Origin of the sequence: Massilia horti, assembly GCF_004614195.1 — a bacterium.
GTDB classification, from domain to species: domain Bacteria; phylum Pseudomonadota; class Gammaproteobacteria; order Burkholderiales; family Burkholderiaceae_D; genus Telluria; species Telluria horti.
In genome coordinates this window covers 1-115,343 of record NZ_SPUM01000140.1, presented here as the reverse complement: position 1 = coordinate 115,343, position 115,343 = coordinate 1, and the positions used below count along the sequence as shown (strand labels likewise).

Below are 115,343 nucleotides of genomic sequence, written 5' to 3'. Positions count from 1 at the left end.
CGGGAAAGTGCCGCGCAACATCACCTTGATGCTGCCATCCTTCTGGCGCACCACTTCCGGCAGCTTCCAGCCATCCTCCCATTTGGCGCAGTCGACGTCGATCAGCTTCATGCTTGACGCCACCGTCACGCGGTCGAGCGCGGGTTGCATTTCGAGCTGCAGCTTGTTGCCAGTCGAGCGCATGTCGATCTGCAGCATGTTCTTGTTGACCATCAGGGCGTCGGGGATGACGTTGTAATACGCATCCGGATACTCGTCGAATGGCGGCAGCCCCACGTCGCCGCGCGCCGGATTCCACAGCGCGCGGTCGAACACCAGGTTGCCCGCGATCTTGCGGATGCCCTGGTAGCGCAGCGCGCGCAGCATGTTTTCCAGCGCCTCGCCCGAGAAATCGGCGTCGGCGCCGCCGCGCACGATCAGGTCTCCCTGCAGCACGCCGTTCTTCACCTCGCCAACGGTACGCAGCTCGGTGCGGCCGCGAAACACCGGCCCGAGCTGTTCAAGGCCGACCAGGGTCGTCACCAGTTTCATGGTCGAGGCCGGCGTACGCGGCTGCTGCGCGTGGTGCGCGGCCACCACCGTGTCGCCGCGCACCACCAGCACGCTCATCGCGTCCTCGGGAATGTTGGCTTCACTGAGCAGTTGCGCCACCGGCGGCGGCAACTGGGCGTGGGCGGTTGGCAGGCAGGCAGAGAAAAGGGCGGCAATGGCGATGCGACGGAGCATGGTAGTCCTCAACCGAAGAACAGGTAGGCAATGAAAATGGCACCGACCACGCCCGCGAAGTCGGCAATCAGCCCCGCGGGAATAGCGTAGCGCGTGTTGCGGATACCGACCGAGCCGAAGTACAGGGCCACGATATAGAACGTGGTGTCGGCCGAGCCCTGGAAGATGCAGGCCAGGCGGCCGACGAAGGAATCCGGGCCGTAGGTCTTCATGGCGTCAATCATCATCGCCCGCGACCCGCTGCCCGAGAGCGGCTTCATCAGCGCGGTCGGCAGCGCCGGCACGAAGTCGGTGTTGATGCCCAAGCGAACGAACACCCAGTTCAGGCCGTCGACGACAAAGCCCAGCACGCCCGAGTTGCGCACGACGGAAATGGCCACCAGCATGCCGACCAGGTAGGGAATGATCGTGATCGAGGTCTGGATGCCGCCCTTGGCGCCTTCGATGAAGGCGTCGTAGACGTTGACGCGTTTCCTCATCGCGCCGCCGATGAAGGCGACGATAATGCTCAGCAGCAGGAGGTTGCTGGCAACCTTGGAGACCAGCTCGATTTCCGGCTTGCTCAGGTAATGGGTCATGCACCACACCATCACGCCGAGCGCGGCAGTGATGCCGCCCAGCCAGCCGACCACCACGCGGTCGAACAGGTTAATGCGCTGCCAGAACGAGACCGCGATGATGCCGGCGACCGCCGAGATGTAGGTGCCGATCATGCACGGGATGAAAATATCGGACGGGTCCGCGGCGCCCAGGATGGCGCGCTGCGCCATGATCGCCAGCGGAATCAGGGTCAGGCCCGAGGTGTGCAGCACCAGGAACATGATCTGCGGATTGCTGGCAGTGTCCTTGTCCGTGTTCAGGCTTTGCAGGCTTTCCATCGCCTTCAGGCCGAACGGCGTGGCGGCATTGTCCAGGCCCAGCAGGTTGGCCGAAAAGTTCATCACCATGTGGCCGGTGGCCGGGTGATCCTTCGGCACCTCCGGGAAGATGCGGGAAAAGAAAGGCGAGATGATTTTCGCCAAAAAGCCGACCGCCCCCGCCTTTTCGCCCACGTTCATCAGGCCCAGCCACAAGGTCATCACGCCGGCCAGCGGCAGTGCGATGTCCATCACGGCGACCTTGGCCGAGTCGAAGGTGCCGTCAATGATCTTTTTGAAAATCTCGGTGTCGCCGAGGAACAGCCACTGCGCCACCGCCGCGATGAAGCCTATTAGAAAGAAGCCAGACCAGATGTAATTTAACGCCATGAATATATCCGCTGTGATTCGCACGATTGTGCAGCGGACAGTATAGGCGCAGAGCAAGCTTCATTGATGAAAGAATGCACCCGCGCCATGCTAAAAAGTTATGATGCCGCGCCCGGAGCGTTGCCTGTATTAAAGCGCCGGCCTATCATAGGCAAGGGCCGCGAGGCCAAATCACCTGGACCATATTGATGAAATTTCGCAAGACTGCTGCCGCTGCCCTGATCCTCGCTGCACTGTGCAGCCCGGCTGGCGCCGACCCGGCCACATCCGGCGCCGGCCAGAAGGTCTTGCATATGTTCCTGACCACCAGCGAAACCGGGCTCGACCCGGCGGTGGCGTCCAACATCGAGACCTTGTCGCTGCTGGAAAACCTGTTCGATCCGCTGCTGCGCTACGACTATCTTGCGCGCCCGGTCAAGCTGCAAGGTAATACGGCGACCGACATGCCGGTCGTGACCGACGATGGGCGCACCTATACCTTCCACATCCGCCCCGGCATCTATTTCACGCCGGACCCGGCATTCAAGGGCAAGCGGCGCGAGGTGACGGCGGCGGATTACGTCTACAGCCTCAAGCGCCTGTATGACCCGACGCTCAAGTCGCCCTGGTCGTTCATGTTCGAAGGGAAGATCGCTGGCGATGCCGCGCTCAGGAACAATTTCAGCTACGACACCGACATCGACGGCCTGCAGGCGACGGACCGCTACACGCTGCGCATCCGCCTGAACGAGCCGGACAATAACTTTCCGTTTTATATGGCCACGCCGGCAACGGGCGTGGTCGCGCGCGAAGTGATCGAGGCCCACCCCGGTCAGGCCGGAAACTATCCGGTCGGCACTGGCCCCTTCATGGTGGGTGACTGGAAGCGCAGCGACCGCATCGTCCTGCTGCGCAACCCGGACTCGACCGCGGTGTTCCATGCGACGCCCGGCATTGACCCGGTGGACAAGGCGATCAGCGCCGAACTCGAAGGCAAGCGCCTGCCGCGCGTGGACCGGGTCGAGGTCAAGATCGCTGAAGAATTCCAGGCGCGCATGCTGGGCTTCTTGAACGGCGAGTACGACTACATCGAGCAGGTGCCCGAATCGATGACCGACATGGTGATCGAGGGTGGCAAGCTCAAGCCGGAGCTGGCCGCGCGTGGCATGCAGCTGTACCGTTTTCCGGTGCTGCAGACCTACTACATGTGGATGAACATGGAAGACCCGGTGCTGGGCGGCTACAGCAAGGAGAAGGTGGCGCTGCGCCGGGCGATCTCGATGTCCTATAACAATGCCGAGGACATCGCGTTGCTCAAGAAAGGGTTTGCGGTCAAGGCCGAGTCGCCGCTGCCGCGCAACGTGCTCGGCTACGATCCCAACTACCGCAGCCCGGTGCCGTACGACCCGGCGCTGGCCAATGCCTTGCTCGACCGCTTCGGCTACGACAAGCGCGACCCGGACGGCTTTCGCCGCCAGCCGAATGGCCAGCCGCTGACGCTCACGATGTATAGCGAGGCGACGGTCAGCGGCCGCCTGCGCGACGAAATGTGGCGCAAGTGCTTGAATTCGATCGGCCTGCGCGTGGCGTTCAAGTCCGACAAGAAAACCGAGATCATCAAGGCCTCGCGTCTGGGCAAGGTCCAGATGTTCGAGAGTAACTGGATTGCCGATTTCCCCGACGGCGACAACTTCTACCAACTCCTGTACGGCCCCAACGCGGGCCGCGCGAACTACGCGCGCTTTAATCTTCCCGCCTACAACCAACGCTACGAACAGGCGCGGCTTCTCAGCGACGGGCCCCAGCGCCAGACGCTGTATTTCGAGATGAACCAGCTGATTCACGCGTACAACCCGTGGGTGCCGCTGACCCAGGTCATCTCGGCAGATATCCGTCAACCGTGGCTGAAAAACTACAAGCGTCACCCCGTTGAATTCACGTCCTGGCGCTATCTCGACGTCGATGTTGCGCAAAGAGCACGGACGACGCGGGGCGCGCGTTAGATTTCGTTAGATTTCACTCAACTCGTTATTCCTCGAAGTTATACTGCCAGCCGGATATTTCATTGGATACGGCGCGTGGGCTGCGCTTACCCTCAAGGTATGACTTAGTGTAATGCCAATACATTACCAGCAAGATTTCAAGCTTGTTCGTGCAAGCGCGACCGAAAACCAAAAACAAAGTCACCTTAGGAGAGACGCGTGAAGTTAAAGAAGCTGGCACATTTGATTACCCTGATCGGAGTGGTGGCCCCGGCTGTCGCACAGGAGGTGCAGACTCAGGGGCCGATCCAGCGGGTCGAGATTACCGGTAGTAGCATCAAGCGCATCGCCAAGGAAGGCGCGCTGCCGGTCGAGATCATTTCACGCAAGCAGCTCGAGCAACAAGGCATCGTCACCGCCGAGCAATTGATCTCTACCCTGAATGTTAACGGCACCGGCTCGGACAACCTGGCCTCGAACTCCGACGTGACTTCGGGCGCGCAGCGTGGCAACAACGGCGCTTCGTCGGCCAACCTGCGCGGCCAGGGCGCGGACAGCACGCTGGTGCTGCTCAACGGCCGCCGCATCGCCACCCACGGCATGAAAGGCTCGGCGGTCGACCTGAACTCGATCCCTATGGCAGCCGTCGAGCGCGTCGAAGTGCTCAAGGACGGCGCATCGTCGATCTACGGCACCGATGCGATCGGCGGCGTGATCAATTTCATCACGCGCAAGGACTACAGCGGCCTGGAAGCCCAAGTCTTCGACGACAAGACCCAGCACGGCGGCGCGAACATCGCCCGCCTGTCGGTGACCGGCGGCTGGGGCGACCTCGACACGCAGGGTTTCAACCTGCTGGTCGCCGGCTCCCACAGCGACAACAAGTCGCTGCGCGGCAACCAGCGCGACTTCGTTAACACCTTCCAGCCGGACCGCGGCGTGTCGGTCGACACCCGCGGCGCGCCATTCGCCAACATCTTCGCCACCACCGTGGGACCGAGCCTGCTGTCCAAGACCGGCACCGGCCCGACCCTGCCTGGCGGCACCCAGCAATTCAGCGGTATCAGCCTGCTGAACCTGCCGGGCGGCAAGGGTTGCGACAGCATCGACGGCATGGGTCCGTACGACGCAAAACTGTGGGACACGCCGTCGGCGGCCTACGGTTGCGCCTGGGATACCGGCCGTGCCGCCGTGCTGCAGCAGCCGGTCAAGAATGACAACGGCCTGGCGCGCGCGACCTTCAAGGCCGGCGAGCACCACCTGTTCGCGGAACTGGTCGGCTCCAGGGTCAAGGTGATGAAGAGCTTCTCGCCGAACCAGATTTCGCCGGGCGCCTCGACCTTCCCCGCCAGCTCGTTCTACCCGAGCACCGGCGCCGCCTACAACACCGTGTACAACGCCCTGGTCAAGGTCTTCCCGAGCATTGCCGACAACTACGGCCTGCCGATCGCCTACCGCTGGCGCTGCATGGAGTGCGGCAACCGCGAGATCGAGACCGAAACCAAGGCCAGCCGCGTGCTGGTCGGCGCCGACGGCCCGGTCACGCTCGGTTCGCTGGGCACCTTCGACTACCGCGTCGGCCTGTCGCGCGCCCAGTCGGAATCGCAATCGATCCTGGGCAACGGCTATAACTACACCGCGCCGCTGGCTGCGGCCCTGGGCTCCGGCAAGATCAACCCGTTCCTGATGCCGGGCGAAAAGCAGACCCAGGAAGCGCTCGACCTGATCGCCAGCACCTCCGCCAAGGGCGTGGTGCTGTATGGCGGCAAGACCATCATGACCGAGCTCGACGCCGCGCTGTCGGGCGAAGTCTACAAGCTGCCGGCCGGCGCAGTCATGGCCGCGGTCGGTACCGACCTGCGCCGCGAGGAATACAAGTTCAACGGCGACATGCGCAACCTGACGGATCGCCGCGCGATCCTGAACGCGCCGTTCGACGACGTCAACGCACTGGAAAAAGTGCACCGCGACATCCGCGCGGTGTACTTCGAAGTGCTGGTGCCGGTGATCAAGGACCTGGAAGTGACCATTGCCGGCCGCCAGGACCACTACTCGGGCTTTGGCAACACCTTCAACCCGAAAATCTCGTTCCGTTACCAGCCGATCCCGTCGCTGATGTTCCGCGGCTCGTACAACACCAGCTTCCGCGCGCCGTCGTTCAACCAGCTGTTTAACGGCATCACCGAGTCGCCGTACGTCGGCAAGGACCTGGTCGATCCGTCCAAGTGCCCGACCCTGAAGGTTGACAGCACCAAGGCGGGCTGCGAATCGATCACGCCGAACTACATCACCGGCGGCAAGCCGAACCTGGGCCCGGAAACGGCCAAGCAGGCCAACCTGGGCGTGGTGTGGGAGCCGAACAACCGCTTCTCGGCCAACGCCGACCTGTGGGAAATCCGCAAGGAAGACACGATCGACTCGTTCAACCTGGCGACGATGCTGGCCAACTACAACCTGTTCAAGGACAGCTTCCAGCGTGACTCGCTGGGCAACCTGGTCGTCATCGACCAGCGCTGGATCAACGCCGGCGAGCGCATCACCCGCGGGCTGGAGCTGGGCGCACGCACCAACGGCAAGCTTGGCGAGGGCACCTGGACCGCTGGCATCGACGGTTCGCGCATGCTGGAGAAAAAGTCGCGCGCGACCAAGAACGCGCCGTTCGGTCCGAGCGAAATTGGTCAATTCGTGTTCACCGGCGACCTGGGCCTGAAGTGGAAGCACACCGCCTATGTGACCTACAAGCAGGGTGACTGGACCGGCTTGCTGCAGAACATCTACCGTTCGGGCTACAAGGACCAGGTGCTGCCGGGTGTGGCCAGCGGACTGGTGAAGCCGGCCAACTACAATCCGGACGTGAAGGCATATTCGATCTTCAACGCGAGCGTGAGCTACACCGGCATCAAGAACATTACGCTGACCGGCGGCATCAAGAACCTGTTCGACACCAACCCGCCGTTTGCGGTCACCTATGACAGCAACACCGGCGCGGGCAGCAGCTGGGAGCCACGTGTAGCCGATCCGCGCGGCCGCTCGTTCACGCTCACCGCGAACTACAAGTTCTTCTGACAGCCATGAGTTGACGGCCCGCATGGCGGAAGGCAAGCCTTCCGCCGTCCGGGCCGTTTTTCCGTTTTATCGAGAGGCACGATGCCGGGTAACAGCAAGATCAGCAGGAGAAGCTTCGGCGCCATGATCGCAACATGCGCCTTGCTGCCCGGCTTGCCGGCAATTGCCGCGCGCCGCCACCCGTCCCCTTCCCGCACCATGAAACACCTGATCAAACCCCCGCGCCTGCGCCAGGGCGACCTGATCGGCCTGATCGCGCCGGCCGGCCACGTCAGCGACGCCGCCATCGAAAAATCGGTCCGGCACATCGAGTCGCTCGGCTTTCGCGCCAAGGAAGGCCGCTACCTGCGCGAGGTGTACGGCAACTACGCCGGGTCCGCCGAGATGCGGCTGGCCGACCTGCATGCGATGTTCCTCGACCCCGAGGTCAAGGCGATCTGGTGCATCCGCGGCGGCTCGGGCGCGATCTCGCTGCTCAAGCGGGTCGATTACGCGCTGATCCGCAACCACCCCAAGATCCTGCTCGGCTATTCGGACATCACCGCGCTGCACCTGGCGATCCGCCGCCATTGCGGTTTGGTCACCTTCCACGGCCCGGTCGCCATGTCCACGCCGAGCGACTATTCGCACGAGCACATGCTGGCCGTGCTGACCGATCCGCAGCCGGCCTATACGATTCCCATGTCGCAGGAGAACAGCCTGCGCGCGCAGGAGGAGCCGCATTATGCGATCCGCACCGTGCATGGCGGCGTGGCGACCGGCCCGCTCATCGGCGGCAACCTGTCCCTGGTCAGCGCGCTGGCCGGCACCGATTACGCGGCCGACTTCCGGGGCGGCATCCTGTTCCTGGAAGAGGTCAACGAAGAGCCGTACCGGATCGACCGCTGGATGACCCAGCTCGACCTGGCGGTCGGCTTGGACAAGGCGGCGGCGGTCATGATCGGCATCTGCGACAAGTGCGGCCCGGAGCCCGATTCGGTTTCGCTGACGCTCGACCAGACCTTCGACATCCACCTGCAGCCATTGAAGATTCCGGCGGTGACGGGCTATTCGTTTGGCCACATCCGCAACCAGTTCACGCTGCCCGTGGGCGTGATGGCGCGGCTGGACACCGAGCGCCAGACCGTGACGCTGCTGGAGCCGGCGGTAAGTTAATGACAGCGCCGCAGTTCGTAGGGGGCGCGGGGCCGCCGAGGACCGTGCGCACGCTGTACGGTTGATCTGACGTTAGCGCCTCGTGCATTCAAAGCTGCGGTAAACTCTGCTCAACCGTACCGCGTGCGCACAGGTGCGCACCCTACGCCTCCTTTAAGCCGTACGGCTACGCCATCCAGAAGAACACCGCCGTCAAGCGCTTATCCGCGTGCTCGAAGCCGAAGTACCCGCACGCCGAATGCACCATGTCGGCGCGGTACAGCACGATGCGGTTGAAGCGGTTCTCGATGCGCACATCCTCGACCCAGGCCTCCGGCGGCAGCGCCTTGACGCCGAGCGCCTCGCGCAGGTTCGCGTGCGGCGGCCCGCACAAATTCCCGCCCAGCGCGCCATCCGGGTAGCGCAGCCGGTAGAACGCGGTGCCGGCATCCGGGTCCGGCTGCGGGGTCAGGTAGATCACCGCGGCGAAGCGGCACAGCAGGCGCGAATCGGTATGCGGCCGCGCGCCCGATTCGTCCATCCCGACCAGTTGCGCGTAATTGTGGTTGAGCGTCTTGCCGTCCGGCGCGCGCTCGATCCACAGGCGCCGGGCGCCGGTGACCTCGCGCACCCATGCGTCCACTCGCTCCAGTTCGTCCGGCAGCAAGGCCTGCGGCGCGCGCCGCCCCGGCCAGGGCATCGGCGCGTGCGGGGCGCCCAGCTCCCACTCGGTACGCGCGTAGCAGCGCCGTGACACTTGCTCGGCGTTGGGCAGGAAGTCGTCCTGCACCCAGTAATCGCGCCCCGGTTGCGGGTGGCGGTAGGTCAGCCTCGAGCGGGTGGCCATGCTTGTTCTCCCATTTGTTCTTATAGAAATTTAGCCGAAATATTGCCGCTGGCGATTGTTGCGCTTGGGGCTTTTGATCCAAATCAATAGATAACGCTGCTAGCGGTGCCGCGCTGTATCCGCGCGGGGACGGCGCCCGTCATCTGGCCGCCTGGCCTGGAAATGTAACAGGGCGTATGGGGCGATCCCGCAAGGCGCATGGGGCGAGACCTCGCAAATTGCCTGCTGTTGAGTTTGTCACAACATAAGGCCCCAGCCGGCCTCTTGCATATGTTGGGGGTGGAACACGATGGAGTACAGGACTGACAACATCAGCTTGCTCTCGCTCAACCGATCTCAATCGCGGCGGGCTCCACCGATAGCCAGGTTCAATTACCAACATGGAGATGACATGAACTTACGTAAGACAATTCTTGCAGCTTCCATCGCCGCCTTGCCCCTGGTGGTGAGCAGTCAACTCGAGGCCGCCACGATCAAGACTCCCATTCCGCTTGCCGGACTGAGGATGGCCGCTCCCGTCGCGCCATCCGCGCAGAAAGCGGCCGTGCTGGAGGCCAAGCTCAACGCGCTGCGCCCGAAATACGGGCTGGACCAGGACCATGGCCTGAAGCTGGCCGCCCAGCATCCGGGCGCGATCGGTACCCATATCAGCCGTTTCGCCCACACCTACAAGGGCGTGCGCATCTTCCAATCCGAATCGGTGGTGGTGACCGACGATGCCGGCAACATCGTGAGCGAATCGTTAGCGGACCGGCGCAGCGGCCTGGGAAAGGGGGAATCCTCGGCCGCGCTCGGCGGGCGCTTCGCCAACTTCGATGTCACGCCATCGATCTCGCCCAACGCCGCCATCGACCTGGCGGTCAAGACGATCGTGAAGCAGGCCACGCATGCCGTGCCGCCGAGTGCCGAACTGGTCATCTATCCGGTCATGCGGCGCGTGCGCGTGCCGGAAGCGGCCAACAAGATCGAATCGGAGCTCAATGCGGTGGACCTGGTCGACGAGGTCACCGGTTATGAGCTGGCCTACCTGGTGCAGACCCGGCTGGTCAGCGGCAGCCGCCCGGTCTACCGCGACACCATCGTCAGCGCCAGGGACGGCCGCGTGCTCGCGCAGTGGAATTCGCTGATGACCGATGTCGGCGTGGGCAACAGCCAGTACAACGGCCAGGTGCCGATCACCACCACGAAGGACAGCAGCGGCTTCACCATGCGCGACCCGCTGCGCGGCACCGGCGGGCGTTTCGGGGGCAATGCCATCACCAACGCCAACCATCTCAGCACCCCTGGCCCGATCTACAGCAACAGCACCAACACGTGGGGCGACGGCGCGCAGTACAACGGAGGCTCGACCACCAGCGTCAATGGCCAGACCGCGGCCGTGAACGCGGCGTGGGGCCTGATGAACACCTACGACACCCTCAAGAACGTGCTCGGCTGGCACTCGCTCGACGGCCAGAACACGGCCACCTACATCAACGCCCATGTCTTCACCAACTACGACAACGCGTATTACGATGACAGCTGCAAGTGCATGTACATCGGCGACGGCGGCAGCTACTTCTACAGCCTCGGCTCGATCGATGTGATCGGCCACGAGATGGGCCATGGTGTCACCGCCGCCACGTCCAACCTCACCTATGCCGGCGAATCGGGCGGCCTGAACGAATCGGCGTCCGACATCAACGGCGAGATGACCGAGGCCTATGCGCGCAACGGCGGCACCGGCGACGTCGTCCCGGCCTCCGGCAACGACTGGATGATGGGCAAAGAGATCAGCAAGAGCGGCTCGCCGCTGCGCTGGTTGTACAAGCCGAGCAAGGACGGCATGAGTCCGGATGCGTGGAGCAGCAACATCGGCAATCTCGACGTCCACTACAGCAGCGGCCCGAACAACCGCATGTTCTACTTCCTGTCGCAGGGTTCGAGCGCCGATTCGGGCAGCGATTACTACAGCCGCTTCCTGACCAAGTCGCCGGCGGCCATGACGGGCATCGGCAACGACAAGGCCTACCGCATCTGGTTCCGGGCGCTCACCACCAAGTTCACCTCGTCGACCAATTACGCCGACGCGCGCGCCAAGGTGCTGCAGGCGGCCCAGGAACTGTACGGCGCCGACTCGAAGGAAGCGATCGCGGTCCAGCGTGCGTATGCGGCGATCAACGTCGGCGCCGACGTGGACGAGACCCCGGCGCCTAGCGGCCCGGTGTCGATCGGCACTCATCCGCAAAGCGCCACGGTGCAGGCCGGCGCGACCGCCACGTTCTCGGTCAAGGCCGCCGGCGGCACGCCGCCGTACAGTTACCAGTGGATGCGTAACGGCGCCGACATTGGGGCCGCCACCTCGGCCAGCTACAGCCTGACGGCGCAGGAGAGCGACAACGGTGCACGATTCTCGGTCAAGGTCGGCGATTCAGCCAGCCCGCCGACCAGCGCGACCAGCAACGAGGCGACGCTGACCGTATCCTCCAGCACGCCGACCCCGACCCCCACCGACGTCGTGAGCAACGGCAGTTTCGAGTACGGCGTGACCGGCTGGCACGGCACCACCGGCGTGATCGGCAGCTGGAAGGGCTTCCCCCAGGTGGCGTTTGACGGCACCTATTTCGCCTACATGGGCGGGAACGGAAGGAGGGTCACCGAGACGCTGACCCAGCAGGTAACGATCCCGGCGGCGGCCTTGTCGGCCCAGTTGAGCTTTGCGCTGCACATCGACACTGCCGAGACCAGCCGGATCACGGCCTACGACAGGCTGACGGTGGCGGTCAAGAATTCGTCCGGCACGGTGCTGCGCACGCTGGCGACCTACAGCAACCTGAACGCGGCCAGCGGCTACCAGATCCGCACGTTCGACTTGTCGCAGTTCAGGGGCCAGAGCGTGGTGCTGTCCTTCGCGATGACCGAGGACGTGTCGCTGCAGACCACGTTCGCCGTGGACCAGGTCGTCCTGCTGACGAAATAAGAGCGCTGCCCGGCGCGGGTGATATCGGCACCCGCGCGGGGCTAAGCGCCTATCCCGGTAGGTGGGGGGAAGGTCATGGCGAGCGTGAGCAACGCAGCGCACGCTTGCCAGGCGCGACTCCCAGCTACCGGGATAGGCGCTAAAGCGCCAGCGCCATCAGGGTATAGTCCAGGGTGGCGCCATCGATTCGGAACATCTGGCGATATTCGCCAATCTTGCCAAACCCGTGGCGCAGGTACAGCGCAACCGCCGGCTCATTGGCGGAGAGGACCTCCAGGTCGATCCAGCCGAGCCCCGCCTCCGTTCGTCCCCATGCGATGGCCGTCTCGATCAGCCGCGAACCGACTCCCTGCCGGCGCCAGTCGCGATGCACGCCCATGCCCAGCAGCGCGCGGTGGGCAGCAGCAGCTTCAGGGCGCGCGCGCAGGTCGACGTGGCCCGCGATCGAACCTGCGGCGTCCAGCGCGATCCAGACGCGGCGCCAGCCGGGCCGGTCAAGAGGAGTTGCCAGCCCCAGGCTGAACGCGGCGCGTTTATCCTCGGGCAGCCGCGAATCGCTGCGCGACATCGGCTGGAACAGCGCAGTGCCGTTCCTGCCATTGTCGCGCAGGTGATCGTCCAGGTACGCGAAGAAGGACGCCAGCTCGCCCGGTTCGATTGCACGGATCGTCAGCGCGCTGCCGTTCACAGCGAGCGCGCGATCAGGATCTTCTGGATGTCGCTGGTGCCCTCGTAGATCTGGCACACGCGCACATCGCGGTAGATGCGCTCCACGGGGAAGTCGCTCACATAACCGTATCCGCCGAAGACCTGCATCGCGTCCGACACCACCCGCTCGGCCATTTCGGAGGCGAACAGCTTGGCCATCGCGGCCTCCTTCAGGCAGGGCTGGCCGGCATCCTTCATCGACGCCGCGTGCAGGATCAACTGGCGCGCGGCCTCGATCTTCATCGCCATCTCGGCCAGCTTGAACTGCACCGACTGGTGCTCGAAGATCGGCTTGCCGAAGCTGGTCCGCTCCTTCGCGTACGCCAGCGCGGCCTCGAACGCGGCGCGCGCCATGCCCACCGACTGCGAGGCGATGCCGATCCGACCGCCCTCCAGGCCCGACAGCGCGATCTTGTAGCCCATGCCTTCCTCGCCGATCAGGTTCTCGGCGGGGATGCGGCAGTTCTCGAACAGGATCTGCGCCGTGTCCGACGAGTGCTGGCCCATCTTCTGCTCGATGCCGGCCACGATATAACCCGGCGTATCGGTCGGCACCCAGAACGCGCTGATGCCCTTCTTGCCGGCGGCCTTGTCGGTCACCGCCATCACGATCGCCACGTCGCCGTGCTTGCCGCTGGTGATGAACTGCTTGGCGCCGTTGATCACGTATTCGTCGCCATCGCGCACGGCGGTGGTGCGCAGGGCGGCGGCGTCGCTGCCGGTATGCGGCTCGGTGAGCGCAAAGGCGCCGAGCAGATCGCCCTGCGCCAGCGGGCGCAGCCAGCGCTGCTTCTGCTCCTCGTTCGCGTACATCATGGCGATGCTGCAAACGGGGCAGTTGTTGACCGAGATGATGGTCGAGGTGCCGCCGTCGCCGGCCGCGATCTCTTCCAGCACCAGCGCCAGCGACACGTAGTCCAGGCCCGCGCCGCCGTATTCTTCGGGCACCGCCACACCGAACGCGCCGAGCTGCGCGAGCTCCTTCAGTTCGGCTTTGGGGAAATGGTGCTCGCGGTCCCAGCGCGCGGCATTCGGCGCAAGCCGCTCCTGGGAAAAGCTCCTCAGGGCGTCGCGGATCATCTGGTGTTCTTCGGTCAGAATCATATGTCTCGTATCGTTGTTATGGGCTTACCAGGGAATTGGCGTGCCGTCGTAGTTAATGAAGCTGCCATTGGCCGACTGGGGGAGGCCAGCCAGGGTAGCGCGCAGATAGCGTACGCTTTCTTCGGGCGTGAGATTGGCGGTCTCGTTGCCCATGTCGGTCTTGACCCAGCCGGGGTGGAACGCGACGCAGGTCACGCCCTTGCTGCCATAGGTGATTGCGGCGTCGCGCAGCACCGAGTTCAGCGCGGCCTTGCTGGCACGGTAGGTCGAGCCGAAGGTGCTGTGTCTCGCCTCCAGCGAGCCCATCTTGGAGGAGATCACCGCCAGCTTGCCATTGGTGGACGCCACCAGCGGGGCGACGATCGGCAGCAGGCGCATCGGGGCCAGGACGTTGGTGTGCATGACTTCGTCGAATTCATGCTGGGTCGGAAAGCTGTCGTGGCGCGGGCCAAACACACCGGCGCTCAGCCACGCGGCGTCGATCTTGTCGTCGTCCAGCTTCCAGCCAAGGGCGGCGATGGAATCGGCGTTTCTCACGTCGAGCTGATGTGCCTCGGCGCCCAGCCGGGCCAGGTCTTCGAGGTGTTCGGGTTTGCGCGCGGTGGCGATCACGCGCCAGCCGTCGGCCTTGTACTGGCGCGCCAGTTCGTGGCCGATGCCGCGCGAGGCGCCGATGATAAGTGCAGTGGACATGGTGTAGCTCCGGTTGAGGGTGGTACCGCGTGCGCACGGCGTGCGCATCCTACAAAAGCCGACAGACTACCGTAGGGTGGGCACCTGTGCCCACGCGGTGCGGCGCGTGAATGCCACGCGCCGCCTCAACCGCCGGACCGCTTCAAGCCATCTCGATCGCCATCGCGGTCGCTTCACCGCCGCCGATACACAGCGAAGCGACGCCGCGCTTGCCGCCGGTGCGCTTGAGCGCGCCCAGCAGCGTGACGATGATGCGCGCGCCAGAGGCGCCGATCGGGTGGCCCAGCGCGCAGGCACCGCCGTGGACGTTGACCTTGTCGTGTGCGATGTCCAGGTCGTGCATCGCCGCCATCGGCACCGCCGCGAATGCTTCGTTAATCTCGAACAGGTCCACGTCCTTGGCCGTCCAGCCGGTCTTGTCGAACAGCTTCTTCATCGCGCCGACGGGCGCGGTGGTGAACCAGTCCGGTTCCTGCGCATGGGTGGCGTGGCCGACGATGCGCGCGATCGGGGCCAGGCCCAGCTGCTTTGCGGTCGATTCGCGCATCATCACCAGCGCCGCGGCGCCGTCGTTGATCGACGAGGACGACGCGGCGGTCACGCTGCCGTCCTTCTTGAATGCGGGCTTGAGCGAAGGGATCTTGTCGACCTTGGCCTTGGCCGGGCCTTCGTCCTTGCTGATAACCGTTTCGCCCTGGCGGCTGGCCACGGTTACCGGTGCGATCTCCCAGTCGAACCAGCCTTCTTCGCCGGCGGTCTGGGCGCGCTTGACCGACGCGATCGCGAACGCATCCTGCTGTTCGCGGGTGAACCCGTACTTGGCCACGCACTCTTCGGCAAAGGTGCCCATCGAGCGGCCTTCGCCGGTCTTCTCGTTGCGCGAGTAGGCGTCTTCCAGGCCGTCGAGCATCATGTGGTCGAACATGACGCCGTGACCGATGCGGTAGCCGCCGCGCGCCTTCGGGATCAGGTAGGGCGCGTTGGTCATCGATTCCATGCCACCCGCGACCACGACGTCGGCGCTGCCGGCCTTGAGCACGTCATGCGCGAAGATCGCGGCCTGCATCGCCGAACCGCACATCTTGGACAGCGTGACGGCGCCGGTCGACAGCGGCAGGCCGGCCTTGAGCAGGGCCTGGCGTGCCGGGGCCTGGCCCTGGCCCGCCATCAGGCAGTTGCCGAAGTAGACGTGTTCCACCGTCTCCGGCGCGAGGCCGGCGCGCTCGACCGCGGCCTTGATCGCCACGGCGCCGAGGTCGCTCGCGTTTTTCGAGGAAAAATCGCCCTGGAACGCGCCCATCGGGGTACGTGCTGCGCCAACGATAACGATCGGATCATTCATTGTGGTAGTTCTCCAAATAAGGTGGGGTATAAACCGCCGGGGTGGTTGTCGTCTGGTTGCAGAACCGGATGTGCTGCGGATAGGGGAACACGTCTTCCACTTCGCCCGCCTGTATCCGTTCCTTGTGCGATTGCCAGTAGGCGCGGGTCAACAGTTCCGCATGGTGCTTCATGAAGTAGTGCCGGATTTTCTCGTTGCCGAGCAAGAACTTGTCGAACTGCTCGGGGAACACGTCATGTTTCCCGATCGGGTACCAGGGCTCGGCCGCCATCTCGTCTTCCTCGTTGCGCGCCTGCGGAATGTCACGGAAGTTGCAGTCGGTGATGTACTCGATCTCGTCGTAGTCGTAGAACACCACCCGGCCCTGGCGCGTCACACCGAAGTTCTTGTACAGCATGTCGCCGGGGAAGATATTGGCCGCGATCAGGTCCTTGATCGCGTTGCCGTATTCGATGATGCCGTGCTCGATCATCGCCTCGTTGCCCGCGGCCTGGGCATTGGCGAGGAAAATGTTGAGCGGCACCATCCGGCGCTCGATGTACAGGTGGCGCACGATCAGGCGGTCGTCTTCGATGTCGACCTGCGACCGGCAATCCTGCAGCAGCTCGGCCACCAGCTCCTCCGAAAAGCGAGCCAGCGGAAACGCGACGTTCGAGTATTCAAGCGTATCGGCCATGCGCCCGACGCGGTCGTGGTGCTTGACCAGCATGTACTTTTCCTTGATCTGGGCGCGCGTGGTTTCCTTCGGCGGCGGGAAGAAATCCTTGATCACCTTGAACACGTAGGGGAAGGAGGGCAGCTCGAACACCAGCATCACCAGGCCGCGGATGCCGGGCGAGATCTGGAAGTAGTCCGAACTGTGCTTCAGGTGCTGCAGGTAGTCGCGGTAGAACGCCGTCTTGCCCTGCTTTTGCAGGCCGAGGATGGTGTAGATCTCGCTGCGCGGCTTGCGCGGCATCAGGCTGCGCAGGAATTGCACATAGGCCGACGGCACTTCCATGTCGACCAGGAAGTAGGCGCGCGTGAACGAGAAGAGCAGGGTGATCTGGTCCGGATCGGTCAGCACGGTGTCGAGCACGAGCTGGCCGCGCCGGTTGTGCAGGATCGGGATCACGAACGGGTATTCGCGCGCGCCGTTGATGGCCCTGCCGACGATGTAGGCGCCCTTGTTCCGGAAGAACAGACTCGACAGCACCTGCAACTGCTGGTTCGATTCCAGCTTCGACAGGCCAAAGAATTCCTCCATGCGCGCCTGGACCTGGCCGATGTCCCGGTCGAGGTTGGCGAAATGGGCGTCGAGCTGGAAATTGGTGACGATGCGCCTGAGCGAAAAGCGCAGGCCGTCCGCGGCCGGGTAGTAGGCGCGGTAGGTCGGCACCAGCTCTTCGGTTTCCAGGTACTCGGTGGAGACCACGGGGCGCACGAACAGGTGCGCGTTGTTGTAGTGCGTGCGGTGCAGGATCTGGCAGCTGACCGAGTTGAAGAAGGTCTCCGCCAGTTCCGGCTGCTTGTGGTTCGAGAGCAGGCCGATGTAGTGCAGCTTGACCTCGCGCCAGACCGAGTCGGTCAGCTCTTCCGGCGTGTATTCGTCCTCGAGGATGTGGACGCGCTCCTGCACCCGCTGGTCATAGTAGCCGATGCGCTCGCGCGCGGCCTGCTGGGCGGTCGGCCAGGCGCCGAGCTCGAAATGGCGCTTGGCGGTCTTGCTGGAATGGCGGAACAGGCGGTAGTGCTTGTCGAACCCATCGAGCATACTGCGGGCGATGTCGAACGCAATCTGCGAGGACAGCAGCTTGGGGAACGGAACTCGTGTGGTCATCGTTCGTCTCGCCCTGAAATAGGCCGTAGGTCCGTAGGGTGCGCACCTGTGCGCACGCGGATGCAAACTTTGCTCAGCCGTACAGCGTGCGCACAGGTGCGCACCCTACGCACCGTTCATTTCGCCTGGAATAGCCGGTTGAGCGGACATTCTATGCCATAGAGAATCCGCCCGGCCGCCTTCTCACATTGTCTCGCCGAACAGCTCGCGTCCGATCAGCATACGCCGAATTTCGCTGGTGCCAGCGCCAATTTCGTAGAGCTTGGCATCGCGCCACAGGCGGCCGACCGGGTACTCGTTGATGTAGCCGTTGCCGCCCAGCGTCTGGATCGCCTCGCCCGCCATCCAGGTCGCCTTCTCGGCGCTGTATAGGATGGCGCCGGCGGCGTCCTTGCGCAGCGCGCGCACCTGTTCCGCCGTAACGGCGCGGTCGCACGCCTGGCCGACCGCGTACACGTAGGCGCGGCAGGCCATCATGGTCGAATACATGTCGGCCAGCTTGCCCTGCATGAGCTGGAATTCACCGATCGCCTGGCCGAACTGCTTGCGCTCGTGGACATACGGCACCACCACGTCCATGCAGGCGCTCATGATCCCCAGCGGGCCGCCGGACAGCACGGTACGCTCGAAATCCAGGCCCGACATCAGCACGTTCACGCCCTTGCCCACGCCGCCCAGCACGTTTTCGACCGGCACTTCGCAGTCCTGGAACACCAGCTCGCCCGTGTGCGAGCCGCGCATGCCCAGCTTGTCGAGCTTTTGCGCAATGGAAAAGCCCGGGAAGCCCTTTTCGATCAGGAAGGCGGTCATGCCGCGCGGGCCGGCTTCGATGTCGGTCTTGGCGTAGACGACCAGGGTGTCGGCGTCCGGACCATTGGTGATCCACATCTTGGTGCCGTTCAGGACGTAGCGGTCGCCCTTGAGCTCGGCGCGCAGCTTCATGCTGACCACGTCGGAGCCGGCGTTCGGTTCGGACATCGCCAGTGCGCCCACGTGTTCGCCGGAAATCAGCTTGGGCAGGTACTTGCGCTTCTGTTCTTCGGTGCCGTTGCGCTTGATCTGGTTGACGCACAGGTTCGAGTGCGCGCCGTAGGACAGGCCCACCGAGGCCGAGGCGCGCGAGATTTCCTCCATCGCCACGATGTGCGCCAGATAGCCCATGCCGGTGCCGCCGTATTCCTCGCTCACGGTGATGCCGAGCAGGCCCAGCTCGCCCATCTTTTTCCACAGGTCCATCGGGAACTGGTCGGTGCGGTCGATCTCCGCAGCGCGCGGGGCGATTTCGGCCGCGGCGAACTGTTGGACTGCTTCGCGCAGCGCGGCGATGTCCTCGCCATGATCAAAGGTCAAGCCTGGGAGATGCAGCATGTCGTCCTCTCGATGAGCGGGTGTTTGCGTAAATGGCCAGCTTGCATGATAGCGCGGAGTGACGTTAACGTAAACGTCAAGTGATTGATGTCAAACAGCGCAAAAAGCCGCACCGGCCGTTGCCGGCGCCTTATGCCGCGTCGCTTTCCTTGAGCGGCTCGTCTTGTGCCAGCAGACGCCGGCATTCTTCTTCGTGGACGGTGATCTCGGCCAGCGACATCTCGATGTCGGTCCGCTGCTGTTCCAGCGTGGCGCGCTGATGGTTCAGCACCGTGAGGAAACGTTCGATCTGCGCCACCGTGTCTTTCGGCGTCTCGTACATGTCGACGATGCTCTTGATCTCCGACAGGGTCAGGCCGAGCCGCTTGCCGCGCAAGGTCAGCTTCAGGCGCGTCCTGTCGCGCGGGGTGTAGACGCGATTGCGTCCGCCCAGGCCCTCGCGTGATGGGCTAAGCAGCCCCTGGTCTTCGTAGAAGCGGATCGCGCGCGCGGTCACGTCGAATTCGCGCGCCAGTTCGGCAATGGTATAAGTCGTGGCCATGTGGTGTACGGCGGTTAAAGGAAGCAAATTGCGGAATCGCTTAGAATCCCGGCTGTTGGCCAGGGTGCCATGCATTCCGTTTACGTCAACGTCAAGCGCATTGTAGCGCGCCCTTACCTTCACGAACACGAAAGATTGTCAGCATGAACCCGCTCGAGTCCCAGCTTGTCTATCCCTTCGGCGATATCCTGCCCGCCCCTGGCCGGCTGCAAGAAGTCGCGCCAGACGTGTTCTGGGTCCGCATGCCGCTGCCATTTGCGCTGGACCACATCAACCTGTGGCTGCTGCGCGACGAGGTCGACGGCCGCCAGGGCTGGAGCGTCATCGATTCTGGCGTGGCGACCGACGCGACCAAGGCCGCGTGGGAGCAATTGTTTGCCGGTGAACTGGCGGGCCAGCCCTTGCTGCGCGTGTTTGCCACCCACTGCCATCCCGACCACGTGGGCCTGGCCGACTGGCTGTGCGAACGTTTCGGCGCGCCGTTCTGGATCACCACGGGCGAGTTCGGCTTTGCGCGCATGATGGCGGCCGCGCTGCCGGGCGCCGACGGCCCCGCCGCGATTACCCATTTCGAGCGCCACGGCCTGCTTGATCCGGACATGCTCGAGCAGATGCGCAGCCGGCGCAATTACTATCCATCGCTGGTGCCGGCCGTGCCCCAGGCGTACGTGCGCTTGCAGGACGGGCAGGAGGTGCGCATCGGCAAGGCAAACTGGCGGGTGATCACCGGCTTCGGCCATTCGCCCGAGCATGCGGCGCTGTATTGCGACGAAAAACATCTGTTAGTTTCGGGTGACATGGTCTTGCCGCGCATTTCCACCAACGTGTCCGTTTTCGCGGTCGAACCCGAGGGCAATCCTTTACAGTTGTACCTCGATTCGCTGGGCAAGTTCGCCGGCTTGCCCGAAGATACGCTGGTGCTGCCGTCACACGGCAAACCCTTCCGCGGGCTGCACACCCGCATCGCCCAGCTGCGCGCGCACCACGTGGAACGCCTGGCCGAAGTCGTTGTCGCGTGCGCCGAGCCGCGCTCGGCGGTCGACATCGTGCCGCTGATGTTCCGGCGCAAACTCGACGCCCACCAGCTCAGCTTCGCTCTTGGCGAAGCGCTGGCCCACCTGCATAAATTGTGGGCCGACGGCATCCTGCGCCGCGTCCCGGGCCTGGATGGCATCATCCGATTCCATCGGGCCTGACCCATTGTTTGGTTTCCTTTGGGCAACCGATACCCCTTGGTTATAGCTGGCCTGCGCCATTCGTGTGGCGCAGATTGACTATTTCTGCCAAGATGCGTTTTCAAATTGATACATTTCCTCACTAAAACATTGTGACGCGCAGGCCAAACCCGGCTAAAATCTATTCAAAACTCACATTTTTGTTACACAGAAACTGCGTAAACTGTCACGATAGTTGTTAACGCATCAAATGTAACGGTATCCCGAGGCATCAGACAGCACCATTCATGAATTCAACAAACGAAAGGGAAGGCTTCAGCGAGCGTTTGCAGCAAGCGTTGAAGAGTGCCCACTACTCCCCGGATAGTCCCACCCGCCTGGCACGCGAATTTAACATTCGTTTCGAAGGCCGCCCCATCACCGTCCATGCCGCCCGCAAGTGGCTGGTGGGCGAAGCCATCCCGACCCAGGAAAAACTGCGCATGATCGCCCAGTGGCTGGGCGTGCCGGCTGACTGGCTGCGCTTTGGCAGCAATGATAAAGAGGCGCCGAACGGCGACGGTACCAACGGCTCCGCCCGTTTCGAATCCGCCGACGTGAAGCTGATCTCCGACCTGCAGCGCCTGGACGATCATCACAAGCAACTGGCACGCGAGTTCATCCGCATGCTGGTGCGCATGAATCACCAGAAGTGAGCGGCCTGACTGCCCTCCGGAAAATTTTCTTTCGAGAGGGCAGCACAAACGCCGAATAGTGGCTCATAATCAAGAGAGGTAGTGGCATGCCCGCCATCTGTGTTACCCGGTCAGCTTCGAGGACACCGCCGCTCATGAAAAGCAACTACAGCAACACCGCCACCCTCAAGACATTGATGACAGCGCCGCCGATGTCGGCGGCCAAGCACGCCGAAGTGATGCGCAAGCGCATCGCCCAGCGTCGCATGGTCGAGGAAGCAAGAGAAATGAAGAAAGCCGAAAGCCAGCTGCTCGAATTCGAACGGCGCGAGTAGGCGTCAAGCCTCGGTCGTCGGCTTCATGCCCGGCCACTCGGGCGCGAGCGCGTGCGCGATGTCGAACAGGTCGAGCACGCGGGCGATCGTGTGGTCGACCATTTCGTCGATGCTCGCCGGATGCTGGTACAGGCCAGGCACCGGCGGAAAGATGATGCCACCCATTTCGGTGACTGCGGTCATGTTGCGCAAGTGCGCCAGGTTGAACGGGGTTTCCCGCACCATCAGCACCAGGCGCCGGCGCTCCTTGAGCACCACGTCGGCCGCGCGCGCGATCAGGTTATCCGACAAGCCATGCGCCACTGCGGCCAGCGTTTTCATCGAGCACGGCGCGATCACCATGCCGTCGCTGCGGAAAGAACCGCTGGCGATCGAGGCCCCGATTTCCCGGTTCCTGTGAACTACGTGCGCCAGCGCTTCGACCTCGCGCCGCTGCAGGCCAACTTCCTGGTGCAGGGTGAGGCAGGCGGCGTCGGACAGCACCAGGTGCGTTTCGACGCCGGGCGTGGCGGCCAGGCGCTGCAATAGGCGCACGCCATAGATTGCACCGGTCGCGCCGGTAATGGCGACGATCAGCCGACGGCCGCCGCTCCGGCGCACCGGGCTGTCAGTCATTCTTCTTCAGCAGGGCTTGCAGTTCGCCGGACTCATACATCTCGTTCATGATGTCCGAACCGCCGACGAACTCGCCATTCACGTACAGCTGCGGAATGGTCGGCCAGTTCGAGAATTCCTTGATGCCCTGACGCACTTCCGGATCGTCCAGCACGTTAACGGTGGCGATGTTATCGACGCCGCAAGCCTTCAGGATTTGCACGGCACGGCCCGAAAAGCCGCACTGCGGGAACTGCGCGGTGCCCTTCATGAACAGCACGACAGGCGTGGTGGTCACGGTTTCTTTGATCCAGGTTTGTACGTCGCTCATGTCTGTCTGCCTTTGGGGAAAAAGTTGTAGATGAATGACGTCATTTTATAAGAAAACGGGCAGGGGGGTGACCCCGGGCCGGGCGGTGCGGGAGGCCACGTAGGGGGCGCGCGGCCGGCGAGGACCCGTGCGCACGCGGTTCGCGAACGCAGCGTATCAAAGCGGCAGCCGCAAGTCAGCATACGGTGACCGCGTGCGCAAAGTTTCGCACCCTACGATTTGTCGAAGCCCGCGACGTAGCAGGTAGGGTGGGCGGCTATGCCACGTTCACGAACCGCGTGCGCACATAGTGCGCACCCTACAATACTGTTCGGGGCCCCGGCGAGCTTACTTCTTCAGCTTCGCAAACGCCGCCGCCATCGCGCCACCCGCCGGTGGAGCCGCGCGCTCCTGCCGCTGGTGCTGCGCCAGCCGCTTGCCGTCGTTACGGTCCCCGCGCTGCTCCGGCCGCGAACCCGCCTTCGGCGCGCTGTCGGTCAAACGCATGGTCAAGGCGATGCGCTTGCGCTTGACGTCCACTTCGAGCACCTTGACCTTCACCACCTGACCGGCCTTGACCACCGTATGCGGGTCCTTCACGAAGCTGTTCGACAGTGCCGAAATATGCACCAGCCCATCCTGGTGCACGCCGATGTCCACGAACGCGCCGAAGGCCGCCACGTTGGTCACCACGCCTTCCAGGATCATGTCGGCCTTCAGGTCGCCGATCTCCTCCACCCCTTCCTTGAAGGTCGCGGTGGCGAACTCGGGACGCGGGTCGCGCCCGGGCTTTTCCAGCTCCTTCAGGATGTCCGTCACGGTCGGCACGCCGAACTTCTCGTCCGCGTACCTGCCCGGGTTAAGGGTGCCGAGCAGCTTGCCGTCGCCGATCACGGCCTTGATGTCGCGCTTGATGTCGGCCAGGATCTTCTCGACCACCGGATAGGATTCCGGGTGCACCGCCGACGCATCGAGCGGGTTCTCGCCGTTCATGATGCGCAGGAAGCCGGCCGCCTGTTCAAAGGTCTTCTCGCCCAGCCGCGGCACTTTTCGTAGCGCGGTGCGCGACGTGAACGCGCCATTCATGTCGCGGTAGGAGACGATGCCCTGCGCCACGCTGGAGGACAGGCCGGAAACGCGCGCCAGGAGCGGCGCCGACGCGGTGTTCACATCCACGCCAACCGCGTTCACGCAGTCCTCCACCACCGCGTCGAGCGAGCGTGCGAGCTGGGTCTGCGAGACGTCGTGCTGGTACTGGCCGACGCCGATCGACTTCGGATCGATCTTCACCAGCTCGGCCAGCGGATCCTGCAGCCGCCGCGCGATCGAGACCGCGCCGCGCAGCGACACGTCCAGCTCCGGCAGCTCGCGCGAGGCGAATTCGGAGGCCGAGTAGACTGAGGCGCCGGCTTCCGACACCACGATCTTGGTGAGCTTGAGCTCAGGATGGTTGCGGATCAGTTCCTGCGCCAGCTTGTCGGTCTCGCGCGAGGCGGTGCCGTTGCCGATCGAGACCAGCGAGACCGCGTGCTTCTCGGCCAGCCGGGCCAGCGTGTGCAGCGCGCCATCCCAGTCGTTTCGCGGCTGGTGCGGGTAGATGGTCGCGGTGTCGACCACCTTGCCGGTCGCATCGACCACGGCCACCTTCACGCCGGTGCGCAGGCCCGGGTCCAGGCCCATGGTCGCGCGCGGGCCGGCCGGGGCGGCCAGCAGCAGCGACTTGAGGTTGCGCGCGAAGACGTCGATCGCTTCCTGCTCGGCGCGTTCGCGCAGGGCGCCCATCAGTTCTGTCTCCAGGTGCATGAAGCTCTTCACGCGCCAGGTCCAGCGCACGGTGTCGAGCAGCCATTTGTCGGCCGGACGGCCCGCGTCCTTGATGCCGAAATGCCCGGCGATGCGGCCTTCGCACGGATTGTGCGGCGCGTCCCACTTCGGCTTGTCAAGCTCGGTATCGAGCCGCAGCGTGACGTCGAGCGCGCCCTCGCGGCGGCCGCGCATCAGGGCCAGCGCGCGGTGCGAAGGCACGGTGGCCAGCGGCTCGGAGTAGGCGAAATAATCGGCGAACTTCTCGCCCTCGTCCTCCTTGCCCGCGACGACCTTCGATTCGACCACGCCGTGCTCCTGCACATACTCGCGCAGCGACTGCAGCAGGGTCGCGTCCTCGGCGAAGCGCTCCATCAGGATCTGGCGCGCGCCATCGAGCGCGGCCTTGGCGTCTAGCACGCCTGGGTTGTTCGCCCCGTCAGCCGTGGTGAAGGCTTCGCGCAGGTACTTGGCCGCTTCAAGCTCGGGCGCCAGGCCCGGGTCGGCCAGCAGGCTTTCCGCCAGCGGCGCCAGGCCCGCTTCGATCGCGATCTGGGCCTTGGTGCGGCGCTTTTGCTTGTACGGCAGGTACAGGTCTTCCAGCCTGGTCTTGTCTTGCGCGTGCGTGATTGCGTCCAGCAGCTCGGGCGTCATCTTGCCCTGTTCGGTGACCGAGGCGATGATCGCGGCGCGCCGCTCCTCGAGCTCGCGCAGGTAGCGCAGGCGCTCTTCGAGCAGGCGCAGCTGGGTGTCGTCCAGGCCGCCGGTGGCTTCCTTGCGGTAGCGGGCGATGAAAGGCACCGTCGCGCCTTCGTCGAGCAGGGCGATGGCGGCGGCGACCTGGGCCGGTTTGGCGGACAGTTCTTGGGCGAGGCGTTGTTCGATGGAAGGCAGCATGGGTGCGTTTTGTCGGTGAGTCAAGCGGGCAATGATACGCAAATGCGACGGATGCGCCAGTCTTGACAATAGTGATCGACCAAATCTCGACAGTTCGGGTCCGGTCAGGTTCGTGACAGCCGGGCCGGGGCAAAATTTATCCGACCCGGGACCAGCACGCCTTGATTCCGGGGCAAGCACCCTCATTTGCCGCGCTTGCTCTGCCCGACACCAACCCAGGAAAAAGGCCGGGCTGGCTCCTTCTATTGAGCAATCTTTCGAACAGTAAAGATTTCTTCACAAAGTGCGATCCCGAACAAAACTCAAGCGCTGGGATGAGGGATAATAGCGTTTGTTGCTGTTTTTTATACAGACTCCAGAGACCCATGCACACAGTTGATTTTCAACGCGATGAAGCCAACGGCGCTCCGGCTGCGCGTGCCCCCGCACGTTCCCCGGCCTTGCCCGCGCCTGTGGCCAGCTGGCTGCAACGGGTCGAGGCGGCCGCGCATCCGCAGCCCAAGCTGACCGCCGAAGTGACGGACCCGAAGGCTGTCCAGTACAAGTTCGTGTACGTGATGGCGCCCACCAGCGGCGGCCGCCACGTGGCGCTGTGCCTGTGCAAGGCGCGCCTGCGGCCCAACGGCGAGGTGGCCGCCGCCAGCCCGGTCAGCGAAGTGTTCTCGCTGCTGTCGGCCCCCCCCAGCTACCTGGAGGGCGATGACGAAGACCTGGTGCGCTTTTTCATCGCCATGCGCAGCGGCTCCAACCAGAGCACCAGCGCCACCGAGCCCAAGGGCAAGGTCGGCGCGATCCTGCTGCACATGCTGCTGGAGCAGGAAAAGCTGCTGTGGGCGAACTCATGGTCGGACATGAGCAGCGGCCTGGTCTATCCGCTGCAAGCGGGGCCGGTGCGCCAGGCCAACCTGGCCTGGCGTGACGAAGGCCGGATCGCCAAGCTCGGCTGGTCGGTCGAGCCGGCCAAGGGCGCCAACCACCCGGGCGCGGACCAGATCGACTACATGCTGCCGACCGACCCGCCGTGGTACATCGACAACCTGTCGTGCGGGCCGCTGGACCTGAACCGCGGCGGCGTCGAGATTTCGCTCTCGGAACTGCAGGCGCTGGTGGCGCAGGCCCCGGCGCTGGCCGGCACCGACAAAAAACGGGTGTCGCAGCTGCTGCTCGCGCACGGCCTGCAACAGCTCATGCCGCTGCCGCAGCCGCTGCAGCAGCGCCTGCGCACCGACGTCAAGCCGCAGCCGTTCCTGCTGCTCGATTCGGTGGCGCTGGCCGACAACGGCATCCAGCGCTGGCACGACTTCGCGGTGCTGTCGTTCGATTACGACGGCCAGCGCATCTCGTTCGACCCGTCCCAACGCGTGGTGCGCCAGGTCGGCGACATCACCGAGGTCATCGCGCGCGACGAAGCGGCCGAGGCCGAGGCGCTCGCGGCCCTGGGCGAGCTGGGTTTTCGCAAGCCGGCCACGGCGCCGCTCAACGCCGTCTCCGGCGCGCTGCAGCTCGACAGCCAGGCCGCCTGGCTGCGCTTCGCCGAGAACGACCTGGACGCGCTGTCCGATCGCGGCTGGCACCTGCAAAAGTCGCCCAAGTACCGCTACGACGTGGTGCCCGTCGACGACTGGTACGCCGAAATCGACGAGCCGGAGGAAGCCGGCAACGCCTGGTTCGAGCTGGAGCTGGGCATCGTGGTGCATGGCCGGCGGGTGCCGCTGCTGCCGGTGCTGGTGCAGCTGATCCGCAATGCGCCAATGGACTTCGATCCCTCGGTGCTGGCCGCGCACGCCGAGGCCGACCAGATGCTGGCGCAACTGCCGGACGGCCTGCGCGTCGCGCTGCCATGGGGCCGCGTCAAGCCGATCCTGTCCACGCTGGGCGAGCTGTACTTCAACGACAAGGTCAAGGACAAGGTGCGCCTGTCGACGCTGGACGCGGCGCGCCTGGACGAACTGTCGCGCGGCAGCATGCTTCGCTGGACCGGCGGCGAGCAGCTGCGCGAGACTGGCCGCAAGCTGAACCAGTTCGGCTCGATCAAAAAGGTGCCGGCCCCCGGCGGACTGCGCGCGACCCTGCGCGACTACCAGCTCGACGGCCTGGCATGGATGCAGTTCCTGCGCGAGTACGACCTGGGCGGCATCCTGGCCGACGACATGGGTCTGGGCAAGACCGTGCAGACGCTGGCCCACATCCTGACCGAGAAAGAGGCAGGGCGCCTGACCTGCCCGGCCCTGGTCATCGCCCCCACCAGCCTGATGACCAACTGGGTCGAGGAAGCGAACCGCTTCGCGCCCGGGCTGAAGGTGCTGCTGTTGCAGGGCAAGGAGCGCATCGAGCTGTTCGACCGGATCGACGAAGCCGACCTGGTGCTGACCACCTACGCGCTGCTGCCACGCGACGAAGAAAAGCTGCGCGAGCACGAGTACCACCTGGTGATCCTCGACGAATCGCACTACATCAAGAACACGCGCTCGAAGGCGGCGCAGACGGCCGGCATGCTGCGCGCGCGCCACCGCCTGTGCCTGACCGGCACCCCGCTCGAGAACCACCTGGGCGAGCTGTGGTCGCAGTTCCACTTCCTGCTGCCTGGCCTGCTGGGCGACGAAAAGACCTTCAACAGCCAGTTCCGGCACCCGATCGAGCGCCAGGACGACCTGGTGCGCCGCACGCTGCTCAACCGCCGCATCAAGCCGTTCCTGCTGCGCCGCACGAAGGACAACGTGGCCAAGGAACTGCCGGAAAAGACCGAGGTTGTGCGCCGCATCGAGATCAGCGGCCCGCAGCGCGACCTGTACGAAACCGTGCGGCTGGCGATGGACAAGAAGGTGCGCGAAGAGATCGACCGCAAGGGCGTGGCGCGCAGCCAGATCGTCATCCTCGAGGCGCTGCTCAAGCTGCGCCAGGTCTGCTGCGACCCGCGCCTGGTCAAGGCGCTGCCGGCCAAGAAGAACCAGGCCAGCGTCTCGGCCAAGCTGATGGACCTGATGCAGATGATCGACGACCTGCTGGAAGAAGGCCGCAAGATCCTCGTGTTCTCGCAGTTCACCAGCATGCTGGGCCTGATCGAAGAAGAGCTCGAGGCGCGCAACATCCCGTACGCGATCCTCACCGGCGAAACGCGCGACCGCGCCGCCCAGGTGGCCGCGTTCCAGCAGGGCGCGGTGCCGATCTTCCTGATCAGCCTGAAGGCCGGCGGCGTCGGCCTGAACCTGACCGCGGCCGACACCGTGATCCACTACGACCCGTGGTGGAACCCGGCGGCCGAGAACCAGGCCACCGACCGTGCCTGGCGCATCGGCCAGGACAAGCCGGTGTTCGTCTACAAACTGATCGCCAAGGGCACGCTGGAAGAGAAGATCCAGCAGCTGCAGCAGAAGAAGTCGGAACTGGCGCAGTCGATCCTGGCCGAAGGCGAATCGCAAAAGCTCGCGCTCACGCAGGAAGACTTGCAGGCGATCTTCGCACCGCTGGACGAATAAGAGGTCGCTCAGTAGCGCGCCTGCCACCCGGCCTGCATAAAGGCCGCAGGGGGCGCGGGGCCGCCGAGGACCCCCGGCACCTGGCGGGACATAGCCTTTTGAAACGACCGTTAAGCCTGCGCGAGCACCCGGCAGAAAAACGCCCCGCGCCATTGGCCGGGGCATTTCTTTCGTTTGAACATTACAAAGTGTTCAAAATCTATACAACCGTGACCCCGGGCCTTATACTTGGCCGCTGTTGCTCTCATATTTAACCTTGCGAAGGTGCCTCGATGAACCGCAGTGTTCCTGCCAGCAGTGCCGCTCCCGGAATGGGCGCTGACCAGGTCATGGGGGAGCACTTTCGCGTCATTGCAGAAATCGGCGGCGACATCGCGTTTTCGATCGATTGCGCAACTGGCCAACTGCGCTACATCAGCCCAGCGGTCGAGCAACTGCTCGGTTACGGGCCAGCCGCGTTTTCCGATCACCTCTCGGGCCAGCACCCGCAGCCGGCATTGGCCGTGCTGTGCGGCGGCCTGGGCGAACGGTTACGGCGCTACGCGCTCGGCGATCGCACCCGGCTGCGCGTGGTGCGCGATTTCGAAGTACGCCACCGGATCGGCCAACTGGTTCCGGTCGAGGTGATCTCGACGCTGGTGACAGACGGTGACGGCGCGCCGCTGGCGCTGGTCGGATCGATGCGCGACCTGTCCGCGCGGCGCGCGCGCGAAGCGGAGCAAAAGCGCTTTGCCAGCATGCTCAACCACGAATTCCGCACCCCGTTGTCGACCATCGACGGCGCCATCCAGCGGCTGGAAGCGACCAGCCACGGGGCCGACGAATCGGCGCGCCAGCGCTACCGCAAGATCGCGACCGCGGTCGAGCAGCTGATTGGCATGCTTGACGATTACCTGTCGCCGGAGCGGATGGCGATGATCGGCGGGCAGCGCCGGACGAACGCGATCGCGCCGCGCCGGCTGCTCGACGAAGCCGCCGACCAAGCGCGCGCGGCTGGACGGCGGGTGGTGCTCGAAGCAAGAGAACTGCCGGCCACGCTGCGCTGCGATCCGGAAGGACTGCGGCTCGCGCTCAAGGTATTGCTCGATAACGCAATCCGCTACGCGCCCGAAGACAGCCCGATCACGCTGACAGGGCGCATTGGCGCCGGGGGCATCGAACTGACGGTGCGCGACTGCGGTCCGGGCGTCGAGGAAAAGGACGCTGCCCGCATCTTCGACAAGTTCTATCGCGGAAGCTGCGCCGCCGGCCGGCCGGGCAGTGGGCTGGGGCTCTATATGGCGCGTTCCGTCATTGAAGTGCAGGGCGGCACGCTCGAATTGGTACAGGCAGCGCGCGGCGGAGCGGAATTTAGGATCTGGCTGCCGGCGGCGGGCGGCGGAAAAAAAGTTGCAGCTGCCGTCACCAATCCTGATAATTGATGGATGAGAAACTAGGGTAGAGTCAAGGCAACCCGCGGGTGAAACAAAATGACAAAAACGGTCAACCCATGACGCAGATACTGATTGTTGAAGACAACGGCGCATATGCCGGCGACATGGCCGACTTCCTGCGGGAACTCAACCACGAAGTAACGATAGCCACCACGGCCAGCGAAATGTGGGCCGCGCTCACGCGCACGCCGGCGGCGGTGGTCGTGCTCGACCTGGGGCTGCCCGACGAAGACGGCTTCAACGTCATCCCGCGCATGCGCCAGCTCTACCCCGAAATCGGGCTGCTGGTGCTGACGGGACGGGTAGCCTTCGACAACCGCATTCTGGGGCTGCGCCTGGGCGCCGACCATTACCTGACCAAACCGATCAAGTTCCCCGAACTGGCCGCGCACATCGAAGCGCTCGACCGCCGCGTACGGCCGCAAGAACCGGCGCCGGTACCGAGCAAATGGACGCTGCGCGTGAGCGCGCGCCAGCTTGAACTGATGGGCAAGGTGATCGACCTCACCGAAAAGGAATGCAACTTCCTGCACCTACTGACCATCAACACCCGGCCAGTTCCACGGCAAGTGATCGTGGCGGGCATGGGCGGCGACGACCCTGATGCCAGCCGGCGAGTCGACATGCTGGTATACCGGCTGCGCAAGAAAGCGCGCGCCGGCCTGGGCCAGGATCTGCCGCTACGCAGCGCTTACGGCGAAGGCTACAGCCTCTCCGCCGGCTTCACCCTCGCCTGAAGTGGGGTCAGAGTCAAATTATTCAGCAACTAGTTGCTCAATAATGAGGGTCTGACCCCCGTTTCTATTTCTCATGGCGCCGTTTCCACACCGCAAGTGGGGTCAGACCCTAATTGCGGGGTAATAGTTGCCTAAAAACTAGCCGCAGGGTCAGAGTCAAATTATTGGGAAATTAGTTGCTTGATAATGGGGGTCTGACCCCACGTTTAAATGGGGACAGAGTCAAGCCGGTTTGCGCGATGTTTGAGATTAATTGGGGACAGAGTGGTATTTGTGCGCTAGAATCTCCGCTTAAACTCTTTCCTAGCATCTATGGCCCGCCATCCCCGTCTCGTCCTGCCTCACCAGCCGCACCATATCATTCAGCGAGGTAATGACCGCCGGGTGATCTTCCGCGACGAGGAGGACTATCAGCGTTTCCTCGCTTGGCTAAAGGAAAGCTCGCGTTTTTACAGCGTGGCGATCCATGCCTATGTGCTGATGCCGAACCATCTGCATCTGCTGGCCACGCCCAGCGACGATGAAGGGCTGGCGCAGATGATGCAAAAGCTCGGGCGCTTCTATGTGCCCTGGTTTAATAGCAAGTACGAGCGCACCGGGGGCTTGTTCCAGGGGCGCTTCCGGACGTCGTTGGTCGATTCGGAGCGATATTTCCTTACGTGCAGCCGCTATATCGAGCTCAATCCGGTGCGCGCTCAGCTCGTTGCCAGCCCGCTTGACTATCCCTGGTCGAGTTACGCCCACCACGCCGGGGGGCGCGTCGATCCGCTGGTGACCGACCATCTGTTGTATTGGTCGCTCGGCAACACCCCGTTCCAGCGCGAGGCGGCCTACATGGATCTGGTGCAGCAGGGACTGTCCAGCGAGGAACTTGATGCGATCAACAAGGCCGTGCTGAAGGGCCAGCCACTCGGCAGCCACAGCTTCAAGGCCGAACTCGAGCGCAAGACCCAGCGCCAGGTGCTGCCAGCCAAGCGCGGCAGGCCGTTCAAGGTGCCCCAAGCGGCCTGATTGGCGAAAACGCAACAGGGAGAGGCAGCGGCCACTGGGCCGGCTGCCTCTTTTTTTATCTCCAGCAACGCGCGCCCCCTGTGGTTTTATCCGCCATCTACCTGGCACGCATAGCCGAATTGACTCTGTCCCCAATTATTTGACTGAACAAAAAGTTGCCAAATAATTCGACTCTGACCCTAATTATTTCTGTTGAACTTTCTGTTGCGTTGCACTATTCTCGGCCTCCGACCCCCGAAAAAGCTGTGGAGAGCACCTGATGATTGCCCAAGGTTTGTACGATCCCGCCAATGAACATGACGCCTGCGGCGTCGGCTTCATCGCCCATATCAAGGGCAACAAGAGTCATTCCATCATCGAGCAGGGCCTGCTGATCCTGAAGAACCTGGATCACCGGGGCGCCGTCGGCGCCGACCCGCTGATGGGCGATGGCGCAGGTATCCTGATCCAGATTCCGGATCAGTATTTCCGCGACGAAATGGCCAAGCAGGGCGTCGAGCTGCCCCCGCCGGGCGAGTACGGCGTGGGCATGGTGTTCTTGCCGAAGGAGAATGCCTCGCGCATTGCCTGCGAGCAGGAGATCGAGCGCGCCGTGCGCGCCGAGGGCCAGGTGGTGCTCGGCTGGCGCAATGTGCCGGTCGACGAGACCATGCCGATGTCGCCGACCGTCAAGGCCAAGGAGCCGGTGATCCGCCAGATCTTCATCGGCCGCGGCCCGGACGTGATGGTCACCGACGCCCTCGAGCGCAAGCTGTACGTGATCCGCAAGTCGTCCGGCCACGCGATCCAGGCTTTGAAGCTCATCCACGGCAAGGAGTTCTTCGTGCCGTCGATGTCGGCCCGTACCATCGTGTACAAGGGCCTGCTGCTGGCCGACCAGGTGGGCGTCTATTACAAGGACCTGCAGGATCCGCGCTGCATTTCGGCGCTGGCGCTGGTGCACCAGCGCTTCTCCACCAACACCTTCCCCGAGTGGCCGCTGGCCCACCCGTACCGCCTGATCGCGCACAACGGCGAGATCAACACCGTCAAGGGCAACTTCAACTGGACCCGCGCGCGCGAAGGCGTGATGAAGTCGGCGGTGCTGGGCGATGACCTGTCCAAGCTGTTCCCGCTGATTTACGAAGGCCAGTCCGACACCGCCTGCTTCGACAACGCGCTCGAGCTGCTGCTGATGGCCGGCTACCCGATCGCGCAGGCGATGATGATGATGATTCCGGAGGCGTGGGAGAACCACACGTCGATGGACGACAACCGCCGCGCCTTCTACGAATACCACGCCGCGATGATGGAGCCGTGGGACGGCCCGGCCGCGATGGCCTTCACCGACGGCCGCCACATCGGCGGCACCCTCGACCGCAATGGCCTGCGCCCGGCGCGCTATGTGATCACCGAGGACGACCTGGTCGTGATGGCGTCCGAATCGGGCGTGCTGCCGATCCCGGAGTCGAAGATCGTCAAGAAGTGGCGCCTGCAGCCCGGGAAGATGTTCCTGATCGACCTGGAAGCCGGCCGCATCATCGACGACAAGGAGCTCAAGGACACCTACGCCAACGCCAAGCCGTACAAGGCCTGGATCAAGTCGGTGCGCATCAAGCTGAACGAACTGAAGCTGCCCGACAGCCAGGCCAAGAGCGGCCCGGCGCAGGGCGAAAAGCCGGCGGTGCCCCTGATCGACCGCCAGCAGGCGTTCGGCTACACCCAGGAGGACCTGAAGTTCCTGATGGCGCCGATGGCCGTGCTGGGCGAGGAGGCCGTGGGCTCGATGGGTAACGACTCGCCGCTGGCGGTGATGTCGAACAAGCTCAAGCCGCTGTATAACTACTTCAAGCAGCTGTTCGCGCAGGTGACCAACCCGCCGATCGACCCGATCCGCGAAGCGATGGTGATGTCGTTGGTGTCGTTCATCGGCCCCAAGCCGAACCTGCTCGACACGAACAACGTGAACCCGCCGATGCGCCTCGAAGTGTCGCAGCCGATCCTGGGTTTTGACGACATGGCGCGCCTGCGCGGCATCAGCGGCCACACCGGCGGCAAGTTCAAGTCGTATGAGCTGAACATCTGCTATCCGGTCGCTTGGGGCAAGGAAGGCATCGAGGCATCGCTCGCGTCGCTGGCCGCGGAAGCGGTGGACGCGGTCAAGTCCGGCCACAACATCCTGATCCTGTCGGACCGTAATTTGAACGCCGACCAGGTCGCGATTCCCGCGCTCCTGGCCACCTCGACCATCCACCAGCACCTGGTGCAGCGCGGCCTGCGCGCTTCCACTGGCCTGGTGGTCGAAACCGGTTCGGCGCGCGAGACCCATCACTTCGCCCTCCTGGCCGGCTACGGCGCGGAAGGCGTGCACCCGTACCTGGCGCTGGAGACGCTGGTCGAGCTGGCGCACAACCTGCCGCACGAAATGTCGTCCGAGAAGGCGATCGCCAACTACATCAAGGCGGTCGGCAAGGGCCTGATGAAGGTGATGTCGAAGATGGGCATCTCCACCTACATGTCGTACTGCGGCGCGCAGATTTTCGAAGCGGTCGGCCTGAACAAGTCGCTGGTCGACAAGTACTTCCGCGGCACCTCGTCGACGGTGGAAGGCATCGGCCTGTTCGAAGTGGCCGAGGAGGCGCTGCGCCTGCACCATCTGGCGTTCGGCGACGATCCGGTGCTGGCCGGTGCGCTCGATGCGGGCGGCGAATACGCGTACCGCGTGCGCGGCGAGGACCACGTGTGGACGCCGGACGCGATCGCCAAGCTGCAGCACTCGACCCGCGCCAACAACTTCTCGACCTACAAGGAGTACGCGCAGATCATCAACGACCAGAGCCGCCGCCACCTGACGCTGCGCGGCCTGTTCGAGTTCAGGATCGATCCAATGAAGGCGATCCCGATCGACGAGGTCGAACCGGCCAAGGAGATCGTCAAGCGCTTCGCCACCGGCGCGATGTCGATGGGCTCGATCTCGACCGAGGCGCACACCACGCTGGCCGTGGCGATGAACCGCATCGGCGGCAAGAGCAACACCGGCGAAGGCGGCGAGGATCCGGTGCGCTACCAGAACGAGTTCAAGGGCATCAAGATCACCAAGGGCGAGACCCTGGCCTCGGTGCTGGGCAAGGACCGCGTGGTGACCGACTTCCCGCTGCAGGAAGGCGACTCGCTGCGCTCGAAGATCAAGCAGGTCGCGTCGGGCCGCTTCGGCGTCACCGCCGAGTACCTGAACTCGGCCGACCAGATCCAGATCAAGATGGCGCAGGGCGCCAAGCCGGGCGAGGGCGGCCAGCTGCCGGGCCATAAGGTCTCGGAATACATCGCGTCGCTGCGCTTCTCGGTGCCGGGCGTGGGCCTGATCTCGCCGCCGCCGCACCACGACATCTATTCGATCGAGGACCTGGCGCAGCTGATCCACGACCTCAAGAACGTGAACCCGAGCGCGTCGATCTCGGTCAAGCTGGTGTCGGAAGTGGGCATCGGCACCGTGGCTGCGGGCGTTTCCAAGGCCAAGGCCGACCACGTGGTGGTGGCCGGCACCGATGGCGGCACCGGCGCCTCGCCGCTGTCGTCGGTCAAGCACGCCGGCACGCCGTGGGAGCTGGGCCTGGCCGAAACCCAGCAGACGCTGGTGCTCAACGGTCTGCGCAGCCGCATCCGGGTGCAGGCCGACGGCCAGATGAAGACTGGCCGCGACGTCGTGATCGCGGCCATGCTGGGCGCCGATGAAATCGGCTTCGCCACCGCGCCGCTGGTGGTCGAGGGCTGCATCATGATGCGCAAGTGCCACCTGAACACCTGCCCGGTGGGCGTGGCGACCCAGGACCCGGTCCTGCGCGCCAAATTCCAGGGCAAGCCCGAACACGTGGTCAACTACTTCTTCTTCGTCGCGGAAGAGGCGCGTCAGATCATGGCGCAGCTGGGCATCCGCACCTATGACGAGTTGATCGGCCGCTCGGACCTGCTCGACAAGTCCCGCGCGGTTCGGCACTGGAAGGCACAGGGCCTGGACTTTTCGGCCATCTTCTACCAGCCGAAGACCGACGCGCCGCACCAGATCTACCACAGCGACGCCCAGGACCACGGCCTGGACAAGGCGCTCGATCATAAGCTGATCGCGCAGGCCAAGGCCGCGCTGGAGAAGGGCGACCGCGTGTCGTTCATCTCGCCGGTCAAGAACGTCAACCGCACGGTCGGCGCCATGCTGTCGGGCGAAGTGGCCAAGCGCTACGGCCATGCCGGCCTGCCGAACGATACGATCCACATCCAGTTGCAGGGCACCGCGGGCCAATCGGCCGGCGCGTTCCTCGCACATGGCATCACGATCGACCTGGTCGGAGAAGGCAACGACTACGTCGGCAAGGGCATGTCGGGCGGGCGCATCATCGTGCGCCCGAACACCGAGTTCCGCGGCTGGGCGGTGGACAACATCATCGTCGGCAACACCGTGCTGTACGGCGCGATTGCGGGCGAAGCCTTCATCAACGGCGTGGCCGGCGAGCGCTTCGCCGTGCGCAACTCGGGCGCGACGGCCGTTGTCGAGGGCCTGGGCGACCACGGTTGCGAATACATGACCGGCGGCACCGTGGTGGTGCTGGGCGATACCGGCCGCAACTTCGCGGCGGGCATGTCGGGCGGCGTGGCGTATGTCTACGACCCGAAGGGCGACTTCGAGAAGAGGTGCAACACGTCGATGGTCAACTTGGAGCCGGTGCTGGCCCAGCACGAGCAGACCGACGTTTCGGCCTGGCACGCCCAAAGCCGTGGCGCCGAGCGCGAGTCGGACGAGGCGATCCTGAAGCGGCTGATCGAGCGCCACTTCAAGCACACCGGCAGCACCCGCGCCCGCAACCTGCTCGACGACTGGGCCAACAGCCGCAGCAAGTTCGTCAAGGTGTTCCCGACGGACTACAAGCGTGCGCTGGAGGAAATGCACAACAGCAGCATGGAAGAAGCCAACGACAAGATCGAGCTGGCGGCTTAAACCAAAAGCAAGCGGACAGCAGCAAGCGTTTGCACGTTTAAATAGCGTTAGAACGTCATCCCCGCGCAGGCGGGGATCCATGCAGAGGCTCAGAAATCACAAAGGCAGCCTGACAGCAAACTCAGCATGGGCTCCCGCCTTCGCGGGAGCGACGGTTCACCGCAGCAGGCCCAATCTTGAGCCGCCGCGGAATCGACAAAAAGGACCAAACACGTGGGTAAAATCACTGGCTTCATGGAATTTCAACGGCAGGAAGAGGACCATCTCGATCCTGCCCAGCGTGTCAAGAACTACAAGGAATTCACGCTGACCCTCTCGGACGCCCAGGCCAAGCTGCAGGGCGCGCGCTGCATGGATTGCGGCATCCCGTTCTGCAACACGGGCTGCCCAGTGAACAACCAGATCCCCGACTGGAACGATCTGGTTTATCACGGCAACTACCGTGCCGCGATCGACAACCTGCACTCGACCAACAACTTCCCGGAGTTCACCGGCCGCATCTGCCCAGCTCCATGCGAGGCGGCGTGCACGCTGAACATCAACAGCGAAGCGGTCGGCATCAAATCGATCGAGCGCAAGATCATCGACGCCGCCTGGGAACACGGCTGGGTCGTGCCGCAACCGGCGGCCGTCAAGACCGGCAAGAAGGTCGCGATCATCGGCTCCGGGCCCGCGGGACTGGCGGCAGCCCAGCAGCTCGCGCGCGCCGGCCACGACGTGACGGTGTTCGAAAAGAGCGACCGCATCGGCGGCCTGCTGCGCTACGGCATCCCCGACTTCAAGATGGAAAAGGTCCACATCGACCGCCGCATCGAGCAGATGCAGGCCGAGGGCGTCACGTTCCGCACCAGCGTGCTGATCGGCAAGGACTTCCCGGCCAGCGTCAGCAACATGGCACGCGAGACGATCTTCCCAGAAGACCTGAACGGCGAATTCGACGCGATCGTGCTGGCCGGCGGCGCCGAGCAGCCGCGCGACCTGCCCGTCCCGGGCCGCGAGCTCAAGGGCGTGCATTTCGCGATGGACTTCTTGCCGCAGCAAAACCGCGCCAACGCCGGCGACAAGGTCAAGGAGCAGATCAAGGCCACCGGCAAGAACGTGGTCGTGATCGGCGGCGGCGACACCGGTTCGGACTGCGTGGGTACCTCCAACCGCCACGGCGCTGCCTCGATCACCCAGTTCGAGCTGATGCCGCAGCCTCCCGGCGAGGAGAACAAGCCGCTGGTCTGGCCGTACTGGCCGACCCGCCTGCGCACCTCGTCCTCGCATGAGGAAGGCTGCGAGCGCGACTGGGCGGTGGCCACCAAGCGCTTCGAAGGCAAGAACGGCAAGGTCGAGAAGCTGATCGCCTGCCGCGTTGAGTGGAAGGACGGCAAGATGGCGGAAGTGCCGGGCTCGGAATTCGAGATGAAGGCCGACCTGGTGCTGCTGGCGATGGGCTTCGTGTCTCCGGTGCAGCAGGTGCTGGACGCGTTCGGCGTGCAAAAGGATGCGCGCGGCAACGCCCGCGCCGCCACCGACGGCGAGCATGCGTACCAGACCTCGGCGCCGAAGGTGTTCGCCGCAGGCGACATACGCCGCGGCCAGTCATTGGTCGTGTGGGCGATCCGCGAAGGCCGCCAATGCGCACGGGCAGTGGACGAATTCCTGATGGGTTCCTCGGTACTGCCGCGCTGATCACGCGCCTTGACGAAAAAAAACGCAGCGGCACGCAAGACCGCTGCGTTTTTTTTGTGCCGTCGTAGGGTGCGCACCTGTGCGCACGCGGTTCGCGAACGGCGCGGAGTGGAGCGGCAGCCGCAAGTCAGCATGCGGTGACCGCGTGCGCAAAGGTGCGCACCCTACGCTCGGAAATTCGCGAACGCCGCGAAGTGGAGCGGCAGCCGCAAGTCAGCATGCGGTGACCGCGTGCGCACAGGTGCGCACCCTACTTGGGCAAGTACTCAGTACACCAGCCCCAGCCCGCCGTTTGCATGCAGCGGGCGCGCCGGCTTGTTCGCCCGCCGCGCCATGCTGTGCAGGTCGAGCGGCCGCGTCAGCCGGTAGCGCGCCAGCGCGGCACCGCCAACGGCCACCGCGTCCGCGCCGAAGTGCGAGGTGCGGATCGCTGGCGCCGCCAGCAGCGCCGCCTCCGCGTACTCGCCCAGCACCCGCCGTGCCGGTTCGATCAAGATCCCGCCCAGCCGCAGCGCGGGGCCGCCGATGACGATCGCCATCGGGTCGAAGCCGGCCCACAGGTTGTTGAGCAAAACCCCAAGCTGGCGCCCCGCCGCCTCCACGGCCGTGCAGGTCACGTCTTCCCCCGCGGCGACCCGCGCGAACAGCCGCTCCAGCGCCGCATGGCTGGGGCCTTCATTTCCCAGCAGCGAACCCAGCCCGATCAGCGCGTCGGCGCAGCCGCGTCGCCCGCATGAGCACAACGGCCCGCCAGCCTGCAGGATCGTGTGGCCGACTTCGCCGGCGAAGCCGTTCAGGCCGGTCAGCAGGCTGTCGCTGACGATCACGCCCGCGCCCACGCCGTAGCCGATCGAGAGGTAGACCAGCGGGTCGGTGCCCGACTGGCCGGTGAATTCGAATTCGGCCAGCGCGGCCACGTTCGCCTCGTTCTGCATGTACAGCGGCAGTCCGTCCAGCGGCGAGCCGGCCAGGTGGGCCTGCATCTGGCCGGCGACGTCGACGTTGCGCCAGCCCAGGTGCGGCGCGTAGCTCAGTACCCCCAGCGTCTCGTCGACCCCGCCATGCAGGCCGACGCCCACGCCCAGCACCTGGCGCGCGCCGTCTTCGCCCGTGGCCCGCGCCAGCCGGCGCGCGAGGCGGATCAGCGCCACCGCCACCAGCCGGATGCAGGATGCCGGGTCGTGCACGTCGTCGTAGGTGACCACGCGCGTGTCGAGCACCTCGCCCAACAGGTTGGTGGCGACCACGCGCGCTTCGTCCACGCCCACGTCGGCGCCGAGCAGGGCCAGCCGGTCCGGGTCCAGGTGCAGCGGGGTGGCGCGCCGGCCTACCTCGCCGGTGGTGATCAGTTCGCTTTCGGCGAGCCAGCCTTCGTCCATCAGTTCGCGCACCAGCAGGCTGACCGTGGACTTGGTCAGCCCCAGCACCTCGGCCAGCGCGGCGCGCGAGGACCCGGGCTGGTTGCTGACTTGACGCACCAGCGCCATCCGATTGAGTTGCTTGAGGAGTTGCTGGTCACCGGTGACAGGCATGATCGGACGAATGGGGTGAAATTGTGATTATTATGCAACGCCAACCGTCGGTTGCAACATATGCGATGCGCTTATTTTGTTGGCCGATCGAACGGTGAAGCTTCCAGTATATCCACTCCTTTCTTCAAGCGCGAACCCGCGCAAGCCTGCCGCGAAGTCCTTGGTGGCGTGACCATCCTCTTCAACACCACCAGAGCGCGGACCTGATGGGCGACGCTGAATTGCCCGCGTTCCTGAGCAGTATCAGCAGCTCGGTCGAGCAGACGGCGCGCCGCCTGCCATCGTACCGGGACTACGTACGGAAGTACTGCGCCGCCTGACGGCAGCTGATCCGCCTGCTAGCCGTCATCCCCGGCCTCGGCGGCAGCCCGGCGCGGTATGGGGCCGCGCCTGCGGGGCGCCTTCGCGGGAACGACGTGCTGGCGCGCGCAAAAGCTCATTTTTCCCCGTCATTTTGCAGTGCCGCATAAGTGCCGTTACACTCCAGCCATACATGAATGTATGTTTTTTGCGGTACAATAGGCAAAATTAGGAAACATGCATATCTGAACAAAAACAAGTACTTACGAACAGAAATATCTGACCCACTGTTCATTAATGTTGTATTATCACGGCGGTTACGCCGGACAGATTGGGCCGCCGCAAGCGGGGATTGATGTTTCTGCACTACAATATGGGATTCCCTCAATCCGAACATCACTGTGTCTAATCTTGTCGAAATCCGCGATGTGTATTTCGCGTACGCAGAGCGTCCCATCCTGTCGAACCTGCGCATGGACTTTCCGCGCGGCAAGCTTGTGGCTGTCATGGGTGGCTCGGGCTCCGGCAAGACCACGGTGCTGCGCCTGATCGGCGGCCAGATCCGCGCCCAGCGCGGCACGGTCAAGGTGAACGGTGAGGAAGTCAACAGCCTGGACATCCACGGCCTGTACCGCCTGCGCCGCAAGATGGGCATGCTGTTCCAATTCGGCGCCCTGTTCACCGACCTGTCGGTGTTTGATAATGTCGCTTTTCCGCTGCGCGAGCACACCGACCTGCCGGAAGAGGTGATCCGCGACCTGGTGCTGCTCAAGCTCAACGCGGTCGGCCTGCGCAACGCGCACAAACTCAAGCCCGCCGAGATTTCCGGCGGCATGGCGCGCCGGGTGGCGCTGGCGCGCGCGGTCGCACTCGACCCCGAACTGATCATGTACGACGAACCGTTTGCCGGGCTGGACCCGATTTCGATGGGCGTGACCGCCAACCTGATCCGCAACCTGAACGATGCGCTGGGCTCGACCTCGATCGTGGTCTCGCACGACGTCAACGAAACCTTCGCGATCGCCGACTACGTTTATTTCCTGTCCGCCGGCAAGATCGTGGCCGAGGGCACGCCGGCCGAAATGCGCGCCTCGCAAGACCCGTATGTGAAGCAGTTCGTGCACGCCGCCCCCGATGGCCCGGTGCCGTTCCACTATCCGGGCAAGTCGCTGGCCGACGACCTGGGCCTGGGAGGCCGCGCATGATCCTGCGTTTCCTGGAAGCGATCGGCCGCCTCGTCCGCGAAAGCATCGCGCGCCTGGGCTACGCAACCCGCGCGTTTTTCGAACTGCTGGGCCTGTCGCCCGGCGCGCTGCGGCGGCCGGCCCTGATTTCGGAACAGGTCCATTTTATCGGCAACTATTCGCTGCTCATCATCGCCATTTCCGGACTGATGGTCGGCGCCGTGCTCGGCCTGCAGGGCTATTACACGCTGTCGACCTATGGCGCCGAGCAAAAGCTCGGCACGGTGGTAGCGCTGTCGCTGGTGCGCGAGCTGGGCCCGGTGGTGACCGCGCTGCTGTACGCCGGCCGCGCCGGCACCTCGCTCACCGCCGAGGTCGGATTGATGAAGGCGGGCGAGCAGCTGGCCGCCATGGAAATGATGGCAATCAACCCCGTGCAGCGCGTGCTGGCGCCGCGCTTTTGGGCCGGCGTGATCGCCATGCCGGTGCTGGCGGCCGTGTTTTCGGCGGTCGGCGTGCTGGGCGGCTACATCGTCGGCGTGCAACTGATCGGGGTCGACGAGGGCGCGTTCTGGTCGCAGATGCAGTCGGGTGTCGACGTGCGCGCGGACATTCTTAACGGCATGATCAAGTCCTTCGTGTTCGGCGTGCTGGTCACCTTCACGGCGTTGTTCCAAGGCTACGAGGCCGAGCCCACGCCGGCCGACGTGGCGCGCGCAACGACGCGCACGGTGGTGATTTCGTCGCTGATCATATGGGGCATGGACTTCATCCTGACGGCCCTGATGTTCAACAAATAATTCGAAAAGAGTCAGGCTGCGCCCGGCGCGCCGCCAAAATCAAGGAAAGCTTATGCATCGCAAAACCATTGACATCTGGGTCGGCCTGTTCGTGCTGCTGGGACTGGCCTCGCTGCTGTTCCTGGCCCTCAAGGCCGGCAACATGAGCGCGGTCTCGTTTACCAAAACCTATTCCGTGAGCGCCAGGTTCGACAACATCGGCGGCCTCAAGCAGCAGGCGCCGGTCAAGAGCGCCGGCGTGGTGGTTGGCCGCGTGGGCAACATCAGTTTTGACGACAAGAATTTCCAGGCAAGCGTGCGCCTCGATCTGGAGGAGCGTTATAAATTCCCCAAAGACAGTTCGCTAAAGATTTTGACTTCGGGCTTGCTGGGCGAGCAATACGTCGGCATCGAACCGGGCGGTGACACCCAGAACCTGGTCGATGGCGATCGTATTACCCAGACACAATCGGCCACCGTGCTGGAAGATCTGATCAATCGCTTCATCTACAGCAAAGCGGCCGAGGGTGGAAAGGATAGCTCGCAATGACAGGAAGTATCACGAAGGCTGCGCGACGTGGGCGCGGCCTGGCTGTGGCCGTTGCTGCCGGCCTGCTGCTGGCAGGCTGCGCGACGCCGCAGAACCCGAAGGACCCGTTCGAACCGTTTAACCGCACGGTATTTACCTTTAACGACAATGTCGACCGTGTGGCGCTCAAGCCCGTGGCCACCGCCTACAAGGACCACGTGCCGGGGTTCATGCAGACTGGCGTCAACAACTTTTTCGGCAACCTGAACGATCTGTGGAGCGCCGCTAACAATTTCATGCAGCTCAAAGGGCAGGCGGGCATGAACGACCTGACGCGGTTCGGCCTGAACTCGACCTTTGGCATGCTGGGCCTGCTGGACATCGCCAGCCCGGCCGGCTTGAGCAAGCACAACGAGGACTTCGGCCAGACCCTGGGTTATTGGGGAATGCCAAGCGGGCCCTACTTGATGTTGCCAATTCTGGGGCCATCTACCGTGCGTGATACCGCGGCTCTGCCGGCTGACCTGTGGGCCGACCCGTGGAGCGAGGCGAATCCGACGCGGCTGCGCAACACCGGGATCGGCGTGCGTGCGGTCGACCAGCGCGCCACGATCCTGGACGCTTCGAACCTGCTGGAGGAAGCGGCGCTCGACCGTTACGAGTTCATCCGCGACGGCTACCTGCAGCGGCGCGAGAGCAAGGTGTACGACGACGACAGGTCGAAGCGGCGCAAGCCCAAGTCGAAATATGACGCCGATGCCGACGACGATGACCAGGACATGGCACAGCAGCAACCGGAGACGCCGGCGTCAGCCGAAACGCCCTCGAAGTAGTTAACCCGGGTCGAGCCGACGCCCGTCATCGCGGCGGCGACCCACCAACGAACAGAAAGAGAGCATATGAAACCGATCGCACAACTCGTCTTTGCCACTGCCGCCACCATCGCCTTCTCGACCAGCGTGCTGGCCGCGCCGGCGCCGGCCGCCAGCGAGGCGCCGGACGTGCTGGTCAAGCGCATCAGCACCGAAGTGATCGACGCGGTCAAGGCCGACAAGGACATCCAGGCCGGCAACCGCAACAAGATCATGGACCTGGTCAACGCCAAGATCCTGCCGTACGTCGATTCCGAAAAAATGACCTCGATGGCGGCAGGGCGCTTCTGGCGCCAGGCCACCCCGGAGCAGCAAAAGCAGCTGTCGGACGAATTCCGCACCCTGCTGGTGTATACCTATTCGGGCGCGCTGGCGCAGATCCGTAACGAGACCGTCGAATTCAAGCCGTTCCGCGCCGACCCGGCGGACACCGAAGTGGAAGTGCGCTCGCAGGTCAACATGACGCGCGGCGAGCCGATCACGCTGAACTACCGCCTGACCAAGACCCCGAACGGCTGGAAGATCTTCGACATCAACGTGATGGGCGCCTGGCTGGTCGAAACCTACAAGGGCACCTTCGCGTCCGAGATCAGCAAGGGCGGGATCGACGGCCTGATCAAGCGCCTGCACGAGCGCAACCAGCAATTGGCCAGCAAGCCGCTGGTCACCCCGAAGCGCTGAGCATGAGCGAGGCGAATCCGATGCTCTCGCTCGACGCCCTGACCTTCCACACCGCGACCGCGGCGCTGGAGCAGGGCTGCGTCGCGCTGGCCGCCGGCGCGACCGAGTTCGACCTGGCCGGCGTGAAGGCCGCCGATTCGGCCGGCGTGGCGGTGATGGTGGCGTGGGAGCGCCGCGCCCGCCAGCTGGGCCGCAACATCACCTACAAGAACGTACCACCCGGCCTGCATACGCTGGTCCACCTGTACGGGCTGGACGCACTGCTGCCGCAGGACTGAGCACCTTACGATCCTGAACATACCCGTAGGGTGCGCACCTGTGCGCACGCGGTCATCGTGTGCCGGCTTGCGGCTACTGTTCAAATACGCTGCGATTGCGAACCGCGTGCGCACTGGTCCTCGGCGGCCCCGCGCCCCCTACGATCCCCATCACTTGCCGTATTCCTACCACCGAACTCTTCCAAATCCGATTTCCCCTATAATCGGTAGTTTCACCGCAAGGCCCGCTGCTGCCCGGCCGCATCTGAACAAGAATGACAGCGATCCAGATTAACAACGTCGAAAAAAGCTACGGGCGCTTCAAGGCGCTCAAGGGCGTTTCCCTGACCATTGAAGAGGGCGAGTTCTTCGGCCTGCTCGGCCCGAACGGCGCCGGCAAGACCACCCTGATCTCCACCATCGCCGGCCTGATACGCGCCGACGCCGGATCCGTGCAGGTCATGGGCCATGACGTGGTGACCGACTTCCGCGAGGCCCGGCGCCGCCTGGGCGTGGTGCCGCAGGAGCTGGTGTTCGACCCGTTCTTCACCGTGCGCGAGACGCTGCGCCTGCAGTCGGGCTACTTCGGCATCAAGAACAACGACAAGTGGATCGACGAGGTCATGGAAAACCTTGACCTGACCAACAAGGCCGACGTCAACATGCGCGCCCTGTCCGGCGGCATGAAGCGGCGCGTGCTGGTCGCCCAGGCGCTGGTGCACAAGCCGCCGGTGATCGTGCTCGACGAGCCGACCGCGGGCGTGGACGTGGAGCTGCGCCAGACCCTGTGGAAGTTCATCTCGCGCCTGAACCGCGAAGGCCACACGGTGGTGCTGACCACCCACTACCTCGAGGAGGCCGAGGCCATGTGCCAGCGGGTGGCTATGCTCAAGCTGGGCAAGGTGGTGGCGCTCGATTCCATGCAAGGGCTGCTGCGCCGGGTCTCCGGCTCGCAGCTGATCGTGCACCTGGGGAGCGGCAAGCTGCCCGATAGCCTGCGCCACCTGGTCTCGCACGACGAGCATAGCAACGGCAACCGCTACTGCCTGCGCGTCAATGCGCCGGGCGAGGTCGAAAGCATCCTGGCGCGCCTGCGCGAAGCCGGCGCCGTCGTCGACGAGATGCAGCTGCAACAGGCCGACCTGGAAGACATCTTCCTGCAGGTGATGGAAGGGGAAGCACAATGAGTTTCGCATCCGTGGGTTTCCGCACACTGTTCTACAAAGAGATGCTGCGCTTCTGGAAGGTCGCCACCCAGACCGTCGCCGCGCCGATCCTGACCGCCATGCTGTACCTGCTGATCTTCGGCCATGTGCTGGGCGGGCGCGAAGTCTATCCGGGCGTCTCGTACACCGCGTTCCTGATCCCGGGCCTGGTGATGATGAGCGTGCTGCAGAACGCCTTCGCCAATTCGTCGTCCTCGCTGATCCAGTCCAAGATTACCGGCAACCTGGTGTTCATCCTGCTGCCGCCGCTGTCGCACTGGGAGATCATCTCGGCCTACGTGCTCGCTTCGGTGGTGCGCGGCCTGGCGGTGGGCGCCGGCGTGTTCGTCATTACCGCCTGGTTCGCGCACCTGTCGTTCGCGCAGCCGCTGTGGATCCTGGCGTTTGCGCTCCTGGGCGCGGCGATCCTGGGCACGCTGGGCGTCATCGCCGGCATGTGGGCCGACAAGTTCGACCAGCTCGCCGCTTTCCAGAACTTCCTGATCATGCCGGCCACCTTCCTGGCGGGAGTGTTCTATTCCATCCACTCGCTGCCCCCGTTCTGGCTGACGGTCTCGCATTTCAACCCGTTCTTTTATATGATTGACGGGTTCCGTCACGGCTTCTTCGGCCAGTCCGACATTTCGCCCTGGACCAGCCTTGCCATCGTAGCGGCATTCTTCGTGGTGCTGGCGGCGATTGCGATCAACCTGCTCAAGCGCGGCTACAAGCTGCGCCATTAGTTGCCAACATTAGTTACCAAGGAATTATCGTGGCTACCACCCCCGAACTGATCCACGGCTATATCAGCAAAGGCCTGGAGTGCACCCACCTCGAAGTGGAGGGCGACGGCCAGCACTTCACCGCCGTGATCGTATCCCCGGCGTTTGGCGGCAAGAGCCGCATCCAGCGCCACCAGCTGGTGTACGGCGCGCTCGGCGAGCGCATGCGCGAGGAAATCCACGCGCTGTCGATGAAGACCCTGACCCCGGACGAATACCAAGGATAAGCATGGACAAGCTCCAGATTGTGGGCGGCAAGCGCCTGGATGGTGAAATCGTGATCTCCGGCGCCAAGAACGCGGCGCTGCCAATCCTGTGCGCCGGCATCCTGACTTCAGGCGACGTCGAGCTGTCCAACGTGCCGCGCCTGCAGGACGTGAAGACCATGCTCAAGATCCTGGCCGGGACCGGCCTGACGGTCACCCAGGACGACGAGCGCGTGACGCTCAATGGCGCCAACATCGACACCCTGGTCGCTCCCTACGAGCTGGTCAAGACCATGCGCGCCTCGATCCTGGTGCTCGGCCCGCTGCTGGCGCGCTTCGGCGAAGCCAAGGTGTCGCTGCCGGGCGGCTGCGCGATCGGTTCGCGCCCGGTCGACCAGCACATCAAGGGCCTGCGCCAGATGGGCGCCGAGATCACCATCGAAGGCGGCTACATCCATGCCAAGTGCGCCAGGCTCAAGGGCGCGCGCATCCACACCGACATGATCACCGTGACCGGCACCGAGAACCTGCTGATGGCCGCCACCCTGGCCGAAGGCGAGACGGTGCTGGAAAACGCCGCGCGCGAGCCGGAGGTGACCGACCTGGCCAACCTCCTGGTGTCGATGGGCGCGAAGATCGAAGGCATCGGCACCGACCGCCTGGTGATCCAGGGCGTGAACGCACTGCACGGCGCCAGCCACGCGGTCATTTCCGACCGCATCGAGGCAGCGACTTTCCTGTGCGCGGTGGCCGCGACCGGCGGCGACATCACGATTTCGCGCACCCGCACCGACATCTTCGACGCGGCGCTGGACAAGCTGCGCGAAATGGGCGTGGAGCTGACCGTGGGCGAATCGACGATCCGCGCCCGCATGAACCGCCGCCCGTCCCCGGTGTCGTTCCGCACCACCGAATACCCGGGCTTCCCGACCGACATGCAGGCCCAGTTCATGGCGGTGAACACGATCGCTTCCGGCACCAGCCGCGTGACCGAGACCATTTTCGAAAACCGCTTTATGCACGTGCAGGAGATGAACCGTTTGGGCGCGCAGATCGCCATCGACGGCAACACCTCCTTCATCACAGGCGTGGAGCGCCTGGTCGGCGCGCCGGTGATGGCGACCGACCTGCGCGCCTCGGCCTCGCTGGTCATCGCCGGCATGGCGGCCGAGGGCACCACCGTGGTCGACCGCATCTACCACCTGGACCGCGGCTACGACCGCATGGAAGCCAAACTGCAAAGGGTCGGCGCCGACGTCGTGCGCATCAAATAAGAACATCTTCATGAACACTCGCAACCAAGGCGACCAGCTGATCCTGGCGCTCTCGAAAGGCCGCATTTTCGAGGACACCCTGCCGCTGCTCGCGGCAGCCGGCATCACAGTGCTGGAGAATCCTGAAACCTCGCGCAAGCTGATCTTGCCGACCAACGATCCGGCTGTGCGCGTGCTGATCGTGCGCGCCACCGACGTGCCCACCTACGTGCAGCACGGCGCCGCCGATTTCGGCGTGGCGGGCAAGGACGTGCTGCTCGAGCACGGCGGCGAAGGGCTGTACCAGCCGGTCGATCTGAACATCGCGTGCTGCCGCATGTCGGTGGCGGTCAACGCCGGCTTCGACTACGACAACGCGGTGCGCCAGGGCGCGCGCCTGCGCGTGGCGACCAAGTTCGTGCACACAGCGCGCGAGCACTTTGCGCGCAAGGGCGTGCACGTCGACCTGATCAAGCTGTACGGCTCGATGGAGCTGGCGCCATTGGTCGGCCTGTCGGACGCGATCGTCGACGTGGTCTCGACCGGCGGCACGCTGCGCGCCAACAACCTGGTCGAAGTCGAAAAGATCATGGATATTTCCTCGCGCCTGGTGGTGAACCAGGCCGCGCTCAAGCTCAAGCGCGAGCGCCTGCAACCCATCATCGAGGCGTTCCAGAACGCGTCGAAACAGCAAGGCTGATCATGGCAGTTCAAATCCGCAAACTCGATTCCACCGACGCCGACTTCCAGCAGCGCCTGTCAAGCCTGCTCGCCTTCGAAGCCGCGACCGATGACGCGATCGAATCCGCGGTGGCGCAAATTTTGGCCGACGTGAAGGCGCGCGGCGACGCCGCCGTGCTCGAATACACCAACCGCTTCGACCGTATTCCCGGCGGCGCCGCCAGCATGGCCGCGTTCGACATCGGGCAGGAAGAACTGGACGCCGCGCTGGCCGCGCTGCCGCAAGCGCAGCGCGCCGCGCTGCAGGCAGCAAGCGATCGCATCCGGGCGTTCCACGAGCGCCAGAAGCAGGAATTGAAAGGCTTCACCTACACCGAGCCGGACGGCACAGTGCTGGGCCAGCGCGTCACGCCGCTGGACCGCGTGGGCATCTACGTCCCCGGTGGCAAGGCGGCCTATCCGTCGTCGGTGCTGATGAACGCTATTCCCGCCCAGGTGGCGGGGGTGAAGGAAATCGTGATGGTGGTGCCGACCCCGGACGGCATCAAGAACCGCATGGTGCTGGCGGCGGCCGCGATCGCGGGCGTGACGCGCGTGATCACCATCGGCGGCGCCCAGGCGGTCGGCGCGCTGGCGTACGGTACCGAGACCATCGCCCCGGTGGACAAGATCGTCGGCCCCGGCAACGCCTACGTGGCGGCGGCCAAGCGCCGCGTGTTCGGCCTGGTGGGCATCGACATGATCGCGGGCCCTTCGGAGATCCTGGTGCTGTGCGACGGCACCACCGATCCGGACTGGGTGGCGATGGACCTGTTCTCGCAGGCCGAGCACGACGAGCTGGCGCAGGCGATCTTGCTGTGCCCGAACGAGGAGTACATCGCACGCGTCGAGGCCAGCATCCACAAGCTGCTGCCTGGCATGCCGCGCAAGGAGACCATCGAAGCCTCGCTGTCCGGCCGCGGCGCGCTGGTCAAGGTGCGCGACATGATTGAAGCCTGCGAGATCGCCAACGCGATCGCCGCCGAGCACCTGGAAATCTCGGCCGAGAATCCGCAGCAGTGGGCGGACAAGATCCGCCACGCCGGCGCGATGTTCCTCGGCCGCTTTTCGTCCGAGTCGCTGGGCGACTACTGCTGCGGCCCGAACCACGTGCTGCCGACCTCGCGCACCGCGCGCTTCTCCTCGCCGCTGGGCGTGTACGACTTCCAGAAGCGCTCGTCGGTGATCCAGGTGAGCGAAGCGGGCGCCCAGACCCTGGGGCGCGTGGCCGCCGAACTGGCCTACGGCGAGGGCTTGCAGGCCCACGCCAGGAGCGCCGAACTGCGTTTGACGAAATCATGAACTCCTGGGTCAACCAGGTGTTCTGCGAGGATGCGCTGGAGGGACTGGCGCGCATCCCGGACGCAAGCATAGACCTGATCCTGACCGACCCGCCCTACAATCTCGGCAAGGACTACGGCAACGGCTCGGACCAGCAGAGCGTGCAAGACTACCTGGCCTGGACCGAGCAGTGGATCGACAAGGCGCTGCCCAAGCTCAAACCCAACGGCAGCCTGTACATCTTCCTGACCTGGCGCTTCGCCCCCGAGATTTTCGTCATGCTCAAACAGCGCATGACGATGATGAACGAGATTATCTGGGACCGGCGCGTCCCCTCGATGGGCGGCAGCGTGCGCAGCTTCTCGTCGGTGCACGACACGATCGGCTTTTTCGTCAACCGCAAGGACTACTACTTCGACCTCGATGCGGTACGCATACCGTACGACGCCGAGACCAAGAAGGCGCGCTCGCGCTCGATCTTCGTCGGCGCCAAGTGGCTCGAAGTCGGCTACAACCCCAAGGACCTGTGGAGCGTGTCGCGCCTGCACCGCGAGCATCCCGAGCGCGCCGACCACCCGACCCAGAAGCCGCTCGAGATCATCGAGCGCATGATCAAGGCCTCGTGCCCGCCGGGCGGGGTCGTGCTCGACCCGTTCATGGGCAGCGGCACCACCGCCGTGGCCGCGCGCCGGCTCGGGCGTCATTACGCCGGTTTCGAGCTGAACCCGGCGTATTGCGAGATCATCGAGGCGCGGCTGGCCGCGCCGGAGGTGCCGGTGGCATCGAAAAAGCGCAAGGCCGAGGCGAAAAGCGCCGCCGTGCGCACGCTTGACGTTCCGGAGCCAACACTCATTGCAGATAAAGCGCAAACCAAAGCCGCATAAGGACCGACCCATGTCATCCATCGATACCCTGATCGCCAACACCATCCGTCCGGACGTACAGCAGCTCGCCGGCTACCACGTGCCCGACGCGAGCGGCTACATCAAACTGGACGCCATGGAGAACCCGTATGAGCTGCCGTACGAGCTGCGCGAAGAACTGGGGCGGCGCCTGGCGGACGCGGTGATTAACCGCTACCCGGTCCCGTCCTATACCACCCTCAAACAGAAGGTGTGCGCCAGGCTCGGCGTGCCTGCCGGGTACGACGTCATCCTCGGCAATGGCTCGGACGAGCTGATCTCGATTATGGTCACCGCCTGCGCGCGCAAGGACCGCCGCGCCACCGTGCTGGCCCCGATTCCGGCGTTCGTGATGTTCTCGATGTCAGCCAGGCTGGCCGGCATGGACTTCGTCGGCGTGCCGCTGCGGCCCGACCTTAGCCTGGACAAGGAAGCGATGCTGGCCGCGATCGCCGAGCACAAGCCGGCCCTGGTGTTCCTCGCCTACCCGAACAACCCGACCGGCAACCTGTTCAACGCCGACGACATGGCCGAGATCATCCGCGCGATGAAAGACACCGGCATCGCGGTGGTCGACGAGGCCTACCACCCGTTCGCCAAGACCACCTTCATGGACCGCCTGCCCGAGTTCGGAAACCTGGTCGTGATGCGCACCCTGTCCAAGCTGGGCCTGGCCGGCATCCGCCTGGGCTACATGTCGGCTGACCCCGCGCTGCTGGCGCAGTTCGACAAGGTGCGCCCGCCCTACAACGTCAACGTGCTGACCCAGATCGCGGCCGAGTTCGCGCTCGACCACATGGACGTGCTCGACCGGCAGGCCGAGCTCCTGAACGCCGCGCGCGACGAGCTGGCCGCCGAACTGGCGTCCCTGCCGGGGGTCGAAGTGTTCCCGTCGGCCGCCAACTTCCTGATGGTGCAGGTGCCCGACGCCGATCAGGTATGTGCGAATATGCTTGCGAAAAAGGTGCTTATCAAAAATTTGGTTAAAATGCCAGTACTGGCCAATTGCATCCGTGTGACGGTCAGCACGCCGGAAGAGAATTCCGAATTCCTGAATGCCTTGAAGGCGTCCCTGGGCGGGACGACCTGATTCTACCCGAGCCGCTTTTTTCATGACCCGCACCGCAGAAATCACGCGCAACACGAGCGAAACCCAGATTCGTGTCGCGCTCAACCTGGACGGCACCGGCCGCCAGAAACTGAACACCGGGGTCCCGTTCCTCGACCATATGCTCGACCAGATCGCGCGCCATGGCCTGGTCGACCTGGAAGTGGAGGCGGTCGGCGACCTGCACATCGACGCCCACCACACGGTCGAGGACACCGGCATCACGCTGGGCATGGCGGTCGCCAAGGCGATCGGCGACAAGAAGGGCATTCGCCGCTACGGCCACGCCTACGTGCCGCTGGACGAGGCTCTCTCGCGCGTGGTGATCGACTTCTCCGGCCGTCCGGGCCTGGAAATGCACGTGCCGTTCACGCGCGCCATGATCGGCACTTTTGACGTCGACCTGACCACCGAATTCTTCCGTGGCTTCGTCAATCATGCCGGCGTCACCCTGCACATCGATAACCTGCGCGGCACCAACGCGCACCACCAGTGCGAGACCGTATTCAAGGCGTTCGGCCGCGCACTGCGCATGGCGGCAGAGCTGGACGAGCGCGCCGCCGGTACCATCCCCTCGACCAAGGGCAGCCTGTAAGGACGCTAGCGAAAACGTTATGAACAAGATTGTTGTGGTCGATTATGGCATGGGCAACCTGCGTTCGGTCGCGCAGGCGCTGCGTGCCGTCGCCCCCGAAGCTGACGTCCTGATCTCCGGCGCCGCGGCCGACATCGACGCGGCCGACCGCATCGTGCTGCCCGGCCAGGGCGCGATGCGCGACTGCATGGCGAGCCTGCGCGAATCGGGCGTCGAGGACGCGCTGCGCCGCGCCGCTGCATCCCGCCCGGTGATGGGCGTGTGCGTGGGCGAGCAGATGCTGTTCGACCGTTCCGAGGAAGGAGACACGCCGGGCCTGTCCCTGTTGCCGGGCAAGGTGGTGCGCTTCCAGCTGGACGGCCGGACGCAGGCCGACGGCTCGCGCTTCAAGGTTCCGCAGATGGGCTGGAACCGCGTGCAGCAGGTGCGCGCGCACCCGCTGTGGGAAGGCATCGAGAACGACAGCTATTTTTACTTCGTGCACAGCTACTATGCGGTGCCCGAGGACGCCGCGCACACGATCGGCGAAACCGATTACGGCGACGCCTTCTGCTGCGCGGTCGCCAGGGACAATATCGTCGCCACCCAGTTCCACCCTGAGAAGAGTGCCTCCGCCGGGCTGCGGCTGTATCGCAATTTCGTCCACTGGAACCCCTGATACACATTGAACTTCTACTGACAAAGACCATGCTGCTGATCCCCGCCATCGACCTGAAAGACGGTCACTGCGTTCGCCTGAAACAGGGCGATATGGACCTCGCCACCGTATTTTCCGAAGATCCCGCCGAGATGGCGCTGCACTGGCTCAAGAAGGGCGCGCGCCGCCTGCACCTGGTGGACCTGAACGGCGCGTTCGCCGGCAAGCCGAAGAACGAAGCGGCGATCAAGTCGATCCTGACGGTCGTGCAGGACTACGCCGAGGAGAATGACCTCGACGAGATTCCGGTGCAGCTGGGCGGTGGCATCCGCGACCTGGACACCATCGAGCGTTACCTGGACGACGGCATCACCTACATCATCGTCGGCACCGCCGCGGTCAAGAATCCGGGCTTCCTGCACGACGCCTGCGGCGCCTTCCCTGGCCACATCATCGTCGGCCTGGACGCCAAGGACGGCAAGGTCGCCACCGACGGCTGGAGCAAGATGTCCGGCCACGAGGTCATCGACCTGGCCAAGAAGTTCGAAGGCTACGGCGTCGAGTCGATCGTCTACACCGACATCGGCCGCGACGGCATGATGGCCGGGGTGAACATCGAAGCCACCGTCAAGCTGGCCAAGGCGGTCAGGGTGCCGATCATCGCTTCCGGCGGCGTGCACAACCTGGCCGACGTCGAAGCCCTGTGCGCGGTGCAGGACGAAGGCATCGAAGGCGTGATCTGCGGCCGCTCGATCTACGAGGGCACGCTCGACCTGGCCTCGGCCCAGCAGCGCGCCGACGAACTGACCGAGGGCGCCCAGGCTTAACCCATGCTCGCAAAACGCATCATCCCGTGCCTGGACGTGACCGGCGGTCGCGTCGTCAAGGGCGTCAACTTTACCGAGCTGCGCGACGCCGGCGACCCGGTCGAGATCGCGCGCCGCTACGACGAACAGGGCGCGGACGAAATCACCTTCCTCGACATCACCGCTTCCTCCGACGGCCGCGACCTGATCCTGCCGATCATCGAGGCGGTGGCGTCGACCGTGTTCATTCCGCTGACCGTTGGCGGCGGCGTGCGCAAGGTGGAGGACGTGCGGCGCCTGCTCAACGCGGGCGCCGACAAGGTCAGCATCAACACCTCGGCGGTGACCAACCCGCAGCTGGTGTACGAGGCCTCGCAAAAGCACGGCGCGCAGTGCATCGTGGTGGCGATCGACGCCAAGCAGGTCGCGCCCGGCAAGTGGGAAGTCTTCACGCATGGCGGCCGTAACCGTACTGGCCTGGATGCCGTCGAGTGGGCACGCAAAATGGAAAGCCTGGGCGCCGGCGAGCTGCTGCTCACCAGCATGGACCGCGACGGCACCCGAATCGGTTTCGACCTGGGCCTGACGCGCGCCGTGTCCGATGCGGTTGGCATTCCGGTGATCGCCTCCGGCGGCGTGGGCGGTCTGCAGGATCTGGCCAATGGCGTGCTCGAAGGCCGCGCCGACGCGGTGCTGGCCGCCAGCATTTTCCACTACGGGCAGCACACCGTGGGTGAAGCCAAGCGCTACATGGCCGAGCGCGGCATTCCCATGCGCCTTGTTTAAGGAATCTTCATGCCGACCGCAACAACGACGCCAGCGGCCAATGCCAAGTGGCTCAAGAAGGTCAAGTGGGACGAGCACGGCCTGGTGCCGGTGATCGCCCAGGAGGCGGCGACCGGCGACATTTTGATGTTCGCCTGGATGAACCGCGATGCGCTGGCCAGGACCGTGGAGCTGGGCGAGGCGGTGTATTGGAGCCGCTCGCGCAAGAAGCTGTGGCACAAGGGCGAGGAATCCGGCCATGTGCAAAAGGTGCTGGAAATCCGCCTGGACTGCGACGAGGACGTGGTGCTGCTCAAGGTCGAGCAGGCCGGCGGCATCGCCTGCCACACCGGGCGCCATTCATGCTTCTTCCAGAAGTTCGACGGCGCCGACTGGCAGTCCGTGGAGCCGGTGCTGCAGGACCCGGACGCGATCTACACCAAACCCAAGAAAAGCAAATGAGTATTAGCCTGGAGCGCCTTGCGCAAGTGATCGAGTCGCGCAAGCCCGAAAACGGCGGCGACCCCGAGACGTCATATGTGGCGCGCCTGTTCAAGAAGGGCGACGACGCGATCCTCAAAAAAATCGGCGAGGAAGCCACCGAAACCGTGATGGCGGCCAAGGACGCGCGCGCTTCCGGCGACGCATCCAAGGTATTGTATGAGTGCGCCGACCTGTGGTTCCACTCGATGGTGATGCTGGCCCAGTTCGGCCTCAAGCCGCAGCAGGTGATCGACGAGCTGGCGCGGCGCGAAGGCGTGTCGGGCCTGGAAGAAAAAGCGTCGCGCAAAGAATAGATCGGAGACAACATGGACAACTGCATCTTCTGCAAGATCGCCAACAAGCAAATCCCTTCGAGCATTGTCTACGAAGACGATAACTTGCTCGCGTTCAAGGACATCAACCCGGCCGCGCCCGTGCACCTGCTGGTGATTCCAAAGCAGCACGTGGCCACCTTGTCCGAATGCACGGAAGAACATGCGGAAGTGCTGGGCAAGATGCTGGCGCTGGTGCCGCGCCTTGCGGCCGAGCATGGCATCTCGGTAACGCGTGGCGCCGACGGCGAGCCCAGCGGCGGTTTCAAGACGCTGATCAATAGCGGACCGGATGGTGGCCAGGAGGTGTACCACCTGCACCTGCACTTGTACGGCGGACCACGTCCGTGGCGCGGCATGCGCACCTGAGCCACAAGAATCTGTAAGAATCTGTTCCAGATCCCAAAGATGGGGCCACGTGTGCCGCGCATCGCTTATACTGGCGGCTGCGGTTCCACGAATTCAGGCGCCTTGGCGCGCCTTGCAAGGAGAATATGATGGGTTCTATGAGTATCTGGCACTGGGTTATCGTACTGGTCGTGGTGATGCTGATTTTCGGCACCAAGAAGCTGGGCAACATCGGCTCCGACCTCGGCAAGGCTGTTAAAGGCTTCAAGGACGGGGTCAAGGGCGAGGAAGAAAAAGACGCCGCCGCGCCGGCCGCCACCGTGCAGCCGCCGCAACAAGTGGCCGACAAGTCGACCATCGACGTCGAGACCCGCGAGAAAACCCGTTCTTAATAGCAGCACCGTTCCATGATCGATCTTGGTCTTTCCAAGCTCGCCATCATTGGCGTGGTGGCGCTGGTCGTGATCGGCCCTGAAAAGCTGCCGAAGGTGGCGCGCATGGCTGGCACGCTGTACGGGCGTGCGCAGCGTTATCTGGCGGACGTCAAATCCGAAGTCAGCCGCGAGATCGAGCTTGACGAACTGCGCAACCTGCACAAGGAAATGGCCGAGAGCGCGCAGTCGATCAAGGAAGAGGTCGAGCACACCGTCGCCACCAACGTGGGCGAAGTCGAGGCCGCGTGGCGGGGCGATACCTATACAGCGCCAACCCCGTCGGCCACCGTCAGCGACATGGAGCGCAAGGCGCGCGATTTCCGCCGTAAAAAGCTGGTACGCAGCTCGAGCATTCCCGCCTGGTACAAGCAGCGCACCGGCATGAAGACGCACGTGATGTCGGGCGCGGCGCGTGTGCGCAAGTACCGTCCCGGCGTCAAATCCAACACATCCTTTTTCTAATGACCGACGAACTAGCTGGCGAAGAAACTTTCATTTCCCACCTGGTCGAGCTGCGTGACCGCCTGGTCAAGGCGTCAATCGGAATCGCCATCGCCTGCGGCGTGCTGATGCTCTGGCCGGGACCGGCGGAAATTTACGATCTGCTCGCCGCGCCGATGCTCGCCTCGCTGCCGGCCGGTTCGAGAATGATCGCGACCGGCGTCGTGGCGCCGTTCCTGGTGCCGATGAAGGTGACGCTGGCGATCGCCTTCATCGTCGCGCTGCCGTGGGTGTTCTACCAGCTCTGGGCCTTCGTGGCCCCGGGTTTGTACGCGCACGAAAAGCGGTTGGTGATGCCGCTGGTGATCTCGTCATCGGTCCTGTTCGTCCTCGGGGTGGCATTTTGCTACTTCTTCGTGTTCGGCCGCGTGTTCCACTTCATCGCCGCATTCGCGCCCTCATCGATCGCGGTCACGCCGGACATTGAGAATTACCTCGACTTCGTCATGTCGATGTGCCTGGCGTTCGGTGCCACGTTCGAGGTGCCGGTGGTGGTGGTGATCCTGGTGCGCATGGGGCTGGTGAGCATCGAAAAGCTCAAGTCGATCCGGCCATACGCAATCGTGGGCGCGTTCGTGATAGCTGCGATCGTCACGCCGCCGGACGTGGTCAGCCAGCTGGCGCTGGCGCTGCCGATGTGCCTGCTGTTCGAGCTGGGACTGTGGGTAGCGCCGATCTTCGAGCGCGCGACCCGGGCGCCTGAAGAAGCCGCCTGAGGCACGGCGCACGGGAGGCGTAGGGGGCGCGGGGCCGCCGAGGACCTGTGCGCACGCGGTCATCGCATGCGGGTTCGCGGCTTCGCTTTGGGCCGGAACCGCGTGCGCACAGGTGCGCACCCTACGGTATCAACTGGCTAACGCAATATCGACTTCCACGCCGCCGCTTAATTGGTTCTCAACAAGCCGCCATTGCCCAATCCGCCCGCAACGTCCTGGGCCTTGTAGGCGCGCACCGCCTTGACCATCTGGTTGTACGAATCCATGAACGACGCGGCCAGCACCTTGCCCTGCGGCGTATTCGAAAAGCCGTTCACCCCCGCCAGGTTGTTCTGGAAGAACCCGCCCATCAGTCCAAAATCCCAGTTCTTCGCGCTGCCCTCCGCGGCTGCGAGCTGGATGCCCGAGCGGTTGTCAGTCAGCAACAGGATAGTCGACGCCTCGTTCGACTTCATCGACCCGCCGAGCAGGGACGCGACCGCCCCGATCTTGCCGCCGAATAGCGCGCCGGCGCCACCCGTGCCCTGCTGGCTGAACGTGATCGACGGCGTCACCGTGTAATCCGCCGCGACCATCTGGCCTTTGCCCATTTTGCTGGTGCGCCGCAGCTCGCCGGACTGCATCAGCTCACGTTCGCCCTGCATCTGAGCCATCGCCTGGCCGCGCTCGACGACAACGAAGCAGTTCGACTGCTGGATGATCATGCGCAAGAGCGGCACTGTGCTTTGCATGCGGTATTCGACGGTGAACTGGTGCACCCACGGCTGGTTCGCGTCCTCGACAATGGTCAGGGTGCCGAGCGAGCGGTCGCAGCGTTCCAGCTGATCGTTGGCGCCCACGGCATTGGCGCCGCCCGCCGCGCCAGTGGCAACGGTCTTGGCGCTGGATGCACCCATGGAAGGGGTGGTGCCGGCACAGGCGGCCAGCGACAACAATAGCGGAAGCAGCGTCAGGGCAGGGTAGCGCGCAGCGTTCATCTTGATGTCCTTTTGCGATGGGGGTGGATGCCATGGCGGCAATCTGGCCATCGTAGTGGACTTACAGCAAGCGTTCGCTGCGTGGAATCAAGCTCTGGTGATCATCAGGACGAAAACTCCCCTAGCCCCTGTTGACCGCAATCATTTGCTGCGTTGATCCCTACCAATTTGAACGTTAGCAAGTCGAGCAACAATGGGCCGGTCTATACGCATGTGGCCAGCCGACGGCCAACGCGTTTGCCCAATGCCGAAACCAACAGGAGAATCTCATCATGGCAGTCGACGCATATCTGCAAATCGAAGGCATCAAAGGCGAGTCGATGGACGACAAGCACAAGGACTGGATCGAATGCTTGGACGTGGACTTCGGTGTGGAGCAGCCGCGCAGTCCCGTGGTTTCGACCAGCGGCGGTCATACGTCGGCGCGGGCCGAGTTCGATGAGGTCCTGGTGACCAAGTTCGCCGACCTATCCACCCCGATCCTGCTGCAACACTGCGCGATGGGCAAGACTATCCCGAAGGCAAAATTCGAGTTCTTTCGCGCAGATGGCAATGGCACCCGGGTCAAGTATTTCGAAATGGTGCTGGAAAACGTACTGATCGGATCCGTGAAGCCAGGCTTAAAGCCGGGCGGCGGTATGCAAGAGCACATGTGTTTGAAATTCGCCAAAGTGAAATGGACGTACACCCAGCAGAAGATTAGCGGTGGCGCTGGTGGCAGCACCATGGGCGGCTGGGATCTGTCGGCAAACAAGGTCATCGCGTAGGTGCTTGCATGGCCGCTGTCGACGTAAACAAATTTGCCACGCACTTGCGCACGCATGCCTTTCGGCACAGCGGAAGGATATGCGCGAAGAAGGTTCGCGAAGCCCTGGAAGCGGCAGGCGGTGATACCACTGGGCATCTCGGCGATGCCAAAACGTGGGGCACTACATTGCTAAGAATGGGGTTCCGTGAACTTCCAGTGGAGGACCCGGACCGGTACAAACCATTGAAGGGTGACGTTGTCGTTATTCAGCCCTACGAAGGTGGAAACCCGTCCGGGCATATAGCAGCTTTTGACGGCAAGAACTGGATTTCGGATTTCATCCAACGTGACTTCTGGTCCGGTGAAGGCTACCGAAAGAAAAAACCGCCCTATGTTTTCTACCGCCCTTAACCGAATTGCCGTTGGCACCGTTCTGGCCTTGGCTAGCTATAACGGCTTGTCGGCCGAATACAAGCCGCGGGTTCTGCGCGAGCCTGTCCTTGGGCTTCGCTATGAATCCGCAAAAGTGAAGTTCGAATCTGTGCCGCTAAAGGTGCAAGCAAGTTGCGAGAGCTTGCGAGATAACGAGAACGGCAGGGGCGTGTGGTACGTGTACGCCCAAGCAAGCGATGCGTCGGGAAGGAGTTTTTACGTTATCGGCGGATACGAAATCCGGTACAACGAAACCGGCCGGCGTAACAAATACTCGACCGACGACTTCGGGGTGTTGCTGTACACAGAAGGCGACTCATGCACCGACGTCGACTCAGCACGGCAGGTCTTTGATGACCGGATTTTTGACTCAGTGCCACAGCCGATCCTATCGAAACTTGCAAGTGACTTGGCGAAGCGGCTTGTACGGGCCTATGGCGGCGCCGGCAGGCTTCGCGCCGAGTTACAGGCTCAGCACATAGACCCGGAAGAGCTTCCGGCCGAGCTGCATGATGCGATGAAGCCATATCTGTCGCGCTAGACCCATCGGTTGAATCCAGGACTATGTCATCTACCGTCCTTAACCAGGCCCTCGTTTGCGCATCGCTTGCTTTGGCCAGTACCGCCGTGCTGGCTAAGGATTCTCAGCCCGCACTTTCGTGTGAAACTGCAAAGGTCGAACGGGCTGCGCTGAGACAAGCGCCCAAGGGCACACATCGCGTGGGAAGGCATATGTTGGAGGTCACGACAAAAAAAGGGCCTCAGCGATTTGTCGACAAGCCTCCGCATGACGAGCGCGAAATGGATGGCCTGCACTGGCGCTACTGCGGTTTCAACGCCCAAGTACAGGCTCATCTGATCGAAAGGATGGATGAAAGCTCGTATTCCGGAGATCTCTTGCTCAATGAGAGCGGGAAGTTGCTGCACGCTGGGCACACTGTCTTGTTTTCGGCGAGTCGAAACGAGTTCTTGGCGATTAAACAGGTAGCCGGTGAAGATGGTGAGGAATGGGCCATCTACAACTTGGCCGGGAATACGATGTGGAAGGGCTACGCAGGGACACTCGCGAAAGTGGATGGTGCTGTCGTATCTACGTTCGAACGTCCCCAATGGAACAAGCAAGGCGAACTGACAGCGCGTTCTGTGTGCGCATCCTCGAAGGTTCAGGGAGTCGTAACACTAGCGCGGTCGCCGTCAGGCGAATGGAATTGGCGCGGCCATCCAAAATGTTCGTAACGGGTCCCGAGCACCCGCCGGACCCGCTCGCCCGCGCCCGAATCACCGCATCAACTCACCGATCATCTTGACCGGTGCATTGCCGAAGCTTAAGAACTGCTCGTTGAACTGCTTCAGGTTGAACTTGTCGCCCAGCTCCTGCTTGCGCCGCTCGCGCAGCTCCGAGATCTCGCTGTAGCCCGAGAAGTAACTGGTCAGCTGCACCGATGACAGCTGCGCGCGGCGCCATTTCTCGATCGCTTCCTGCGGGGTCTGGAATGCCTGGCGCACCAGCAGGTCGAGCGCCTGATCCTCTGTCATGCCCAGCACGTGCACGCTGTAGTCGAGAATGGTGTTGGTCACGCTGCGCAGGTTCCACTTGCACCACATGAGCCACATCTCTGGCGCGTTGTCGCCGTAGCCCGCTTCGAGCATCATGCGCTCGCTGTACACCGCCCAGCCCTCGACCATTGCGCCGTTCCCGAACAGCGATTTGACCAGCGACGGCGAGCGGTTCGCGTACGACAGCTGCGCGTAGTGGCCAGGGATCGCCTCGTGGATGTTCAGGATCTGCAGCATCCAGTCGTTGTACTCGCGCAGGCTCGATTCGGCCTGCTCGTTTGATAAGCCGTCGAGTGGCGTGACGTTGTAGTACGTGCGGTCCTTCGGCCGATACGGGCCCGGTGCGTCGACGCTGGCGCCAGCCACGCCGCGCTTGTAGGGCGGTGTCTCGCGGACTACCAGCGGCTTGCTGGGGTCGAGCGTGAGCAGGTCGTTCTTCGTCACGAAATCCTGCAGCAGCGGGATCTGGCGCTTAATCTCGGGGAAGAAGTTCTCGCGCGCGACGTGGTGTTCCGACAGCTTGGCGATCACCATGCCGATCTTCTGGTAGCGGTCCTGCGGCTTGGCCGCATTGCCCATGGTCGTCGGCCACAGCTGGTCGGCCAGGCCGTCCATTCGGGAGAGGAGTTCGTCGCGCGCCGCCAGCGCCTTGCGGTAGGTCTGCTCGGCGCTGCTGGCGGACTGGATCTCGAGCGCGAACTTCTGCTCGTACAGGTCCTTCCCGATGCGGAACGAACGCGCGCGCTGCATCTGCTGCTGCGACTTGTCCAGGTCCGAAAGGAAGTCGACCCAGTGGATGACCGCCGTGCCCGCGTTGGCCACCCGCACCTCGAAGATCGCCTTTTCCTGCGGTGACAGGATCGACTCCTGCGCGGCCTTGCCCAGGTCGGCCAGTACGGCCAGCGTGCCGGGCGCCTGCGCCAGCGCGAGCTGGGTGTGTTCGTGCGTGGGGTTGACGATCGATGCCTGCGCCGCCTGGTAGTAGGCTGGCACCTGGGCCAGTCGCTTGAGGATGGTGCGCAAACGCTGCGCCTTGGCGGCGTATTCGGTGGTTAGAATCAGGTCGAGTGGCTCGGCTACGTTGTAGACCGCCGGGTTCCACTCGAATTCGCGCAAGGTGGTCAGGCGCCAGCGGTCGTTTTCCAGCTTGTTGGTCAGGAGGGCCAGATCGGTGCGCTGGCTCGGCGACAGCTGGGATGCGTTGACCTTGTTGAACTTGTCGAGCCACTCATTGATGAAGGCAAGCCGCTTGGCGCGCGTGGCGGCGTCGGGAATAGTCAGGTTGGCGGCCACGTCGAATTTGCCGACTTCGATGCCGCCTTCCGGGTCCATGCGCCACAGCGCGGTCAGGAACTGCATCGACATCGCGTCCATCGCACGGTCCTGCCGGCGTTCGGCGAGGACCGGTTTCGGCGCCGGTACTGGCGCGGCCTTGGCGACCGCTTCCTTGTTCGATGCCTTGGTCTTGGATGGCGTCTTGGCCGTATTTACCTTGCCAGATTTGGCCTTGACCGGCTTGGCATGCCGGGCGGCGCTCGCGGGCGCCAGCGCAACGCATGCGAGCAGCGCGGCCAGCGCAATCTTCGTTTTCATCATCGTAATCGGCCTTCCAGATAAAGCACGGGGTGCCGGGCGCAGCACATGCACGGCGGGGCGCCAGATTAGCATCAATCAGGCGCTACGCACGACCCGGGTTTGTAACAAATGTTGAGCCCAATGCGGCCAGCGCCGCTTCGCGCGGCAGCGCACGTCCCGCAGCCGCAGCGTCGGGCGGCAGCCAGTCGGCGAACGCGGTTTCGACGTTGACATGGTGGCCGCGCGCCGTATGTTGCTGGTCGATGCGGGCCAGGCGCGAAGGGTCGATTTCCGCAGCCAGCCTTGCCAGCGCCGGCCACAGGCGCCGGTGGACCAGCGTGAGCTTGCCGTCCACCAGCCGGCACACCGCCACGTCCGGGTCCGCGCTGACATGCTGGAGCAGGTCGAAAATGCGTTTGCCCTGCGGGTGCGCCCACCAGCTACCCTTGATCGGTTCGCCGGCGATGGCTTGCGCGAGCGAGGGCACAGGACCTTTTGCCGATGCCAGCACCACGCCGTGCTCGCGTACGAAGTCGAGGGCGTCCCTGGCGTCCATCAGTTGATCATGCCGGCGCGGATCAGGTCCTTGAGCTTGGTGTTGAGGGTTGCGACCGCGTCCTTGCCGTTGGCGATATCGGTCAGCAGGATTTCGCTGTCCTTGGTAAAGCGATGCCCGACCCGGATTGTGTACGAGCGCGTGGCCCAGCTCCAGAAGCCGTTCACAAACGTGGCTTCGTCCATGTCGCGCCACTTCACGCCCTGCACGCCCTTCGCCCACGGCAGCACACCCGAGTAGGCCCAGACGCCGACGTCGTCAACGTAGAGCTGCACGCTGCGCACCAGCATGAAGCGGTAGCCGACCAGCAGCACCGACACCGCCAGCACCGCGATCGCGGCCAGGTGGTTCCACAGGAAGGCAAGTAGCGCCAGGCCGAGCAGCACGGCGGCAAGCGCCGCCACGCCGGCATAGGCGACCCAGGACTTGACGCCGATGACCTGCGCGTCGGCCGAGCGTGTCAGGGCGATTTCTTCTTCCATTCGTGATGTCCCTTTTGTAAAAGGCACATGATCACATGGATAAGACCGCCACGCCAGCCCCCGTTCCGGGCGGGTGCACGATCAGCGGGCCAGCCCCTGCTGCAGCATCATCAGCATATCTTCCGGCGACATGCGCGCCGCCAGGTCGCTGCCCTCTAACAGGCTGTCGGCCAGGTCGCGCTTGTGCCCGTGCAGTTCGACGATGCCTTCTTCGATCGTGTGTTGCGCCACCAGCCGGTAGATCGTCACCGGCCGCTGCTGGCCCATGCGGTGCGCGCGGTCCGATGCCTGGTCCTCCACCGCCGGGTTCCACCACGGGTCCATGTGGATCACGTAGTCGGCCGCGGTCAGGTTGATGCCGACGCCGCCCGCCTTCAGGCTGATCAGGAAGACGTCGCCGTCGCCGGCCTGGAACGCCTCGACGCGCTTTTTCCGCTCCTGCATCGGCGTTGCGCCATCGAGGTACTGGTAGCGGATGCCGCGTTCGTCCAGATGCTTGCGGATCAGCGCCAAGTGGTCGACGAACTGGCTGAACACCAGCACCTTGTGGCGGTTCTCCAGCAGGCCAGCGAGCAGGTGCGCGAAGGTGGCGAGCTTGCTGCTGGCGATGTTCAGCCCCGGCGCGACCAGCTCCGGGTTGCAGCAGGCGCGGCGCAGCTTCATCATCTCGGCCAGGATCTGGATCGCCTTCTGGTTCTGCGGCGCTTCGAGCGCGGCCAGCTTGTCGAGCGCTTCGCGGCGCAGCGATTCGTAAAGCGCGGTCTCTTCCTGCGTCAGTTCGACCGGCACCGTGATCTCGGTGCGCGGCGGCAGCTCGGACAGCACCTGGGCCTTGGTACGGCGCAGGATGAAGGGCTGGGTCAGGCGGCGCAGGCGCGCACGCGCCGCGCTCTCGGCGCGCTTGTCCTGCGCGCGCTCGATCGGACCGGCGAAGCGCAGGTTGAACTGGTCGCTGGTGCCGAGCAGGCCCGGGTTGATGAACCTGAACAGGTTCCACAGCTCGCCCAGGTGATTCTCCAGCGGGGTGCCGGTGGCGACCATGCGAAAGTCCCCTTGCAGCGCCATCACCGCTTGCGAGCGGCGCGTGTGCGCGTTCTTGATCGCCTGCGCTTCGTCGAGCACGATGGTGTGCCAGCGCGGTTTGGCAAACAGCGGCGCTTCCAGCTGCAGCAGGCCGTAGCTGGCGATCACCAGGTCGAATGGCTGCAGGTTGTCCAGCATCGCCGCGCGGTCGCCCGGACCGAACAGCTTGACGTTCAGGGTCGGCGCAAAGCGCGCGCTTTCCGCGATCCAGTTCATGCACACCGAAGTCGGCGCCACCACCAGTGTGGGGCCATTGGGTGCGCGCGACAGGATCAGGGCCAGCGCCTGCAGCGTCTTGCCCAGGCCCATGTCGTCCGCGAGGCAGGCGCCGACACCCCAATGCGCAAGGCGCGCCAGCCATTCGAAGCCTTCGCGCTGGTAGTCGCGCAGCTCGGCTTGCAGGGTGGACGGCAGCTGGGGCTCATAGTCTGTGCTGGCCTTCATGCGCGCCAGGTGTTCGCGCCAGGCCTTGTCCGCTTTGACCCCGCCGGCGTCGTGCGCCAGCTCTTCCAATGCGAAGCTGGCCAGCGGGTGCACGCGCACCGCGTCGCCTGCTTGCTCGCCGTAGGCCAACAGCTCGGTCAGGCGCCGGTGCAGTTCGTTCGACAACGCGAGGAACTGGTTCTCGCCCAGCGCCACGAAGCGTCCCTCGCTTTCGCGCAGGCGTTCAAGCAGCGTGCGCAGGTTCATCACCCTGTTTTCGTCGATCCGCACTTCGCCGTCGAGCGCGAACCAGTCCTTGTCGCGCTTAATGGTGAGGCGCACGGAGCTTGATTCCACCCGGCGGCTCACGCGGAACGGCTCGCCGTCCGGCCATGCCACCACGACCTTTGCCGGGTCCAGCGCCTGCAGTTCGGCCACCAGCTCCAGGCATTGCAGCGGCTGGCCAAGCAGCCACTCGCCGTGTTCCTGTTCCGCGTGTTCGAGCGCATGGCAGGCGCCGGCCAGCTCGCGCTCGGCCTCGCGTTCGCCGTTCAGGTTGCGGCGCGCTTCCAGCCGCACGCCATTCACCTCGCCGATCACGCGCTCGGCGCCGCTGCCCGGCTGGTAGTAGGCGCCGGCGTCGGGCAGGGGCCGCACCAGCACCTGCATGCGCAGGCCCTGCTGGTAGGGCAGCAGGTGCACGTGCAGGCGGCTGTCGGCCTCCACCTGCTCGATGTCGGCCGCGCTGCTGCCGATGTCCGACTGCACGGTGACCATGGTCGAGATTGCGCTGATCGCATCCAGCACCCTGCGTTCGGCGGAGAGCGGCACGGTGAGGCCGTCGCCGAGGATCGCCGCGATCCGGCGGTGCTCGTCGTTGATCCGGACCAGCCGCAGCCGGGTTGGCGTTTCGCGCACCACGGTCGAATCGCTGCGCTGGCCGGGCAGCGGCTGCAGCGTGATCGTGACCTTGTCGCCATTGGCCTTGACCAGCAATTCGGGCTCACCCGGCAGCAGTTCGATGCGCGTGCCTGGCGCATCGGAAAGGAACAGCAGCGGATGGCCGACCAGCGCATGGAGCGCCTTGTCGATGTTCAGTTCATAGCTGATGCCGCCGCTGTAGTACCTGCTGTAGGTCTCGATGGCGGTGGCAGCCTGCAGGTCCTGGGCTGTGAGAAAATCGATGACCGCGCCGTCCTCGTACAGACGTTTCAGGCCCATTACGCGTCCGCGGCTCCAACCGCCCTTGGCGTCGCGCTTCTGTTCGCGCGGCTCCAGTTCCGTCACTCCGTAGCGCGGGTCGAAGGCGATCTGCCAGACCAGCCGCGACTCCTTTACCACTTCCTTATTGACGGCGGGCTGCAGGTTGATCAGCGCGTTAAGCTGGCGTTCCCACGGTTCCTCGCGTTCGAACCACAGGGTCATGTCGGTGATGCGGTGCAGCCGGCGCAGTTCGCCGGCACGCTGTTCGTGCCCGACCGCGCCCAATCCGCCAAGGATCGCCGCCAGTTGGGCGGAGATGAAATCGAACCCCGCCTGTTCCGACTGCGCCAGCGCCTCTTCGATCCGCGCGCGCTGCTTGTCCAGTTGCGGCAGGCCGAGCCAGTAATGCAGCAGCGAGCGGAACATCACGGGTTGCAGCGCTGTTTCCCACGTGCGCGAGGGCAGCACCTCGACGTCGGTCGTGCCGCCCTGGATCGTCCGGAACATGCTGAGCTGGTAGAACACCGGGCTGGCCCCTGTTGGCCGCAGCGCCGCCTCCAGATAGGTCTCGGCCATTTGCTGGTGCTTGGCAATCTTTGATCGCAGCAGCGCCGTCACATACAGGAAGGCTCCGAAGCCGTTGAACACCGCCTTGCGCTTGCCCGTTTCGCGCCGCAATGCCTTGATGGCCTGCTCAAAGCCGGCCAGCGCCGCGTCGACCTCGTCACGCATCAGTTTCAGGGCGCTGTCCAGCAACAGGCGCGCCGAGTGGTCCAGTTCTTCCAGCAGGGCGGCGGCGTCAGTCAGGCGGCCGCACAACAGGTAGTGTTCGGCCAGCGCGGCGCGCAGCGCCATCGACGTGGTGCCGCGCGCGATGTGCTGCTCGGCGCAGGCACGCACCTGCGCGGCGATGGCTGGCTCGTGTTGTGCGTGGCTGACCAACTCGGCCAGCACCCGCGCGCGCAGGTCGGGGTGGATGCGATCGATCATGCGCGGCTCGAACGGCCGCGCGCAGATGTCGATCAGCGGGTGCAGGGTAGTGGCGTCGTAGCAGAGCAGGCACGCAGCCAGTATCGGGGGAACTCGCTCGGCATCCCCGCTCAGCAGTTCCGCCCGTAATATCGCGATGCCCTGGCGGTAGCTGCGCAGGATCGGCCGTCCATTCGCTTCGATAGCAAGCGGGTTGACCCGCAGGTAAGCCCAAAACAGCTTTTCCAGGGCGTCGTTGTCGAGGGCCGCTTCAAGCGCAGGCCATGCCGCCGCCGGACTGATCAACGAGCCTCTTCCCGTCACATCGGTGACGAGTCCACGCGCACGGAACATGGCCAGGTCTTCCGTCAGCGCCTCCTCCGTGAATGAGGCGTCGAACAGGGGCGCCAGGTATTCGCGCAAGCGCTTTTTGCCCACCGGCTCGCCGGCGAGCGCGAGCATCGCCAGCACCATTTTTTGCGCCAGATCGCACTCTTCGAGCCGGGCTCGCAAATCCAGTTCGCTCATGCCGGCAGGTTCTCGATCTCGACCGGAGCCAGTCCCGCGGGCAGGGGAATGCCGAACACGCGCAGGTAGAAGTAAAGCTCGGCCTCCAACGTGCGCACGACGCTCTCGGGCTTGCGAAAGCCGTGGCCTTCGCCTTCCAGCGTGATGTATGCCACCGGCACGCCGCGCGCACGCAGCGCGTCCACCATCGTTTCCGACTGCTGCGGCGGCACCACTTTGTCATCGAGCCCCTGGAAGAAGATCATCGGCCGGCGCAGCTTGTCGGTGTGGTTGATCGGCGAGCGTTGCGCATACAGCCTGTCGGCTTCGGGCTGCGGCGCGATCAGGTATTCGTTGTAGTGCGATTCGAACTTGTGCGAGTCCGCGTCCAGGCCCTTCAAATCCGACACGCCGTAATAGCTGGCGCCGGCCTTGAACACGTCATGGAAGGTCAGCGCGTTCAGCGTCGTCAGGCCGCCGGCGCTGCCGCCGCGGATCACCAGCCGCTCCGGGTCGACCAGGCCCTGTTCGGCAAGGTAGCGCGCGCCGGCCACGCAGTCCTCGACATCGATCACGCCCCACTGGCCGCGCAGCGCGTCGCGGTAGGCGCGGCCGAAGCCGGTGCTGCCGCGGTAGTTCACGTCCAGCACGGCGATGCCGCGGCTGGTCCAGAACTGGGTCGCCAGCTTGAGCGTGCTGCTCGCCATGCCGGTCGGCCCGCCATGGCCGATCACCATCAGCGGCGGTTTTTCGCCGGGAAGCGGTTCGAAATCGGCATTTTGCGGCGGGTAGTAGAAGGCATACGTCATGCCGCCGCTGGTGGGGTAGCTGATGCTTTGCGGGACCGACAGGTATCCGCTGTCGGGTAGCTGCTCGATCGAGCGCGCCAGTACCTCACGCGTCCCGTTGGCCAGGTCAAAGCGTGCCAGTTCGAGCGCAATGGTCGGGGCGCCGCCCAGCAGCACAGCGGTGTCGCCGTTCACCCGCAGCTCGCGGATCTCCTGGTAGGGATTGGCGATCTCTTGCAGCTTGCCGTCGCGCGTGGACAAGCGCGCCAGCCGGCTCACCCCGTCCTGGATATAAGTGCAGACGATCTCGTCATCCGAACGGAAGCCGTACAGCGAACCGCCGAAGGTCCAGTGCGGCCCGCCGAATTCGGCGGCGCGCTCGCACAGGGGGCGCACCACTCCATCGGCGAAGTGGTACAGGTTCCACCAGCCGCTGCGGTCGGATACGAAGTGCAGTACTCCGCCTGGCGACCATTCCGGCTGGGTGATCGATTCGTTCTCGCCGCCCGCCACCAGCCGGCCGTTGACCAGCGTGCCGTCGGCCGCGATATCGGCCAGCCACAGTTCGGTGCCCTGCCACGGCATGCGCGGATGGTTCCAGCTCAGCCACGCGAGATGGCGGCCGTCGGGCGACATGCGCGGCGCGGCGTAAAAGTCGGCGCCAATCACCAGCACCGTTTCAAAGCCGTCAAAGCCGATCGCGCATATCGTGTTGACCGGATAAGCCGCGCCGGTCGAATGGTCCTCGCGCACCACGATCAGGCGCTGGCGCTGGCCGTCAAGCGTGAAGTCGGCGTAGCGGCGTTCGCCGCCCGAGGTTACCGGGACCGGTTCGGCACCGTTCTCAACCCGGTAGATACGGTTGTCCGCGTAATGCGAGAACCATGCCGTGCGGTTCTTGACCAGGCAGGCCCCGCCGCCGTACTCGTGCACCCGGGTGCGCACATTGAACGGCGCCGGTGTCAGCTCCTCGACCTGGCCGCCGCGCTGGCGCAGCAGGGTGGTGCGGCCGGCTTCGCTGGCGCGGCCGGCCAGCCAGCAGACATCAAGCCCGTCCAGCATCACCTGCGATAGCGGAGCGGCGCCGGCGGCGACGACCGCGGCGCTGATCGGGGAAGTCCAGGTGCCGGCCGGGGCGGATTGTTTGCGGGATGAGGAGGTCATGGCAATTCCTGTTGCGTGGGCTCGACCCCGCATTATAAGTGCGCACCGGAGGATGCGATAATAAGGGTTTCCCTACGTCTTCTATTGCCCGCCATGCCACAATTTGCCCCGCTCCAGAACGACACTTTCCTGCGCGCGCTGCTGCGCCAGCCGACCGATTACACCCCTGTTTGGCTGATGCGGCAGGCGGGCCGCTACCTGCCGGAGTACCGCGCCACGCGGAAGCAGGCCGGCTCGTTCATGGGGCTGGCGAAGAGCCCGGATTTCTGCACCGAGGTGACGCTGCAGCCGATCGACCGCTATCCGCTGGACGCGGCGATCCTGTTCTCCGACATCCTGACCGTGCCCGACGCCATGGGCCTGGGCCTGTATTTCGCCGACGGCGAGGGTCCCAAGTTCGAGCGCGTGGTGCGCAGCGAGGCCGAGGTCAACGCGCTGCGGGTTCCGAGCATGGAATCGCTCGACTATGTGTTCAACGCGGTCACCCAGATCCGCACCGCCCTGAACGGACGGGTGCCGCTGATCGGTTTTTCGGGCAGCCCATGGACGCTGGCGTGCTACATGGTCGAAGGCGGCGGTTCGCGTGAATTCCACACGATTAAAAAGATGCTGTACGCGCGCCCGGACCTGATGCATCGCGTGCTGGACGTGAACGCGCAGGCGGTGACCCAGTACCTGAACGCGCAGATCGACGCCGGCGCACAGGCAGTGATGATCTTCGATTCATGGGGCGGGGCGCTGGCCGACGGCGCGTACCAGGAATTCTCACTGAAGTACATGCAGCAGATCGTGAGCGGCCTGCAGCGCGAAAAGGATGGCGTGCGCATCCCGGTGATCGTGTTCACCAAGGGCGGTGGCTTGTGGCTCGACGAGATGGCCGGCATCGGCGCTGACGCGCTTGGCCTGGATTGGACGGTGAACCTTGGCCGCGCGCGCGCCCTGGTTGGCGACCGGGTGGCGTTGCAGGGCAACCTGGACCCCGCGATCCTGTTCGCCGAGCCGGAGCAGATCCGCGCCGAAGTGGAGCGCTCGCTCACCGCCTACGGCAAGCCGGCGGCAGGGCATGGCCATGTGTTCAACCTCGGCCACGGCATTTCGCAGTTCACCCCGCCCGAATCGGTCAGCGCCATGGTCGAGGCTGTGCACAGCTTCAGCCGCCAGCAGCGGGCTGGCTGAATATGCGGGGGCTGCGCGCCGCAGCAAAATCACACTTATTCACACGTTGCGAAAGGCAGCAATTCTAGCCTGTGGAAATGTACAGGTATTGCGTTGTTTTTGTAACTGCTTGATTTTTCTAGGTTTTTACGTTTTTCCCCAGTGCTCCTCCCAGTGCCGGGAAAGACGCGGTGAGGCGAGGCGGGCAGGTTTCCAGTTCCTTGTTCACAAAGTTATCAACAGCCGGGAGGCATAAGTTGAAAAAGTCCAGCGTTTACCGGGACTTAGCGCAGGTTTTGTAAGATAAGACTAATGTTCCTGTTGCAACGCACGATGTTCTCAACAAAAACTTACGGACTTATGCACAGCGACTGCCAAGCGAAGCTGGTTGCGGCACTCTCTTCGGAGACTTTTGCAAGTCATTGAAAATAAACAGGAAAAAAATCTTGATTTCTCCTTGGAATGTGCGCTGTTTGACTTAACGTAAACTTTCACCTCGGTCAAGCCTTCCATTGTTCACAAAGTTTTCCACAGTAGCCAACCAGACCTGACAAGTGTCCCACTGCATCCTCCAAATCGCGCTCGACACACCGCTCGACAGCTGCTTCGACTACCGCTGGCCATGCGAGCCGGGGCACGAGCCGGCCGTCGGGCAGCTGGCGCTGGTCAGCTTCGGCCGGCGCGAGGTCGTGGGGCTGATCGTCGCGGTCAAGCAGGAAACGGACGTCCCGCCGGACAAGCTCAAGGATGCCCTGGCCGTGCGCAGCCAGCTGGCGCCGCTGCCCGAACGCTGGCTGGCGCTGGCCCGCTTTGCCGCCGACTATTACCAGCGGCCGCTGGGAGAGGTGGCGCTGCCGGCACTGCCCAAGAACCTGCGCGTGCCCAAGACCGTGGCGCTGGATCGCGCGCTCAAGAAGCTCTCCAATCAAGAGGCGCGCCACGACCCAACCCCGGCCGGCATGCCGGTACTGAACACCGCGCAGCAGCAGGCAGCGGATGCAATCGGCTCGGCCCAGGGCTTTACCCCAACGCTGCTGTACGGCGTGACCGGCAGCGGCAAGACCGAGGTCTACCTGCAGGCTTGCGCGCAGGTGCTGGCGCGCGAGATTGATGCGCAGATCCTGATCCTGGTCCCCGAGATCAACCTCACGCCGCAGCTGGAAGCGAACATCCGCGCGCGCTTTCCCGGCCTTGAACTGGCGACGCTGCACAGCAGCCTGTCGGAGGGCGAGCGCCTGCTGAACTGGCTCTCGGCGCACCAGGGCCGCGCGCGCATCATCCTGGGCACGCGGCTCGCGATCCTGGCCTCGCTGCCGAACCTGAAGCTGATCGTGATCGACGAGGAGCACGACCCCTCGTACAAGCAGCAGGAAGGCCTGCGCTACTCGGCGCGCGACCTTGCGGTGTGGCGCGCGCACCAGCTCGCGATTCCGATCGTGCTCGGTTCTGCCACGCCGTCGCTCGAGACCTGGCACCACGCGCGCACCAAACGCTATCGGATGCTGGAGCTGCGCGAACGCGCCGTGAAGGACGCGGTGCTGCCACGCGTGCGCCTGCTGGACATGGAACGCGACCGCCCGCGCGACGGGCTTACCAGCCAGCTGCTCGCCGCGCTGCGCCAGCGCCTGGAGCGCGGCGAACAGTCGCTGCTGTTCCTGAACCGGCGTGGTTACGCCCCCGTGATCTGCTGCGATGCCTGCGGCTGGATCAGCAACTGCACCCGCTGCACCTCGTTCATGGTGCTGCACAAGCCTGAACACCGCCTGCGCTGCCACCACTGCAGCCTGGAGCTGCGCATCCCGCGATCCTGCCCGACCTGCGGCAACGTCGACCTGCAGCCGCTGGGGCGCGGCACCCAGCGCGTCGAGGAAGGCCTGCAGCAGATGTTCCCCGAGGCGCGCATCTTGCGTATCGACGCCGACTCCACCAGGCGCAAAGGCAGCGCCCAGGCGGCGTTCGATACGGTGCACCGGGGCGAGGTCGACATCCTGGTCGGCACCCAGATGGTCGCAAAAGGGCACGACTTCAAGCGCCTGACCCTGGTGGGCATCCTCAACCCGGACACCGCGCTGTTCTCGCAGGACTACCGCGCCAGCGAGCGACTGTTCGCGCAACTGATGCAGGTCGCGGGCCGCGCAGGGCGCGCGGGCGGTGGCGAAAGCGAAGTGCTGGTTCAGACCCGGTACGCTAGCCATCCACTGTACGCGGCGGTGACGCGGCACGACTATGACCGCTTTGCATGTGGCCTGCTGGAGGAGCGCCGCCAGGCTGCGCTGCCGCCGTTCATGTACCAGGCGCTGCTGCGCGCCGAGGCGCGCGAGCTGGCCGACGCGATCGCTTTCCTCACGGCGGCGCGCGACTGCCTGGCCGCGGACGCCATAGTCATCAACGACCCGATCCCGATGACCATGACGCGCGTGCACAACGTGGAACGCGCCCAGTTGCTGGTCGAATCGGCTTCGCGCCCCGCGCTGCAGGCTTTCCTCAAGGCCTGGGTCGTGGAGCTGCGCGAGATGAAAACATCGCGCGTGCGCTGGTCGCTCGAGGTCGACCCTGTGGATATTTAAGAACGCAAAAAGCAAGAAACAATGAATCAGAAGTTCCGCATGAAAAAAGCACACTGGAGGCGGTGACTACGTGCTGCGCTTCATGCCCGGAATGGACCGCATCGAGCTCATGTCGGGCAATACCAAGGAATTCAAGCTCGAAGGCATCTTCAATCGCGACGTCAAGCTTGAGCGCAAATCGACCGGTACCTTCGTGGACAACCTCAAGCAGGTGTCGCAGCGCGCGCTGCAGCGCTACCCGAAGCCGGCAGGGATCGATCCGGCATGGGGGTTCGACATCACGTTCCGGTTCGTGATCGAATAGGCCCTCGATCAAATGCACGTCCTTCCCCGGTCGGGTCCGACCGGCGACACGCTTGAGAGCGCAAAGCGCGAAAAAGGCGTATCGTCCGGTCGGAGGCGTAGGGTGCGCACCTGTGCGCACGCGGTTCGCGAATGCCGCGTAGAGGAGCATCAGCCGCAAGTCAGTATGCCGTGACCGCGTGCGCACAGGTCCTCGCCGGCCGCGCGCCCCCTACGCCACCGGTCAGAGTCTACGCCACTCTTTTTGAAACGACCTCGGAGGCAACGTGAACAAGCTGAACGTCGATGTCGCCGTGATCGGCGCCGGCACCGCCGGCCTGTCGGCCTACCGCGCCGCCCGGGCCCAGGGTGCGCGCACCGTGCTCATCGAAAACGGCCCTTACGGCACCACCTGCGCCCGGGTCGGCTGCATGCCGAGCAAGCTCCTGATCGCGGCCAGTGAGGCGGCGCACATGCTGCATGCGGCCGCCGCCTTTGGCGTGCACGCCGGCACAATCCGCGTCGACGGCCGCGCGGTAATGGAGCGCGTGCAGCGCGAACGCGACCGTTTTGTCGGCTTTGTGCTGGACGGTATGGACGACATCCCGGCTGCCGACAAGCTGCGCGGCCGCGCGCGCTTCACGGGCCCGCAAGCGCTGCAGGTGGATGAGCATACGTTGATCGAGGCGGCACGGGTCGTGATCGCGACCGGCTCGTCGCCGGTTCGCCTGCCCGAGCTTGTGGGCGGCGGACCAGGAGTCATCACCAGTGACGATCTCTTCGACTTGACCGAGCTGCCGGAATCGGTGGCGGTGATCGGCACCGGCGTGATCGGGCTGGAACTGGGCCAGGCGCTGTCACGGCTCGGCGTACGCGTGACGCTGTTCGCGCGCGGCGGCAGCATGGCCCAGTTGACCGACCCCGCGGTGCTGCACACCGCCACCCGCCTGTTTGCGCGCGAGCTGGCCCTTGGCTTGCAGACCCGGATGGTGCGCGCCGCGCAGGAGGACGGGCAGGTGGCGCTGACCTGGGCCGATGCGCTGGGCAAGGAGTCCACCGAGCGCTTTCGCTACGTGCTGGTGGCGGCCGGGCGCACGCCGAACGTGGCGAACCTGGGCCTGGAGCACACCGGCCTTGCGCTTGGCGCGAACGGGGTGCCGCTGTTCGACAGCCGCACGATGCAGTGCGGCTCGAGCCATATCTTCATCGCGGGCGACGCCAGCGACGAGCGGCCGGTGCTGCCGGAGGCGGCCGACCAGGGCAAGATCGCGGGCGAGAATGCAGGCCGCTACCCGGACGTGCGCCCGGGCCTGCGCCGCACGCCGCTGACGATCGCCTTCACCGAGCCGAACATCGCCGTACTGGGCGAAGGCTACCGCGCGCTGTGCGCCTGCGGCATGCCGAAATTTGCGGTGGGCGCGGCCTCGTTCGAGAACCAGGGCCGCAGCCGGGTCATGCTGCAGAACCGCGGGCTGCTGCGCGTGTATGGGGAGTACGGAAGCGGGCGCTTCCTGGGGGCGGAAATGATTGCGCCACGTGCCGAGCACCTGGCGCACACGCTGGCATGGGCCTGCCAGGCGGGGATGTGCGTGCAGCAGATGCTGGCCATGCCGTTCTACCATCCGGTGGTCGAGGAGGGCGTGCGCACTGCCCTGCGCGACTTGGCGGCCAATCTGGTCAGGGGCGAGTCCGGGGTCGACGCGGCCGACTCGGAGCCGGGTACCTGACCCGGTCAGTGGTTTGCGTCGAGCTTTCCTTGCGCCGCCAGTTCGCGCAGGATGCGGATGGTGTCGATGTCAGCTTCCTGGTAGGCCGATTTCCTGAATTCGTCATACATCTCGTTGGCTGCATCGGCCAGCGCGTCATGCCCGTCGTCGTAGCAAAAGCGCACCAGCAGTGCGCCTTCGACCGGGGCCTCGATCGTCATGGTCAGCGTCGAGGCGCTGATCTCGCCCTGGGCCGGCACCTCGTAGCGCACCTGCTGCAGCGGCGTCAGGAATACCTTGTCGCGCACCACCAGGTCGCCAAAGTGCAGGCTGCGCGTGAAGCCGCTCTCGCTGCGCTCTTTGACCACGCAATCGTCCAGCTGCGGCATGAACGTGGTCGGCGACTCGGCGCGCAGCACCAGCCCGCGCCAGAGCTGTTCGCGCGTGATCGCCTCGATCAGGGGGTTCTTCGGGTCGTTAATTTCAATCAGGTGTTCGAATTTCATGGTGCGTACTCTCAAAACGGCGCGAAGCTGCGATGGTAACCGATTGCGCGCCTTGGGGACGCCAGCAGGATGCTGTATTACATTGATACAAAAATTTACGTAAAGAAATTTTCTTTTAAGGCAAACTATGCGAAACATTTGGTAACTTGAAAGTTTAACAATTATCACGTATGCAAATTGATCGCGTCCCCCCTCTGGTGCAAAGCGTCGTACAGGTGCGTAATTGGGTGGTCGAACACGTCCCCTGCACCGATTCGATGCTCGGCTACGACCTGTTCCTCAAATTGGGTAACGACCTGGCCTCCGGGCACGACCTTCCCTTCGACACGCTGGCAGGTGGCCTGCCGTATCCACCGGACCAGGTGCTTGCCCACGTGCGCCGCATGGCCGAGGCCGACCTGGTCGAGCTCGACGACAGCACCGCGGTGCGCCCCACCGGCCGCTTCGTCGCGTTGCTCGACCAGTACGGCCGCGAGTTCGAAAGCCGGTTCATCGTGCGCCAGAACCTGCGCAGCGAGCAGCTGCTGGTGGCCGCCAGCGATCCGGAGCTGGCCGCGTTCGCGCAGTCGTTGTACGACCGCGTCTACGACATGGGCTGGCTGTACCTGCATAACTTCGGCGCGGTTTGCTTCCTCATGGCCTCGCTTGTCGCACGACTGGCCGAGGCGCACGGGCATACCGCGCGCGTGGCCTCATGCTACGTCGAGATCACCCGTGACAAGCTGCGCTACCTGCTGGGCGGGCAGGGCTTGGCCTCGCCGGGCCAGATCGACGGCCACGCCGCCTGCATCATCGACGAGGCGGTCATTGTCGATTTTGGGCTGGGCAACGTGCGCCGGGGCTACCGGCGCGACTTTCACTGGGGCGTGGTGTGCGACTACCGGCGGGAGGAACACGTGCTGGGCGGGCTGGCGGTGCCGGGCGGCGAACGGGTCATGTGGAAGGACGACTGGCAGTCGCCGCACAGCGAGGCCGAGCTGGCCCGCTACGCGCCGCACCTGCCCGGCCTGCTCGACCAGTACCTGGCGCGCTTCGGCTGAGCCATTGCGGCGGCATTGGGAACAGTGCATGGCGGCTTTTTCACGCAGGCCGTTTTAGCGCGACAGCCCTGAATTCGTTAGAATGCAGGGCTACCCTCCACGAAATTTCCCATGTCCAACGCACCGAAGTTCGGCCTGAACGGGCCGCAAAGCGAAGCCGTGTTGTATCTCGACGGCCCCTGCCTGGTGCTGGCCGGCGCCGGCTCGGGCAAGACGCGCGTGATCACCCAGAAGATCGCGTACATGATCGAAGACCGCGGCTACGACCCGCGCACCATCGCCGCGCTCACGTTCACCAACAAGGCGGCGGTCGAGATGCAGGAGCGGATCGGCAAGCTGCTCAAGCAGCCCAAGCAGGCCAAGCAGCTGACGGTCTCGACCTTTCACTCGCTGGGGGTGAAGATCCTGCGCCAGGAAGCGGCCGGGGTGGGCCTGAAGGACAAGTTCTCGATCATGGACAGCGACGACTGCTACACCGTCGTCTCGGATTTGGCGATCACCACCGACAAGCAGGAGATCCGCCGCATCCAGACCGCGATCTCACTGTGGAAGAACGGCCTGGTCGACCCCGAGGTCGCGATCAGGAATGCCAAGGATGAGGACGAAGCCCAGGCCGCGCGCGTCTACCGCAGCTACCTGGCGACCCTGCAGGCTTACCAGGCGGTCGACTTCGACGACCTGATCCGCCTGCCGGTGGAGCTGTTTCGCAATAACGAACCGATCCGCGACCGCTGGCAGCGCCGCCTGCGCTACCTGTTGATGGACGAGTACCAGGACACCAACACCTGCCAGTACGAGCTGGTCAAGCTGCTGGTCACGGGCCTGGGCAAGAAGCCGATGTTCACCGCCGTGGGCGACGACGACCAGGCGATCTACGCCTGGCGCGGCGCGTCGGTGGAAAACCTCAAGACGCTGCAGACCGACTTTCCGGACCTGCAGGTGATCAAGCTCGAACAGAACTACCGCTCGACCACGCGCATCCTGCAGGCGGCCAACGCGGTGATCGGGAACAATCCCAAGCTGTTCGAAAAATCGCTGTGGTCCGAGCACGGCCTGGGCGAACCGATCCAGGTACTCGGCATGCAGAACGACGATCAGGAGGCCGACCAGGTGGCGATCATGATCTCGGCCGACCATTTCCAGCGCAAGAACAAGTGGTCCGATTTCGCGATCCTGTATCGCGGCAACCATCAGGCGCGCGTGATCGAACAGGCGCTGCGCAAGGAGCGCATCCCGTACACGATTTCGGGCGGGCAGAGCTTTTTCGACAAGGCCGAGATCAAGGACATCATCGCCTACCTGCGCCTGATCGCCAACCAGGACGACGACCCGGCCTTCATCCGCGCCATCACCACCCCCAAGCGCGGGGTCGGCATGACCACGCTGGAAAAGCTGGGCGAATTTTCCAAGCAGTGGAACTGTTCGCTGTTCGAGGCCGCCTTGAAGGGTGGTATCGAAGCCACGCTGCAGGACCGCCAGCTGATTCCGCTGCGCGAGTTCTGCCACTGGATCAATGCGCTGGAAGACCGCGCCACGCGCCCGGGACCGTCGGGCAGCGGCGACAACGCGGCCGAGTTGCTTGACGATATGATGAAAGAGATCAACTACGAGCACTACCTGTACGAAAGCTTCGACGACCGCGCCGCCCAGGGCAAGTGGCAGAACGTGCTCGAGTTCACCAACTGGCTCAAGGACCGCGGCCGCGGCGGCCGCGAGCGCGACGGCGAGGAAAAGAACCTGCTGGAACTGACGCAGATGGTGGCCCTGATGTCGATGCTGGAAGGCCAGGACGAGGAGCCCGACGCGGTGCGCATGTCGACCCTGCATGCATCCAAAGGCCTGGAGTATCCGCACGTGTACCTGGTCGGCTGCGAGGAAGGGATTCTGCCGCACAAGGGCGACCCCGACGCGTCGGTCGAGTCGATCGCCGCGCGCATTCAGGAAGAGCGGCGCCTGATGTACGTGGGCATCACGCGTGCCCAGCGCAGCCTGCATATCACCTGGTGCAAGCGCCGCAAGCGCGCAGGCGAACTGGTCAATTGCGAACCGTCGCGCTTCATCAAGGAGATGGCGCTGGACGAAGGCGACGCGCCGCCCAAGGAAACGGAAGTGCTGACGCCGAAGGAGCGCTTGGCCAACCTGAAGGCACTGCTTGCCACCCCCAAAGCCTAGCGCGCTAGCCGGAGCGGTTACAAATCCTGGTTGACTTTTGCCAAATAGCAAGAAATAATTCCCTCAAGAAATTATTTCAAAAAGGCAACTAGATGGCAACCGTTTCCGACGTCCGCACCCCGCCACTGTCCGGGCTCTGGTATATCGACGCCTTGCTCAGCAAGGGCCCCGGCTGGAATTACCAGACCGGTACCAACAATACCCTGTTCTACACCTTTTCGATCACCGCCGGGACCGAGGCCGGGACGGCCGGGCTGGAGGCGTTCAACGCCGCCCAACAGGCGTGCGTGATCACCGCACTGGACTACCTCACCCAAATCACCGGGATCCAGTTTGCCCTGACGGACAACGGAAACGCCGCGCAAATTCACTTTGCCTACAAGGATATCGCCGGACCGAAGACGGCCGGCGAGTGCAGCTGGAACGCCGGATACAGCTACAACAGAATCACCAACGAGCTCGGCACCTACCAGGCCAACGCCTACGTCTACCTGGACAACATGGAGTGGTACGCCTACAACAGCAACCTGACGCCGGGCGGCTTCGGCTACGAGACGTTGCTGCACGAACTGGGCCACGCGCTCGGCCTCAAGCATCCTTTCCTCGAGGCCGACGACCCGGCCGACACCCCGGTGCTGCCGAAGTTTTTGGACAACATCGACAACACGCTCATGTCGTACACCGTGTGGGGCGCCCCGCACACCACGTACAGCCAGTATGACATTGCGGCCCTGAACTGGTTGTATGGCGGCGACGGCCTGCGCGGCGCGGTCGGCATCAACTCGACCACCGGCGCTCGCTACTTCACGGGCACCAGCGGCGCCGACATCCTGATCGGCACACCATACGACGACATCCTCGAGGGCGACGGCGGCAACGACTTCATTGACGGCGGCGACGGCATCGACACGGTGGTTTTCCGTGGCCCGCGCAGCGACTACACCTTCAGCCAGTTTGCCAACGGCGACTTGCTGGTGCGAAGTGGAATCGACGGCATCGACATCTTGCGCTCGATCGAATTATTCCGCTTCAGCGATGGCACCTACCAGCTCGCCCAGGCGCTAAGCCCCGCCGCGCCGCCGGCGCCGCCCAAGCTCACGGTCAGCCTGAACGCGGCTGGCTATGCGAAGGGCAATGCACCGACGGTCAGCGGCGAGGCCCAGGCCAATGCCACCGTCACCGTCTATTATGGCGACAAGGTGGTGGCCACGACCAAGGCCGACGCCAGCGGCATCTGGCAGGTGGTCACGACGCCGTTCGCGGATGGCCTGAATTATTCCGTGTACGCCAAGGCCACCGACGCCGCCGGCTACACATCAAAGGCCAGCGCCAGCGTCGTCTTCAACATCGACGCGACCCCGCCCGCCATTCCGACCGCCAGCGTGGCCAGTACGGCCGGCAGCAACCAGCCGGTATTTTTCGGAACCGGTGAGGCAGGCGCCACCATCGAGCTGGTGCGCAGCAGCGACCACAAGGAAATCGGGCGCACGACGGTCGATGCGCACGGCAACTGGAAGCTGAGCCCGGCTCCGCTGCCTGATGGCGCCTATGACGTGCAGGTGCTCTCGGTCGACCTGGCGGACAACGCGACCAGCGCGACCGCGAACCTCGCGTTCTCGATCTCGAGCGCCCTGAACGGCAACGGCACCGACGGCAACGACGTGGTGTCGCTCGGTCCGGGCAGCCACGCCTACGACGGTGGCGTGGGGCTCGATACGGTCAATTACAGCGGCGCGCCCGCCAGCTACACGATTGCGCGCGACGCGCTCGGCGTGGTGGTGACCGACAACGCCGGCACACAGGACCGGCTGATCAACGTCGAACGCCTCCATTTCGGCGACGATACCTGGCTGGCGCTGGACATCGACGGCGCGGCCGGCCAGGCTTATCGCCTGTACCGCGCCGCGTTCGACCGCGCCCCGGACCTTGATGGCCTTGGATTCTGGATGCAAGCATTGGATAACGGCGTCACGCTCTATCATGTCGCCGAGTCCTTCCTGACCAGCCAGGAGTACCTTGACAAGTACGGGGCCGATCTTTCAGACGAAAACTTCCTCACCCAGCTGTACCATCACGTGCTGCACCGCGAGCCGGATGGTGAAGGTTTCCAGTGGTGGCTCGATGCTTTGCACAATGTGACCCGTGCCGAAGTGCTGGCTTCCTTCAGCGAAAGCCCGGAGAACCAGGCGCAGGTGATCGGCAGCATCCAGAACGGCATCAACTACATGCCGTACTTCGGCTAGCGGCCAGCCGTGCCGCGTGGACTGCTGGCATAATCGGGCTTTGTTGCCGAAAACAGGTCAAGCATGTCCACTGAAACCTACATGCGCGAGGCCATTGCCCTGGCCCGCGCCAATATCCAGGCTGGCGGGCGTCCCTTTGGCGCGGTGTTGGTGCGCGACGGCCAGGTGATCGCCCGCGCGGTCAACCAAATGCACGAGAGCGTGGACCCCACCGCGCATGCCGAAATCCAGGCCATTCGCCAGGCCAGCCAACAGCTCGGCAGCCTGCGCCTGGACGGTTGCGAGATCTACGCCAGCGGCCATCCGTGCCCCATGTGCCTGGCCGCCATGCACCTGACCGGGATAAAGGCCGCCTATTTCGCCTACTCCAATGACGACGGGGCTGCCTATGGCCTCACCACGGCACCGATCTACGCGGAAATGACCCATCCGCCCCAGGAGCAATCCCTGCCCTTGCGCCCCCTGCGCCCGGCTGACGAGCAGGGCCTGTATGACGAGTGGTCGCAACGACAAGCATAACGAAACGGAACCGCAATGAATCAAGAAGACCGTTTGGTCGATATCGAAATCAAGCTGGCGCAGCAGGAAGACCTGGTCGATAACCTGAACAAGACGATTTACCAGCAAAGCCGCCGCATCGACCAGCTCGAGGCCATGATCGAGAAGCTGGCCGAACGCGTGCGCACCCTGCAGGAATCCGGACAGGGGCCGCTGAACGAGAGGCCGCCGCATTACTGACCGCAGCGAAAGCCTGGAGAAAAGGCGCAGGTCACCGGCAGCATCCAGAACGGCATCAACTACACGCACCTGCCGGAGTTTCGGCTAGCGGCCAGCCGTCATTTCCCCTTATCGGGTCAGGTGTTGCCCCAACCGCTTGCCCAGGCAAAGCAGGGTAAGCGTGGGAGGCAGGCCCCATGGGCCGGGAATCACGGAGGCATCGCACACGAACAAACCCGGCGTGCTGGTTTGAAGTTCGCGGTCCACGCGCGCGCCGATCGCAAGCGAGCCGCCGGGATGCGCGGCAAAGTGCCAGCTCCTGAAAATGTGGCGCGCACCCGCCGCCGACAGGATGCGCTCCGCCAGTTCGCATCCCTGGCTGAACTTGCGGCGGTCGGCGCTGCCCAGTGTTTTGTCGACCCAGCGCGGGCCGATGCCGCCGCCAGGCTCGTCGCGGATCTTGACCATGATGGTGAGCGTGCGCCGGTGCACGAACAGGCGGTCCACGCGCCCGACCTGGGCGGCGAAGGCCTGGTACATCGGCTTGGGCAGGGTCAGGTCGGCCAGCGAGATGCCTTCGTCATGCAGGCTCATGCCGCCGGCCATCGGCACCTCGGCGCCGCCGTCGATGTCGTCGACGCTGCCCATCACGGCAATCACCGGATCGCTGAAGAACGGCGCCGAGCGCGGGGCCAGGCCTGAGCGATGCAGCAGGCGCGGGCTGCCGATGCCGCCCGCCGCGAGCACGACCGCCGGCGCGTGTACGCGCGTGCACTTGCCGTCCACGATGACTTCCACACCGGTCGTGCGGCCTTCCTGCACCAGCACGCGCGAAACGCGGGCGCGGTCGACCAACTGCGCACCGTGCCGGCATGCCTCGTCCACAAAATCGCGCGCGGTCCACTTGGCGCCGAACGGGCAGCCGTAGACACAGCGCCAGCACCCGGTACGGCAGGTCTGCTGCCGGATCATCTTGTCCAGCTTATGCCAGGGTAGCGCCAGCGAGCGCGCCGCATCGCCGATGCGCGCGGCCATTGGTCCGATCAGGCTGTCGGGCAGGGGCGCCATCGGCAGCTCGTCGCGCAAGGCGGCAAGGGCGGGGCTAAGGTCGATGCCGTGCGCGGCGAACAGCGCGTGCGGAGGCGGGGCGGCGGTGGCGAAGTTGACGGTCGAGGTGCCGCCGGTGGTGAGCGCGCGCACCAGCAGCGACGCGTCGCGATGGAAGAACGCGCCCTTGCCGGGCACCGCGGCCATGCCGGCCATCTGGGCCAGCGTGCCTTTGACGGGAGCCGCGCTGCCTTGTTCGAGCATCAGCACCCGCGCGCCGCCCAGCGCCAGCTCGCGTGCGACGCTGGCGCCGCCGGGACCGGTGCCGACCACGATGGCGTCGTAAGAAAGGCGAAAGGCAGGAGGCATGCTGGCTGCTTGCGGAAGGGAGATGGCGGGATGCTACCACCAATGCGTTGGCGTCGGGGCCGCGGGGTTTACCGAAGGCGTAGGGTGCGCACCCGTGCGCACGCGGTACGGTTGATTATTGTTGGCTCCGGTACATACACGCGCCCCGTACGCACGCGGACGCAAACTATGCGCAACCGTACCGCGTGCGCACGGGGTGCGCACCCTAACGGGCATTGCAAAGCGACGTGCCGCCCCGTAGGATGAATCACGCAAAACGCAGCGCAATTCACGGTTAGAGGCGCCAGCGGTGGCGCTTGGCCAACATTGCATCGCGTTTTGCGTTTCTTTATCGCATGTTTCGGCGAAGCATAGTCACGCCTTCGACATGCGGTTGATTCACGTTACGCCTCTTCACCGCCAACGAGACAAGTCCCGTAATTACGCACACTTGACACATCCCGCCATACATACCCGGCCGATATGACGGGCAGGCAATATCCCTGCTATGATCCTGCGCACACCGCCCTGCTGTCGGGTTCGTCCGGCAGTCCCGAGAAGAGAACGCGAGAGAGACCATGACACGTCCAAAACTGCTCTTCGTTGCCGCCGCTATCGCGCTGGCACACACAGTAGCGCAGGCGACCCCTGCCGCTGCTGGCCCCGCCCTCGATCCGTTGAACCCGTTTGCAAAAGTCAGCACGCTGCCGTTCCATTATCCCGCCTTCGACAAGATCAAGGACGAGCACTTCAAGCCCGCCTTCGAGGCCGGGATGCGCGAACAGCTGCGCGAAGTCGAGGCGATCGCCAACAACAAGGCTGCGCCGACCTTCGACAACACGATCGTCGCGATGGAGCGTTCGGGCCAGCTGCTGTATCGCGTGTCCACCACATTCTCGAACCTGCAGGGCGCGAACACCAACGACACGCTCGATGCGATCGACAGCGAAATGCAGCCCAGGCTGGCCGCGCACCAGGACACGATCTACCTGAACGACAAGCTGTACCAGCGCGTCAAGTCACTGTACGACAAACGCGACAAGCTCAAGCTGGACGCCGAGTCCAAACACCTGCTCGAGCGCTACCACCGCGACTTCGTGCGCGCCGGCGCCAGGTTATCAAGCGCCGACAAGGAAAAGCTCAAGGCCTACAACAGCGAGATCGCCGGCCTGATGTCGAAATTCGCGCAAAACACGCTCAAGGAAGCGAACGCCTCGGCACTGGTGGTCGATACCCGCGCCGAACTGGCCGGCTTGTCCGACGCGCAGATCGACGCCGCAGCCCTTGAGGCCAAAAAGCGCGGCCAGGACGGCAAGTTCGTGCTCACGATCGCCAACACCACCGGCCAGCCCGCGCTGGCCCAGCTGGCCAACCGCACCACCCGTGAACGCCTGATGGCAGCATCGCTGGCGCGCGGCAGCCGCGGCGGCGAATTCGACAACCGCGAAGTGGCGACGCGCATTGCCAAGCTGCGCGCCGAAAAGGCGACGCTGCTCGGCTACCCGAATTTCGCGGCCTACTGGTTGGAAGAATCCACGGCCAAGACGCCTGAAACCGTCAACAAGCTGCTGGCCGAACTGGCCGGGCCGGCGGTGAACAACGCCAGGAAGGAAGCCGCCGAGATTCAGAAGGTGATCGATGCCGAGAACGGCGGCTTTAAGGTCGCATCCTACGACTGGGCCTATTACACCGACAAGGTGCGCGCCGCCAAGTACAGTTTCGACGCGAGCCAGCTCAAGCCGTATTTTGAGCTGAACAACGTGATGCTCAATGGCGTGTTCTACGCCGCGAACAAGGAATACGGCATCAGCTTCAAGGAGCGTCACGACCTGCCGGTCTATAACCCGGACGTGCGCGTATTTGACGTGTTCGATGCGAACGGCAAGCAGCTCGCGATCTTTTTGATGGACCTGTACGCGCGCCCGAACAAGCAGGGCGGGGCGTGGATGAACGAATACGTGTCGCAGTCGGCCTTGTTGGGCAACCACCCGGTCGTCGCCAACCACCTGAACATTCCCAAGCCGCCGGCGGGCGAGCCGACCCTGCTCACGTGGGACGAAGTGCGCACGGCCTTCCACGAATTCGGCCACGCGCTGCACGGCATGTTCTCGAACGTGAAGTACCCGACCTTCGGCTCCGGCAACCTGCCGCGCGATTTTGTCGAGTATCCGTCGCAGGTCAACGAGATGTGGGCGAGCTGGCCGGAGGTGCTGGCCAACTACGCCAAGCACTACCAGACCGGCGCGCCGATGCCGAGGGAGCTGCTGGACAAGGTGCTGGCCACGAAGAAGTTCAACATGGGCTACATGACCACCGAGAACCTGGCCTCATTTCTGCTGGACCAGCGCTGGCACCAGCTCACGCCGAGCCAGATCCCGACCGACGTGCTGGCGTTTGAGGCAAAGGCGCTGCACGACGCCGGCCTGGACTTTGCGCCGGTGCCGCCACGCTACCGCACGACCTATTTCTTGCACGCGTTCCCGGCCGGATACTCGGCCGGCTGCTACGGCTACCTATGGAGCGAAAAACTGGACGCCGACACGGTCGAGTGGTTCAAGCAGAACGGCGGCCTGTCGCGCAAGAACGGCGACCACTTCCGCCAGACCCTGCTTTCGCGCGGCAGCTCCGCCGACGCGATGGACCTGTTCCGCAATTTCCGTGGCCGCGATGCAGACATCAAGCCGTTGCTGGAGCGCCGCGGTTTGACGGCCGAGTGATCACCTAACCCTGATCGACCGACAGCATGGGCATTGCCTGCTGCGTGACCAGTAGGGTGGGCGGCAGAGCCGCCCACCCTACATGATGCGCAGTGGCGCCTGCACCTTCACCCATAATAATCACTACGGAATCAAGAGATGAATCGTCCCCAACTTCTGTTAATCGCCGCCAGCGTCGCCCTGGCCAACCTCGCTTACGCTGCTCCCGCCTCGCTGCTGCCGGTATCGAACCCGTTTGCCAAAGTCAGTACGCTGCCGTTCCATTATCCCGCCTTCGACAAAATCAAGGACGAGCACTTCAAGCCCGCCTTCGAAGCCGGGATGCGCGAACACTTGCGTGAAGTCGAGGCGATCGCCAACAACAAGGCCGCGCCGACCTTCGACAACACGATCGTCGCGATGGAGCGTTCGGGCCAGCTGCTCAATCGCGTGTCCACCACGTTCTCGAACCTGCAGGGCGCGAACACCAACGACACGCTCGATGCGATCGACAGCGAAATGCAGCCCAAGCTGGCCGCGCACAACGACACGATCTACCTGAACGACAAGCTGTACCAGCGCGTCAAGTCACTGCACGACAAGCGCGACAAGCTCAAGCTGGACGCCGAGTCCAAACACCTGCTCGAGCGCTATCACCGCGACTTCGTGCGTGCGGGCGCCAAGTTATCAAGCGCCGACAAGGAAAAACTCAAGGCCTACAACAGCGAGATTGCCGGCCTGATGTCGAAATTCTCGCAGAACACGCTCAAGGAAGCGAACGCCTCCGCACTGGTGGTCGACACCCGCGCCGAGCTGGCCGGCTTGTCCGATACGCAGATCGACGCCGCAGCCCTTGAGGCCAAAAAGCGCGGCAAGGACGGCAAGTTCGTGCTCACGATCGCCAACACCACCGGCCAGGCCGCGCTGGGCGAGCTGACCAACCGCACCACCCGTGAGCGCCTGATGGCCGCGTCAACGGCGCGCGGCAGCCGCGGCGGCGAATTCGACAACCGCGAAGTGGCGACGCGCATTGCCAAGCTGCGCGCCGAAAAGGCGACGCTGCTCGGCTACCCGAATTTCGCGGCCTACTGGTTGGAAGAGGAAACCGCCAAGACGCCGGAAGCCGTCAACAAGCTGCTGGCCGAACTGGCTGGGCCGGCGGTGAACAACGCCAGGAAGGAAGCCGGCGAGATCCAGAAGGTGATCGATGCCGAGAACGGCGGCTTCCAGGTCGCGGCCCACGACTGGGACTATTACACCGGCAAGGTGCGCGCCGCCAAGTACAGCTTCGACGAGAGCCAGCTCAAGCCGTATTTTGAGCTGAACAACGTGATGCTCAATGGCGTGTTCTACGCCGCGAACAAGGAATACGGCATCAGCTTCAAGGAGCGTCACGACCTGCCGGTCTATAACCCGGACGTGCGCGTGTTCGACGTGTTCGACGCGAACGGCAAGCAGCTCGCGATCTTTTTGATGGACATGTACGCGCGTCCGAACAAGCAGGGCGGCGCGTGGATGAACGAATACGTGACGCAGTCGGCCTTGTTGGGCAACCACCCGGTCGTCGCCAACCACCTGAACATTCCCAAGCCGCCGGCTGGCGAGCCGACCCTGCTCACCTGGGACGAAGTGCGCACGGCCTTCCACGAATTCGGCCACGCGCTGCACGGCATGTTCTCGAATGTGAAGTACCCGACCTTCGGTGGCGCCAACACACCGCGCGACTTTGTCGAGTATCCGTCGCAGGTCAACGAGATGTGGGCGAGCTGGCCGGAGGTGCTGGCCAGCTACGCCAAGCACTACAAGACCGGCGCGCCGATGCCGCGGGAACTGCTGGACAAGGTGCTGGCCACGAAGAAGTTCAACATGGGCTTCGCGACCACCGAGTACCTGGCCGCATCGCTGCTGGACCAGCGCTGGCACCAGCTCACGCCGAGCCAGATCCCGACCGACGTGCTGGCGTTTGAGGCAAAGGCGCTGCACGACGCGGGCGTGGATTTTGCGCCCGTGCCTCCGCGCTACCGGACCACCTACTTCTCGCACGCGTTCCTGGGCGGGTATTCGGCTGGCTACTATGGCTACCTGTGGGCCGAAAAGCTGGATGCCGACACGGTCGAGTGGTTCAAGCAGAACGGCGGCCTCTCGCGCAAGAACGGCGACCACTTCCGCCAGACCCTGCTTTCGCGCGGCGGTTCAGCCGACGCGATGGACCTGTTCCGCAATTTCCGTGGCCGCGATGCGGAGATCAAGCCGCTGCTGGAGCGCCGCGGTTTGACGGCCGAGTGATCAGCTAACTCTGATCGAACGTCCGCGTGCGCACTGGTGCGCACCTGTGCGCACGCGGTTCACAATCAAAAATACCAACGAAATCAAGAGATGAATCGTCCCCAACTGCTGTTAATCGCCGCCAGCGTCGCCATGGCCAACCTCGCTTACGCCGCTCCCGCCTCGCTGCTGCCGGCATCGAACCCGTTCGCCAAGGAGAGCACCCTGCCGTTCGGCTATCCGGCCTTTGACAAGATCAAGAACGAAGACTACGCGCCCGCATTCGAGGAAGGCATGCGCCAGCACGCCTTTGAAATCGAGGCCATCGCCAACAACAAGGCCGCGCCGACCTTCGAGAACACCATCGTCGCGATGGAGCGCGCCGGCCGGCTGCTGAACCGCGTCCAGACCGTGTTCGGCAACCTGAACGGCACCAATACCAACGACACCATGCAGGCCCTGGACAAGGACCTGGCGCCCAAGATGGCCGCGCACAGCGACGCGATCCGCCTGAACGCCAAGCTGTACCAGCGCGTCACGACGCTGTACGACAAGCGCGACAAGCTGCACCTGGACGCCGAATCGAAGTACCTGCTCGAGCGCTACCACACCGACTTCGTGCGCGCCGGCGCCAAGCTCTCGAACGCTGACAAGGAAAAGCTGAAGGACTACAACGGCAAGATCGCCGCGCTGCAGACCCAGTTCAGCCAGAACGTGCTCAAGGAAGCCAACGCCTCGGCGCTGGTGGTCGACACCCGCGACGAACTGGCCGGCATGTCGGACAAGGCGATCGACGCCGCCGCGGTCGAAGCGAAGAAGCGCGGCCTGGAAGGCAAGTTCGTGATCCCGGTCGTGAACACCACCCAGCAGGCGCCGCTGTCGGTGCTGACCAACCGCGCCACCCGCGAAAAGCTGCTGGCGCTGTCGCTCGCGCGCGGCAGCCATGGCGGCGACTTCGACAACCGCAACGTCGTGCTGCAGCTGGCCAAGCTGCGTGCCGAGCGTGCGAAGCTGCTGGGCTACCCGAGCCACGCGGCCTACATGCTGGAAGACCAGACCGCGAAGACCACCGGTGCGGTCAACAAGCTGCTGGCCGAATTCGCCAAGCCGGCTGTGAACAACGCCAAGAAGGAAGCGGCCGAGATCCAGAACATGATCGACGCGGAGCAGGGCGGCTTCCAGGTCAGCGCACACGACTGGAACTACTACAGCGACAAGGTGCGCCAGGCGAAGTATGCGTTCGACCAGAACCAGCTGCGCCCCTACTTCGAGTACAACAACGTGCTGTTGAACGGTGTGTTCTTCGCCGCGCAGAAGGAATACGGCCTGACCTTCAAGGAGCGCCACGACCTGCCGGTCTACGATCCGAGCGTGCGCGTGTTCGACGTGTTCAACGAGGACGGCACCCAGCTGGCGATCTTCCTGCACGACCCGTATGCGCGCTCGAACAAGCGCGGCGGCGCCTGGATGAACGCCTACGTCAACCAGAACAAGCTGCTCGGTACCAAGCCGGTGATCGCGAACCACCTGAACATTCCCAAGCCGGCCGCCGGCGAGCCGACCCTGCTCACGTATGACGAAGTGCGCACGATGTTCCACGAGTTCGGCCACGCGCTGCACGGCATGTTCTCGAACGTGAAGTACCCGCGCTTCGGCGGCACCCGCGTGCCGCGCGATTACGTGGAGTTCCCGTCGCAGGTCAACGAGATGTGGATGGCATGGCCGGAAGTGCTGGCCAACTACGCCAAGCACTACCAGACCGGCGCGCCGATGCCCAAGGAACTGCTGGACAAGGTCCAGGCTTCGCAGAAGTTCAACGAAGGCTACCGCACGACCGAGTACCTGGCGGCGTCGATCCTGGACCAGAGCTGGCACCAGCTGGGCGCGGACCAGATCCCGACAGACGTGCTGGCCTTTGAAGCGGACACGCTGCGCAAGGCCGGTGTCGACCTGCCGATGGTGCCGCCGCGCTACCGCACGACCTACTTCTCGCACGTGTTCTCGGGCGGGTATTCGTCCGGCTACTACGGCTACCTGTGGGCCGAGAAGCTGGATGCGGACGCGGTCGAGTGGTTCAAGGAGAATGGCGGCCTGCTGCGCAAGAACGGCGACCGCTTCCGCCAGATGCTGCTGTCCAAGGGCGGCACGATGGACGCGATGGACATGTACCGCGCGTTCCGCGGGCGCGATGCGAAGATCGAGCCGCTGCTGGAGCGCCGCGGCCTGACGGGCGAGTGATCTTCTTTGCTTGAAACGAGGTAGCGACTGCTACCTCGCGCCGCGCAGGCGAAAACCCATGCCAAGGCCGCGATTTCCGCGGCCTTGGCATTTCTGTGTGCGCGCCTCAGCGCGCCTATCAAAACCTATGCTTGCCTTGATTGCAATATTCCTCCTACACTGAGCCTGGACTAACGTCCGCTGTCAGCCCAATACCGGTCATTGCACGGGGAAAGAACACCATATGAACTGGAGACTCTTATTTCAGGCAGTGATTGTTGGAACGGCCAGGAATGTTCTGTTTTGCTCGCTACTTCTGGCAGTGGGATACGCAACTCTGTCGTTGTTTGAGTGGCGCAATGCGGTCGATTGGACCAACGTCGCTGGCATGTTGTACGCCGTAGGCGCACTGTCGGGTGCTTGGGAAATGTGGAATTGCCGTGGCCGCCAACGCATGCGGTTCTTGACACTATCTACTCTACAAGCGGCAACTTTCGGTGCTGGGAATGCGGTTGCATGGACGCTCATTGCCGGGTTCTGTGGACATTGGGAATGGGGCAATATCGGAAGCGCGTCCTTTGGGATGGGGGCACTTGCATTTTTTCTTACCTGTTTTCCGTTGCAAAGAACCAATTAGTCTTGCATCGTCAATGTCCGGTTCGGGCCGAAAGCGCTTTCAGCAGAGGAGCCGCAATCGGTCACAAATTGGCGTTTACGACACATGTGAATCGAGACGAGTCATGGATGAATTGATTTACATCTCTACGTATGTCATCAACTTCTGCCTTTGTGCGATTGCATTTGCGGTCACCCGATCCACTATCGCAGCCGGCGGTGACCTCAAGGTCAGTATGAATCGCTTCGCGGCAGTAGCTGTCGCTGTCGGTCTGATCTCCGGAATTCCCCTCTTGTTCATCATCCTTTGGTTATTCGAAAGCGCAGGCCTTCATGTGAACGTAGGCCACGGTGAAGGCCTGGTTGCGACACCACTGTTTAATTTCGTGATGGGTTTGCTGTTAGCGGGGCTTGGAAGGATTCTGCTCGGCTGGCAGACAATCAGATGGTAGTTGCTTAAATGCAGAGCACGTCAGCTTCCGGTGGGCTCCGGGTGGCGCAAAATAATCATTAAACGTTCGCTTTGGGCTATTGCGTCTGGTAGTGAAGGCGCGAGATGCCCCATTCGACGAAAGAGTGTTCAATGAAATCTTGTATCCTCGGCCTGGCAATGCTCGTGCCCTTGTCCGGATTCGCGGCCGCCAAGAGCGAAGCCGTCGCCTTGCGCACCTATTTGCGCGATACCTATCCCTCGCTTGCCTATGTCGAGCGATACCGCGCTACCTATCCCGAAGAGGTGCAGGGCACAAATGCTCTTTGGTCGGACGCGCGCCTGCCACCTGCTTCCACAGCGGGCGATCTCGTATCCGCGCTGGCCGGCCTCGCGGATTATCATGTTTCCCTCAAGGGACGTGGCGCAGGAAAATCCGAGACCTTGGGCGTGCTGTTTCGTACGTCGAGCGATAATCAGATGGTCGTCTGGCGCGTGTTCGATACGATCGGTACTGCGGTCAAACCGGGTGACGTCGTGTTGTCCATCAATGACGTGCCGACTGCGACGTGGCTTGATCGCGTTCAAGCGAGCACCTTTGGCGGCAATCGTCGGTCAAGAGTGGCTCAGGGCGCATTCAATTTAGGCATGAACACGCGGGCGGTTCATCAGCTTCAGGGACTTGGCGATTCGGTGTCGCTGATGGTGCAAACCGGAGAAAATGCGCCCCGCAAAGTCACGCTCCACTACCAGCCCATGTCGGAGGAGCGCGCTGCAGCAGTGGTCGAGGCAGCGGGTCAACGCGACTTGCCGCGCATCTTTTCCGCGGCCGGGACACGCATTGGAACGATGCGCCTGGGCGTATTTGCTCCGCAATATGATGCCGCATTCAATGCGGCAAACGATCGTGCGGAAAAGGTGCCGGGCACCACCGAAGATCAGGCGATGGTTGCAGGCTTTTGCGCCGTCGTGCGCAACTTCATTGCCGAATTCGATGCGGTCGCAGATCAGGCCGATGTGATGGTGGTCGACCTGCGCGGCAACATGGGTGGCTTCCGCCGCGAAGCCAGCCTGCTAGTGGCAGCGATGACATCGTCGTTGCCTGCGACATATGATGCGTTCTCCTCCGGCAAGCCGGGGGTGCTGAAGCTGGTTGCGCAGCCGGATGATCCCCCCTGCGGACATGTCAAGAGCCATAAGCCCATCATCGCGATGACCGATGCCGGTACGCGATCATCGGGAGAATTTACGGCGGCGTGGATGTGGGCGGGAGGTGCGGCCATCGTTGGCGAACGCACGATTGGTGCGGGTGGCGGCCTTGAAGCCGGATCGAAAGGGTTTGCGTTGCCGAATTCAGATTTTAACGTTAGCGCGAGTGAAAGTTTCGCATTCTTCGATCCGCGCGGCGAACTAAAAGCTGGAGAAGCAAGCGAAACGGTGTTGATCGACAAGGTGGCAGCTGATCGCTTCGCGCCCAGCCGCGCGCGTCCGTTTGCGATTCAGGCGGTTGGCATGCGCCCGGATGTGGAGTGCAAAAGCACGCTTGCCGACTTGCGCGACGGCGGACAGGCACAGATCGTGCGCGCGATCAGCGTTCTTCGCGCGCGCGGGATGTTGAAGTAGGCAGAACCGGGGCCTGACCAGCGAGTAATCTTCCTTGTTTGAAACGAGGTAGCGACCTCTACCTCGCCCCGCGCAGGCGAAAACCCATGCTGAGGCCGCGATTTACGCGGCCTTAGCATTTCTGCGCGTGGGCCTGAGTGCTCCTATCAAAACCCATGCTTGCCTTGATTGCAATATTTCACCTACACTTAGCCTTGACTAACGCCACGGTTGTTCAGCAACACTCACACACATGGGAGATGCGATGCCGAAGCGAACAAGGTATTTGGATTGGCTGCTGTTCTGTCTGTGCTGTCAATTGGGCTGCTGCACATGGGCCCAATCAGCAGTCACGGAGTCTGTGCCGGCAGCCGTGCACACGCAGGAAGCTCTGCGCGCGGCACTCGCGTCAGGCAAGCCGACGCCACTGGACGCGCTGACGCCATACGGCAAGCGCGAGGCCATCCGGCGAATGGTATGGCGCGAGAACAAAATGGTCAGCTTCAGTTACGTGCCCTTGACCCGTGAGCTCGATCACGAGCAACTTGCAGCAGTGCTGCGCTTCCTCGATCTCGACTACTATCTGCCCATGCTGGACAATAGGCTGGTCGGCCCGCCACTGCGCCTGCCGGCGCCATCCGAACAGGTGGAGCAAGATTTGCACCTGCTCCGGCAATTTGAGGATGAGGACCACGCACGGCGCGCCGAAGCCACGGCGCCGGCGACCGAGATAGGCGCGCCAGCTGTCCTGCGGCGCTACCAGGAACTGTTCGGCGCGCGCTTGAACCCTGCAACGCTGACCGCCCAGCCCCTGGGCGATCTCTTGCCCCTGTTCGACGCCGCGGCCCTGGCCGCCAACGACAACCCGGCGTCGCCAGCCCTCGACGACATGCTGTGGGTGCACCGTGAATTGACCGCACGCGGTATCGATACCCGCCGCACGCTCGATTACGGCGTGCTATACGCCATGCTGGCCGCGCGCCGTTTCGAGCAGGCGCGCGCCTTTGCCGCAACCCGGCCGCACCTCGCGGATCTGCCGATCCCTCAGGTCGTGGATCCGCTCGGCTCAGGCTTCAAGGGCCGCAGCGCGTTCGCGTACGACGCGCAGAGCAATACCCTGACGCGACAGGCGTTGCCGTCTCCGTCCGGCACGGAACTCGTGATGGTCGTAGGCGCCGGCTGCCACAATTCCGATAACGCCCTGCAAGCCATACACGACGACGCCGCGCTCCAGGCCCGTTTGCGAGGCGCAAATCTCTTGCTTGTCTCCGCGCCGAACGCGCCCATCGAGACGCATCTGATCACCGAGTGGAATGCGGCCAATCCGGCGATGCCGATACGCGCGCCGTTCAGCGTGCAGGAATGGCAGGCCATCGAAGTGACCGGCATACCGTCCTTCTATCTGCTCAGGAACGGCAAGGTGGTCGACCAGCGCAAGGGCTGGCCGGACGAAGGCAAAGCGGAGCTCGTCAAGTTGATCGACGCGGCCGCCCAATAAGAGGGACTAACCCATTCGAGTTGCTGGCAAAGGATTCACATGCGTAAAACCTGCTTTTTCATACCGTTTTTGGTCGTCACGATGATCGCTTCCGCTGGGGAACGTCCGGTCGGGCCAGGTGAATCGAAAAACTGTGACGTCGGGCCAACGGAGAAAATGTTTGGAAAGACGAAATGGCTTCTCTACGGCTGTAACGATGCGCAGACAGCAGTAATTGTTGCTGCTGAGGGAAATCCAGCAGCGCCGTTCTACTTCCTCGTATTCCGCGAAGTTGACAGCTACAGGATTTATGGAGAGGGAGCCGGAGACAAAAAGGCGTCTGGCGCTGCAATGAAAGAATTGAAGGCGTTAAACGGCAAAGCGCTTGCCAATCTCGTCATTGAGGCCAACCGCTCTAGACATTAGCGTTTGGACTAACGTACAAAGTGGACGTTCAAGGCAGACGTGAATAATCGCGCGATGCCAAGGTCCGCAATGGGTTGCCGACGGAGACGTGCATTGCTCTGCGCTCTCGTCTGAGCCTTGGCGGTGGTCGCGGCCGCTGTCAGGACGCGTGCGGCCGGTTTTTGCCATCCTTCGTTATACTTTCTTCGTCGACAGCGAGGGTAAGAAAGCCATGGCAAACGAAAACGTTTCAATCGTGAAAGCCCACCTGAAAGCCTTGCACCGCGGCCTGGAGGAAACCGAGCACGTGGATGATGAGCTGGAGATTTTGCTGCGCCAGCTCGACGGGGATATCAAGCACGCCCTGGAACGGCAGGAAGAGCAAAATCAGGACGCCAACACCTATGGCCTGGCGTCGCGCACGCAGGAGCTCGCGGCACGTTTTGCGCTCAAGCACCCGCACCTGCAACTGACTCTGGTGGAGCTGGGAAATATCCTCAACACCATGGGTATCTGAGCCACAAGTCATTGATAGTTAAGTTGTTTTTGGTCCGGCGGGCGGATTGGCAACAGGTTTTCCGGTAAAATACCGGCCAATGAGCTCCCCGACCAATCTTTTCGCGAACGTCCCCAAGCGTTCCAGCCGCGCCCCTGCCGCCCCCTTCCTCCCTATGTCCCGCGCCGAAATGGACAAGCTGGGCTGGGATTCGTGCGACGTCATCCTCGTCACCGGCGACGCCTACATCGACCACCCGAGCTTCGGAATGGCGCTGATCGGCCGCCTGCTGGAAGCGCAGGGTTATCGCGTGGGCATCATCAGCCAGCCGGACTGGCACTCCGCCGAGCCGTTCCGCGCGCTCGGCAAGCCGAACCTCTATTTCGGCATTACAGCCGGCAACATGGACTCGATGGTGAACCGCTACACGGCGGACAAGAAGATCCGTTCGGAGGATGCCTATACCGCGAACGGCGAGCCCGACAAGCGCCCCGACCGCGCGCTGACCGTGTACGCACAGCGCGCGCGTGAAGCGTATCCGGACGTGCCGGTCGTGATCGGCTCGATCGAGGCTTCGCTGCGCCGCATCGCCCACTTCGACTACTGGTCGGACAAAGTGCGCCGTTCGGTGCTGCCCGATTCGAAGGCCGACATTCTCCTGTTCGGCAATGCCGAGCGCGCGCTGGTCGCGCTCACCCATCGGCTGGCGGCGGGCGAAAACATCAAGGACATCCGCGACCTGCGCGGCACCGCCTTCATGACGCCGCTCGGCTGGCTGCCGGACGAGGACTGGACCGTGCAGGCGTCGGCCGGGGTGGACGTGCCGGGCCGCGTCGACCCGATCCCGAATCCGTACCAGGAGATTCCGCAGGACCGTTCGTGCGCAACCGGCACCGATGCGCCCGAGGTCAAGCCGATCAAGATCATGAGCCGCGAGGAGCGCCTGGCGGCGGCCAAGGAAAAGAGCCGCAAGACCGTGTGCCGCCTGCCGGCCTACGACGTGGTCAAGGACGATCCGGTGATGTACGCGCACGCCTCGCGCGTGCTGCACCTGGAATCGAACCCGGGCAACGCGCGCGCGCTGGTGCAGGCGCACGGCGAGCGCGACGTGTGGATCAACCCGCCGCCGCTGCCGCTGGCGATGGACGAGATGGACAACGTGTACGACCTGCCGTACGCGCGCGCCCCGCACCCGAGCTACGGCAACGCCCGCATCCCGGCGTGGGAGATGATCCGCTTTTCGATCAACATCATGCGCGGCTGCTTCGGCGGCTGTACGTTCTGCTCGATCACCGAGCACGAAGGGCGCATCATCCAGAGCCGCTCGGAGCCATCGATCCTGCGCGAGATCGAGCACATTCGCGACAAGACCAAGGGTTTCACCGGCACGATTTCCGACCTGGGCGGACCGACCGCGAACATGTACCGGCTGGCGTGCAAGGACAAGAAGATCGAGGAGAGCTGCCGTCGCCTGTCGTGCGTGTTCCCGACCATCTGCTCCAACCTGGGCACCGACCATAGCAAGCTCATTTCGCTGTACCGCAAGGCGCGCGCCATTCCCGGCGTGAAGAAGATCCTGATCTCGTCCGGCCTGCGCTACGACCTGGCGGTGCGCTCGCCGGAATACGTGAAGGAGCTGGTCACGCACCACGTGGGTGGACTGCTCAAGATCGCGCCCGAGCACACCGAGGAAGGCACGCTGTCGAAGATGATGAAGCCGGGGATCGGCGCCTACGACGCGTTCAAGGAGCTGTTCGACAAGTACTCGAAGGAGGCGGGCAAGAAGCAGTACCTGATCCCGTACTTCATCGCGGCGCACCCGGGCTGCACGGACGAGGACATGCTGAACCTCGCACTGTGGCTGAAGAAGAACAACTTCCAGCTCGACCAGGTGCAGACCTTCACGCCTACGCCGATGGCGATGGCCACCACGATGTACCACACCCGCAAGAACCCGCTGCACAAGGTGTCGGAGGATTCGGAGGTGGTCGAGACCGCGAAGAACGGCAAGGTCCGCAAGCTGCACAAGGCGTTCTTGCGCTACTACGATCCGGAGAACTGGCCGATCCTGCGCGATGCCTTGAAGCGCATGGGGCGCACGGACCTGATCGGCAACGGCGAGCGGCACCTGGTGCCGCCGCCGCGTGGAGCTGAAGAAGCCCAGCCGAAGGTGGAAGGGCGCAGGCGCGTGCCGCAGCCGGTGAAGGGCCGCGGCGATCGCGCGGTGGTCACCACGGAGCGCGCGCCGGCAAGCACGCCGTTCATGGCGCCGCCGTCGAAGGTCAAGCCGTCGATTCTGTCGACAATCAAATCGAAACCGCGCGCCGGGCGAAAATAGTTACGGCCTACAGGAGGCGTAGGGTGCGCACCTGTGCGCACGCGGTTCGCGAACGTAGCGTAGTGGTGCGGCAGCCGCAAGTCAGCATGCGATGACCGCGTGCGCACAGGTGCGCACCCTACGATGTTCCACCGACCTATCTACACCGCCAGATCCCTGCTGGCCTGCTTGGCCCGCAGCGCCCGCGCATGGCGGTACCGCGCCCTGAGCCGCGGATTGGTCACCAGCCGCCCCAGCGTTTCGCCCACCACCATCACCACTCCCAGCAGCGGCAGCGCCAGCATCAGCCCCGGCACGCCCGCGATCTCGCCGCCGACGAAGATCATCAGCACCGCCACCAGCGGATGGATGCGCAGGCTCCGCCCGAGCGTGAGCGGCATGAACACGAAGTCGTCGAGCAGGCGCGCCAGTACGAACACGCCGATCGCGCCATAAGCCATCATCGGATTGTTCGGCGCGTCGGTCGAGGCCACGATCACCACCATCGTGCAGCCGACCACCGAGCCGACGAACGGCACCCAGGCCAGCACCGCCGAGATCAGCGCGAGCGTCAGCGGGGCCGAAACGCCGATCGACCACAGGCCGAGCCCAAGCACGATGGTGTCGAGCACGGTCAGTTTGATCAGACCTTCGAAGTAGCGGCTCGCAATCTGGTCGACCTGGTGCAGCAGGAACAGCGAACGCTCGAAATATGAATTGGGCACGCCGCGCGCGACGAATTTCTTGAAGCGCCAGCCGTCGCGCAGGAAGAAGAAGGCCAGGAACGGCGCCAGCAGCAGCGACGGCAGCCAGCCCGCCACCGTGACCAGGATCGTGCCCAGGTGCTGCTGCGCGAAGTTGTTGGTGAGCGCCTTGAAGCGGCGGTTCACGGTCGAGGTCAGGTGCATCTCGGCCAGGATCGGGAACTTCGCTTCGAGCAGGGTCATGGTGTTGTGCACGAAGGCGACGCCGCCGTCCAGGTACAGCATGATGGTCTTGCGCCATGGGCTGTCGGCGCTGCCTGTGCTCCATGAGAAGGCAACGGCGAGCGCGAGCAGCGAGAAGAACAGCGCACACACCGACATGGCCGAGACGGTGCGGCCAAAGCCGGCGCGCACCAGGCGCTGCATGGGCCCGAGCAGCAGGTAGTAGAGGACGATGCCGAAGATGAAGGGCAGCACCAGCCACAGCGCGCGCTCGAGCAGCACCAGCAGCAGGCAAGTGGTGGCGATGATGCCGGCCCAGACCACGGGGCCGGCGCGTTCGTCGGTGTTCACAGCGCCTCGATCTGCGGCCGGCTGCCGCTCATCCAGTCGCGCAGGCGCTGGCCGATGTGGCGCGCCAGCGCCAGTGCGATCTTGTAGCCGATGACGGCATCGGTTTCCATCAGGGCCAGGAAGTCGGCGCGGAAGAACACCGCCAGTTCGCACGCTTCGATCGCGCGCGCCTGGGCGCTGCGCGGCGAATTGTCGAGTAACGCGAGGTCGCCGAAAAAACTGCCCGGTTCCAGTTCCGCCACCACCTGCGGCCGCCGCTCGTGGGTGTGGCTGATGCGCACGCGCCCGGACATGACCACGTACAGCGCCTGGCCTTCCTCGCCTTCGTCGAACACGATCTCCTCGGGCAGGTAGCGCCGTTCGTGCATCAGGCCGTCGACGATCTTCAGTTCGAGCGGCGTCAGCGAGCCGAACAACGCCGTGTTCTTGAGGCGGTGCAGGCGCGGCGAGAGCGGCGGCGGTTTAAGGAAACCAAAAATCACGATGTCTCCGGCAGGTTTGTCATTTGATTATCCCTCAAGTGTTGCCAATCTGCAGCAAAAATGCGCGGAAAAGCGTGGTGAAAGTTTTTTCGAAAGATATTGAACGGAAGCCTAAAGGGTGTAATATGGTTCATTTAAGAAACTTTTGTTGGTTGAAATGCATGAGTCATTCTGCGGCGCTTCGGCCCCCTCAACCGACGGGTTCGCGGGCACTGCCCATTTTTCCAACGTCTCCTCTCCAAGGAACGGCCAATGATCGATCACCAGACCCTGCTGCTCACGCTTGGCCTGGGCAACGCCTGCTTTGCCGGTTTGATGAGCACCTACAACTGTGGGCGGAATCGGCATCCCGGGCTGTGCCTGTGGACGCTGGCACGCATCGTCATGGGCGCCAGCCAGTTGCTGTGCTGGGCCGCTGCCGAATGGCTGCCGGAAGTCGAGTCGACGGGATGGATAATCGGCATGGCGCTGGAGACGGCCGCCTACTGCACGGTTTTTGAGCTGCGCCGCTTGAAACGCATCCTGTGGCCGGTCACCGGCCTGCTGATGCTGTTGCTGGCCGCCGCCCGCGCGGGCGATGCCAACCCCGGCACCATGCGGGGATTGGTCTTGCTCATCGTTGCCCTGTATGGCGCGGCAATGGGCGTATTGCTGCTGAGGCCGTCGAATCGCGGCACGTCTGCATTGCAGAAGATCATTGGCGGCAACGATGTGGCCTTTGCTGTGGTACTGGCTTGCTGGGCGTGGACGCAGCGTGGCAACGTGGATGGTGCCGCAAGCATGCTGCAAAACGGTCAATTGCAGACGCTCGCCTTTCTCAGCGGCTATATGATCATGATCGTCAACGGTTTCGGTTTCCTGTTGATGTGCAAGCAGAATGACGACGCGAAGATGGCGCGGCTGGCCACCATCGACTTCCTCACCGGACTACTCAACCGCGGCGCGTTCTTCGAGCGTGCCGAGAGTGCGCGCATGCTCGCCGTGCGGCTGAAGAAGCCGATCGCCCTGATGATGCTCGACATCGACCACTTCAAAGAGATCAATGACCGGTTCGGCCATGCCAGCGGCGACCAGGCCCTGGTCGTGTTTGCCGACACGGTGCGCGGCGTGCTGCGCGACCACGACATCATGGGCCGGCTCGGAGGGGAAGAGTTCGCGCTGGCGCTGCCGGGCACCGATCTGGAAGGCGCACGGCAGGCCGCCGAGCGCCTGCGGATGGCGGTGAACGCGGCGAGCGTGAATATCGGCGGCAGCGACTACACGATGACGGTGAGCATAGGCGTGGTGTTGATCGACCCGGCCGAGGCGTTGACCAATGCGCTGGCCAGGGCCGACCATGCGTTGTATGCGGCCAAGAGCAGCGGACGCAACCGGGTCGAGGTCGCCGCGCCCAGGCAAAAAGAAGGGCTGTGTCACCGCTACGCGTGGGATATTTAGGCCGCGTCGTTCCCGCGGAGGCGGGAACAGCACCATTGGCGCTGTTCCCTCCATAGGCCGCGTGCTACACCGGCTCAGTATAGGCCCCCGCCAAGGGGGGCGCCGAGCCCGGGGGCGACGTAATTATGCAGCGGCGCAAAAAGAAAAAGGGTCCGACTATGCAGCGGCGCAAAAAGAAAAAGGGTCCGACGCATCGGACCCTTTCCTTGAAGCTGGCGGAGCGGACGGGGCTCGAACCCGCGACCCCCGGCGTGACAGGCCGGTATTCTAACCAACTGAACTACCGCTCCGTTTTAATCTGATCGTTACTTCGATCATTGAAAACCCCGTTTTTGGTGGGCGCTGAGAGGGTCGAACTCCCGACCTAATCCTTGTAAGGGATCCGCTCTACCAACTGAGCTAAGCGCCCGCTCACTTCTCTTTACGGGTTTTCATCTGACGCTTGTCATCGCGTCCGAAGAGGCCCGAATTATATAGGCTGGTTTCGCGGGTCCGCAAGGTTTTTTCCGAAAAAGATGAAAAAAACCTGCGGCCCACATTTCCTTACTCGGTGATGCCCCACTGCGACAGCATCCAGGCCGACTGGAACGCGGTCTCGCGCAGCGCATCGTAGCGGCCGGACGCGCCACCATGGCCGGCGCCCATGTTGATCTTCAGAAGCAGGGGATTGTTATCGGTCTTGTAGGTGCGCAACTTGGCCACGTACTTGGCCGGTTCCCAGTACATCACCTGGCTGTCGTTCAGGCCGGTAGTGACCAGCATCGCCGGGTAGGCCTTGCGCTCGATGTTGTCGTATGGCGAGTAGCTGCGCATGTAGTCGTAGGCCGCCTTCTCGTTCGGGTTGCCCCATTCCAGGTATTCGCCGGTGGTCAGCGGCAGGCTGGCGTCCATCATGGTGTTCATCACGTCCACAAAAGGCACGGCGGCATGCACCGCGTGGAACAGGTCGGGACGCATATTGGTCACCGCGCCCATCAGCAGACCACCGGCGCTGCCGCCCTGGATGATCAGGCGATTCGGGCTGGTCCATTTTTCGCGGATGAGGAATTCGGCGCTGTCGATGAAATCGGTGAAGGTGTTTTTCTTTTTCATCAGCATGCCGTCGTCGTGCCAGTGCTCGCCCATTTCGCTGCCGCCGCGGATGTGGGCCTGCACGTAGATCACGCCCCGGTCGAGCAGGCTCAGGCGTTGGAGCGAGAACGTCGGCTCGGTTGAGATGCCGTAGGAACCGTACGCGTACAGCAGCAGCGGAGCGCTGCCATCGAACTTGACGCCTTTCTTGAACACCGCCGACAGCGGCACCTGCACGCCATCGCGCGCGGTGGCCCACAGGCGGCGCGTCTCGTAGAGGCTCGGGTCGTAACCGCCCACGACTTCCTGGCGTTTGAGCACGGTGCGTTGGCCGCTGGCCATGTCCACGTCCAGCACGGTCGGTGGCGTCACCGGCGACTGGTAGGACAGGCGATAGCGGGTCGCCGTGAATTCGGGCGTGCCGTTGCCGCGCGCAGCATAGATAGGATCGTCGAACTGCACCGTCTTCCAGCCGCGCGACTTGAAGTCGTGGATGCGTACCCGGTTCAGTGCGCTCGCTTTTTCCTCCAGCACGAGGTAGTCGCGGAACACTTCCAGCCGCTGAATCAGCACGTCCTTGTCGTGCTTGACCAGTTCCTTCCAGTGGCGCGGGTCGGGCGTTGCCAGCGGTGCGCTTACCACGCGGAAGTTCTTCGCATCCTTGTTGGTGAGGATGTAGAGCTGGCCGTCGCGGTGTTCGACACTGTAGCGGTGGCCTTTTTCGCGGCCCAGCACCGAGCGGAATTGGCCGTCCGGGCGGTTCGCCGCCAGCAGCCGGGTTTCCGAGGTATCGGTCGAATGGAAGCTGACATCGATAAACTTGCGATCATGCGTGGTGCCGACCCGCATCGAGAATTGCTCCACCGGTTCATCCAGCACCTGCTGCGGCGCGCTGCCCAGTTTCATGCGGAACAGGCGATCCGAGCGCTTGGTGGTTGCGTCTTCCTGAACGAAGAACAGGGTTTTGTTGTCCGTCGCCCATGCCAACGACGTAACGCGCGGCGCACTAGCGGTGAGCAGCTTGCCGGTCTTGAGGTCCTTGACGTGCAGCGTGTACTGGCGAAAGCCCGTTGTGTCGGTCGTGTAGGCCAGCAGCGAGTCGTCCGGGCTGACCGACAATCCATTCACCGAGAAGAACTTGTACTCGGCGGCTAACGCATTTTGGTCCAGCAGGATTTCTTCCGGCGCCTTGTCGTCGTATGCCAGGTCCTTGCCCGCGAGGCGTCGGCAATTGATCGGGTACTGCTTGCCGGCTTCGAACCGGTTGTAATAGTAGTAGCGTCCGCGCCGCACCGGAACCGACAGGTCGGTTTCCTGCATGCGTCCCTTGATCTCGGCGAACAGTTTGTCGCTCAGCGGCTTGATGTCCGCCGTTTCGGCATTGGTGTACGCGTTTTCCGCTTCCAGGTAGGCGATGACCTGGGGATCGGTTTTTTTCTGCAGCCAGCGGTAGTCGTCGGTGACGACTTCGCCGTGGCGTGTTTCCTGCCAGTTGGTCTTGGCTGCCACTGGCGCCGCCGCGCTGGCGGCCTGGGCCGAGCCGGCAACCAACGCCAGGCCGATGAGAACCGAAGAAAGATTTTGGGGGCGCACGAAGACTCCTTTCATTGTTATTAGTGTTCGGATGATAAACCTGTCTTCAGGAAAAGTTTCCTCAAATTTTTTAAGAACAAGGCAAGAAACCTTCGCAGCTTTTTCTTTTTCGATATTCCCTTTGTTATCAAGCACTTACGAAGGAAAAATATTCTGCCGAAAAAGGCCAGAAAACACTTCCACTTGACGCACGCAACGCATATCGGGGGTAGTCTCACGTTTTTCGTCGAACGACCAACCTGTCTTGAATAAGGAACAGCATGAAGCGGACGACCTTTCCGACATTGTTGAAGTGCGCCGTGGCTGCGCTCATCGCCGGCTCTTCGCTGGCCGCCTCTGCCGCCATGACGGCGCAAACCGATCGCCTGATCGTCAAGTACAAAGATTCCAACGCCTCGTCCATGAGCGCTCTGGCTGCTACCGGATTGAGCACTGGCCGCCAGGCCATCATCACCCGGGCCGGGCAGGAGTTTGGCCTGAACCTGAAGCACGTGCGCACGACCGCTCTCGGCGCGCACGTGCTCAAGCTCGACCGTGCGATGAATACTGGCGAGGTTGCCAAGGTCGCGGCCGAACTGGCCGCGCGCGATCCAATGGTCGAGTGCGCGGAGCCGGACCGCATCATGACCAGATTGACGACGCCGAACGACCCGCTATACACCAGTCAGTGGGACTACTTTGAAGCGGCCGGCGGCATGCGCCTGCCGCTGGCCTGGGACAAGTCGACCGGCGCCGGCGTCAACGTGGCGGTGATCGACACCGGCTACCGTCCGCATGCCGACCTGGCGGGCCAGATTTTGCCGGGCTACGACTTCATCGCCAACACCGCGTTCGCGGCTGATGGCGATGGCCGCGACAGCGACGCCAAGGACCCGGGCGATTCGGTCATCGCGGGCCAGTGCGGCGTGGGCATACCCGCACAGGACGAGCCGTCGAGCTGGCACGGCACCCACGTGGCCGGCACCATCGCCGCCAAGACCAACAATGGCGTGGGTGTGGCAGGCGTGGCGTTCGGCGCCAAGATCGTCCCGGCCCGCGTGCTCGGCAAGTGCGGGGGCTACACCTCGGACATCGCCGACGCGATCGTCTGGGCGTCCGGCGGCGCCGTCAGCGGCGTGCCGGCCAACGCCAACAAGGCGCGCGTGCTCAACCTGTCGCTGGGCAGCACCGGCACCTGCGACCTCACCACGCAAAACGCGATCAACAGCGCACGTTCGCGCGGCGCGGTGGTGGTGGTTGCGGCGGGCAATTCCAACATGGATGCGAGCACGGACAGCCCGGCCAACTGCAAGGGCGTGATCGCCGTGGCGGCGGTGGGCCGCAATGGCGGCAAGGCGTCGTACTCGAACTATGGCAGCGTGGTTGACGTGGCGGCACCGGGCGGCGACACGGACGCTGGCATCGTCTCGACCCTGAACGCCGGCACCACCACCCCGGGCGCCGACAGCTACGGGTCTTACATCGGCACCTCGATGGCGACCCCGCACGTGGCGGGCGTGGTCGCGCTGATGCTGTCGAAGAATCCGAAGCTGACGCCGGATGAAGTCGAAGCCAAGCTCAAATCGACGGCGCGCCGCTTCCCGTCTCCGTGCGCTGGTTGCGGCGCCGGCATCGTCGACGCCAATGCGGCGGTGGATGCGGCGATGAGCTCCACTAAAGTAACTGCGGCTGCGTCATCACAGTGACGCCACGCGCCCGGCGGCGGCGATCAGCAGGCCGCCCGCCAGCACGTTCAGGCTGTGCGTTGCCAGCGGCGACGACATGAAGCGCCGGGTGCGGTCGCCAAGCAGGCTGTAGCTGGTCAGCACCGGATATTCGAGCACGATGGCGCACAAGCCCAGCGCCAGCATCGGCAGTATCGCCGGCACGCCCGGCGGTACGAACTGCGGCAGCAGGGCGCAGAAGAACAAGACCGATTTGGGATTGGACAGTTGCAGGACCAGAGCCTGGCGGTAGAGCGCGAACGGCGTTGCGCGCGGCTGCTCGCTGGCGGGAACCAGCGCGGCGTTTGAATGCATCAGTGAGCGCAAGCCGATCCAGATCAGGTACAGCGCACCCACGCCCTTGACGACTGTGACCAGTATCGGCAAACGCACGAACAGCGTGCCCAGCCCGAGCGCCGAGAGCAGGCAGTATGTGGCGTTGCCCGACATGATGCCCAGCACGCTGAACTGGCTGCGGCGCCAGCCGTTGGCAAGCGAATGCCCCGTTACCAGCATGACCGCGGGACCGGGCGTCAGGCTCAGGATGAAGTTTGTCATCAAGAAAAATCCAAATGTGTGCCAGCTCAACATAAAATCCTCGCAAGAATTAATGAACTAAATTCTAGACTGTAGTCTAGTTTTGTGCAATGGCCTACAATAACGGCATGAGCAAGCGAGAAGACAACAAGCAGGCGGTGCGCGAACGCATCCTGACGGCGGCGATCCAGTGCTTTGGCGACAGGGACTACGCGAGCACGACCATTGATGACGTGGTGGCGGCGTCCGGGGTGGCCCGTGCGACCGTGTATGCGAACTTTGCGGGCAAGGACGAACTGGCCGCGGCCGCGGCGCGGCGACTCCTGGCCGGGTTGTTCGAGCACGCATCGGCGTCGCTGGCCGCCGAAACCGGTATCGGTCAGGCGCTGGCGCTGGTCGGCGAACAGAGCGCGGCGTGGCTGCGCGCCAACCGTGCGCTGGCGGGAAGGTTTTTTGCTTATATTGCGCAGCAGAACGACTTGTCGGGCGTGCCGGCCGAGCGGCCGTCGATCCGCGAGGCGTTGGCACAGGCGTTCGCGCTGGCGCAGGCGCGCGGCGAATTGCGCGCCGACCATTCGGCCGGCGATTTGGCCGAGATGTTTGCCTACCTGTGGTTCAAGGCGTGCGCGCGCTGGACCAGTGACCCGGACCGGTTCGACATCGAGGGATCGCTGCGGCGCACGGTCGATGTGTTTTTGAACGGAGCCAGGGCGGGCTGAACCTGCGTGGGGTTGCATCTGTTTAAATAATCGGCAATACTGTATGCAATTACAGTAGTTGCCAGGCCAGGTGAACACTCCCGTCCGCAAGATCATTCACTGCGATTGCGATTGTTTCTACGCGTCGGTCGAGATGCGGGACAACCCGTCCCTGCGCGGCCGGCCGCTGGCCGTCGGTGGCAGGCCCGACCAGCGCGGCGTGATCGCCACCTGCAACTACGAGGCGCGCGCCTATGGCATCCATTCGGCCATGCCGAGCTCGCAGGCGGTCAAGCTCTGCCCCGACCTGCTCTTGATCCCGCCCGCCATGGAAAAGTATCGCGTGGCGTCGCGCCAGATCATGGAGATCTACCGCGACTACACCGAGCTGGTCGAGCCGTTGTCGCTCGACGAGGCCTATCTGGACGTGTCCGCGTCGACCCGCTGCAAGGGCAGCGCGACGCTGATCGCGCAGGAAATCCGCCGCCGCATTTTTGAGACTGTCGGCATCACCGCTTCCGCTGGCGTGGCGCCGAACAAGTTCGTGGCCAAGATCGCCAGCGACTGGAACAAGCCGGACGGATTGTTCCTGGTGCGCCCGGAAGAGGTCGACGCCTTCGTCGCCGCGCTGCCCGTCAAGAAGCTGTTTGGCGTGGGCAAGGTCACCGCCGCCAAGCTCAACAAATTAGGCGCGCAGACCTGCGCCGACCTGCGCGGCTGGACGATGCAGGAACTGCAGCATCACTTCGGCAGCTTCGGCGCGCGCCTGCATGACTTGTGCCGTGGCATCGACCAGCGCGAGGTGAGCCCGTCGCGCGAGCGCAAGTCGGTCAGCACTGAGGAAACGTACACGCCCGACGTGCCGGATTTGCCGGCCTGCCTGGCGCTGCTGCCGGACCTGTACGGGCAACTGCTTGGCCGCATCAAGCGTGCCGGCGCGGAAAGGCTGGTCAACAAGCTGTTCGTGAAGATCAAGTTTTCGGATTTTCAGCAGACGACGGTCGAGTGCGTGGGCTATGCGCCCAACCTGGCGTCCTATGCGCGGCTGATGGAAACCGGTTGGCTGCGCGCCAGCCGTCCGGTGCGCCTGCTGGGCGTGGGCGTACGTTTGGGCGACACAGAGACGGTCGAGCAGCTCAGCCTGTTCGCTCAGGACAGTGAAACCCCGATCGCGGCGCCAGTGCCATAAGTCACGCCGGCCGCGGCGGCGCCGATCAGAATCTGCCGCAACACCGAGTAGAGCGGCCCGCGTCCGCTGAAGAGCGAGGTTGCAAGACCGATGGCCCCCAGCGCAAGCGCGCTTAAGCCCGCGCTCCACGCAATGCCCGCCGCGCCGCTGGCAAAAAAGAAGGGCAGGACCGGCACCAGGGCACCCACGGCAAACAGCAGAAAGGAAAAACCGGCCGCGCTCCACGGATTGCCGCCCAGCTCGCCGGGATCGATGCCCAGTTCTTCGCGCGCCAGCGTATCCAGCGCCGCTGTCTTGTCTCGCATCAGCTCGCGTGCCACGCGCTGCGCCTCATCGCGCGACAGGCCCTTGGCCTGGAAGATCAGCGCGAGTTCCTTGCATTCGGCCGCCGGTGTTGTTTCGATTTCATCCAGTTCTTGCGCGATCTGGGTGCGCGCGAATTCGCGCGCATTGGTCACCGACAGCCATTCCCCCAACGCCATCGACAGGGCACCGGCGATCAGCCCGGCCAGTCCGGTCAGCAAAATAGTGCGCCCTGGCGATCCCGCTCCGGCAATACCGGTCACCAGGCACAGGTTGGATACCAGCCCGTCATTGGCGCCCAGCACTGCCGCGCGCAACTCATTGCCCGAGCCGCGCCGGTGCCAGCGCTCGGCCTTGGCGATCTGTGCGCCCGTCATGCCGCCGGACCGGCCCGCGACCGCTTTTAACACGGCAGCATGCGACCGTTCGTCGCCGGACAGGGTCGCGGCATCCGGCTGGCCGGCGTACTTGCTCAAGTCCGAAAACTCGGTTGCGGCCTGGGCCGGCAACACGAAGCGCGGGCCAAAATGCCTGGCCAGCTTGATCAGCACGCGGGTGCGCAGGCTGGGTGTGAAGCGCGCGGGGGCAACGCCGGCCGCTTCCAGCTTGGCGCGCCACAGTGCGGCGTGTTCGGCCTCGGCTTGCGACAGTTGCAGGAACAGATCCTTGCGTACCGGATCGGTTTCGGCGCGCGCCAGCCCGGCATAGAGCGCCGATCCGTCGAGCTCGTCACGCAAGTTGTTCTGGTAACGCTCGGTCTCGCTGTCCATCGATGATGCGCTGCGAAATGGCGGTATCCCATTGTAGCGATGCCGGTTTGCCGGCCGCGCAACATTGCGAGTGCCTGGTGCTCGACCGGCAAGCCGTAAAAAACGACAAGTGACGCCCTTGTCCGAAACCAGGACATCGCAAGGGCTTTTGTTGTTACTCAAGGCGCAATTTCCTCCCGGCAGCGACGATGCGGATGTGCCGCATTGGTCGCGGCCGGGAGAGCGCCATGCCGTTTGTGTACAAAGATGTCGATAAGCTGATTAACCAGCCGCTGGCCGGTAGCGGAACCTGCGTCGACATCATCAAAACCTACGTTCCTGGGCTGCAGGGAAAGCCAACTACCGTGTGGCGCGCCGGTGAGAATGTGATGGAAGCCGGCAGCCGGATCCGGAAGGGCACCGCGATCGCTACATTTGAGCACGGCCGTTATCCACGGCGGGACCACGATAACCATGCGGCGATTGTAGTCCGGGTGATGGGTTCCGGTATCTGGGTCGCTGACCAATGGGCTGGCGACGCGAAGCGTCAGTACATTGGGCTCCGACTTATCCGCGTCCCAGCACCGCATAATCAACGCAATGCGGACGGCTCCTTCAAGCGCCCGAGCGATAATGCGCTCGCTTTTTACGTGATCGAAAAATGAACTGGCGCCCCTTCCCCACGATGATCGCTATGGTATTGGCCGCCGGTGCGGTTTGGCTGGCGTGCGTGCCGCTCCACGCGCGCGGTGCGCCACCAGCTGCTGCGCCCTTCCATGCCACATGCCCAGCAACCCTTGCCGCCGCGGCCTTCAAGCCAGATCGTGTGCCGGATGGATGGGTTGGCGTGATGCCACAAGACACGCGCATTTCCGGCGCAGGTCTTTTGTGGGGGCCGCCCGACGAATCGGGCTATCTCAAGCCCGACGAGGCGAACACCGCAGGCTCATCAGGGCAGAAGGTGAATACCACCCGTTGGCGTCTGGACGTGCCTCACTCGTTTGAAACGTGGGTGTACTGCCAGTATGGCCCCTTGCAGCTGTCGAGGCGGATCCCGCGTGGTGCGGTGGAGTGCACCGCGTCCAGCAAGGTCGATCGCACGCGGTTAGAAGAAATCGTCTTCGTCTGCAAATAGCCGGCGCGCCGGCATCACTCGCGGGCAGGGCGAACCCATCAATACTGCTCGTGTCGATTTGCCATTCTTGGTCGGGGCAACATGCCTCCGCCCCGTCGAAATCGCCCTGTAGACCCGCTATTCCAGCAGCAGCTGCTGCTTGAGCCGTTGCCGGCGAAACTTGCGCCCGTTCGCTCATCCTGGCTACCACGGCCGGGAGTCGGTCAGGGTGTTGCACGCCCGGAAAATTTCATTCTCGGTCGATGGACTGAAAATTGCGCGCCGTCACGTGTAGAATGGCGTTCCGCTGAAATATTGAGACTATCGGATACAACTTATGTGGTTCAAGAATCTTCAGATTTATCGCCTGCCCGCGCCGTGGGCCTTCTCGCCCGAACAACTCGAAGAGGCCCTTAAGTCACAAAGTTTTACTCCGGCCAGCAGCAACGAGCTGCTGCGTCAGGGTTGGGATTCGCCGCGCGGCAATGAAAAGCTGGTCCATGTGGTCAACAAGCAGATGCTGCTGTTGCTCGGCACCGAAAAGAAGCTGCTGCCCAGCACCGTGATCAACCAGGTCGCAAAGGCCAAGGCGGCCGAGCTGGAAGAGCAGCAGGGTTTCCCGCCGGGTAAGAAGGCGATGAAGGAACTGAAGGAACGCGTGGCCGACGAACTGCTGCCGCGCGCGTTTTCGATCCGCAGCAATGTCTGGGTCTGGATCGACCCGGTCAACGGCTGGCTGGTGGTTGATGCCGCGAGCCCGGCCAAGGCCGACGACGTGATCAAGCTGCTGCTCAAGGCGGTCGACCGCATGCCGATCGAGAGCCTGCGCGTGCAGCGCTCGCCGGTGGCGGTGATGACCGGCTGGCTGGAATCGGACGAGGCGCCGTACGGCTTCACGATCGACCAGGACACCGAACTGCGCGCCACCGGCGAGAGCCGCGCCGCAGTGCGATATGTGAAGCACACGCTGGAACCGGACGACATCCGCCGTCACATCGCAGCCGGCAAGCAGTGCACGCGCCTGGCGATGACCTGGAACAGCCGCGTTTCGTTCGTGCTGACCGAGACGCTGGCGATCAAGGGCGTCAAGCCACTGGACGTGATCAAGGAAAACGAAACGATCACCTACAGCGATGACGAGCGTTTCGATAACGACATCATGCTGATGACGGGCGAGCTGGCCAAGCTGCTGGCCGATGTGGTCGACGCGCTGGGCGGGGAAGCGAAGGCCTGATCTACCGATAACAGCGGCAGTTACGTAGGGTGCGCACCTGTGCGCACGCGGTACGTGTGCGTACCGGAGTCAACGGCATTCGTGCGCACTGGTGCGCACCCTACGATCCTCGCCCGCCGCGCTCTTCGTTCTATTTGTTCGACGCCACTTCCTCCGACGTCGCCGGCTCGCCTTCCTCCAGCCTGCCATCGCTGTAGGTCGAGGCCGACCGCGCCTGGTGCGGCGCCGGCTGGCCCGGCAGCGGCGGCAGCGCCTTGGCCTTGTCCAGGTCGATGCCGGCAAACTGCGCCAGCCGGCGGCCGTAGTCCTCGTCGCAATGCCAGAAGTGCCACACCATCCGCAATTGGATCGGTTCCGGGCACTGCTTCAGGTCGTTTCCAATGTTGTTGATCAGGTCCTCGCGTTCCCAGTCCGCGAACGTGCGGTAGCGGTCGCCCGCCTGCTTGTAGTCGTCTGCCGTGCGCGAGGTGGCGTAACGGCCCAAATGGCCTTCCACATGCTGGTGGTATTCGTGCTCCGGCTTGGGCGCTTCCTGGTAGCCGCCGACCAGGCTCGGCTCGTAGTTGATGTGCGTGTTCTCGCCGTCGCCATCAACGTAGAACGCCATCTGGCCGTCGCGCTGGTTGGTGCGCGCCATCAGGTCCTGGTGTGGGGCGTTGACCGGTAGCTGCAGGTAGTTCGCCCCCAGCCGGTAGCGCTGGGTGTCCGAGTACGAGAGCGTGCGTCCCTGCAGCATCTTGTCATCGGAAAAGTCGATGCCCTCGACCAGCACGCCAGTGCCGAACGCGGACTGCTCGGTTTCGGCGAACACGTTGTCCGGATTTTTGTTGAGCACCATGCGGCCCACGGGCAGCAGCGGGAACTTGTCCTCCGGCCAGCGCTTGGTGTCGTCCAGCGGGTCGAAGTCGAGTTCGGGATGGTCGCCGTCGGCCATGATCTGCACCCGCAGTTCCCATTCGGGACAGTCGCCGCGCTTGATCGCGTCGTACAGGTCGCGCGTGGCGTGGCCGGTGTCATGCGCCTGGATCTCGGCGGCCTGCTGGCTGGTCAGGTTGCGCACGCCTTGCTTGGGTTCCCAGTGGAACTTGACGAGGTGGGCCACGCCCTGGTCGTTGACCAGCTTGTAGGTGTTCACGCCCGAGCCTTCCATTTCGCGGTAGTTGGCAGGGATGCCCCATGGGCTCTTGACCCAGGTGACCATGTGCAACGCTTCCGGCGTGTTGGCCACGAAGTCGTAGAAGCGCCAAGCTTCCTGCTGGTTGGTGACGGGATCGGGCTTGAAGGCGTGGATCATGTCCGGGAACTTGATCGCGTCGCGGATGAAGAAGATCTTCAGGTTGTTGCCGACGAGGTCCCAGTTGCCGTCCGCGGTCTTGAACTTGACCGCAAAGCCGCGCGGGTCGCGCGCCGTCTCCGGCGAGTCCTTGCTGCCGATCACTGTGGAAAAGCGCACGAACACGGGCGTTTGCACGCCGGTCTCGGTCAGCACCCTGGCTTTGGTGTACCTGGTGGCGGGGTCGTTGCCGATCTTGCCATAAGCTTCAAAGAAGCCGTGCGCACCGGTGCCGCGCGCATGTACCACGCGCTCCGGAATGCGTTCGCGGTCGAAATGGGTGATCTTTTCGATGAACTGGTAGTTCTCGAGTGTGGCCGGGCCGCGCTCGCCTACCGTGCGCATCGATTGGTTGTCGCGAATCGGGTGACCCTGGCGCGTGGTTAGCGTCGGGCGCTGCTCGTCTTTCATGTGCAGTCTCCTTCACCGTCAGTGAGGGAGGAGTATAGAAAGATCGATTTGCGGGCAGCGCCACGCTGAAAGTGCGAAATGCCGCAGCTGTTACAACTGCTGGAACACGCCCGCCGAGCGGTTTTTCGTCACGTTATCCCAAGGGAACACCTGGCCGTTCATCGCCACGTACACGCCGGGCGGCAGGGTCTGCGCGACGCCGCAGGCAAAGCCGAAATTGAACAGCGCGTCGGAGTTGGCGATTTCGTAGGGGATCATGGCGCCGGTCAGCACGATGGTCTGCGTCAGGCTCGCATTGCCGAGCACGGCTGCGGTCTGGGGCATGGTGTCGGTGCCGTGGATGATCACCACCGACTTCTCCGGCGCGGCTTCGCACGCGGCCAGCACGCGCGCACGGTCGGCGTCCTGCATGTCGAGCGAATCGAGCAGCGGCAGCACCTCGAGCTGCGCCGGGATCGTCATCCGGGTGCGTTTGATTACTTCAGGCAAGTGGCTTTCAGAAAAGCCGAGCACGCCGTTCAGTTCGTTGTAGTGTTTGTCGAAAGTGCCGCCGGTGGCGATGATTCGCAATGTCATGATCGTTTTGGAAAGACGGTGAAAAAAGGTGGTCAATGATAGCTGCAAACCGTAGTGTATTCGCATGTGACTGCGCTAGAATCGGCCGGATCGGTTGAGTCCCATGATCATTTTTCGGTAGTTGCCGCCTCAGCAATGAAAGCCTTAGCTCCAGGAACAGTCATTTTCCACCGCCACCGCGGCTATGGCGTCATCACGCACGTCAACCTGCTGACCGGATGGATTTCCGCGCGTTTCGGCAGCGAAACGCGCACGCTCGACCTCAATCTCAAGCAGGACGAAGTGCAATATGCGGACGGCGAACCGATCCTGTTCCGCCGCACGCCGCCGGACCGCATGCCGCACGCGCGGCTGATGGCGATGGTGCGCGAACTGCACAAGGCCGGTTACGAAAAGCTGTACCTGTATTCGTGGCCCAAGCCGTCGGGGCTGCACTGGCGCTGGCACCTGTTTACCGGACAGCGCAACTGGATGCAGCGGCCGTGGCGGGAAGGCTGGTACGGCTCGGGCGCGGACTACAACAACAATCCCGTCATGGGCTGGGGCGATTCGCCCGGCGCCAGCACCGATGAACTGATCCACGCGCTGGCCAAGTTCGACCCGCAGGGCCTGGCGGCGGCGCTGGGGCGCGACGAAGACCACACTGCGTGGTTCCGGGGTGTGTGCGACGTGCTGCTGCCTGGCTACATGTACAGCCTGGACATGGCGCGTGCGAATGGCAGTGGTTTGCAGGCGGCGCCACCGGTGCCAGTGGTGGCGGTACGCGCCGGAATGCCGTCCTATGCCGGGCCGGCGATCGGCTGGCCGCCGGGCTGGGCCGGGCTGTGGACGCGCACGCATGCGATGCCGATGCGGCGTATCAACCTGACTGGCGAGCCGGAATTGCGCTGAGCGGCAAGCACAAAAAACGCAAGCCGGTCGGCTTGCCTGAGGCGTAGGGTGCGCACCTGTGCGCACGCGTTCACCGTGTGCTGACTTGCGGCTGCCGCTTCACTGCGCTGCCTTCGCGAACCGCGTGCGCACAGGTGCGCACCCTAACGGTCATTGCAGAGCGTGCC

The 115,343-nt window shown here is 63.9% G+C and carries 97 protein-coding genes and 2 tRNA genes (1 of these 99 running past the window's edge); 68 read left to right on the top strand and 31 right to left on the bottom strand.

Annotation, left to right across the window (positions count from 1 at the left end; genetic code table 11):
• Positions 1–726 carry the start of a D-alanyl-D-alanine carboxypeptidase/D-alanyl-D-alanine endopeptidase gene (dacB, locus tag E4O92_RS22015; protein ID WP_135191813.1) on the bottom strand. Its footprint begins 768 nt before the window's first position, so only the first 726 of its 1,494 coding nucleotides appear in the window; the start codon lies at positions 724–726; its stop codon lies beyond the left edge, outside the window.
• A gap of 8 nt (positions 727–734) precedes the next feature.
• Complete coding sequence (locus E4O92_RS22010; RefSeq protein WP_135191812.1) at positions 735–1,973, bottom strand: spore maturation protein; 1,239 nt, start codon at positions 1,971–1,973, stop codon at positions 735–737.
• Between the two features lie 188 nt (positions 1,974–2,161).
• Between E4O92_RS22010 and E4O92_RS22005 the strand changes: the two genes are divergently transcribed.
• The 3 genes from E4O92_RS22005 to E4O92_RS21995 all read left to right on the top strand — a co-directional run bounded on the left by E4O92_RS22005 (position 2,162) and on the right by E4O92_RS21995 (position 8,155).
• Positions 2,162–3,955 (top strand): ABC transporter substrate-binding protein, encoded by a 1,794-nt coding sequence (locus E4O92_RS22005; RefSeq protein ID WP_135191811.1) that lies wholly within the window; start codon positions 2,162–2,164, stop codon positions 3,953–3,955.
• A 198-nt stretch (positions 3,956–4,153) separates the two neighbouring features.
• Complete coding sequence (locus E4O92_RS22000; protein WP_135191810.1) at positions 4,154–7,000, top strand: TonB-dependent receptor; 2,847 nt, start codon at positions 4,154–4,156, stop codon at positions 6,998–7,000.
• A gap of 123 nt (positions 7,001–7,123) precedes the next feature.
• Positions 7,124–8,155, top strand: coding sequence for a S66 peptidase family protein (locus tag E4O92_RS21995; protein ID WP_229483654.1), 1,032 nt, complete (start codon positions 7,124–7,126; stop codon positions 8,153–8,155).
• A gap of 166 nt (positions 8,156–8,321) precedes the next feature.
• On the opposite strand, the gene E4O92_RS21990 is transcribed toward E4O92_RS21995, so the two are convergent.
• Positions 8,322–8,981, bottom strand: a complete 660-nt coding sequence (locus E4O92_RS21990) for a DUF6445 family protein (RefSeq protein WP_135191808.1) — start codon at positions 8,979–8,981, stop codon at positions 8,322–8,324.
• A gap of 391 nt (positions 8,982–9,372) precedes the next feature.
• On the opposite strand from E4O92_RS21990, the gene E4O92_RS21985 reads away from it, so the two are divergent.
• On the top strand, positions 9,373–11,940 hold the full coding sequence (locus tag E4O92_RS21985) for a M4 family metallopeptidase (protein WP_135191807.1): 2,568 nt from the start codon (positions 9,373–9,375) through the stop codon (positions 11,938–11,940).
• A gap of 139 nt (positions 11,941–12,079) precedes the next feature.
• On the opposite strand, the gene E4O92_RS21980 is transcribed toward E4O92_RS21985, so the two are convergent.
• The 7 genes from E4O92_RS21980 to E4O92_RS21950 form a co-directional block, all read right to left on the bottom strand.
• A complete protein-coding gene (locus tag E4O92_RS21980; RefSeq protein WP_229483652.1) occupies positions 12,080–12,628 on the bottom strand; it encodes a GNAT family N-acetyltransferase in 549 nt (182 codons plus the stop codon).
• Positions 12,625–13,752 carry an acyl-CoA dehydrogenase family protein gene (locus E4O92_RS21975; RefSeq protein WP_135191806.1) on the bottom strand — a complete coding sequence of 376 codons (1,128 nt, stop codon included), beginning with the start codon at positions 13,750–13,752 and terminating at the stop codon, positions 12,625–12,627. Before E4O92_RS21975 ends, E4O92_RS21980 begins: the two co-directional genes overlap by 4 nt.
• Before the next feature lie 24 nt (positions 13,753–13,776).
• A complete protein-coding gene (locus tag E4O92_RS21970) occupies positions 13,777–14,445 on the bottom strand; it encodes an SDR family oxidoreductase (protein ID WP_135191805.1) in 669 nt (222 codons plus the stop codon).
• A 142-nt stretch (positions 14,446–14,587) separates the two neighbouring features.
• Positions 14,588–15,787, bottom strand: a complete 1,200-nt coding sequence (locus E4O92_RS21965) for an acetyl-CoA C-acetyltransferase (RefSeq protein WP_135191804.1) — start codon at positions 15,785–15,787, stop codon at positions 14,588–14,590.
• On the bottom strand, positions 15,780–17,606 hold the full coding sequence (aceK, locus tag E4O92_RS21960; protein ID WP_135191803.1) for a bifunctional isocitrate dehydrogenase kinase/phosphatase: 1,827 nt from the start codon (positions 17,604–17,606) through the stop codon (positions 15,780–15,782). The genes E4O92_RS21965 and aceK overlap by 8 nt, the downstream gene beginning before the upstream one ends.
• Positions 17,607–17,789: 183 nt before the next feature.
• Positions 17,790–18,974 carry an isovaleryl-CoA dehydrogenase gene (locus E4O92_RS21955; protein WP_135191802.1) on the bottom strand — a complete coding sequence of 395 codons (1,185 nt, stop codon included), beginning with the start codon at positions 18,972–18,974 and terminating at the stop codon, positions 17,790–17,792.
• A gap of 130 nt (positions 18,975–19,104) precedes the next feature.
• Positions 19,105–19,515: a MerR family transcriptional regulator gene (locus E4O92_RS21950; RefSeq protein ID WP_135191801.1), complete on the bottom strand. Its 411-nt coding sequence runs from the start codon at positions 19,513–19,515 to the stop codon at positions 19,105–19,107.
• A gap of 143 nt (positions 19,516–19,658) precedes the next feature.
• Between E4O92_RS21950 and E4O92_RS21945 the strand changes: the two genes are divergently transcribed.
• The 3 genes from E4O92_RS21945 to E4O92_RS21935 all read left to right on the top strand — a co-directional run bounded on the left by E4O92_RS21945 (position 19,659) and on the right by E4O92_RS21935 (position 21,699).
• The gene (locus tag E4O92_RS21945; protein ID WP_135191800.1) at positions 19,659–20,711 is read left to right on the top strand and encodes an MBL fold metallo-hydrolase; all 1,053 of its coding nucleotides are present in this window, start codon (positions 19,659–19,661) and stop codon (positions 20,709–20,711) included.
• Positions 20,712–20,977: 266 nt separating this feature from the next.
• Positions 20,978–21,385 (top strand): hypothetical protein, encoded by a 408-nt coding sequence (locus tag E4O92_RS21940; RefSeq protein ID WP_135191799.1) that lies wholly within the window; start codon positions 20,978–20,980, stop codon positions 21,383–21,385.
• A 134-nt stretch (positions 21,386–21,519) separates the two neighbouring features.
• Positions 21,520–21,699 (top strand): hypothetical protein, encoded by a 180-nt coding sequence (locus E4O92_RS21935; protein WP_135191798.1) that lies wholly within the window; start codon positions 21,520–21,522, stop codon positions 21,697–21,699.
• Positions 21,700–21,702: 3 nt separating this feature from the next.
• Here E4O92_RS21935 and E4O92_RS21930 read toward each other — a convergent pair whose 3' ends face one another.
• The 3 genes from E4O92_RS21930 to E4O92_RS21920 all read right to left on the bottom strand — a co-directional run bounded on the left by E4O92_RS21930 (position 21,703) and on the right by E4O92_RS21920 (position 25,303).
• The gene (locus tag E4O92_RS21930) at positions 21,703–22,314 is read right to left on the bottom strand and encodes a UbiX family flavin prenyltransferase (RefSeq protein ID WP_135191797.1); all 612 of its coding nucleotides are present in this window, start codon (positions 22,312–22,314) and stop codon (positions 21,703–21,705) included.
• Positions 22,307–22,624 (bottom strand): Grx4 family monothiol glutaredoxin, encoded by a 318-nt coding sequence (grxD, locus tag E4O92_RS21925; protein WP_135191796.1) that lies wholly within the window; start codon positions 22,622–22,624, stop codon positions 22,307–22,309. Before grxD ends, E4O92_RS21930 begins: the two co-directional genes overlap by 8 nt.
• A 327-nt stretch (positions 22,625–22,951) precedes the next feature.
• Positions 22,952–25,303 carry a Tex family protein gene (locus E4O92_RS21920; RefSeq protein WP_135191795.1) on the bottom strand — a complete coding sequence of 784 codons (2,352 nt, stop codon included), beginning with the start codon at positions 25,301–25,303 and terminating at the stop codon, positions 22,952–22,954.
• A 365-nt stretch (positions 25,304–25,668) separates the two neighbouring features.
• Between E4O92_RS21920 and E4O92_RS21915 the strand changes: the two genes are divergently transcribed.
• From E4O92_RS21915 to E4O92_RS21890, 6 genes are all read left to right on the top strand, one after another.
• Entirely contained in the window at positions 25,669–28,779 is a 3,111-nt protein-coding gene (locus tag E4O92_RS21915) for a DEAD/DEAH box helicase (RefSeq protein WP_135191794.1), read from the top strand.
• Between the two features lie 272 nt (positions 28,780–29,051).
• The gene (locus E4O92_RS21910) at positions 29,052–30,200 is read left to right on the top strand and encodes a PAS domain-containing sensor histidine kinase (RefSeq protein WP_135191793.1); all 1,149 of its coding nucleotides are present in this window, start codon (positions 29,052–29,054) and stop codon (positions 30,198–30,200) included.
• A 68-nt stretch (positions 30,201–30,268) separates the two neighbouring features.
• Positions 30,269–30,949, top strand: a complete 681-nt coding sequence (locus E4O92_RS21905) for a response regulator transcription factor (RefSeq protein WP_135191792.1) — start codon at positions 30,269–30,271, stop codon at positions 30,947–30,949.
• A gap of 312 nt (positions 30,950–31,261) precedes the next feature.
• The gene (locus tag E4O92_RS21900; protein WP_135191791.1) at positions 31,262–31,960 is read left to right on the top strand and encodes a transposase; all 699 of its coding nucleotides are present in this window, start codon (positions 31,262–31,264) and stop codon (positions 31,958–31,960) included.
• A gap of 259 nt (positions 31,961–32,219) precedes the next feature.
• A complete protein-coding gene (locus E4O92_RS21895; RefSeq protein ID WP_135191790.1) occupies positions 32,220–36,926 on the top strand; it encodes a glutamate synthase-related protein in 4,707 nt (1,568 codons plus the stop codon).
• 213 nt (positions 36,927–37,139) lie between these two features.
• Positions 37,140–38,603, top strand: coding sequence for a glutamate synthase subunit beta (locus tag E4O92_RS21890; RefSeq protein WP_135191789.1), 1,464 nt, complete (start codon positions 37,140–37,142; stop codon positions 38,601–38,603).
• Positions 38,604–38,869: 266 nt separating this feature from the next.
• On the opposite strand, the gene E4O92_RS21885 is transcribed toward E4O92_RS21890, so the two are convergent.
• Positions 38,870–40,135, bottom strand: a complete 1,266-nt coding sequence (locus E4O92_RS21885) for an ROK family transcriptional regulator (RefSeq protein ID WP_135191788.1) — start codon at positions 40,133–40,135, stop codon at positions 38,870–38,872.
• 701 nt (positions 40,136–40,836) lie between these two features.
• On the opposite strand from E4O92_RS21885, the gene E4O92_RS21880 reads away from it, so the two are divergent.
• From E4O92_RS21880 to tatC, 24 genes are all read left to right on the top strand, one after another.
• Positions 40,837–41,640 (top strand): ABC transporter ATP-binding protein, encoded by an 804-nt coding sequence (locus tag E4O92_RS21880; protein ID WP_135191787.1) that lies wholly within the window; start codon positions 40,837–40,839, stop codon positions 41,638–41,640.
• A complete protein-coding gene (gene mlaE / locus E4O92_RS21875) occupies positions 41,637–42,419 on the top strand; it encodes a lipid asymmetry maintenance ABC transporter permease subunit MlaE (protein ID WP_135191786.1) in 783 nt (260 codons plus the stop codon). The genes E4O92_RS21880 and mlaE overlap by 4 nt, the downstream gene beginning before the upstream one ends.
• A 52-nt stretch (positions 42,420–42,471) precedes the next feature.
• Positions 42,472–42,948, top strand: a complete 477-nt coding sequence (gene mlaD / locus E4O92_RS21870; protein ID WP_135191785.1) for an outer membrane lipid asymmetry maintenance protein MlaD — start codon at positions 42,472–42,474, stop codon at positions 42,946–42,948.
• On the top strand, positions 42,945–43,760 hold the full coding sequence (locus E4O92_RS21865; protein ID WP_135191784.1) for an MlaA family lipoprotein: 816 nt from the start codon (positions 42,945–42,947) through the stop codon (positions 43,758–43,760). The genes mlaD and E4O92_RS21865 overlap by 4 nt, the downstream gene beginning before the upstream one ends.
• A gap of 66 nt (positions 43,761–43,826) precedes the next feature.
• On the top strand, positions 43,827–44,480 hold the full coding sequence (locus E4O92_RS21860) for an MlaC/ttg2D family ABC transporter substrate-binding protein (protein WP_135191783.1): 654 nt from the start codon (positions 43,827–43,829) through the stop codon (positions 44,478–44,480).
• Between the two features lie 2 nt (positions 44,481–44,482).
• The gene (locus E4O92_RS21855; RefSeq protein ID WP_135191782.1) at positions 44,483–44,758 is read left to right on the top strand and encodes an STAS domain-containing protein; all 276 of its coding nucleotides are present in this window, start codon (positions 44,483–44,485) and stop codon (positions 44,756–44,758) included.
• A 254-nt stretch (positions 44,759–45,012) separates the two neighbouring features.
• The gene (locus E4O92_RS21850) at positions 45,013–45,924 is read left to right on the top strand and encodes an ABC transporter ATP-binding protein (RefSeq protein ID WP_135191781.1); all 912 of its coding nucleotides are present in this window, start codon (positions 45,013–45,015) and stop codon (positions 45,922–45,924) included.
• Positions 45,921–46,685, top strand: coding sequence for an ABC transporter permease (locus tag E4O92_RS21845; RefSeq protein WP_135191780.1), 765 nt, complete (start codon positions 45,921–45,923; stop codon positions 46,683–46,685). Before E4O92_RS21850 ends, E4O92_RS21845 begins: the two co-directional genes overlap by 4 nt.
• A gap of 29 nt (positions 46,686–46,714) precedes the next feature.
• On the top strand, positions 46,715–46,951 hold the full coding sequence (locus E4O92_RS21840) for a BolA family protein (protein WP_135191779.1): 237 nt from the start codon (positions 46,715–46,717) through the stop codon (positions 46,949–46,951).
• Between the two features lie 2 nt (positions 46,952–46,953).
• A complete protein-coding gene (gene murA / locus E4O92_RS21835) occupies positions 46,954–48,204 on the top strand; it encodes a UDP-N-acetylglucosamine 1-carboxyvinyltransferase (protein WP_135191778.1) in 1,251 nt (416 codons plus the stop codon).
• A gap of 10 nt (positions 48,205–48,214) precedes the next feature.
• Entirely contained in the window at positions 48,215–48,883 is a 669-nt protein-coding gene (hisG, locus tag E4O92_RS21830; RefSeq protein ID WP_135191777.1) for an ATP phosphoribosyltransferase, read from the top strand.
• 2 nt (positions 48,884–48,885) lie between these two features.
• Positions 48,886–50,205: a histidinol dehydrogenase gene (gene hisD / locus E4O92_RS21825; RefSeq protein WP_135191776.1), complete on the top strand. Its 1,320-nt coding sequence runs from the start codon at positions 48,886–48,888 to the stop codon at positions 50,203–50,205.
• Positions 50,202–51,068 (top strand): DNA-methyltransferase, encoded by an 867-nt coding sequence (locus E4O92_RS21820; protein ID WP_135191775.1) that lies wholly within the window; start codon positions 50,202–50,204, stop codon positions 51,066–51,068. Before hisD ends, E4O92_RS21820 begins: the two co-directional genes overlap by 4 nt.
• Before the next feature lie 10 nt (positions 51,069–51,078).
• Positions 51,079–52,176, top strand: coding sequence for a histidinol-phosphate transaminase (gene hisC, locus E4O92_RS21815; RefSeq protein WP_135191774.1), 1,098 nt, complete (start codon positions 51,079–51,081; stop codon positions 52,174–52,176).
• A 22-nt stretch (positions 52,177–52,198) separates the two neighbouring features.
• Complete coding sequence (gene hisB, locus E4O92_RS21810) at positions 52,199–52,789, top strand: imidazoleglycerol-phosphate dehydratase HisB (protein WP_135191773.1); 591 nt, start codon at positions 52,199–52,201, stop codon at positions 52,787–52,789.
• A 19-nt stretch (positions 52,790–52,808) separates the two neighbouring features.
• Positions 52,809–53,447: an imidazole glycerol phosphate synthase subunit HisH gene (hisH, locus tag E4O92_RS21805; RefSeq protein ID WP_135191772.1), complete on the top strand. Its 639-nt coding sequence runs from the start codon at positions 52,809–52,811 to the stop codon at positions 53,445–53,447.
• A 29-nt stretch (positions 53,448–53,476) separates the two neighbouring features.
• Entirely contained in the window at positions 53,477–54,253 is a 777-nt protein-coding gene (gene hisA, locus E4O92_RS21800) for a 1-(5-phosphoribosyl)-5-[(5-phosphoribosylamino)methylideneamino]imidazole-4-carboxamide isomerase (RefSeq protein ID WP_135191771.1), read from the top strand.
• Positions 54,254–54,256: 3 nt separating this feature from the next.
• On the top strand, positions 54,257–55,018 hold the full coding sequence (gene hisF, locus E4O92_RS21795; protein ID WP_135191770.1) for an imidazole glycerol phosphate synthase subunit HisF: 762 nt from the start codon (positions 54,257–54,259) through the stop codon (positions 55,016–55,018).
• 9 nt (positions 55,019–55,027) lie between these two features.
• A complete protein-coding gene (gene hisI / locus E4O92_RS21790; protein ID WP_135191769.1) occupies positions 55,028–55,459 on the top strand; it encodes a phosphoribosyl-AMP cyclohydrolase in 432 nt (143 codons plus the stop codon).
• A complete protein-coding gene (locus E4O92_RS21785) occupies positions 55,456–55,794 on the top strand; it encodes a phosphoribosyl-ATP diphosphatase (RefSeq protein ID WP_135191768.1) in 339 nt (112 codons plus the stop codon). Before hisI ends, E4O92_RS21785 begins: the two co-directional genes overlap by 4 nt.
• A 12-nt stretch (positions 55,795–55,806) precedes the next feature.
• Entirely contained in the window at positions 55,807–56,181 is a 375-nt protein-coding gene (locus E4O92_RS21780; protein ID WP_135191767.1) for a histidine triad nucleotide-binding protein, read from the top strand.
• Positions 56,182–56,309: 128 nt separating this feature from the next.
• A complete protein-coding gene (gene tatA / locus E4O92_RS21775; protein WP_135191766.1) occupies positions 56,310–56,552 on the top strand; it encodes a Sec-independent protein translocase subunit TatA in 243 nt (80 codons plus the stop codon).
• Between the two features lie 15 nt (positions 56,553–56,567).
• Positions 56,568–57,056: a Sec-independent protein translocase protein TatB gene (gene tatB / locus E4O92_RS21770; RefSeq protein ID WP_135191765.1), complete on the top strand. Its 489-nt coding sequence runs from the start codon at positions 56,568–56,570 to the stop codon at positions 57,054–57,056.
• The gene (gene tatC / locus E4O92_RS21765) at positions 57,056–57,811 is read left to right on the top strand and encodes a twin-arginine translocase subunit TatC (RefSeq protein WP_135191764.1); all 756 of its coding nucleotides are present in this window, start codon (positions 57,056–57,058) and stop codon (positions 57,809–57,811) included. The genes tatB and tatC overlap by 1 nt, the downstream gene beginning before the upstream one ends.
• Before the next feature lie 167 nt (positions 57,812–57,978).
• Here the strand turns inward: tatC and E4O92_RS21760 are convergent, their stop codons facing one another.
• Positions 57,979–58,788, bottom strand: coding sequence for a CsgG/HfaB family protein (locus tag E4O92_RS21760; RefSeq protein ID WP_135191763.1), 810 nt, complete (start codon positions 58,786–58,788; stop codon positions 57,979–57,981).
• A gap of 272 nt (positions 58,789–59,060) precedes the next feature.
• Here E4O92_RS21760 and E4O92_RS21755 point away from each other — a divergent pair, with 272 nt between their 5' ends.
• The 4 genes from E4O92_RS21755 (at position 59,061) to E4O92_RS21740 (ending at position 61,204) form a co-directional block, all read left to right on the top strand.
• Positions 59,061–59,555, top strand: a complete 495-nt coding sequence (locus tag E4O92_RS21755; protein WP_135191762.1) for an Hcp family type VI secretion system effector — start codon at positions 59,061–59,063, stop codon at positions 59,553–59,555.
• Positions 59,556–59,563: 8 nt separating this feature from the next.
• A complete protein-coding gene (locus E4O92_RS21750) occupies positions 59,564–59,947 on the top strand; it encodes a hypothetical protein (protein WP_135191761.1) in 384 nt (127 codons plus the stop codon).
• Positions 59,928–60,509: a hypothetical protein gene (locus E4O92_RS21745; protein WP_135191760.1), complete on the top strand. Its 582-nt coding sequence runs from the start codon at positions 59,928–59,930 to the stop codon at positions 60,507–60,509. Before E4O92_RS21750 ends, E4O92_RS21745 begins: the two co-directional genes overlap by 20 nt.
• 191 nt (positions 60,510–60,700) lie before the next feature.
• Positions 60,701–61,204 carry a hypothetical protein gene (locus tag E4O92_RS21740; RefSeq protein ID WP_167759861.1) on the top strand — a complete coding sequence of 168 codons (504 nt, stop codon included), beginning with the start codon at positions 60,701–60,703 and terminating at the stop codon, positions 61,202–61,204.
• Between the two features lie 42 nt (positions 61,205–61,246).
• On the opposite strand, the gene E4O92_RS21735 is transcribed toward E4O92_RS21740, so the two are convergent.
• From E4O92_RS21735 to E4O92_RS21715, 5 genes are all read right to left on the bottom strand, one after another.
• On the bottom strand, positions 61,247–63,121 hold the full coding sequence (locus E4O92_RS21735) for a DUF885 domain-containing protein (protein ID WP_135191758.1): 1,875 nt from the start codon (positions 63,119–63,121) through the stop codon (positions 61,247–61,249).
• Positions 63,122–63,203: 82 nt separating this feature from the next.
• The gene (locus E4O92_RS21730) at positions 63,204–63,656 is read right to left on the bottom strand and encodes a hypothetical protein (RefSeq protein WP_135191757.1); all 453 of its coding nucleotides are present in this window, start codon (positions 63,654–63,656) and stop codon (positions 63,204–63,206) included.
• Entirely contained in the window at positions 63,656–64,138 is a 483-nt protein-coding gene (locus tag E4O92_RS21725; RefSeq protein WP_135191756.1) for a hypothetical protein, read from the bottom strand. The genes E4O92_RS21730 and E4O92_RS21725 overlap by 1 nt, the downstream gene beginning before the upstream one ends.
• An 81-nt stretch (positions 64,139–64,219) precedes the next feature.
• Positions 64,220–68,344 carry a DEAD/DEAH box helicase gene (locus E4O92_RS21720; RefSeq protein ID WP_135191755.1) on the bottom strand — a complete coding sequence of 1,375 codons (4,125 nt, stop codon included), beginning with the start codon at positions 68,342–68,344 and terminating at the stop codon, positions 64,220–64,222.
• On the bottom strand, positions 68,341–70,275 hold the full coding sequence (locus E4O92_RS21715; protein ID WP_135191754.1) for an alpha/beta hydrolase family protein: 1,935 nt from the start codon (positions 70,273–70,275) through the stop codon (positions 68,341–68,343). The genes E4O92_RS21720 and E4O92_RS21715 overlap by 4 nt, the downstream gene beginning before the upstream one ends.
• A gap of 93 nt (positions 70,276–70,368) precedes the next feature.
• On the opposite strand from E4O92_RS21715, the gene hemE reads away from it, so the two are divergent.
• From hemE to E4O92_RS21695, 4 genes are all read left to right on the top strand, one after another.
• A complete protein-coding gene (gene hemE / locus E4O92_RS21710; RefSeq protein WP_135191753.1) occupies positions 70,369–71,451 on the top strand; it encodes a uroporphyrinogen decarboxylase in 1,083 nt (360 codons plus the stop codon).
• Between the two features lie 533 nt (positions 71,452–71,984).
• Positions 71,985–73,997, top strand: coding sequence for a primosomal protein N' (locus tag E4O92_RS21705; protein ID WP_135191752.1), 2,013 nt, complete (start codon positions 71,985–71,987; stop codon positions 73,995–73,997).
• A gap of 70 nt (positions 73,998–74,067) precedes the next feature.
• Complete coding sequence (locus E4O92_RS21700; protein ID WP_135191751.1) at positions 74,068–74,301, top strand: hypothetical protein; 234 nt, start codon at positions 74,068–74,070, stop codon at positions 74,299–74,301.
• 265 nt (positions 74,302–74,566) lie between these two features.
• The gene (locus E4O92_RS21695; RefSeq protein ID WP_135191750.1) at positions 74,567–76,006 is read left to right on the top strand and encodes a dihydrolipoyl dehydrogenase; all 1,440 of its coding nucleotides are present in this window, start codon (positions 74,567–74,569) and stop codon (positions 76,004–76,006) included.
• 5 nt (positions 76,007–76,011) lie between these two features.
• Here the strand turns inward: E4O92_RS21695 and E4O92_RS21690 are convergent, their stop codons facing one another.
• Complete coding sequence (locus tag E4O92_RS21690; RefSeq protein WP_135191749.1) at positions 76,012–76,491, bottom strand: SRPBCC family protein; 480 nt, start codon at positions 76,489–76,491, stop codon at positions 76,012–76,014.
• A 170-nt stretch (positions 76,492–76,661) separates the two neighbouring features.
• Here E4O92_RS21690 and E4O92_RS21685 point away from each other — a divergent pair, with 170 nt between their 5' ends.
• The 5 genes from E4O92_RS21685 (at position 76,662) to E4O92_RS21665 (ending at position 82,684) form a co-directional block, all read left to right on the top strand.
• Entirely contained in the window at positions 76,662–77,531 is an 870-nt protein-coding gene (locus E4O92_RS21685) for a hypothetical protein (RefSeq protein WP_135191748.1), read from the top strand.
• Between the two features lie 111 nt (positions 77,532–77,642).
• Positions 77,643–79,703: a UvrD-helicase domain-containing protein gene (locus tag E4O92_RS21680; protein WP_135191747.1), complete on the top strand. Its 2,061-nt coding sequence runs from the start codon at positions 77,643–77,645 to the stop codon at positions 79,701–79,703.
• Positions 79,704–79,795: 92 nt separating this feature from the next.
• On the top strand, positions 79,796–81,946 hold the full coding sequence (locus E4O92_RS21675) for a DUF4214 domain-containing protein (RefSeq protein WP_135191746.1): 2,151 nt from the start codon (positions 79,796–79,798) through the stop codon (positions 81,944–81,946).
• Positions 81,947–82,009: 63 nt separating this feature from the next.
• Complete coding sequence (locus E4O92_RS21670; protein ID WP_135191745.1) at positions 82,010–82,465, top strand: nucleoside deaminase; 456 nt, start codon at positions 82,010–82,012, stop codon at positions 82,463–82,465.
• Positions 82,466–82,480: 15 nt separating this feature from the next.
• Positions 82,481–82,684: a SlyX family protein gene (locus E4O92_RS21665; protein ID WP_135191744.1), complete on the top strand. Its 204-nt coding sequence runs from the start codon at positions 82,481–82,483 to the stop codon at positions 82,682–82,684.
• 108 nt (positions 82,685–82,792) lie between these two features.
• Here E4O92_RS21665 and E4O92_RS21660 read toward each other — a convergent pair whose 3' ends face one another.
• On the bottom strand, positions 82,793–84,079 hold the full coding sequence (locus E4O92_RS21660) for a GMC family oxidoreductase N-terminal domain-containing protein (RefSeq protein ID WP_135191743.1): 1,287 nt from the start codon (positions 84,077–84,079) through the stop codon (positions 82,793–82,795).
• A 557-nt stretch (positions 84,080–84,636) separates the two neighbouring features.
• On the opposite strand from E4O92_RS21660, the gene E4O92_RS21655 reads away from it, so the two are divergent.
• The 10 genes from E4O92_RS21655 to E4O92_RS21610 all read left to right on the top strand — a co-directional run bounded on the left by E4O92_RS21655 (position 84,637) and on the right by E4O92_RS21610 (position 98,599).
• Positions 84,637–86,775: a M3 family metallopeptidase gene (locus E4O92_RS21655; RefSeq protein WP_135191742.1), complete on the top strand. Its 2,139-nt coding sequence runs from the start codon at positions 84,637–84,639 to the stop codon at positions 86,773–86,775.
• 138 nt (positions 86,776–86,913) lie between these two features.
• Entirely contained in the window at positions 86,914–89,040 is a 2,127-nt protein-coding gene (locus tag E4O92_RS21650; RefSeq protein ID WP_135191741.1) for a M3 family metallopeptidase, read from the top strand.
• A gap of 90 nt (positions 89,041–89,130) precedes the next feature.
• Entirely contained in the window at positions 89,131–91,257 is a 2,127-nt protein-coding gene (locus E4O92_RS21645; protein ID WP_135191740.1) for a M3 family metallopeptidase, read from the top strand.
• Positions 91,258–91,480: 223 nt separating this feature from the next.
• A complete protein-coding gene (locus E4O92_RS21640; protein WP_135191739.1) occupies positions 91,481–91,873 on the top strand; it encodes a hypothetical protein in 393 nt (130 codons plus the stop codon).
• A gap of 103 nt (positions 91,874–91,976) precedes the next feature.
• A complete protein-coding gene (locus E4O92_RS21635; protein WP_135191738.1) occupies positions 91,977–92,303 on the top strand; it encodes a hypothetical protein in 327 nt (108 codons plus the stop codon).
• Between the two features lie 131 nt (positions 92,304–92,434).
• Positions 92,435–93,904, top strand: a complete 1,470-nt coding sequence (locus E4O92_RS21630; RefSeq protein WP_167759860.1) for a S41 family peptidase — start codon at positions 92,435–92,437, stop codon at positions 93,902–93,904.
• A gap of 340 nt (positions 93,905–94,244) precedes the next feature.
• On the top strand, positions 94,245–95,381 hold the full coding sequence (locus tag E4O92_RS21625) for a YbbN family protein (RefSeq protein WP_167759859.1): 1,137 nt from the start codon (positions 94,245–94,247) through the stop codon (positions 95,379–95,381).
• Between the two features lie 39 nt (positions 95,382–95,420).
• A complete protein-coding gene (locus E4O92_RS21620; RefSeq protein ID WP_135191735.1) occupies positions 95,421–95,786 on the top strand; it encodes a hypothetical protein in 366 nt (121 codons plus the stop codon).
• A gap of 211 nt (positions 95,787–95,997) precedes the next feature.
• Positions 95,998–96,282: a DUF4404 family protein gene (locus tag E4O92_RS21615; protein ID WP_135191734.1), complete on the top strand. Its 285-nt coding sequence runs from the start codon at positions 95,998–96,000 to the stop codon at positions 96,280–96,282.
• A 79-nt stretch (positions 96,283–96,361) separates the two neighbouring features.
• Positions 96,362–98,599: a YgiQ family radical SAM protein gene (locus E4O92_RS21610; protein WP_135191733.1), complete on the top strand. Its 2,238-nt coding sequence runs from the start codon at positions 96,362–96,364 to the stop codon at positions 98,597–98,599.
• Positions 98,600–98,739: 140 nt separating this feature from the next.
• Here E4O92_RS21610 and E4O92_RS21605 read toward each other — a convergent pair whose 3' ends face one another.
• Positions 98,740–99,855 (bottom strand): AI-2E family transporter, encoded by a 1,116-nt coding sequence (locus E4O92_RS21605; RefSeq protein ID WP_135191732.1) that lies wholly within the window; start codon positions 99,853–99,855, stop codon positions 98,740–98,742.
• Positions 99,852–100,337 (bottom strand): cyclic nucleotide-binding domain-containing protein, encoded by a 486-nt coding sequence (locus E4O92_RS21600; protein WP_135191731.1) that lies wholly within the window; start codon positions 100,335–100,337, stop codon positions 99,852–99,854. The genes E4O92_RS21605 and E4O92_RS21600 overlap by 4 nt, the downstream gene beginning before the upstream one ends.
• A gap of 252 nt (positions 100,338–100,589) precedes the next feature.
• Between E4O92_RS21600 and E4O92_RS21595 the strand changes: the two genes are divergently transcribed.
• Positions 100,590–101,774, top strand: coding sequence for a GGDEF domain-containing protein (locus E4O92_RS21595; protein ID WP_135191730.1), 1,185 nt, complete (start codon positions 100,590–100,592; stop codon positions 101,772–101,774).
• Between the two features lie 213 nt (positions 101,775–101,987).
• On the opposite strand, the gene E4O92_RS21590 is transcribed toward E4O92_RS21595, so the two are convergent.
• The 3 genes from E4O92_RS21590 to E4O92_RS21580 all read right to left on the bottom strand — a co-directional run bounded on the left by E4O92_RS21590 (position 101,988) and on the right by E4O92_RS21580 (position 104,438).
• Positions 101,988–102,064 (bottom strand) — tRNA-Asp (locus E4O92_RS21590).
• A 43-nt stretch (positions 102,065–102,107) separates the two neighbouring features.
• A tRNA-Val gene (locus E4O92_RS21585) sits at positions 102,108–102,183 on the bottom strand.
• Positions 102,184–102,317: 134 nt separating this feature from the next.
• Positions 102,318–104,438, bottom strand: coding sequence for a S9 family peptidase (locus tag E4O92_RS21580; RefSeq protein WP_229483647.1), 2,121 nt, complete (start codon positions 104,436–104,438; stop codon positions 102,318–102,320).
• A 260-nt stretch (positions 104,439–104,698) separates the two neighbouring features.
• Here E4O92_RS21580 and E4O92_RS21575 point away from each other — a divergent pair, with 260 nt between their 5' ends.
• A complete protein-coding gene (locus tag E4O92_RS21575) occupies positions 104,699–106,123 on the top strand; it encodes a S8 family peptidase (protein ID WP_135191728.1) in 1,425 nt (474 codons plus the stop codon).
• On the opposite strand, the gene E4O92_RS21570 is transcribed toward E4O92_RS21575, so the two are convergent.
• Positions 106,115–106,699 carry a LysE family translocator gene (locus E4O92_RS21570; RefSeq protein WP_167759858.1) on the bottom strand — a complete coding sequence of 195 codons (585 nt, stop codon included), beginning with the start codon at positions 106,697–106,699 and terminating at the stop codon, positions 106,115–106,117. The two genes, E4O92_RS21575 and E4O92_RS21570, sit on opposite strands and share 9 nt — an antisense overlap.
• Before the next feature lie 107 nt (positions 106,700–106,806).
• On the opposite strand from E4O92_RS21570, the gene E4O92_RS21565 reads away from it, so the two are divergent.
• The gene (locus tag E4O92_RS21565) at positions 106,807–107,397 is read left to right on the top strand and encodes a TetR/AcrR family transcriptional regulator (protein ID WP_167759857.1); all 591 of its coding nucleotides are present in this window, start codon (positions 106,807–106,809) and stop codon (positions 107,395–107,397) included.
• Between the two features lie 70 nt (positions 107,398–107,467).
• The gene (gene dinB, locus E4O92_RS21560; RefSeq protein ID WP_135191725.1) at positions 107,468–108,565 is read left to right on the top strand and encodes a DNA polymerase IV; all 1,098 of its coding nucleotides are present in this window, start codon (positions 107,468–107,470) and stop codon (positions 108,563–108,565) included.
• Here the strand turns inward: dinB and E4O92_RS21555 are convergent.
• Positions 108,526–109,638: a VIT1/CCC1 transporter family protein gene (locus E4O92_RS21555; protein WP_135191724.1), complete on the bottom strand. Its 1,113-nt coding sequence runs from the start codon at positions 109,636–109,638 to the stop codon at positions 108,526–108,528. The genes dinB and E4O92_RS21555 overlap by 40 nt on opposite strands.
• A gap of 227 nt (positions 109,639–109,865) precedes the next feature.
• Here E4O92_RS21555 and E4O92_RS21550 point away from each other — a divergent pair, with 227 nt between their 5' ends.
• The 3 genes from E4O92_RS21550 to E4O92_RS21540 all read left to right on the top strand — a co-directional run bounded on the left by E4O92_RS21550 (position 109,866) and on the right by E4O92_RS21540 (position 111,965).
• Positions 109,866–110,282 (top strand): BPSL0067 family protein, encoded by a 417-nt coding sequence (locus tag E4O92_RS21550; RefSeq protein ID WP_135191723.1) that lies wholly within the window; start codon positions 109,866–109,868, stop codon positions 110,280–110,282.
• Complete coding sequence (locus tag E4O92_RS21545) at positions 110,279–110,752, top strand: STY0301 family protein (protein WP_135191722.1); 474 nt, start codon at positions 110,279–110,281, stop codon at positions 110,750–110,752. Before E4O92_RS21550 ends, E4O92_RS21545 begins: the two co-directional genes overlap by 4 nt.
• Before the next feature lie 316 nt (positions 110,753–111,068).
• Positions 111,069–111,965, top strand: a complete 897-nt coding sequence (locus E4O92_RS21540; RefSeq protein WP_135191721.1) for a recombination-associated protein RdgC — start codon at positions 111,069–111,071, stop codon at positions 111,963–111,965.
• 130 nt (positions 111,966–112,095) lie between these two features.
• Here the strand turns inward: E4O92_RS21540 and E4O92_RS21535 are convergent, their stop codons facing one another.
• Both E4O92_RS21535 and E4O92_RS21530 read right to left on the bottom strand, forming a co-directional pair.
• Entirely contained in the window at positions 112,096–113,709 is a 1,614-nt protein-coding gene (locus tag E4O92_RS21535) for a catalase (RefSeq protein WP_135191720.1), read from the bottom strand.
• Positions 113,710–113,799: 90 nt separating this feature from the next.
• A complete protein-coding gene (locus E4O92_RS21530) occupies positions 113,800–114,285 on the bottom strand; it encodes an asparaginase domain-containing protein (RefSeq protein WP_135191719.1) in 486 nt (161 codons plus the stop codon).
• Between the two features lie 135 nt (positions 114,286–114,420).
• Here E4O92_RS21530 and E4O92_RS21525 point away from each other — a divergent pair, with 135 nt between their 5' ends.
• Positions 114,421–115,176 carry an L-asparaginase gene (locus E4O92_RS21525; protein WP_135191718.1) on the top strand — a complete coding sequence of 252 codons (756 nt, stop codon included), beginning with the start codon at positions 114,421–114,423 and terminating at the stop codon, positions 115,174–115,176.
• Positions 115,177–115,343: the final 167 nt, after the last annotated feature.

What these genes read in the sequence shown, in the direction of transcription:
- E4O92_RS21785 (WP_135191768.1), top strand. Translation starts at nt 55,456, where the DNA reads ATGAGTATTAGCCTGGAGCGCCTTGCGCAAGTGATCGAGTCGCGCAAG.
- E4O92_RS21860 (WP_135191783.1), top strand. Translation starts at nt 43,827, where the DNA reads ATGAAACCGATCGCACAACTCGTCTTTGCCACTGCCGCCACCATCGCC.
- E4O92_RS21970 (WP_135191805.1), bottom strand. Translation starts at nt 14,445, where the DNA reads ATGTCCACTGCACTTATCATCGGCGCCTCGCGCGGCATCGGCCACGAA.
- E4O92_RS21755 (WP_135191762.1), top strand. Translation starts at nt 59,061, where the DNA reads ATGGCAGTCGACGCATATCTGCAAATCGAAGGCATCAAAGGCGAGTCG.
- E4O92_RS21730 (WP_135191757.1), bottom strand. Translation starts at nt 63,656, where the DNA reads ATGGACGCCAGGGACGCCCTCGACTTCGTACGCGAGCACGGCGTGGTG.
- E4O92_RS21910 (WP_135191793.1), top strand. Translation starts at nt 29,052, where the DNA reads ATGAACCGCAGTGTTCCTGCCAGCAGTGCCGCTCCCGGAATGGGCGCT.
- E4O92_RS21930 (WP_135191797.1), bottom strand. Translation starts at nt 22,314, where the DNA reads ATGACTGACAGCCCGGTGCGCCGGAGCGGCGGCCGTCGGCTGATCGTC.
- E4O92_RS21950 (WP_135191801.1), bottom strand. Translation starts at nt 19,515, where the DNA reads ATGGCCACGACTTATACCATTGCCGAACTGGCGCGCGAATTCGACGTG.
- aceK (WP_135191803.1), bottom strand. Translation starts at nt 17,606, where the DNA reads ATGACCACACGAGTTCCGTTCCCCAAGCTGCTGTCCTCGCAGATTGCG.
- E4O92_RS21855 (WP_135191782.1), top strand. Translation starts at nt 44,483, where the DNA reads ATGAGCGAGGCGAATCCGATGCTCTCGCTCGACGCCCTGACCTTCCAC.
- E4O92_RS21550 (WP_135191723.1), top strand. Translation starts at nt 109,866, where the DNA reads ATGCCGTTTGTGTACAAAGATGTCGATAAGCTGATTAACCAGCCGCTG.
- tatC (WP_135191764.1), top strand. Translation starts at nt 57,056, where the DNA reads ATGACCGACGAACTAGCTGGCGAAGAAACTTTCATTTCCCACCTGGTC.
- E4O92_RS21985 (WP_135191807.1), top strand. Translation starts at nt 9,373, where the DNA reads ATGAACTTACGTAAGACAATTCTTGCAGCTTCCATCGCCGCCTTGCCC.
- E4O92_RS21735 (WP_135191758.1), bottom strand. Translation starts at nt 63,121, where the DNA reads ATGATGAAAACGAAGATTGCGCTGGCCGCGCTGCTCGCATGCGTTGCG.
- E4O92_RS21965 (WP_135191804.1), bottom strand. Translation starts at nt 15,787, where the DNA reads ATGAATGATCCGATCGTTATCGTTGGCGCAGCACGTACCCCGATGGGC.
- E4O92_RS21990 (WP_135191808.1), bottom strand. Translation starts at nt 8,981, where the DNA reads ATGGCCACCCGCTCGAGGCTGACCTACCGCCACCCGCAACCGGGGCGC.
- E4O92_RS21715 (WP_135191754.1), bottom strand. Translation starts at nt 70,275, where the DNA reads ATGACCTCCTCATCCCGCAAACAATCCGCCCCGGCCGGCACCTGGACT.
- E4O92_RS21915 (WP_135191794.1), top strand. Translation starts at nt 25,669, where the DNA reads ATGCACACAGTTGATTTTCAACGCGATGAAGCCAACGGCGCTCCGGCT.
- E4O92_RS21685 (WP_135191748.1), top strand. Translation starts at nt 76,662, where the DNA reads ATGCAAATTGATCGCGTCCCCCCTCTGGTGCAAAGCGTCGTACAGGTG.
- E4O92_RS21535 (WP_135191720.1), bottom strand. Translation starts at nt 113,709, where the DNA reads ATGAAAGACGAGCAGCGCCCGACGCTAACCACGCGCCAGGGTCACCCG.
- E4O92_RS21760 (WP_135191763.1), bottom strand. Translation starts at nt 58,788, where the DNA reads ATGAACGCTGCGCGCTACCCTGCCCTGACGCTGCTTCCGCTATTGTTG.
- E4O92_RS21655 (WP_135191742.1), top strand. Translation starts at nt 84,637, where the DNA reads ATGACACGTCCAAAACTGCTCTTCGTTGCCGCCGCTATCGCGCTGGCA.
- hisF (WP_135191770.1), top strand. Translation starts at nt 54,257, where the DNA reads ATGCTCGCAAAACGCATCATCCCGTGCCTGGACGTGACCGGCGGTCGC.
- E4O92_RS21665 (WP_135191744.1), top strand. Translation starts at nt 82,481, where the DNA reads ATGAATCAAGAAGACCGTTTGGTCGATATCGAAATCAAGCTGGCGCAG.
- murA (WP_135191778.1), top strand. Translation starts at nt 46,954, where the DNA reads ATGGACAAGCTCCAGATTGTGGGCGGCAAGCGCCTGGATGGTGAAATC.
- E4O92_RS21570 (WP_167759858.1), bottom strand. Translation starts at nt 106,699, where the DNA reads ATGACAAACTTCATCCTGAGCCTGACGCCCGGTCCCGCGGTCATGCTG.
- mlaE (WP_135191786.1), top strand. Translation starts at nt 41,637, where the DNA reads ATGATCCTGCGTTTCCTGGAAGCGATCGGCCGCCTCGTCCGCGAAAGC.
- hisA (WP_135191771.1), top strand. Translation starts at nt 53,477, where the DNA reads ATGCTGCTGATCCCCGCCATCGACCTGAAAGACGGTCACTGCGTTCGC.
- E4O92_RS21610 (WP_135191733.1), top strand. Translation starts at nt 96,362, where the DNA reads ATGAGCTCCCCGACCAATCTTTTCGCGAACGTCCCCAAGCGTTCCAGC.
- E4O92_RS21525 (WP_135191718.1), top strand. Translation starts at nt 114,421, where the DNA reads ATGAAAGCCTTAGCTCCAGGAACAGTCATTTTCCACCGCCACCGCGGC.
- E4O92_RS21725 (WP_135191756.1), bottom strand. Translation starts at nt 64,138, where the DNA reads ATGGAAGAAGAAATCGCCCTGACACGCTCGGCCGACGCGCAGGTCATC.
- E4O92_RS21905 (WP_135191792.1), top strand. Translation starts at nt 30,269, where the DNA reads ATGACGCAGATACTGATTGTTGAAGACAACGGCGCATATGCCGGCGAC.
- hisH (WP_135191772.1), top strand. Translation starts at nt 52,809, where the DNA reads ATGAACAAGATTGTTGTGGTCGATTATGGCATGGGCAACCTGCGTTCG.
- hemE (WP_135191753.1), top strand. Translation starts at nt 70,369, where the DNA reads ATGCCACAATTTGCCCCGCTCCAGAACGACACTTTCCTGCGCGCGCTG.
- E4O92_RS21530 (WP_135191719.1), bottom strand. Translation starts at nt 114,285, where the DNA reads ATGACATTGCGAATCATCGCCACCGGCGGCACTTTCGACAAACACTAC.
- tatB (WP_135191765.1), top strand. Translation starts at nt 56,568, where the DNA reads ATGATCGATCTTGGTCTTTCCAAGCTCGCCATCATTGGCGTGGTGGCG.
- E4O92_RS21900 (WP_135191791.1), top strand. Translation starts at nt 31,262, where the DNA reads ATGGCCCGCCATCCCCGTCTCGTCCTGCCTCACCAGCCGCACCATATC.
- E4O92_RS21595 (WP_135191730.1), top strand. Translation starts at nt 100,590, where the DNA reads ATGATCGATCACCAGACCCTGCTGCTCACGCTTGGCCTGGGCAACGCC.
- E4O92_RS21720 (WP_135191755.1), bottom strand. Translation starts at nt 68,344, where the DNA reads ATGAGCGAACTGGATTTGCGAGCCCGGCTCGAAGAGTGCGATCTGGCG.
- E4O92_RS21660 (WP_135191743.1), bottom strand. Translation starts at nt 84,079, where the DNA reads ATGCCTCCTGCCTTTCGCCTTTCTTACGACGCCATCGTGGTCGGCACC.
- E4O92_RS21675 (WP_135191746.1), top strand. Translation starts at nt 79,796, where the DNA reads ATGGCAACCGTTTCCGACGTCCGCACCCCGCCACTGTCCGGGCTCTGG.
- E4O92_RS21540 (WP_135191721.1), top strand. Translation starts at nt 111,069, where the DNA reads ATGTGGTTCAAGAATCTTCAGATTTATCGCCTGCCCGCGCCGTGGGCC.
- E4O92_RS21680 (WP_135191747.1), top strand. Translation starts at nt 77,643, where the DNA reads ATGTCCAACGCACCGAAGTTCGGCCTGAACGGGCCGCAAAGCGAAGCC.
- E4O92_RS21845 (WP_135191780.1), top strand. Translation starts at nt 45,921, where the DNA reads ATGAGTTTCGCATCCGTGGGTTTCCGCACACTGTTCTACAAAGAGATG.
- hisC (WP_135191774.1), top strand. Translation starts at nt 51,079, where the DNA reads ATGTCATCCATCGATACCCTGATCGCCAACACCATCCGTCCGGACGTA.
- E4O92_RS21995 (WP_229483654.1), top strand. Translation starts at nt 7,124, where the DNA reads ATGATCGCAACATGCGCCTTGCTGCCCGGCTTGCCGGCAATTGCCGCG.
- hisB (WP_135191773.1), top strand. Translation starts at nt 52,199, where the DNA reads ATGACCCGCACCGCAGAAATCACGCGCAACACGAGCGAAACCCAGATT.
- E4O92_RS21640 (WP_135191739.1), top strand. Translation starts at nt 91,481, where the DNA reads ATGAACTGGAGACTCTTATTTCAGGCAGTGATTGTTGGAACGGCCAGG.
- E4O92_RS21940 (WP_135191799.1), top strand. Translation starts at nt 20,978, where the DNA reads ATGAATTCAACAAACGAAAGGGAAGGCTTCAGCGAGCGTTTGCAGCAA.
- mlaD (WP_135191785.1), top strand. Translation starts at nt 42,472, where the DNA reads ATGCATCGCAAAACCATTGACATCTGGGTCGGCCTGTTCGTGCTGCTG.
- E4O92_RS21575 (WP_135191728.1), top strand. Translation starts at nt 104,699, where the DNA reads ATGAAGCGGACGACCTTTCCGACATTGTTGAAGTGCGCCGTGGCTGCG.
- E4O92_RS21945 (WP_135191800.1), top strand. Translation starts at nt 19,659, where the DNA reads ATGAACCCGCTCGAGTCCCAGCTTGTCTATCCCTTCGGCGATATCCTG.
- E4O92_RS21820 (WP_135191775.1), top strand. Translation starts at nt 50,202, where the DNA reads ATGAACTCCTGGGTCAACCAGGTGTTCTGCGAGGATGCGCTGGAGGGA.
- tatA (WP_135191766.1), top strand. Translation starts at nt 56,310, where the DNA reads ATGGGTTCTATGAGTATCTGGCACTGGGTTATCGTACTGGTCGTGGTG.
- E4O92_RS21545 (WP_135191722.1), top strand. Translation starts at nt 110,279, where the DNA reads ATGAACTGGCGCCCCTTCCCCACGATGATCGCTATGGTATTGGCCGCC.
- E4O92_RS21745 (WP_135191760.1), top strand. Translation starts at nt 59,928, where the DNA reads ATGTTTTCTACCGCCCTTAACCGAATTGCCGTTGGCACCGTTCTGGCC.
- hisD (WP_135191776.1), top strand. Translation starts at nt 48,886, where the DNA reads ATGGCAGTTCAAATCCGCAAACTCGATTCCACCGACGCCGACTTCCAG.
- grxD (WP_135191796.1), bottom strand. Translation starts at nt 22,624, where the DNA reads ATGAGCGACGTACAAACCTGGATCAAAGAAACCGTGACCACCACGCCT.
- E4O92_RS21630 (WP_167759860.1), top strand. Translation starts at nt 92,435, where the DNA reads ATGAAATCTTGTATCCTCGGCCTGGCAATGCTCGTGCCCTTGTCCGGA.
- hisG (WP_135191777.1), top strand. Translation starts at nt 48,215, where the DNA reads ATGAACACTCGCAACCAAGGCGACCAGCTGATCCTGGCGCTCTCGAAA.
- E4O92_RS22010 (WP_135191812.1), bottom strand. Translation starts at nt 1,973, where the DNA reads ATGGCGTTAAATTACATCTGGTCTGGCTTCTTTCTAATAGGCTTCATC.
- E4O92_RS21650 (WP_135191741.1), top strand. Translation starts at nt 86,914, where the DNA reads ATGAATCGTCCCCAACTTCTGTTAATCGCCGCCAGCGTCGCCCTGGCC.
- E4O92_RS21645 (WP_135191740.1), top strand. Translation starts at nt 89,131, where the DNA reads ATGAATCGTCCCCAACTGCTGTTAATCGCCGCCAGCGTCGCCATGGCC.
- E4O92_RS21895 (WP_135191790.1), top strand. Translation starts at nt 32,220, where the DNA reads ATGATTGCCCAAGGTTTGTACGATCCCGCCAATGAACATGACGCCTGC.
- E4O92_RS21555 (WP_135191724.1), bottom strand. Translation starts at nt 109,638, where the DNA reads ATGGACAGCGAGACCGAGCGTTACCAGAACAACTTGCGTGACGAGCTC.
- E4O92_RS21620 (WP_135191735.1), top strand. Translation starts at nt 95,421, where the DNA reads ATGCGTAAAACCTGCTTTTTCATACCGTTTTTGGTCGTCACGATGATC.
- E4O92_RS21920 (WP_135191795.1), bottom strand. Translation starts at nt 25,303, where the DNA reads ATGCTGCCTTCCATCGAACAACGCCTCGCCCAAGAACTGTCCGCCAAA.
- E4O92_RS21565 (WP_167759857.1), top strand. Translation starts at nt 106,807, where the DNA reads ATGAGCAAGCGAGAAGACAACAAGCAGGCGGTGCGCGAACGCATCCTG.
- E4O92_RS21850 (WP_135191781.1), top strand. Translation starts at nt 45,013, where the DNA reads ATGACAGCGATCCAGATTAACAACGTCGAAAAAAGCTACGGGCGCTTC.
- E4O92_RS21935 (WP_135191798.1), top strand. Translation starts at nt 21,520, where the DNA reads ATGAAAAGCAACTACAGCAACACCGCCACCCTCAAGACATTGATGACA.
- E4O92_RS22005 (WP_135191811.1), top strand. Translation starts at nt 2,162, where the DNA reads ATGAAATTTCGCAAGACTGCTGCCGCTGCCCTGATCCTCGCTGCACTG.
- E4O92_RS21670 (WP_135191745.1), top strand. Translation starts at nt 82,010, where the DNA reads ATGTCCACTGAAACCTACATGCGCGAGGCCATTGCCCTGGCCCGCGCC.
- E4O92_RS21635 (WP_135191738.1), top strand. Translation starts at nt 91,977, where the DNA reads ATGGATGAATTGATTTACATCTCTACGTATGTCATCAACTTCTGCCTT.
- E4O92_RS21740 (WP_167759861.1), top strand. Translation starts at nt 60,701, where the DNA reads ATGTTGGAGGTCACGACAAAAAAAGGGCCTCAGCGATTTGTCGACAAG.
- E4O92_RS21690 (WP_135191749.1), bottom strand. Translation starts at nt 76,491, where the DNA reads ATGAAATTCGAACACCTGATTGAAATTAACGACCCGAAGAACCCCCTG.
- E4O92_RS21955 (WP_135191802.1), bottom strand. Translation starts at nt 18,974, where the DNA reads ATGCTGCATCTCCCAGGCTTGACCTTTGATCATGGCGAGGACATCGCC.
- E4O92_RS21885 (WP_135191788.1), bottom strand. Translation starts at nt 40,135, where the DNA reads ATGCCTGTCACCGGTGACCAGCAACTCCTCAAGCAACTCAATCGGATG.
- E4O92_RS21975 (WP_135191806.1), bottom strand. Translation starts at nt 13,752, where the DNA reads ATGATTCTGACCGAAGAACACCAGATGATCCGCGACGCCCTGAGGAGC.
- E4O92_RS21865 (WP_135191784.1), top strand. Translation starts at nt 42,945, where the DNA reads ATGACAGGAAGTATCACGAAGGCTGCGCGACGTGGGCGCGGCCTGGCT.
- hisI (WP_135191769.1), top strand. Translation starts at nt 55,028, where the DNA reads ATGCCGACCGCAACAACGACGCCAGCGGCCAATGCCAAGTGGCTCAAG.
- E4O92_RS21780 (WP_135191767.1), top strand. Translation starts at nt 55,807, where the DNA reads ATGGACAACTGCATCTTCTGCAAGATCGCCAACAAGCAAATCCCTTCG.
- E4O92_RS21615 (WP_135191734.1), top strand. Translation starts at nt 95,998, where the DNA reads ATGGCAAACGAAAACGTTTCAATCGTGAAAGCCCACCTGAAAGCCTTG.
- E4O92_RS21750 (WP_135191761.1), top strand. Translation starts at nt 59,564, where the DNA reads ATGGCCGCTGTCGACGTAAACAAATTTGCCACGCACTTGCGCACGCAT.